106 protein-coding genes, 2 tRNA genes and 2 pseudogenes (2 of these 110 running past the window's edge) are annotated in these 112671 nt (G+C 65.6%); 50 read left to right on the forward strand and 60 right to left on the reverse strand.

Annotation, left to right across the window (positions count from 1 at the left end; all coding sequences use genetic code 11):
- The 4 genes from MH112_RS04035 to MH112_RS04050 all read left to right on the forward strand — a co-directional run.
- Positions 1–501, forward strand: partial view of a SulP family inorganic anion transporter gene (locus tag MH112_RS04035; protein WP_296564220.1) — the 3' portion only. Its footprint begins 984 nt before the window's first position; 501 of the gene's 1485 nt are visible here — the last part of the coding sequence; its start codon lies beyond the left edge, outside the window; it ends in the stop codon at positions 499–501.
- Positions 502–513: 12 nt separating this feature from the next.
- Entirely contained in the window at positions 514–1368 is an 855-nt protein-coding gene (locus MH112_RS04040; RefSeq protein WP_296564223.1) for a universal stress protein, read from the forward strand.
- A 122-nt stretch (positions 1369–1490) separates the two neighbouring features.
- On the forward strand, positions 1491–1913 hold the full coding sequence (locus tag MH112_RS04045; protein ID WP_296564226.1) for an Hsp20 family protein: 423 nt from the start codon (positions 1491–1493) through the stop codon (positions 1911–1913).
- A 124-nt stretch (positions 1914–2037) separates the two neighbouring features.
- The gene (locus MH112_RS04050; protein ID WP_296564230.1) at positions 2038–2295 is read left to right on the forward strand and encodes a DUF1150 family protein; all 258 of its coding nucleotides are present in this window, start codon (positions 2038–2040) and stop codon (positions 2293–2295) included.
- Between the two features lie 40 nt (positions 2296–2335).
- On the opposite strand, the gene ptsN is transcribed toward MH112_RS04050, so the two are convergent.
- The 3 genes from ptsN to MH112_RS04065 form a co-directional block, all read right to left on the reverse strand.
- On the reverse strand, positions 2336–2800 hold the full coding sequence (gene ptsN / locus MH112_RS04055) for a PTS IIA-like nitrogen regulatory protein PtsN (protein WP_296564233.1): 465 nt from the start codon (positions 2798–2800) through the stop codon (positions 2336–2338).
- A gap of 89 nt (positions 2801–2889) precedes the next feature.
- A complete protein-coding gene (gene raiA, locus MH112_RS04060; protein WP_296564236.1) occupies positions 2890–3513 on the reverse strand; it encodes a ribosome-associated translation inhibitor RaiA in 624 nt (207 codons plus the stop codon).
- Positions 3514–3554: 41 nt separating this feature from the next.
- On the reverse strand, positions 3555–4202 hold the full coding sequence (locus MH112_RS04065) for an exopolysaccharide biosynthesis protein (protein ID WP_296564240.1): 648 nt from the start codon (positions 4200–4202) through the stop codon (positions 3555–3557).
- Positions 4203–4470: 268 nt separating this feature from the next.
- On the opposite strand from MH112_RS04065, the gene MH112_RS04070 reads away from it, so the two are divergent.
- Positions 4471–5562: an aspartate-semialdehyde dehydrogenase gene (locus tag MH112_RS04070; protein WP_296564243.1), complete on the forward strand. Its 1092-nt coding sequence runs from the start codon at positions 4471–4473 to the stop codon at positions 5560–5562.
- On the opposite strand, the gene rpoN is transcribed toward MH112_RS04070, so the two are convergent.
- Positions 5559–7052, reverse strand: coding sequence for an RNA polymerase factor sigma-54 (gene rpoN / locus MH112_RS04075; RefSeq protein WP_296564245.1), 1494 nt, complete (start codon positions 7050–7052; stop codon positions 5559–5561). The two genes, MH112_RS04070 and rpoN, sit on opposite strands and share 4 nt — an antisense overlap.
- Before the next feature lie 168 nt (positions 7053–7220).
- Between rpoN and MH112_RS04080 the strand changes: the two genes are divergently transcribed.
- Positions 7221–8504, forward strand: a complete 1284-nt coding sequence (locus MH112_RS04080; RefSeq protein ID WP_296564247.1) for an O-acetylhomoserine aminocarboxypropyltransferase — start codon at positions 7221–7223, stop codon at positions 8502–8504.
- Between the two features lie 85 nt (positions 8505–8589).
- Here the strand turns inward: MH112_RS04080 and MH112_RS04085 are convergent, their stop codons facing one another.
- The 6 genes from MH112_RS04085 to MH112_RS04110 form a co-directional block, all read right to left on the reverse strand.
- Positions 8590–8967, reverse strand: coding sequence for a bleomycin resistance protein (locus tag MH112_RS04085; RefSeq protein ID WP_296564256.1), 378 nt, complete (start codon positions 8965–8967; stop codon positions 8590–8592).
- A 66-nt stretch (positions 8968–9033) separates the two neighbouring features.
- On the reverse strand, positions 9034–9801 hold the full coding sequence (gene lptB, locus MH112_RS04090; protein WP_296564258.1) for an LPS export ABC transporter ATP-binding protein: 768 nt from the start codon (positions 9799–9801) through the stop codon (positions 9034–9036).
- A gap of 9 nt (positions 9802–9810) precedes the next feature.
- A complete protein-coding gene (locus MH112_RS04095) occupies positions 9811–10389 on the reverse strand; it encodes an LptA/OstA family protein (RefSeq protein WP_296564261.1) in 579 nt (192 codons plus the stop codon).
- A 20-nt stretch (positions 10390–10409) separates the two neighbouring features.
- The gene (gene lptC, locus MH112_RS04100) at positions 10410–11039 is read right to left on the reverse strand and encodes an LPS export ABC transporter periplasmic protein LptC (protein WP_296564263.1); all 630 of its coding nucleotides are present in this window, start codon (positions 11037–11039) and stop codon (positions 10410–10412) included.
- Positions 11040–11047: 8 nt separating this feature from the next.
- Positions 11048–11665, reverse strand: coding sequence for a ribonuclease D (locus MH112_RS04105; RefSeq protein ID WP_296564267.1), 618 nt, complete (start codon positions 11663–11665; stop codon positions 11048–11050).
- 346 nt (positions 11666–12011) lie between these two features.
- Entirely contained in the window at positions 12012–12995 is a 984-nt protein-coding gene (locus MH112_RS04110; RefSeq protein WP_296564270.1) for a hypothetical protein, read from the reverse strand.
- A 214-nt stretch (positions 12996–13209) separates the two neighbouring features.
- On the opposite strand from MH112_RS04110, the gene MH112_RS04115 reads away from it, so the two are divergent.
- Together MH112_RS04115 and MH112_RS04120 are read left to right on the forward strand one after the other, a co-directional pair.
- The gene (locus tag MH112_RS04115; protein WP_296564273.1) at positions 13210–13788 is read left to right on the forward strand and encodes a recombinase family protein; all 579 of its coding nucleotides are present in this window, start codon (positions 13210–13212) and stop codon (positions 13786–13788) included.
- 61 nt (positions 13789–13849) lie between these two features.
- Positions 13850–14146, forward strand: a complete 297-nt coding sequence (locus MH112_RS04120) for a hypothetical protein (RefSeq protein WP_296564276.1) — start codon at positions 13850–13852, stop codon at positions 14144–14146.
- 177 nt (positions 14147–14323) lie between these two features.
- Here MH112_RS04120 and MH112_RS04125 read toward each other — a convergent pair whose 3' ends face one another.
- Positions 14324–15631 (reverse strand): hypothetical protein, encoded by a 1308-nt coding sequence (locus MH112_RS04125; RefSeq protein ID WP_296564279.1) that lies wholly within the window; start codon positions 15629–15631, stop codon positions 14324–14326.
- Positions 15632–15948: 317 nt separating this feature from the next.
- On the opposite strand from MH112_RS04125, the gene hsdR reads away from it, so the two are divergent.
- From hsdR to MH112_RS04145, 4 genes are read left to right on the forward strand one after another with little or no spacing between them, the layout of a single operon-like run.
- Positions 15949–19329 (forward strand): type I restriction-modification system endonuclease, encoded by a 3381-nt coding sequence (gene hsdR, locus MH112_RS04130; protein ID WP_296564282.1) that lies wholly within the window; start codon positions 15949–15951, stop codon positions 19327–19329.
- A complete protein-coding gene (locus tag MH112_RS04135) occupies positions 19311–20792 on the forward strand; it encodes an N-6 DNA methylase (protein ID WP_296564284.1) in 1482 nt (493 codons plus the stop codon). The genes hsdR and MH112_RS04135 overlap by 19 nt, the downstream gene beginning before the upstream one ends.
- A complete protein-coding gene (locus MH112_RS04140; protein ID WP_296564287.1) occupies positions 20789–22222 on the forward strand; it encodes a restriction endonuclease subunit S in 1434 nt (477 codons plus the stop codon). The genes MH112_RS04135 and MH112_RS04140 overlap by 4 nt, the downstream gene beginning before the upstream one ends.
- Positions 22219–22866, forward strand: coding sequence for a hypothetical protein (locus MH112_RS04145; protein WP_296564290.1), 648 nt, complete (start codon positions 22219–22221; stop codon positions 22864–22866). Before MH112_RS04140 ends, MH112_RS04145 begins: the two co-directional genes overlap by 4 nt.
- Here MH112_RS04145 and MH112_RS04150 read toward each other — a convergent pair.
- Positions 22858–24588, reverse strand: coding sequence for a site-specific integrase (locus tag MH112_RS04150; RefSeq protein ID WP_296564292.1), 1731 nt, complete (start codon positions 24586–24588; stop codon positions 22858–22860). The genes MH112_RS04145 and MH112_RS04150 overlap by 9 nt on opposite strands.
- A 90-nt stretch (positions 24589–24678) precedes the next feature.
- Positions 24679–24765, reverse strand: a tRNA-Leu gene (locus MH112_RS04155).
- A 150-nt stretch (positions 24766–24915) separates the two neighbouring features.
- On the opposite strand from MH112_RS04155, the gene MH112_RS04160 reads away from it, so the two are divergent.
- A complete protein-coding gene (locus tag MH112_RS04160; RefSeq protein ID WP_296564297.1) occupies positions 24916–25896 on the forward strand; it encodes a complex I NDUFA9 subunit family protein in 981 nt (326 codons plus the stop codon).
- Here the strand turns inward: MH112_RS04160 and MH112_RS04165 are convergent.
- The gene (locus tag MH112_RS04165) at positions 25848–27023 is read right to left on the reverse strand and encodes a citrate synthase (protein ID WP_296564300.1); all 1176 of its coding nucleotides are present in this window, start codon (positions 27021–27023) and stop codon (positions 25848–25850) included. The genes MH112_RS04160 and MH112_RS04165 overlap by 49 nt on opposite strands.
- 85 nt (positions 27024–27108) lie before the next feature.
- Here MH112_RS04165 and MH112_RS04170 point away from each other — a divergent pair, with 85 nt between their 5' ends.
- From MH112_RS04170 to queG, 4 genes are all read left to right on the forward strand, one after another.
- Positions 27109–28221, forward strand: a complete 1113-nt coding sequence (locus MH112_RS04170; RefSeq protein ID WP_296564302.1) for a citrate synthase/methylcitrate synthase — start codon at positions 27109–27111, stop codon at positions 28219–28221.
- A 58-nt stretch (positions 28222–28279) separates the two neighbouring features.
- Positions 28280–29221, forward strand: a complete 942-nt coding sequence (locus MH112_RS04175; protein WP_296564304.1) for a cation diffusion facilitator family transporter — start codon at positions 28280–28282, stop codon at positions 29219–29221.
- Between the two features lie 116 nt (positions 29222–29337).
- On the forward strand, positions 29338–30024 hold the full coding sequence (locus MH112_RS04180; RefSeq protein WP_296564306.1) for a glutathione S-transferase family protein: 687 nt from the start codon (positions 29338–29340) through the stop codon (positions 30022–30024).
- Positions 30005–31138 (forward strand): tRNA epoxyqueuosine(34) reductase QueG, encoded by a 1134-nt coding sequence (gene queG, locus MH112_RS04185; RefSeq protein ID WP_296564308.1) that lies wholly within the window; start codon positions 30005–30007, stop codon positions 31136–31138. The genes MH112_RS04180 and queG overlap by 20 nt, the downstream gene beginning before the upstream one ends.
- Before the next feature lie 12 nt (positions 31139–31150).
- Here the strand turns inward: queG and MH112_RS04190 are convergent, their stop codons facing one another.
- Positions 31151–31681, reverse strand: a complete 531-nt coding sequence (locus MH112_RS04190; RefSeq protein ID WP_296564310.1) for an HAD family hydrolase — start codon at positions 31679–31681, stop codon at positions 31151–31153.
- A gap of 49 nt (positions 31682–31730) precedes the next feature.
- On the opposite strand from MH112_RS04190, the gene MH112_RS04195 reads away from it, so the two are divergent.
- The 4 genes from MH112_RS04195 to MH112_RS04210 all read left to right on the forward strand — a co-directional run bounded on the left by MH112_RS04195 (position 31731) and on the right by MH112_RS04210 (position 36669).
- Positions 31731–33659 (forward strand): dipeptide ABC transporter ATP-binding protein, encoded by a 1929-nt coding sequence (locus MH112_RS04195; protein ID WP_296564312.1) that lies wholly within the window; start codon positions 31731–31733, stop codon positions 33657–33659.
- An 83-nt stretch (positions 33660–33742) separates the two neighbouring features.
- A complete protein-coding gene (locus MH112_RS04200) occupies positions 33743–34852 on the forward strand; it encodes a GNAT family N-acetyltransferase (RefSeq protein WP_296564315.1) in 1110 nt (369 codons plus the stop codon).
- Between the two features lie 82 nt (positions 34853–34934).
- Complete coding sequence (locus MH112_RS04205; RefSeq protein ID WP_296564316.1) at positions 34935–36143, forward strand: threonine ammonia-lyase; 1209 nt, start codon at positions 34935–34937, stop codon at positions 36141–36143.
- Between the two features lie 43 nt (positions 36144–36186).
- A complete protein-coding gene (locus tag MH112_RS04210) occupies positions 36187–36669 on the forward strand; it encodes an FKBP-type peptidyl-prolyl cis-trans isomerase (RefSeq protein ID WP_296564319.1) in 483 nt (160 codons plus the stop codon).
- 48 nt (positions 36670–36717) lie between these two features.
- Here MH112_RS04210 and MH112_RS04215 read toward each other — a convergent pair whose 3' ends face one another.
- Positions 36718–38469: an ATP-binding protein gene (locus MH112_RS04215; RefSeq protein ID WP_296564322.1), complete on the reverse strand. Its 1752-nt coding sequence runs from the start codon at positions 38467–38469 to the stop codon at positions 36718–36720.
- Positions 38470–38668: 199 nt separating this feature from the next.
- On the opposite strand from MH112_RS04215, the gene argE reads away from it, so the two are divergent.
- Positions 38669–39844, forward strand: a complete 1176-nt coding sequence (gene argE, locus MH112_RS04220; RefSeq protein WP_296564324.1) for an acetylornithine deacetylase — start codon at positions 38669–38671, stop codon at positions 39842–39844.
- Here the strand turns inward: argE and MH112_RS04225 are convergent.
- Positions 39804–40841: a glycosyltransferase family 2 protein gene (locus MH112_RS04225; RefSeq protein WP_296564326.1), complete on the reverse strand. Its 1038-nt coding sequence runs from the start codon at positions 40839–40841 to the stop codon at positions 39804–39806. The two genes, argE and MH112_RS04225, sit on opposite strands and share 41 nt — an antisense overlap.
- 36 nt (positions 40842–40877) lie before the next feature.
- On the opposite strand from MH112_RS04225, the gene rfbC reads away from it, so the two are divergent.
- The 3 genes from rfbC to MH112_RS04240 are packed head-to-tail and all read left to right on the forward strand — an operon-like array spanning position 40878 to position 43149.
- Positions 40878–41435: a dTDP-4-dehydrorhamnose 3,5-epimerase gene (gene rfbC / locus MH112_RS04230; protein WP_296564329.1), complete on the forward strand. Its 558-nt coding sequence runs from the start codon at positions 40878–40880 to the stop codon at positions 41433–41435.
- Positions 41435–42271 (forward strand): acyl-CoA thioesterase II, encoded by an 837-nt coding sequence (locus tag MH112_RS04235; RefSeq protein ID WP_296564333.1) that lies wholly within the window; start codon positions 41435–41437, stop codon positions 42269–42271. The genes rfbC and MH112_RS04235 overlap by 1 nt, the downstream gene beginning before the upstream one ends.
- Positions 42272–42330: 59 nt before the next feature.
- The gene (locus MH112_RS04240) at positions 42331–43149 is read left to right on the forward strand and encodes a crotonase/enoyl-CoA hydratase family protein (RefSeq protein WP_296564334.1); all 819 of its coding nucleotides are present in this window, start codon (positions 42331–42333) and stop codon (positions 43147–43149) included.
- A gap of 23 nt (positions 43150–43172) precedes the next feature.
- Here the strand turns inward: MH112_RS04240 and MH112_RS04245 are convergent, their stop codons facing one another.
- Positions 43173–44795: a cisplatin damage response ATP-dependent DNA ligase gene (locus MH112_RS04245; protein ID WP_296564337.1), complete on the reverse strand. Its 1623-nt coding sequence runs from the start codon at positions 44793–44795 to the stop codon at positions 43173–43175.
- A 95-nt stretch (positions 44796–44890) separates the two neighbouring features.
- Here MH112_RS04245 and MH112_RS04250 point away from each other — a divergent pair, with 95 nt between their 5' ends.
- Positions 44891–45157, forward strand: coding sequence for a DUF3892 domain-containing protein (locus MH112_RS04250; RefSeq protein ID WP_296564340.1), 267 nt, complete (start codon positions 44891–44893; stop codon positions 45155–45157).
- A gap of 11 nt (positions 45158–45168) precedes the next feature.
- On the opposite strand, the gene MH112_RS04255 is transcribed toward MH112_RS04250, so the two are convergent.
- Positions 45169–46179 carry a ligase-associated DNA damage response exonuclease gene (locus tag MH112_RS04255; protein WP_296564343.1) on the reverse strand — a complete coding sequence of 337 codons (1011 nt, stop codon included), beginning with the start codon at positions 46177–46179 and terminating at the stop codon, positions 45169–45171.
- Positions 46180–46587: 408 nt separating this feature from the next.
- On the opposite strand from MH112_RS04255, the gene MH112_RS04260 reads away from it, so the two are divergent.
- The 6 genes from MH112_RS04260 (at position 46588) to MH112_RS04285 (ending at position 52155) form a co-directional block, all read left to right on the forward strand.
- A complete protein-coding gene (locus tag MH112_RS04260) occupies positions 46588–47013 on the forward strand; it encodes a PaaI family thioesterase (RefSeq protein WP_296564346.1) in 426 nt (141 codons plus the stop codon).
- Complete coding sequence (locus MH112_RS04265; RefSeq protein ID WP_296564349.1) at positions 47010–47435, forward strand: PaaI family thioesterase; 426 nt, start codon at positions 47010–47012, stop codon at positions 47433–47435. Before MH112_RS04260 ends, MH112_RS04265 begins: the two co-directional genes overlap by 4 nt.
- Positions 47436–47507: 72 nt before the next feature.
- Entirely contained in the window at positions 47508–49190 is a 1683-nt protein-coding gene (locus MH112_RS04270) for a lysine--tRNA ligase (RefSeq protein WP_296564605.1), read from the forward strand.
- Positions 49191–49355: 165 nt separating this feature from the next.
- Positions 49356–49835 carry a MerR family DNA-binding transcriptional regulator gene (locus MH112_RS04275; RefSeq protein ID WP_296564351.1) on the forward strand — a complete coding sequence of 160 codons (480 nt, stop codon included), beginning with the start codon at positions 49356–49358 and terminating at the stop codon, positions 49833–49835.
- 77 nt (positions 49836–49912) lie between these two features.
- Entirely contained in the window at positions 49913–51700 is a 1788-nt protein-coding gene (locus MH112_RS04280) for an acyl-CoA dehydrogenase C-terminal domain-containing protein (protein WP_296564353.1), read from the forward strand.
- Complete coding sequence (locus MH112_RS04285) at positions 51700–52155, forward strand: OsmC family protein (RefSeq protein WP_296564356.1); 456 nt, start codon at positions 51700–51702, stop codon at positions 52153–52155. The genes MH112_RS04280 and MH112_RS04285 overlap by 1 nt, the downstream gene beginning before the upstream one ends.
- A 106-nt stretch (positions 52156–52261) precedes the next feature.
- Here MH112_RS04285 and cysK read toward each other — a convergent pair whose 3' ends face one another.
- Both cysK and MH112_RS04295 read right to left on the reverse strand, forming a co-directional pair.
- Positions 52262–53251, reverse strand: a complete 990-nt coding sequence (gene cysK, locus MH112_RS04290; protein WP_296564360.1) for a cysteine synthase A — start codon at positions 53249–53251, stop codon at positions 52262–52264.
- Between the two features lie 75 nt (positions 53252–53326).
- Entirely contained in the window at positions 53327–54469 is a 1143-nt protein-coding gene (locus MH112_RS04295) for a DNA cytosine methyltransferase (RefSeq protein WP_296564363.1), read from the reverse strand.
- A 48-nt stretch (positions 54470–54517) separates the two neighbouring features.
- On the opposite strand from MH112_RS04295, the gene MH112_RS04300 reads away from it, so the two are divergent.
- Together MH112_RS04300 and MH112_RS04305 are read left to right on the forward strand one after the other, a co-directional pair.
- Positions 54518–55051, forward strand: coding sequence for a hypothetical protein (locus tag MH112_RS04300; RefSeq protein ID WP_296564365.1), 534 nt, complete (start codon positions 54518–54520; stop codon positions 55049–55051).
- Positions 55052–55073: 22 nt separating this feature from the next.
- Entirely contained in the window at positions 55074–55421 is a 348-nt protein-coding gene (locus MH112_RS04305) for a winged helix-turn-helix domain-containing protein (protein ID WP_296564367.1), read from the forward strand.
- Positions 55422–55427: 6 nt separating this feature from the next.
- On the opposite strand, the gene MH112_RS04310 is transcribed toward MH112_RS04305, so the two are convergent.
- The 3 genes from MH112_RS04310 to modA are packed head-to-tail and all read right to left on the reverse strand — an operon-like array spanning position 55428 to position 57641.
- Positions 55428–56177 carry an ATP-binding cassette domain-containing protein gene (locus MH112_RS04310; protein ID WP_296564369.1) on the reverse strand — a complete coding sequence of 250 codons (750 nt, stop codon included), beginning with the start codon at positions 56175–56177 and terminating at the stop codon, positions 55428–55430.
- On the reverse strand, positions 56170–56838 hold the full coding sequence (gene modB / locus MH112_RS04315; RefSeq protein WP_296564372.1) for a molybdate ABC transporter permease subunit: 669 nt from the start codon (positions 56836–56838) through the stop codon (positions 56170–56172). The genes MH112_RS04310 and modB overlap by 8 nt, the downstream gene beginning before the upstream one ends.
- Positions 56838–57641, reverse strand: coding sequence for a molybdate ABC transporter substrate-binding protein (gene modA / locus MH112_RS04320; RefSeq protein WP_296564375.1), 804 nt, complete (start codon positions 57639–57641; stop codon positions 56838–56840). Before modA ends, modB begins: the two co-directional genes overlap by 1 nt.
- 151 nt (positions 57642–57792) lie before the next feature.
- Here modA and MH112_RS04325 point away from each other — a divergent pair, with 151 nt between their 5' ends.
- Positions 57793–59532, forward strand: coding sequence for an amidohydrolase family protein (locus MH112_RS04325; RefSeq protein ID WP_296564378.1), 1740 nt, complete (start codon positions 57793–57795; stop codon positions 59530–59532).
- 78 nt (positions 59533–59610) lie between these two features.
- Positions 59611–61437 (forward strand): DNA helicase RecQ, encoded by a 1827-nt coding sequence (recQ, locus tag MH112_RS04330; protein WP_296564382.1) that lies wholly within the window; start codon positions 59611–59613, stop codon positions 61435–61437.
- Between the two features lie 3 nt (positions 61438–61440).
- Here the strand turns inward: recQ and MH112_RS04335 are convergent, their stop codons facing one another.
- The 6 genes from MH112_RS04335 to MH112_RS04360 all read right to left on the reverse strand — a co-directional run bounded on the left by MH112_RS04335 (position 61441) and on the right by MH112_RS04360 (position 68607).
- Positions 61441–62007 carry an AAA family ATPase gene (locus MH112_RS04335; RefSeq protein ID WP_296564386.1) on the reverse strand — a complete coding sequence of 189 codons (567 nt, stop codon included), beginning with the start codon at positions 62005–62007 and terminating at the stop codon, positions 61441–61443.
- Positions 62008–62094: 87 nt separating this feature from the next.
- Positions 62095–63381, reverse strand: a complete 1287-nt coding sequence (locus MH112_RS04340; protein ID WP_296564389.1) for a cytochrome P450 — start codon at positions 63379–63381, stop codon at positions 62095–62097.
- A gap of 118 nt (positions 63382–63499) precedes the next feature.
- Positions 63500–63904, reverse strand: coding sequence for a type II TA system antitoxin MqsA family protein (locus tag MH112_RS04345; protein WP_296564392.1), 405 nt, complete (start codon positions 63902–63904; stop codon positions 63500–63502).
- A gap of 152 nt (positions 63905–64056) precedes the next feature.
- The gene (locus MH112_RS04350) at positions 64057–64344 is read right to left on the reverse strand and encodes a hypothetical protein (protein WP_296564395.1); all 288 of its coding nucleotides are present in this window, start codon (positions 64342–64344) and stop codon (positions 64057–64059) included.
- A gap of 73 nt (positions 64345–64417) precedes the next feature.
- Positions 64418–67573 carry a type ISP restriction/modification enzyme gene (locus tag MH112_RS04355; RefSeq protein WP_296564397.1) on the reverse strand — a complete coding sequence of 1052 codons (3156 nt, stop codon included), beginning with the start codon at positions 67571–67573 and terminating at the stop codon, positions 64418–64420.
- A 101-nt stretch (positions 67574–67674) separates the two neighbouring features.
- The gene (locus MH112_RS04360; RefSeq protein WP_296564399.1) at positions 67675–68607 is read right to left on the reverse strand and encodes a phosphotransferase; all 933 of its coding nucleotides are present in this window, start codon (positions 68605–68607) and stop codon (positions 67675–67677) included.
- Between the two features lie 155 nt (positions 68608–68762).
- Between MH112_RS04360 and MH112_RS04365 the strand changes: the two genes are divergently transcribed.
- Both MH112_RS04365 and MH112_RS04370 read left to right on the forward strand, forming a co-directional pair.
- Positions 68763–69032, forward strand: a complete 270-nt coding sequence (locus MH112_RS04365) for a ribbon-helix-helix domain-containing protein (protein ID WP_296564401.1) — start codon at positions 68763–68765, stop codon at positions 69030–69032.
- A gap of 7 nt (positions 69033–69039) precedes the next feature.
- Positions 69040–69312 (forward strand): type II toxin-antitoxin system RelE/ParE family toxin, encoded by a 273-nt coding sequence (locus MH112_RS04370; RefSeq protein WP_296564403.1) that lies wholly within the window; start codon positions 69040–69042, stop codon positions 69310–69312.
- A 344-nt stretch (positions 69313–69656) separates the two neighbouring features.
- On the opposite strand, the gene MH112_RS04375 is transcribed toward MH112_RS04370, so the two are convergent.
- From MH112_RS04375 to MH112_RS04385, 3 genes are read right to left on the reverse strand one after another with little or no spacing between them, the layout of a single operon-like run.
- Positions 69657–70652 (reverse strand): glutathione S-transferase family protein, encoded by a 996-nt coding sequence (locus MH112_RS04375; RefSeq protein ID WP_296564404.1) that lies wholly within the window; start codon positions 70650–70652, stop codon positions 69657–69659.
- Complete coding sequence (locus tag MH112_RS04380; RefSeq protein WP_296564405.1) at positions 70649–71314, reverse strand: glutathione S-transferase N-terminal domain-containing protein; 666 nt, start codon at positions 71312–71314, stop codon at positions 70649–70651. The genes MH112_RS04375 and MH112_RS04380 overlap by 4 nt, the downstream gene beginning before the upstream one ends.
- Before the next feature lie 12 nt (positions 71315–71326).
- Positions 71327–72496, reverse strand: coding sequence for a glutathione S-transferase family protein (locus tag MH112_RS04385; RefSeq protein WP_296564406.1), 1170 nt, complete (start codon positions 72494–72496; stop codon positions 71327–71329).
- A gap of 139 nt (positions 72497–72635) precedes the next feature.
- On the opposite strand from MH112_RS04385, the gene MH112_RS04390 reads away from it, so the two are divergent.
- A complete protein-coding gene (locus tag MH112_RS04390) occupies positions 72636–72848 on the forward strand; it encodes a hypothetical protein (protein ID WP_296564407.1) in 213 nt (70 codons plus the stop codon).
- Between the two features lie 159 nt (positions 72849–73007).
- On the opposite strand, the gene MH112_RS04395 is transcribed toward MH112_RS04390, so the two are convergent.
- From MH112_RS04395 to MH112_RS04415, 5 genes are all read right to left on the reverse strand, one after another.
- Positions 73008–73283 carry a TetR/AcrR family transcriptional regulator gene (locus MH112_RS04395; RefSeq protein WP_296564408.1) on the reverse strand — a complete coding sequence of 92 codons (276 nt, stop codon included), beginning with the start codon at positions 73281–73283 and terminating at the stop codon, positions 73008–73010.
- Positions 73284–73600: 317 nt separating this feature from the next.
- On the reverse strand, positions 73601–75265 hold the full coding sequence (locus MH112_RS04400; protein WP_296564411.1) for a sulfatase-like hydrolase/transferase: 1665 nt from the start codon (positions 75263–75265) through the stop codon (positions 73601–73603).
- A 78-nt stretch (positions 75266–75343) separates the two neighbouring features.
- Positions 75344–77677, reverse strand: coding sequence for a TonB-dependent receptor (locus MH112_RS04405; protein WP_296564413.1), 2334 nt, complete (start codon positions 77675–77677; stop codon positions 75344–75346).
- Between the two features lie 392 nt (positions 77678–78069).
- On the reverse strand, positions 78070–79083 hold the full coding sequence (locus MH112_RS04410) for an NADH oxidase (protein WP_296564414.1): 1014 nt from the start codon (positions 79081–79083) through the stop codon (positions 78070–78072).
- A gap of 132 nt (positions 79084–79215) precedes the next feature.
- Positions 79216–79800, reverse strand: a complete 585-nt coding sequence (locus MH112_RS04415; RefSeq protein WP_296564416.1) for a hypothetical protein — start codon at positions 79798–79800, stop codon at positions 79216–79218.
- Positions 79801–79985: 185 nt separating this feature from the next.
- Here MH112_RS04415 and MH112_RS04420 point away from each other — a divergent pair.
- Positions 79986–80165, forward strand: a pseudogene (locus tag MH112_RS04420) (ATP-binding protein); the annotation flags it as partial.
- Between the two features lie 349 nt (positions 80166–80514).
- On the opposite strand, the gene MH112_RS04425 reads toward MH112_RS04420, so the two are convergent.
- The gene (locus tag MH112_RS04425; RefSeq protein ID WP_296564419.1) at positions 80515–80877 is read right to left on the reverse strand and encodes a leucine zipper domain-containing protein; all 363 of its coding nucleotides are present in this window, start codon (positions 80875–80877) and stop codon (positions 80515–80517) included.
- On the opposite strand from MH112_RS04425, the gene MH112_RS04430 reads away from it, so the two are divergent.
- Positions 80876–81253, forward strand: a complete 378-nt coding sequence (locus MH112_RS04430; RefSeq protein WP_296564421.1) for a hypothetical protein — start codon at positions 80876–80878, stop codon at positions 81251–81253. The genes MH112_RS04425 and MH112_RS04430 overlap by 2 nt on opposite strands.
- 282 nt (positions 81254–81535) lie before the next feature.
- Positions 81536–83140 carry a sulfatase-like hydrolase/transferase gene (locus MH112_RS04435; protein WP_296564423.1) on the forward strand — a complete coding sequence of 535 codons (1605 nt, stop codon included), beginning with the start codon at positions 81536–81538 and terminating at the stop codon, positions 83138–83140.
- A 73-nt stretch (positions 83141–83213) separates the two neighbouring features.
- On the opposite strand, the gene MH112_RS04440 is transcribed toward MH112_RS04435, so the two are convergent.
- The 6 genes and pseudogenes from MH112_RS04440 to MH112_RS04465 all read right to left on the reverse strand — a co-directional run bounded on the left by MH112_RS04440 (position 83214) and on the right by MH112_RS04465 (position 87988).
- The gene (locus MH112_RS04440) at positions 83214–83852 is read right to left on the reverse strand and encodes a hypothetical protein (protein WP_296564425.1); all 639 of its coding nucleotides are present in this window, start codon (positions 83850–83852) and stop codon (positions 83214–83216) included.
- Between the two features lie 632 nt (positions 83853–84484).
- Complete coding sequence (locus tag MH112_RS04445; protein WP_296564428.1) at positions 84485–84643, reverse strand: hypothetical protein; 159 nt, start codon at positions 84641–84643, stop codon at positions 84485–84487.
- 565 nt (positions 84644–85208) lie between these two features.
- Positions 85209–85805, reverse strand: a complete 597-nt coding sequence (locus MH112_RS04450; RefSeq protein ID WP_296564431.1) for a hypothetical protein — start codon at positions 85803–85805, stop codon at positions 85209–85211.
- 14 nt (positions 85806–85819) lie between these two features.
- Positions 85820–85990 (reverse strand): hypothetical protein, encoded by a 171-nt coding sequence (locus MH112_RS04455; RefSeq protein ID WP_296564435.1) that lies wholly within the window; start codon positions 85988–85990, stop codon positions 85820–85822.
- A 24-nt stretch (positions 85991–86014) separates the two neighbouring features.
- Positions 86015–86539 (reverse strand): annotated as a pseudogene (locus MH112_RS04460) (enoyl-CoA hydratase/isomerase family protein); the annotation flags it as partial.
- A 120-nt stretch (positions 86540–86659) separates the two neighbouring features.
- A complete protein-coding gene (locus tag MH112_RS04465; protein ID WP_296564437.1) occupies positions 86660–87988 on the reverse strand; it encodes an MFS transporter in 1329 nt (442 codons plus the stop codon).
- 266 nt (positions 87989–88254) lie between these two features.
- On the opposite strand from MH112_RS04465, the gene MH112_RS04470 reads away from it, so the two are divergent.
- The gene (locus tag MH112_RS04470) at positions 88255–89436 is read left to right on the forward strand and encodes a CoA transferase (RefSeq protein ID WP_296564440.1); all 1182 of its coding nucleotides are present in this window, start codon (positions 88255–88257) and stop codon (positions 89434–89436) included.
- Here MH112_RS04470 and MH112_RS04475 read toward each other — a convergent pair.
- The 4 genes from MH112_RS04475 to MH112_RS04490 all read right to left on the reverse strand — a co-directional run bounded on the left by MH112_RS04475 (position 89413) and on the right by MH112_RS04490 (position 93790).
- Complete coding sequence (locus tag MH112_RS04475) at positions 89413–89934, reverse strand: alpha/beta fold hydrolase (protein ID WP_296564608.1); 522 nt, start codon at positions 89932–89934, stop codon at positions 89413–89415. The two genes, MH112_RS04470 and MH112_RS04475, sit on opposite strands and share 24 nt — an antisense overlap.
- Before the next feature lie 151 nt (positions 89935–90085).
- On the reverse strand, positions 90086–91285 hold the full coding sequence (locus tag MH112_RS04480; protein WP_296564442.1) for an acyl-CoA dehydrogenase family protein: 1200 nt from the start codon (positions 91283–91285) through the stop codon (positions 90086–90088).
- A gap of 6 nt (positions 91286–91291) precedes the next feature.
- On the reverse strand, positions 91292–92269 hold the full coding sequence (locus tag MH112_RS04485) for a nitronate monooxygenase family protein (protein WP_296564445.1): 978 nt from the start codon (positions 92267–92269) through the stop codon (positions 91292–91294).
- 36 nt (positions 92270–92305) lie between these two features.
- Entirely contained in the window at positions 92306–93790 is a 1485-nt protein-coding gene (locus MH112_RS04490) for an AMP-binding protein (RefSeq protein WP_296564447.1), read from the reverse strand.
- Positions 93791–94033: 243 nt separating this feature from the next.
- Between MH112_RS04490 and MH112_RS04495 the strand changes: the two genes are divergently transcribed.
- A complete protein-coding gene (locus MH112_RS04495) occupies positions 94034–95251 on the forward strand; it encodes an acyl-CoA dehydrogenase family protein (protein WP_296564452.1) in 1218 nt (405 codons plus the stop codon).
- 50 nt (positions 95252–95301) lie between these two features.
- On the opposite strand, the gene MH112_RS04500 is transcribed toward MH112_RS04495, so the two are convergent.
- Complete coding sequence (locus MH112_RS04500; protein ID WP_296564455.1) at positions 95302–96306, reverse strand: glutathione S-transferase family protein; 1005 nt, start codon at positions 96304–96306, stop codon at positions 95302–95304.
- 217 nt (positions 96307–96523) lie between these two features.
- On the opposite strand from MH112_RS04500, the gene MH112_RS04505 reads away from it, so the two are divergent.
- Positions 96524–98068, forward strand: coding sequence for a long-chain-fatty-acid--CoA ligase (locus MH112_RS04505; RefSeq protein WP_296564458.1), 1545 nt, complete (start codon positions 96524–96526; stop codon positions 98066–98068).
- Between the two features lie 24 nt (positions 98069–98092).
- On the opposite strand, the gene MH112_RS04510 is transcribed toward MH112_RS04505, so the two are convergent.
- From MH112_RS04510 to MH112_RS04520, 3 genes are all read right to left on the reverse strand, one after another.
- A complete protein-coding gene (locus MH112_RS04510; protein WP_296564461.1) occupies positions 98093–98752 on the reverse strand; it encodes a TetR/AcrR family transcriptional regulator in 660 nt (219 codons plus the stop codon).
- Positions 98753–99140: 388 nt separating this feature from the next.
- Positions 99141–100313: an acetyl-CoA C-acyltransferase gene (locus MH112_RS04515; RefSeq protein WP_296564464.1), complete on the reverse strand. Its 1173-nt coding sequence runs from the start codon at positions 100311–100313 to the stop codon at positions 99141–99143.
- A gap of 96 nt (positions 100314–100409) precedes the next feature.
- Positions 100410–101456: an enoyl-CoA hydratase-related protein gene (locus MH112_RS04520; RefSeq protein ID WP_296564467.1), complete on the reverse strand. Its 1047-nt coding sequence runs from the start codon at positions 101454–101456 to the stop codon at positions 100410–100412.
- Here MH112_RS04520 and MH112_RS04525 point away from each other — a divergent pair.
- Positions 101443–101880, forward strand: a complete 438-nt coding sequence (locus tag MH112_RS04525; RefSeq protein WP_296564468.1) for a DUF1330 domain-containing protein — start codon at positions 101443–101445, stop codon at positions 101878–101880. The two genes, MH112_RS04520 and MH112_RS04525, sit on opposite strands and share 14 nt — an antisense overlap.
- 22 nt (positions 101881–101902) lie before the next feature.
- Here the strand turns inward: MH112_RS04525 and MH112_RS04530 are convergent, their stop codons facing one another.
- Positions 101903–102712: an enoyl-CoA hydratase gene (locus MH112_RS04530; RefSeq protein ID WP_296564471.1), complete on the reverse strand. Its 810-nt coding sequence runs from the start codon at positions 102710–102712 to the stop codon at positions 101903–101905.
- Positions 102713–103240: 528 nt separating this feature from the next.
- Here MH112_RS04530 and MH112_RS04535 point away from each other — a divergent pair.
- The 3 genes from MH112_RS04535 to MH112_RS04545 all read left to right on the forward strand — a co-directional run bounded on the left by MH112_RS04535 (position 103241) and on the right by MH112_RS04545 (position 107425).
- Positions 103241–103903 (forward strand): TetR/AcrR family transcriptional regulator, encoded by a 663-nt coding sequence (locus tag MH112_RS04535; protein ID WP_296564474.1) that lies wholly within the window; start codon positions 103241–103243, stop codon positions 103901–103903.
- A 223-nt stretch (positions 103904–104126) separates the two neighbouring features.
- The gene (locus MH112_RS04540) at positions 104127–106343 is read left to right on the forward strand and encodes a TonB-dependent receptor (protein WP_296564477.1); all 2217 of its coding nucleotides are present in this window, start codon (positions 104127–104129) and stop codon (positions 106341–106343) included.
- Between the two features lie 104 nt (positions 106344–106447).
- A complete protein-coding gene (locus MH112_RS04545) occupies positions 106448–107425 on the forward strand; it encodes a nitronate monooxygenase family protein (protein ID WP_296564480.1) in 978 nt (325 codons plus the stop codon).
- Between the two features lie 447 nt (positions 107426–107872).
- On the opposite strand, the gene MH112_RS04550 is transcribed toward MH112_RS04545, so the two are convergent.
- The 5 genes from MH112_RS04550 to MH112_RS04570 form a co-directional block, all read right to left on the reverse strand.
- A protein-coding gene (locus MH112_RS04550) for an IS5 family transposase (protein ID WP_296564483.1) occupies positions 107873–108621 on the reverse strand; the annotation gives its coding sequence in 2 pieces (ribosomal slippage) (positions 107873–108282 and positions 108282–108621; 750 coding nt in all).
- Positions 108622–108721: 100 nt separating this feature from the next.
- Positions 108722–109765 carry a glutathione S-transferase N-terminal domain-containing protein gene (locus MH112_RS04555; protein ID WP_296564486.1) on the reverse strand — a complete coding sequence of 348 codons (1044 nt, stop codon included), beginning with the start codon at positions 109763–109765 and terminating at the stop codon, positions 108722–108724.
- 418 nt (positions 109766–110183) lie between these two features.
- Positions 110184–110330 (reverse strand): sulfatase-like hydrolase/transferase, encoded by a 147-nt coding sequence (locus MH112_RS04560; protein WP_296564489.1) that lies wholly within the window; start codon positions 110328–110330, stop codon positions 110184–110186.
- Positions 110331–110489: 159 nt separating this feature from the next.
- A tRNA-Arg gene (locus MH112_RS04565) sits at positions 110490–110566 on the reverse strand.
- Positions 110567–110646: 80 nt separating this feature from the next.
- Complete coding sequence (locus tag MH112_RS04570) at positions 110647–111597, reverse strand: ABC transporter ATP-binding protein (RefSeq protein ID WP_296564492.1); 951 nt, start codon at positions 111595–111597, stop codon at positions 110647–110649.
- A 177-nt stretch (positions 111598–111774) separates the two neighbouring features.
- On the opposite strand from MH112_RS04570, the gene MH112_RS04575 reads away from it, so the two are divergent.
- A complete protein-coding gene (locus tag MH112_RS04575) occupies positions 111775–112038 on the forward strand; it encodes a zinc-finger domain-containing protein (protein WP_296564611.1) in 264 nt (87 codons plus the stop codon).
- Positions 112039–112178: 140 nt separating this feature from the next.
- Here MH112_RS04575 and rarD read toward each other — a convergent pair whose 3' ends face one another.
- Positions 112179–112671: the 3' portion of an EamA family transporter RarD gene (rarD, locus tag MH112_RS04580; RefSeq protein ID WP_296564495.1), read on the reverse strand. It continues 443 nt past the right edge of the window; the window shows 493 of its 936 coding nt (coding positions 444–936); the start codon falls outside the window, past its right edge; it ends in the stop codon at positions 112179–112181.

Consider the following 112671-nt stretch of genomic DNA (forward strand, 5'->3'; position numbering starts at 1 on the left):
GTCTCGATCGGCACCTTCAACTGGGGCTCGATCCGCAACCTGCGCAGCCATCCGTGGTCATCCTCAGTGGTCATGGTTGCTACGGTGGTGGTGGTTGTCGCCACCCATGACCTGGCCCGCGGCGTCCTGGTGGGCGTCCTGCTCAGCGGCATCTTCTTCGCCCGCAAGGTCGCCCGGATCGTGGCCGTGCAGAGCGCCTTGAGCCCCGATGGCCGTACCCGGACCTATGACGTCGAGGGCCAGATTTTCTTTGCGTCCGCTGACACCTTCGCAGCCGCCTTCGACTTCAAGGAGGTGATCGAGAACGTGGTGATCAATGTGTCCCAGGCTCATTTCTGGGACATCTCGGCCGTGGGCGCTCTGGACCGGGCGGTGCTCAAGTTCCGCCGGGAAGGGACCACGGTCGAGGTCGTCGGCCTGAACGCCGCCAGCGCCACCCTGGTTGATCGCTTCGGTGAACACGACAAGGACGGCGCCGAAATCCAGCTCGGGGCCCACTGAGGAGGATCAAGCATGCCCAAACTGCTTTGCGCCATCGACGCCTCAACCTACGGCCCCAGCCTCTGTGACCACGCCGCCTGGTTCGCCAACCGCATGGGTGCCCGCGTGGATGTGCTGCATGTCCTCGACCGGGCCGAAAGAGGGGCAGGTGCCGGCCTTGACCTCTCCGGCAGTGTTGGCCTCGGCGCCAGCGAGGTGTTGCTGGAACAACTGACCAAGGCCGATGAGGCCAGGGCGCAAGCGGCCCAGGCCCATGGCCGGGACATGCTGGAAAGCGCCGCTCGCCGACTGACCGACGCCGGCGTTGCCGACGTCAGCCTTCTCCACCGCCACGGGGAGGTCGCCGAGACGATCATCGAGTTGGCAGCCAGCTTCGACCTGGTGATCATCGGCAAGCGGGGCGAGGGGCGAAATTTCGAGGAAGGCCGGCTAGGTGCCAAGGTCGAACGGGTGGTGCGCGGCAGCGCGCGGCCGATCCTGGTGGCGCCACGGGTGTTCATGCCCATCACTCGGGTGGTGGTGGCCTTTGACGGCGGGACCAGCGCAACCAAGGCCCTGACCCACGTGCTGAGCAATCAGGCCTTCGCCGATCTCGAAATTGTCGTGGCAATCGTCGCGGACGCCGGCACCCAGCGCGACGTCCGCGTCGAGGCGGCACAGGGGCTCCTGGCCGGCCGGGCCGACGCCGAGGTGAAGACGCTGCAAGGCGATGTTGAAGCTGTGCTCAAGGGCGAGCTGAGGCAAGGCGCTGGCGACCTGCTGGTCATGGGTGCCTATGGCCACTCGCGGATCCGCGAATTGTTCCTTGGCTCCACAACGACGGCAATGATCCGCACCGGCAAGGTTCCGGTGCTGTTGTTCCGCTAGAGCCGGCTGAGACATTGAAACCTGGCCGCCTCATCGCCAGATAAAGTCCAACCGAAAGTCCTGCGCCAGCGTGATGGGTGGGGCTTCCGGGGAGTCGCTTGCTGATGAGGACTCGAGGACAGATGACCCGGACGATCCTATTCGACAGCCCTTTTCTCCTGGGCTTTGAGCACACTCGCGCCCGGATTGAGCGCGCTGCCAAGGCCGCCGCCGAGGCCTATCCCCCCTACAATGTGGAAGATTGCGGCGCGGGGCGGCTGCGCATCACCCTGGCCGTGGCCGGCTTCACGCCGGACCAGCTGCATGTGAATGTGGAAGACCGCCAGCTGGTGATCGCCGGCGCCCGCAAGGACGAGGCGGGCAAGGACGAGGACGCCTATCTGCACCGGGGAATCGCGGCCCGGGGCTTCCTGCGCACCTTTGTCCTGGCCGATGGCATGGTGGTCGAAGGCGCCACCCTGGAGCATGGCCTGCTGCACATTGACCTGGCCCGGCCCGAACCGGAGACCGTGATCAAGCGCATTCCCATTCGCACCGCGGGCTGAGTTTCATCGCCCCTGCCGCGCGCCCTAACCCCTTGGCCAGCCTGACCGGCGGCCGCGCAGACGCCAGACCCCCGGCTGAACCGGCGAGGCTCCGGCGCGTTGCCAATCCATGGAGGTGCTCATCATGACACCGATCTTGTCGACCGAAGACTTCGCTGCCCTGGGCGGCCCCGACCTTGTCTATGTCCGCCCGATCTCGGCGGCAGAAATCCTGGCCAGCGTCCCGGTGCACGGGGAGGCCATAAAACTGGACCTGAACCCGAACCAGACCTTCTATGCCGTCCATCGGGCTGACGGCGAACGCCTGGCGGTGCTCAACGACCGCAATGCGGCCATGGCTGCGGCTCTGGCGCACGAACTGGCCCCGGTCTCCGTCCACTGAGGGAAAGTGCCCGGCCCTGGTTTCTGACCGGGGCGGGTGCCTAAGCTGCCGAAGGGGCCGATTCCTGGACCAGCAGGGCGTGCAGGGCGTCCGGCGTCTTGGCCTGGCGCAGGTGAGCACGCAGGTCGGGGTTTCGCAGCATACGGGACACTCGCGCCAGGGCACGCAGGTGCTCGGTGCCAGCCTCCGGCGGAGCCAGCAGGGCGAAGATCAGATCGGCCGGCTGGTCATCGATCGACTCAAAGGCCACTGGCTGGTCGACCCGCAGGAACACGCCCCGAATCCGGTCCAGCCCCTCGATCCGGGCATGGGGCACGGCCACCCCATGGCCGATCCCCGTGGAGCCGGCCTGCTCGCGTTCGGTGAGGGCGTCCAGCACGGCTGCCGCCTCGAGTCCAAAGTGACGGGCCGCCAGGTCGGCCAGGTGCGCGAGGATCTGGCGCTTGTCGGTAGCGCTGACGCGCACCGCAATGGCACCGCGATCCAGAATGTCGCCGATTTGCATGCTTGCGTCGGAAAGCCTGTTCTACGGGTCCGAACCCGCACGGTTTACGGCGACAGAGGGGGCCTTTGCAGCCGCCTTTAGGCGACGCCTCAGCTACCCGTTCCGTTCACCGGCCTCGTGCGCTCGGGATCAATCCACCCGATGTTTCCATCGGGCCGGCGATATACCACGGACAAACCGCCATGCGCGGCGTTCCTGAACACGATTGTTTGAGCACCGGTCATGTCGAGCTCCAACACCGCCATAGAAACCGTCATTTCACGGATCAGGCGCTCAGTTTCGGCGATGACCATGGCAGCGGGCGAGCCCTCTGCCCCCGGCTCCACGCCTTCGTCCCAGTCGGGCTCATCCTCACCCTCGGGGGTCCGGAGCACGAAATAGGCGGCGGTCTCGGCCTGTTTGGCGAGAGCCTGCTGGTGATGGTCTTTCAGCCGGCGCTTGTAGCGCCGGACCCGGGTCTCGATCTTGTGGAGGGCCGCATCAAAAGCGGTATGGGCGTCTGTGCCTGTGCCCTGGCTTTGAAGCTGCTGGCCAGAGGCCAGGGTCAGGGCACAGTCCACCTTGAAGGTGTAACCCTCCCGACTGACCACCACGTCGGCCCCGCCGCCCGCGCGATCAATATATTTTCCAATACTATTGGTGAGTTCGTCGGTGACCCGCAGTCGCAGGGCCTCTCCAACCTCGACATGTTTGCCGGTGACTTGGACTTGCATAACCCCATGAACGCGCCGGACCGGGTCTGGTGTCAAGTGCGTCAAAAGCCGCTGACCGCTGCTACGAAAAGCCTGTGGATAACCCCAGCCGCCAGGGCCAGAACCCCAAGACTGACCAGGGTGACCGCATAACCGGCCAGGGCCAGGACACCATCCCGCTGGATCAGGGCCAGGGCGAAAAGACTGATGGCGGCGGCCGGGAGCAGGTTGCCAAGCGGCAGGGGCAAGAGCAGCACCAGGGCCAGGATCGAGCAGGCCACCCCGATGAGGCGGTCCCCCAGGGGGCCAAACAGAAAGGTCAGCCGGGCGCAGGAGATCTGCTCCACTTTTTCAACCTGGGGAATCAGTTTGAGAAAGGCACCGCGCAGGGGGGTCATTTCCAGCCGCCGCCGCCGTAGAGCCGCAGGCATCCAGGGGCTTCTCACCCCCAGGGCCAGCTGCGGGGCAAACAGCAGCAAAGGGGCGCCAAGAAACGTCGAGGACCCCGGGGGCAGGGGCAGCAGGTTGGGGGCGGCGAACAGGAACAGCAGCGCCCCGAAGGCACGGCGTCCGAAGCGGCCAATCAGGGTCCCGAAGTCTTCGGTCGCATGGGACAGGTCAGTGAGATCCCGCAGGATCTCCGAGAGGCTGACCCGCCGCTCCCGATGCGGGTCCTGACCCGAGAGTCCAAGGGGTTCTGGGGCTGTCATCCCGACGGGGTATGGCCGCGTCGGTGATGCCCTGCAATGCGCATCCGGGCAGAGGGGCGCTTTACAGGGGGGGCCGGAAGCCCTATCGGGGCGTCATGCTGCATTTCGCCGCCATGACCATGATTATTAAAACCACTGCGCCTGGGGGCGCAGGGGTCTGGTCCTGGCTGCCCGCAGCCGACTGACGATCCCTGCTTGACCCCGCCGGAAGGATGGGGTCGGCCAAGGAAAAGCCAGCCTCCCTCCGGCCAGACCCCCGGAGGCTCCCATGCCACAGTCCCTGTCCAGCCCCCTGGCGCAATCCCGGTCGCCTTCCCCGGCGACGCCGACCATGACGCGGCCCTTGACCATTGCCATTGTCGGGGCCACAGGTGCCGTGGGGGCCGAGCTGATCGCCTGTCTGGAGCGGCGGGCCTTTCCGGTGGGCGAGCTGCGCCTGTTTGCCTCCCCGCGCTCGGCGGGCAAGACCCTGACGTTCCGTGGCGCGCCAGTCATGATCCAGGCCCTGGAGGAGACGAGCTTCGCCGGCGTCGACGTCGCCTTCTTCTCCGCCGGCGCCAGCCTGTCCCGGCACTACGGCCCCCTGGCCGTGGCCGCGGGGGCCTGGGTGGTGGACAATTCCTCCGCCTTCCGCATGGACGCCGACACCCCGCTTGTGGTGCCCGAGGTCAATGGCTGGCGGCTGGGCGAGACGCCGGGCCGGCTGGTGGCCAACCCCAACTGCGTGGCCGCCATCGCCGCTGTGGTGCTGGCTCCGCTGCACGCCCGCCGGCTGATTGTCCGGCTGGTGGGCTCGACCTATCAGGCGGCCTCTGGCGCGGGAGCTGCCGCCATGGCCGAACTGCGGGACGCCACCGCTGCGGCCCTGGCCGGGGAGACCTATGCCCCCCAGGTCATGGCCCACCCCTACGCCTTCAATCTGTTCAGCCATGACGCCGGCATCGATCCGGAGACCGGCTATAACGGCGAGGAACTGAAGGTCATGGCCGAGCTTCGCCGGCTGCTGGGGGCGGCCGACCTGCCGGCCAGCTTCACCTGCATCCGGGTGCCGGTGCTACGGGCCCACGCCATGGCCCTGACCGTCCGGTTCGCTGAGCCGGTGAGCGTCGACGACGCCAGGGCGTGGCTGGCCGAGGCACCGGGTGTGCGTCTGGTGGATGACCGCGAGGCCAATCACTTTCCCATGCCCGGCGAGGCCTCAGGCCGTGACGATGTGTTGGTGGGCCGGATCCGCACCGACCTGTCGGACCCCTCGGGGCGCAGCCTGTCCCTGTTCATCGCCGGCGATCAGCTGCTCAAGGGTGCCGCGCTCAATGCGGTGCAGATTGCTGAGTCGCTGGTGGAGGCGGGCCAGGTCTAGACCGCTTCCTTCATCGCCCGCCGCCGCTCCACCGAGGAGGGAATCCGCATGGCTTCCCGGTACTTGGCCACCGTGCGGCGGGCGATGTCGACGCCAGCCGCCTTCAGGATGTCGACGATCTGGTCGTCGGAGTGCACGCCGGCCCCCTGAGCTTCGGCATCGATCAGCTGCCGGATCTTGTGCCGGACGCTCTCGGCCGAGTGGGCTTCGCCGCCGGAGGATGAGGCGATGGAGGAGGTGAAGAAGAACTTCAGCTCAAACAGGCCCCGGGGCGTGGCAATGTACTTGTTGGAGGTCACCCGGCTGACGGTGGACTCGTGCATGCCGATGGCCTCGGCCACGGTCTTGAGGTTCAGGGGCCGCAGGTGCTCAACCCCATAGGCCAGGAAACCGTCCTGCTGGCGGACGATCTCACTGGAGACCTTGAGGATGGTCTTGGCCCGCTGGTCGAGGCTGCGGACCAGCCAGTTGGCAGTGGCCAGGCAGTCAGCGACGAAGGTCTTTTCCTGGTCCGAGCGCGCGCCCCCCGACACCCGGGCATGATAGCGCTGGTCCACCAACAGTCGCGGCAGGGTGTCGCCGTTGAGCTCCACCAGCCACAAGCCGCCAGGGCCTTCCCGAACGAAGACGTCAGGCGAGACCGGCTGGCTGGGCTCACCACCAAAGGCAGCGCCGGGCCGTGGGGTTAGGGCGCGGAGCTCGGCGAGCATGTCGCGCAGGTCCTCATCATCGACCCCGCAGGCGCGCTTCAACCCCGCCATGTCCCGGCGGGTCAGGAGATCAAGATTGTCCAGCAGGGCGGACATGGCCGGATCGCAGCGATCGCGCTCGATCAGCTGCAGCCGCAGACACTCGGCCACATCCCGGGCGAAGACGCCGGTGGGCTCCAGGCCCTGTAGCTTGGTGAGTACTGTCTCGGCCAGGGCCAGATCGCAGCCCAGTCGCTGGGCGGTTTCGGCCAGGTCCAGGCGCAGATAGCCCCCCTCATCCACCCCATCGATCAGGACAGACGCGATCGCCATCTCCACGGCGGACAGGTTCAATAGCGCGGCCTGATCGGTCAGGAACTCGGCCAGGGTCTTTTCATGGGCGGCCAGGGCGTCGAGGCCATCGCCGTCACCCTCAAAGGTTCCGCCCTTGCCGGCCTGGGACCAGTCTATGGCCCCCCCGGCCTCGGCCCCGTCGCCGGTGGCCCGCTCGCCAGGCGACACCTCGTCATGGGCCGTGTCCATATCGCTATGGGCGGCACCGGCGGCGACTTCGTCGAGGGCCGCCTCTGCGCGGGCTTCACCCACTTCATTGGCGGCGTCTTGGGTCGGCTCAGCCTCGCCTTCGTCCCGGGCCAGCAGGGGGTTACGCTCCAGCTCGCCCTCGACATAAGCCTCCAGCTCAAGGTTCGACAACTGCAGCAGCTTGATGGCCTGCTGCAGCTGGGGGGTGATGACCAGCCCCTGCCCCTGACGGATCTCGAGTCGCGCGCTGAGCGCCAAGTTCAGCCCTCCTGGCCTGCTTCTTGCTGGCAAGGCTAGACGGCGATCCCACACCGATTGGTTAACTCCGGCGGGGTTGGCGACAATTCCCTCGCTGGTTTCAGGCGCCAGCCCGCCCGTGCTAGGCGCTGTCCCTCAGAACACGACATTGAATGAGGGAAGACGCCCATGTCCGAGACCACGCCCCTGCGCCCGGAAACCCTGGTGATCCATGCCGGCGCAACGCCCGATCCGGTGACCAAGGCCCGCGTCACCCCGATCTATCAGACCACCTCCTACGTCTTCGACGATGCTGACCATGCTGCGGCCCTGTTCAATTTGGACGCCCCCGGCAACATCTACTCCCGCCTGGGCAATCCGACCTCGAGGGTTCTGGAGGCCCGGCTCGCCACCCTGGAAGGCGGGGTCGGTGCCCTGGCCGTGGCCAGTGGACATGCGGCCCAGCTGCTGGTGTTTCACACCCTGATGGAGCCCGGCTGCAACATCGTGGCCTCCCGCAAGCTCTATGGCGGCTCCATCACCCAGCTGAGCCAGAGCTTCAAACGCATGGGCTGGGGGGTGACCTTCGTCGAGGACCTCGAGCCCGAGGCCTTTGCGGCCGCGATCAATGATCAGACCCGGGCGGTGTTCATCGAATCCATCGCCAATCCCGGCGGCGTGGTCATGGACATTGCCGGCATCGCCGCCGCCGCCCATGCCCGGGGCGTGCCGCTGGTGGTGGATAACACCCTGGCCACCCCCTATCTCTGCCGTCCGCTGGATCATGGAGCCGACATCGTCGTCCACTCCTTGACCAAGTTCCTCGGTGGCCACGGCAATTCCATTGGCGGCGCCATCGTCGATGGGGGCAAGTTCGACTGGACGAGCGGCCGCTGGCCCAATCTCAGCGCCCCCAATCCAAGCTATCACGGCAAGGTCTTCACCGAGGCCTTTGGCCCCGCCGCCTTCCTGGTGGGCTGCCGGGCCCTGGGTTTGCGCGACCTGGGCCCTGCCCTGTCGCCGTTCAACGCCTTCATGATCCTCACCGGCATCGAGACCCTGGCCCTGCGGATGGAACGCCATTGCGCCAACGCCCAGACGGTCGCCGAATGGCTAAAGGCCCACCCCAAGGTCGCCTGGGTGTCCTATGCAGGGCTCGCCGGCGATCCCAGCCACGAACGGGCCAAACGCTATGCCCCCAAGGGGGCTGGCGCGGTCTTCACCTTTGGCCTGAAGGATGGCTACGCCGCCGGCGTCAAGCTGGTGAGCGCGGTCAAGCTGTTCTCGCACCTGGCCAATATCGGCGACACCCGCAGCCTGATCATCCACCCGGCCTCGACCACCCACCGCCAGCTGGAGGCCCACGACCAGATCGCCGCCGGCGCCGGGCCTGACGTGGTGCGGGTCTCGGTGGGACTGGAGCATGTGGACGACATCATCGCCGACCTGGAGCAGGCCCTGGCAGGGCTCTGAGGGGAGAGATTCTTCCCCATCTCTCGCCGGCTTGACCCGAGAATCCATGCCCACCGTCATCCGGCTGTGGGCATGGATGGCCCGGTCAATCAGACCCCTCGTTACCGGAGCTCGGTGACATGCACCGCAACAGACTGCCGTTCGGATCGACGAGCGCGAACATCCGCAACCCCGAGTCTTCGTCCCGGGGCGCGGTTAGACGCGGTATGCCGTGTTCTGGCAGTTGCGCCTGTGACCAGGATTTATGGAGGCCCTCAATATCTGCGACGTGAACGCAGGCGCTGAACCACGAGTCAGATGGGTTCAGTTGTGGGTGAGGGAAAAATTCGATCTCGAGGGATCCCCGCGAGAGGATCATCCATCCCTCGTCCCGATAGTCCACGCGAAAGCCCAGCCCTTCATAGAACCTGGCGGTCTCGTCAAAGTCCCTCGCCGGAAGGTTCGCTGTGATGACGTCGCGCAAAAGACACCTTGTCGAAGCGTGGGGTCGGGGCACCCGCCACGAAGGACGAAAGGCCCAGCCGCCCGCTTAACCCGCGAAGCTGTCGCCCAGATAGACCCGGCGGACCTCAGCATTGTCGATGATCTCGGCGGGGGAGCCCTCGAACAGCACCTCGCCCGCATGGATGATCGAGGCGCGGTCGATGATGTCCAGGGTTTCACGGACATTGTGGTCGGTGATCAGGATGCCGATGCCTCGGCCTTTCAGATAGCTGATGACCTCGCGGATATCGGCGATGGCCAGGGGGTCGATGCCGGCAAAGGGTTCATCCAGCAGCATGAAGGACGGCTCGCTGGCCAGGGCCCTAGCGATCTCTACCCGGCGACGCTCGCCCCCCGACAGGGAGATGGCCGGGGCGTCGCGCAGATGCTCGATATGCAGCTCTTCCAGCAGCTGGTGGACCGTGGCCCTGGCCCGGTCGCCATCGCGCTCACGCAGCTCAACCACGGCCATGACATTCTGCGCCACGCTCATGCCCCGGAAGATCGAGGTCTCCTGAGGCAGATAGCCCAGTCCCATTCGGGCGCGCTGATACATCGGCTGGGCGGTGATGTTCTCCCCGTCCAGATAGATGGCGCCATAGTCCGCCGCGATCAGACCGGTGATCATATAGAAGCAGGTGGTCTTGCCCGCGCCATTGGGGCCGAGCAGCCCCGCCACCTCGCCCCGGGCCAGGCGCAGGGAAACCCCCTTCACCACCGGCCGGCCGCGATAGGACTTGCCAATATTGTCCACCACCAGCCCCTCCCCAGGGATCAGATCCTGGGGGGCTGAGGTCTGCGGCGTGTCGAGCACCGGGGCGGCCTACCGCTGGGGCGCAGGCTGAGCCTGCGTTTGATTGGGATAGAAGACCCCGCGCACCCGACCTGGCGTGCCAGCGCCCCGGGCGCTGGTCTCCATCTTCGCCTCGCCAGTGGCCACCTGGATCACCAGGCGTTCGCCGCGCAACACGTTCTGGCCCTGGGCGGCAACCACGTCGCCGGTCATGGTGATGGTGTCGCTGGCCGCGTCATAGACCGCCGCATTGGACCGCACTCGCTGGGCCGGGGTGACGTAATAGACAGACCCTTGAGCGTCGAGGCCCTGCAGCTCGCCGCAGGTGGGCTCTGCCCCGGTGCGGGCCGGTCGGGCGGCGGCGTAGCGGATCGTCAGCACATCAGCGCGCAATCTTGAATGGTCCTGCAGCGCCTCAGCCGAGCCCTTCCAGATGGCCAGGCAGCGGGAGTTGAGTACCTCGAGCTCGTCGGCGGTAATGTCCACCGGGGCGTTGGAGCCCGCCGCCAGCTGGGCCTGGGCCGGAGCAAGGGACGCAACAGCGAGCAGGCCCGACAGCAACAGGGCCGGCAGAATGGTCCGTGGACCGGCGGCAGGCAGAATCTTCATCTCAAGACGCCTCTTTCGCATCAACGCGGCGCTTTCGGGGTGATCGTGCCGCTCACGCCGCCCCGGAAGACCATGCGCTCGCCCTTGTCGTACACGCCATAGGACTTTGCGCGGATTTCTCCAAGGGGCCCGGCCCCGGTGATCAGACCTTCACCCTCTAGTACCCCTGTGGCCGTGTCGAAGACCGCGCTGCCGGTGTCAAAGGTGGCGTTCTGATCGTTCAGGCTCACATCACCCTGCAACTGCAGCATGCCGCTGCCCTCGTGGAAGACCCCGGACTGCGCCGACAGGCGCATGGGGCTTAGGCCCTCTCCGTCCACCACCATGGCCGGCCGGTCGAGCATCACCCGTTGATAATCGACCTGGTCGCGCACGGCGCTGTTGGCGGTGATGACGAAGGAGCGCCCATCGGCGTCGCGGCCCATGAACCTCGGATTGACCAGCCGGATCGGGGCGTCTGACTCCTCGGGCACAGCAGGCCCACCCGCCAGACTGTTATAGATGATGACCCCGGCCAGACCGATGACGATCACCCCGATCATAGCGGGCAGGATCACCCGCAGGCGGCGGATCAGCCGTGAGCGACGGTGCCAGCGCCCCATGGCCTGGTCCGATGCGGGCCCGCGGGCCTCATATGCCAGGGCGCTCACCTAGGGCCTCATGTGTGCGCGAAAATGTCGGCGTCCTCCCAGCCGGCCACATCCAGGAGGGCGCGGTGGGGCAGAAAGTCGAAACAGGCCCGGGCCAGTCCATCACGGCCCTCCCGGGCCAACATGCTATCCAGCCGGGCTCGGACCGCATGCAGGTGCAGAACGTCGGAGGCGGCATAGGCGACCTGGTCGTCCGACAGAACCGCAGCGCCCCAGTCGGAACTCTGCTGGGCCTTGGACAGGTCCACCCCGACCATTTCCCGGGTCACATCCTTCAGCCCGTGCCGGTCGGTATAGGTCCGGGCGAGCTTGGAGGCGATCTTGGTGCAATAGACCGGCGCGGTCAGCACCCCCAGGTGGAGGTGGAACATGGCGATGTCGAACCGCCCGAAGTGGAAAATCTTCGTCACTGCGGGATTGGTCAGCAAAGCCTTCAGATGCGGGGCGTCATAGGTGGCCCGGTCCAGCTGCACGAGGTGAGCGTCCCCGTCTCCGGCCGAAATCTGCACCACACACAGGGGATCGCGCCCCAGGCGCAAGCCCATGGTCTCAGAATCCACGGCCACCGCCTCGACGCCCTGGAACAGGCCCGCGGGCAGATCGCCGTGATGAAGATGGTTGGCCAAGACCGCTTGCTCCGCAGATGGCGCGGGCCTCCCCGCGCGGCTTTGGGAAGTCTAGCAGGGGAGCAATGAACGGCCACCCCGGCGGAGACCTTAGAAAGGGGTGGTGCCCAGGAGAGGACTAGCGCCTGCCCCAGTAGGCGATTGATTTTACTAGGTTTTCCAGGCCCGATGTGTCCTCGTGTGCCCCAGCAAGGAGCACTCCGCCGTTGAGGTCCTACACGCAAGCGCTCGGATTCACAATGGCTCGCCTCTTGGGATATCTCACGGCTGGCTTCGATGCTTTTTGGGTCGTTCATACGAGCGGCCATATCGACGCTGGCAGTCGACTACGCCCCCCCGTGGGGGATCAAATCGAGCGAGAAAGTGGGGCCACCAAGGTCGAGGTGTTGACATCTCCTTGCACATCCTCAGCATCAACCCTTTCCTTTTCAGTCTCTAGAAGATCTGGTTGATAAAAGACTGTTAATGCCTCGAGTATATCTACAACCGGAAACTCTCTTCGCTCCTCTAGTATTCTACAAACCTCTCGATCCATTGGTCTTGGGAGAAGAGCCTCTTTTGGGACGTGGGCGTCGGCGAATAGAAACGCTTGCACGAGACGCCAACCTTCATAAAACGTCTGCATGAAATCGGCGTCGTGATGCAGGGGGCAGATGACGAGCCCGCGCCCAGAGTCGATGCGCACCTTGTCACTAGCCCCCTGTCTCGTGGGAATGATCCCAACCCGGAGGCCAGCGGCCCCCTCTAGTTGAGAGGCATTGATCTTCACGCTCGTGCCGACCCATTGTTGGCTCGTTAGAGAGCCGACGAATAGATCGGCCTTCCACAAACCGCGGATCGAGTAGGGCAGGGCAACCCTAGTTTGAGGTCGCCGGAAAGCGGCGGCCAACACGTTCAGTCGGCTACGCAAAAGCGGCGGTCGCCCCTGGCCGCCGGCCAAAGTTCGAGAATCGCTAGTGAGCACGTTCTTCGCAGTATCGATAAGTTGAACCGCGCCTGATTTCTCGATACCGAACAAGATCGATCTTGGTTCATTCGACTTTATGTTACAGAGCTTCATCGCGTCCACAATGCGTTCAACGACCCTCGCATCCCCGTTATTCATCGCATCGTGAACAGCATACTCAAAGCAGATGCCAACGTCCCCGTCGCCGGGGCGGTAAAGCCGGGGAAGCATCTTGAGCTTCACCGCGTCGCGCCCGCCAACCTCTTGAACAACATCCGTCTTCAGGGCGTAAAGGACACCGGCCAGAATGGGGCGGACCACCGCCGTCAACGCCAGCACTTCATCAGCGACGGCATTGATCTGACGCTCTCGTCGAACTTCCATTTCGCCCCCTTGTGCATCTCCAGATGAGAAGCTGAAGAAATGGTAGCGCTTGGGTTGAGACGAAGCCAGCGCCGCAAGCGCCTTTTCCGTCTCACACGACCGTGCCCCTGTGGGACGTCTCAGACGCCTGCGAATGAGTCCCACACAAATGGGTTTGCATTTCTGAGACAACGCCCGCATAACGTCTAAGATTTCAGTGAGACGGAGAGCGGCTGTGATCGTCGGATACGCGCGAACTTCAACAACGGACCAGAAGGCGGGCCTGGAGGCTCAGGAGCGCGACCTCAGGGCCGCCGGATGCGAACGCCTGTTCGTCGAGCAGGTGTCCTCGGTGGACGTTGTGGCCCGTGAGCAGCTCGCCCAGGCCCTCGACTACGTCCGCGACGGCGACACCCTGGTGGTCACCAAGCTGGACCGCTTGGCCCGCTCTGTGGCCCACCTCGTGGACATCAGCGCCAGGATCAAGGCCAAGGGGGCCTCCCTGCGCATTCTCGATCTCTCCATCGACACCTCGACGGCGACGGGGGAGTTGATGCTCAACATGGTTGGGGCCATTGCCCAGTTCGAACGCGCCATCATGCTTGAGCGCCAGAGAGAGGGCATCGCCAAGGCCAAGGCCGCCGGCAAGTATCGCGGCCGCCAGCCGACGGCGCGGGCACGGAGCACAGAGGTCCTGGACCTTAAAGCCGAAGGCGTCGAGGTCGCCGAAATCGTCCGCCGCACCGGGTTGGGACGCGCCAGCGTCTACCGAATCCTCAAGGATGCCTCCCCAGACGGTGAGGTGACCGCATGAGCATCGTTGATACGCCGCCCCCCACGGAGCAGCCTGCCGATGATCAGCACAGGGTAGGGCGATGACGGTGACCAAAGACCGGACCGGCTACGCCATCGCGCTCAAGGACGTAGAGGACACCTTCGATCCCCTGGAGATCAGCCCTACAGGCCCTCAGGAGGCCCGTGAGTGGGTGATGGAGGCGGAGGCCGCCATGATGCTAGGCCTCAGCAAAAAGGCCCTGGAGCGGCGCAGGGCGCGCGGCACGGCCCCGGTCCATCACAAGCGATATGGCTACATCGCCTATTACCTGGGCGAACTGGATCGCTGGGTGGCGTCGAAGCCCAAGGGATACCGCCCGCCTGAATCGGTCGAATGAGACCGGCGACGTTCCGGGGGTGAGGGTCCCCCTACCTTGGCCTCCCTTATGCCCCCCAGTATAGACCCGGGGAGCCCCCCCCCAGGAGCCTATAGGGCCTATAGGGACTGTAGGGGACCTGCCAGGGGATTGAAGGGGTAGGGGAGTAGCAGCCACCGATGAGGGGCACCGACCTAGTCACCATACCCTCTGGACCGCTCTGAGCACCTTCTCCTCGATGCCCGCCCCTGGGGTCCAGCCTTTGATCTCAGGCCAGGCCGACACGCCGCTCAGGTCCGCCGTGACCGCGCGATAGGCCAGGAACATCGACTCCCCCAGCTTGTATTCATCCCGGGCGGCGACAACGAAGCTGTCGTGGATGGGGAGCACCGGCCGTTTCAGCGAGTGCGTAAAGTAGCCCAGGACGCCAGCGGCAATCTGGCTGTCGAGGTGCTGCAGTTCCAGTGCCCTGGCGCGGCGGAGCCACGATTGAATCGGCTGATGCTTCCGCTCCAGCGCCTCCAACAGATCACGGTAGGCCATGCCGCGCGGGAGTGCGGTATGGGCCGGTTTTCGGATGCGGGCCTCCGGTCCCACCGCCAGGAGCTGGTTGAAGGCAACCTTCAGCACGCTCCGGTCCACCGCCGCAAACCTGCCCCCCAGGTCATAGGGGTCGTCGTCGGGGGCCAGGGGCTGCCCAGCCAGGTGATAGGCCAGACGGGGATGCAGGCTCTTGAAGTCCAGCTCCACCACCGGCTCGCCGTCGATGGTGATCCGGGCGCGCTGGACAGAGGGCATTGTCATCCACCATCCGCCATAGAAGCGCCCGCCGGCCGTCCACGAGCCGTTGTTGAAGACCCTGTAGAGGCGAGCCCGTTCGCGAGCGATGATCGCCCCTGCGCCATCGTCGGCGTCCTCCAGAGACCGCTCTGAGGGGCCGCTGAGGCGCTCGGCGGGCTGGATGTTATGGGCGTTGGCGACAGCGGCCCAAGCCCTCAGACCCTCGCGCATGCCATGGGTAGTGGGGTTGTCGTCATAGCCGACCAGCGGCTTGGGGCCGCCCCGGCGCGCTGGAGGTCCTTTGAGGACAACCAGCTCAGCCCCCTCGCGCACGCCGATGTCGGCCCGGCCGACGCCCCTGGCGTTGAAGAGGGCGATCAGCTTGCTCGTGGCGCGAAGCCGAGCCCGAAACCCGTGCCCGCCGATCTCACTCCGCTTGTAGCTGCCTGCCTTGCTGTCGGCATAACCCGCCGCCGTAAGGAAGGCCGCCGCCTGGACGGCAATCTGCCGGGACGCGTCTGGGTGGACGTATCGGCGCTGTTTGACCTCGTAGTCTTCATTGCGCCGGGAATAGGCCAGCCAACGATCTAGGTCTTCCCCAGCGGCCATGAAGAGGTCCAGCGCCATCGTCCCCAGGATGGCTTCGAGGCGCATCCGATCGACGGCCTTGCGGGCTCGATGACGAGCCTCGCCGGCCTCCATCTCCGCGAGGAGGCCACCGACCAAGGCCCGCGCCGCTGGCGTTTCGGGTGTCCGATCCCAAGACAGCGGTCGACTGTTCTGGAGATGCGGTTGATCGGGATAGGGCCGGGGCTCGGGGTCGGGTTTGTCTGGGATGGAAGGGGCGGACACAGACGCTTTGCTAGCCCTCAGTCCGCGACGCCGCAATGGCTGACAGAGCTGCCCGCATCGACGGTCGCGCTTGGCCTGCCCTGCTTTTTTCGCACCAAACGCCGAACTTGCGCCAGACGGTAAGCGCCACGACTGATTGCATTGGCCAGGGTGTTCGTCTCAAGTGTCCCCTGGGTTCAGGCGGGGAATGGATGTCAGCGACCAGCGCGAACTTCGAGTTCTTGCGGCCCCATGGGCCTCAGCTGGTTCGTTTCGCGGCCCAGGCGGAGCACTATTTCCGCACCGATCCCAACACCACACTCATCAAGCTCAGGCAGTTCGCGGAGTTGCTGGCGAAGGAGGTCGCGGCCCGAACCGGCTGCCTCAGGTCGCCTGACGACGCCTTCTCCGATGTCCTCGGCGCTCTAGGCCGAGCGGGCTACGTCCCGAGACAGTCCCTCGACCTGTTCCACCACCTGCGCATAGCAGGCAACGACGCGGTCCACGGGGACCTGGACGATTTCGCTGCGGCCCTCACGGGACTCAAGCTCGCCAGAGAGTTGGGCGCATGGTTCGTTCGCAGCTACTGTGGAACGCCCAAGCTCGTTGTCGGGCCGTTCGTGCCACCGCCGGCCCCTGCGGACCCCACCGCCAGCCTGAGAGCTGAGCTCGATAAGCTGAAGGCCGAAGCGGAAGCCCAGAGGTCAGCCGCTGAGATCGCCCAGGCCCGCGCCGAGGAGCTTGCCCAGACCAACCTTGAGGCCGCCGAGAGGCTGCGCCAGGAGGTCGAGGAGCGCGAGACGTGGCAACGCCTAGCCGAAGAGGCTGAAGCCGCCACAGCGGGCGTCAGGGCCGCCCTGGAGGCCACTCAGCGGCAGGCTGAGCAGGCCACCCCTGCCCAGCTCGCCCAGCTTGAGAAGGCCGCTGAAGCCGCCGACAGCGCCATTATCCTGGACGAGGCCGCCACCAGGGTCATCATCGACCAGCAGCTGCGAAACGCCCACTGGGAGGCCGACAGCCGCGAGCTCCGCTATGCCAAGGGCGCACGGCCGACCAAGGGGCGCAATCTCGCCATCGCGGAGTGGCCCACGGCAAGCGGCCCTGCAGACTATGCCCTGTTCGCTGGCCTGACCCTGGTCGGCGTCATCGAGGCCAAGCGCCAGAACCGCAACGTCATGAGCGTCCTGCCCCAGGCCGAACGCTACGCCGCCGGGATCGACCCCGGAACCCACCTGCATCCCCGCGCCCCCTGGGGAGAGTTCAAGGCCCCCTTCGCCTTCTCGACCAATGGCCGGCCCTATCTCAAGCAGCTGGAGACGGCTTCGGGCATCTGGCGGCGGGACCTGAGACGGCCGACCAACGCAGCCTCGCCCCTAGTGGCCTGGCCATCCCCTGAGGGGCTCCTGGAGCGCCTGGAAGCCGACCAGGATGCGGCCGAAGCTGCCCTCCAGACCCAGGGGTTCAACTTCGGCTTCGACCTGCGCCCCTATCAGCGACAGGCCATCGAGGCGGTTGAGAAGGGCCTCGCGGAGAACCGGCCGCACATGCTGATCGGCATGGCCACCGGAACCGGCAAGACCAAGCTCGCCATCGCCATGCTCTACCGGCTGATCGCCGCCAAGCGCTTCCGCAGCGTCTGCTTTGTGGTCGACCGCAGCGCCCTGGGCGACCAGACCGAGCGTGAGTTCACCACCACCAAGGTGGTCGCCGGCAAGGCCTTTGCGGAGATCTTCGGCCTGAAGGGCCTGGGCGACGTGACGCCGGACCCCGAGACCCGGATCCACATCTGCACGATCCAGGGGCTCGTGCGCCGCACGTTGTTCAACGACGATCCCGCAGACGCGCCGACGGTGGACCAATACGACCTCATGGTGGTCGACGAGTGTCACCGGGGCTACCTGCTCGACCGCGAGATGTCCGACACCGAGCTGAGCTTCCGCGACCAGGACGACTACGTCTCCAAATACCGCAAGGTCCTGGACTATTTCGACGCCATCAAGATCGGCCTCACCGCCACGCCAGCCCTGCACACCGTCCAGATCTTCGGCGAGCCGGTGTTCCGTTACGGCTATCGGGAGGCGGTGGTCGACGGCTTCCTGATCGACCATGAACCGCCAATCCGCATCACCACCGCCCTTTCACAGGATGGCATCCACTTCGCCGCCGAGGACGAGGTGACCTTCATCCACGCCCCTACCGGCCAGATCGAACTGTTTAAGCTCCCCGACAGCCTCGATTTCGAGGTCGAGGGCTTCAACCGCACGGTCATCACCGAGCCCTTCAACCGCGCCGTCGCCGACGAACTGACCCGATACATCGACCTCGCTGAGCCGGACAAGACGCTCGTGTTCGCCGCCTCGGACGCTCATGCTGACATTGTCGTCAAAGCACTCAGAGACGCCTTTCGTGAGGCGCAGGGGGACATCGAAGATACAGAGATCCGCAAGCTGACCGGCAGAGTCGAACACGTCGGCAAGCTGATCCTCAGCTATCGCAACGACGCCCTGCCGAAGATCGCGGTGACGGTAGACCTGCTAACCACCGGCGTCGACATCCCAAAGATCACCAACCTCGTGTTCCTGCGGCGGGTGAATAGCCGCATCCTCTACGATCAGATGATCGGGCGGGCGACGCGCCTGTGCCCGGAGATCGGCAAGGAGACCTTCAGGGTCTTCGACGCCGTCGACCTCTACAGCAAGCTGCAGAACCTGACGGAGATGCGCCCGGTCGCCGCCGATCCGACCCTCACGCTCACGCAGCTGCTGGAGGAACTGGCCAGCATCGAGGACGCCCGGCACCGCGCCGACGTCCGCGACCAGATCATCGTCAAGCTCAACCGCCGACTGAAGGGGATGTCCGACGAAGCCCGCGCCAAGGCCGCCCTGGCGGCGGGTGAGAGCCCCGAGGAGACCCTGGCGCGCTTCAGGAAGGGCACCCCCGACGAGCTCGCCGCCTGGGTCCGCAGTCGCCCTGGCCTGGGTCCGGCGCTGGACTGGCAGACGTCCGGCGGAACCCCCGTCATGCTGCCGATCTCCGAACACCCCGACGAGGTGGTAGACGTCAGCCGGGGCTATGGCACGGCGCAGCGGCCGGAGGACTATCTCGACGCCTTCTCCGCCTTCATCAAGGCCAACATCAACCAGATCGCCGCCCTGACGACGGTGGTTCAGCGCCCGCGCGACCTGACCCGCGCCCAGCTGCGGGAGCTGCGCCTCCAACTGGATGCTCAGGGCTTCACCGACGCCAATATCCGGCGCGCCTGGTCCGACGCCAAGAACGAGGACATCGCCGCCTCGATCATCGGCTATGTGCGCCAAGCCGCTCTTGGCGACCCGCTGATCCCCTATGCCGACCGGGTGAGGCGCGCCGTGGACGCCGTGACCCGCAAGGGCACATGGACCGATGTCCAGAAGCGATGGCTTCACCGGATCGGCGAACAGCTGCAGAAGGAGATCGTGGTGGATCGGGAGTCGCTGGACGACGAACCCTTCCGGGCCGACGGCGGCTTCCGGGTCATCAACAAGCGCTTTGACGGCAAGTTAGAGTCGGTCCTGGCGGACCTGAGTGAGGAACTATGGCGAACGGCGAGCTGACCAGGAGCCGGGTCACGACACAGGACATCGTCCAAAAGCTCTGGAGCCTCTGTCACGTCCTGCGCGACGACGGCGTCAGCTACCAGGAATACGTCACCGAGCTGACCTTCCTGCTGTTCCTGAAAATGATGGAAGAGACCGGCCGCGAGGAGCGGATCATTGCGGCCTATCAATGGAAAGAGATCGCCAGCCGCGAAGGCCTCGACCAGCTGGACCACTACAAGCTCGCCCTGCTGAACCTGGGCAAGGCCGGCGACCCCGTGGTGCAGGCGATCTTCACCGACGCCCAGACCAAGCTGCGCAAGCCCGCCAACCTGAAGACCCTGACCACGGCCATAGACGGCCTCGACTGGTTCTCGGCCCGCGAGGAGGGCCTGGGCGAGCTCTATGAGGGCCTGCTGGAAAAGAACGCGGCTGAGAAGAAGTCCGGCGCAGGCCAATACTTCACCCCCCGGCCGCTGATCGACTGCATCGTGCGCCTCATGAAGCCCCAGGTCGGCGAGGTGATCCAGGACCCGGCCGCCGGCACTGCTGGCTTCCTGGTAGCCGCCGACCGCTACATCAAGGACCACACCGACGACCTCTATGCCCTGGCCCCCGCCCAGGCCTTTTTTCAGCGCAACAACGCCTTCGTCGGCATCGAGCTGGTGCCCGACACCCACCGCCTCGCCCTGATGAACCTGATGCTCCACGGCATCGAAGGCCCCATCACCCTGGGCGACAGCTTGGCCCCTGATGGGGAGGCCCTGGGTAGGGCCGACTTGATCCTGACCAATCCGCCGTTCGGGACCAAGAAGGGCGGCGGGCGGCCCAGCCGGAACGACTTCTCCGTCACCGCCGAGACCTCCAACAAGCAGCTGGCCTTCGTCGAGCACATCGTCCGCGCCCTGCAGCCCGGCGGCCGGGCGGCGGTGGTCCTGCCCGACAACGTGCTGTTTGAGGACAATACGGGCCGGCGGCTGCGCCAGTGGGTGATGGAGCTGACCGACCTGCACACCATCCTGCGCCTGCCCACCGGCATCTTCTATGCCCAAGGGGTCAAGACCAACGTCCTGTTTCTCCGCCGGGGCAAGGCTGACCGCGCCAACACCAAGGGCGTCTGGGTCTATGACATGCGCGCCAATATGCCGGCCTTCGGCAAGACGCGGCCCCTGACCATCGCCGACTTCGCCGCCTTCGAGGCCGCCTATGGTGACGACCCCAACGGTGGCGCGCCCCGCACCGACGAAGGCCCCGAGGGACGCTTCCGGTTCTTCCCCCGTGACGAGATCACAGCCCGAAACGACAACCTCGACATCGCATGGCTGCGCGACGACAGCGACGCGGCTGAGGACGACCTCAGCGACCCTGAGGACATCGCAGCGGCGATCCTGGGGCACCTGCGGGCGGCCTTGGCGGAGGTCGAGGCAGTGGATGCGGAGTTGGCGGGGGAAGAAGCCGTGCCGGCGGAGGTGGTCGCGTGAGTGAGCTGCCCTCTGGCTGGATTGGCGTGAGGCTTGGGGAACTGGGCAACTGGTTCGGTGGAGGCACTCCGAGCAAGTCCAATGCTTCTTTCTGGGCCGGAGATCTTCCATGGGTGTCGCCAAAGGACATGAAGCGAGCCTTCATTGACGACACCCAAGATAAGATCACGCTAGCCGCCGTTCAGAGTTCCGCTACCAGCCTAATTCCAGCTAGGTCGGTCTTGATTGTGACGCGTAGCGGCATCTTGCGCCATTCGCTGCCGGTCGCCGTGAACACACGCGAAGTTGCGATTAGTCAGGACCTGAAAGCCCTGGTAGTTGCGCCCTTCGCCGAGCCTGAGTTCGTGGCGTGGCAGTTGCAATCATGTGCCCAATCAATTTTGGCTAGCTGTGCGAAATCAGGAACGACTGTCGACAGCGTGGACTTTGATTTGTTGAGGGCCTTCACGCTCTCGCTACCCCCCCTCGCCGAACAGCGGCGGATCGTGGCGAAGCTCGACGCTCTGACCGCCCGCACAGCCCGCGCCCGCGCCGACCTCGACCGCATCCCCGCCCTCGCCGCCCGCTACAAGCAGGCGGTGCTGCGAATGGCTTTTAGCGGGGAACTGACAGCGGACTGGCGGACTGAGCAGATTGCTCTCGAACCCGTCTCGCCGCGCGGCGAACTCGATATCCGAGTGAAGTATCGGTTAGGCGGCGCTGACGCTGATTTTGCACCACCTTATAGTGTTCCAGAATCGTGGCGCTGGCTGCGTTTGCCAGAACTTGGAGATATGGATCGCGGCAAGTCTCGCCATAGGCCCCGCGATGATGCTCGTTTGTTTGGTGGCCCTTTCCCGTTTGTGCAGACGGGAGAGGTGCGAGCAGCCGACCGTTACCTGACCTCATATTCAAAAACCTACAGCGAGTTTGGTCTAGAGCAGAGCAGGTTATGGCCTGCCGGGACTGTGTGCATAACAATCGCAGCGAACATTGCTGAAACCGCGATACTAGGTATCGATGCCTGCTTTCCAGATAGCGTTGTTGGCTTTAGCGCTGACTCAAACCGGTGCCAGCCTGACTATGTTGAATACTTCATCCGGACTGCGAAGGCCGATTTGGAGCAATTTGCGCCAGCCACGGCGCAGAAGAACATCAACTTGGAGGTTCTCGGGAGCGTCCGCCTCCCTGTCGCCCCGCTTGACGAACAGGCAGAAATAATTCGCCGCATTGATCGCGCCTTCACCGAGATATCCCGGATGACCGCCGAGGCCGCCGCCGCCCGCCGCCTGCTGGACCGCCTCGACCAAGCGGTCCTCGCCAAGGCCTTCCGGGGCGAACTGGTCCCCCAGGACCCCACTGACGAGCCCGCCAGCATCCTGCTCGACCGCATCCGCGCCGAACGGGCCGCCGCGCCGAAGGCCAAGCGGGGTCGTGTCGCCGCCAGATGACCAGGGCCTGCGGGGAGATCGCCATCGGCGTCGTCGACGTTGGGTCGCCGAAGTCGGGAAAGCTGGGTTGGGCGGTGCTTGGTGCCGATGGCTCGACAACTCTGGGCAAGGACCTCGACCTGTTCGTCGCGACCATGGCTGATCTTGGTCAGCACGTGCCGCTAGCGGTGGGCTTCGAAGCTCCCCTGTTTATCCCCATGCGCGATAACGCCATGCGCATCCTGACAGCCCGCAAAGGCGAGCTGAGCCGCGCCTGGAGCGCTGGAGCGGGCGCAACCGTCACGACAGCCGCACTCGGGGTCGTGAGCTACACCCTGGCCGGCTTAAGGCGCAGGCTGCCAGATGCGCACGCCGTCCTGGACCACCTGACGCCACCAACAAGGCCTGGCGATGCGCTCTTCTTTGAGGCCTTCGTCACGAGTGCCGGCAAGGGCACGGACCATGCCGACGATGCACGGCTGGCCGCCGTGGAAGCGCGGGGCCTGCTTTGCGGGGACGCGGCCTATCGCTCAGCCATCGACGAGCCAGAGGTCTTCAGCCTGCTTGGGGCCGCCCTCCTGCGAACCGCATGGTCAACCGATACCGCCCTTTTGTCTGCCCCGTGTCTCGTCGTGAAACCGGGTTTCGATCACCTGTCAGCTTGATGGTGCTGGTGTCACGGGCAGCGCGACCAATGAGGCCTTCGGGATCACCACCGTCGTGTGGATGACCTTGGCCAGTTTGTCGGCGAGCTGAAGCATGTTCAGCCCGTTGCCATAGGCTACGGCGGTAGGGTCAGAACCCCGCGTCCGGCCTGAAAGGGTCTTGCCCTCCAGGGTTTCTTCGATGCCGGCGTTGCGCAGGGCGTCCTCGAAGCTGTGGCGCAGGGAGTGCAGGGTCAGGTTGCCACTGTTGATCCCTTTCCCCTGCAGGTCACGAGCCTTCACCAGCCGAGCAAACCAGTCGGTGACGTGGTCGCCATAGTGGCCATTGGCGTCCCGCTGGGCCTCTGGGAACAGTTGGACATCACCTACCCGCCGGCGCTCTTCCACATAGTCCAGGAAGCCCAGGCGGATCAGTTCGGGGTGGATGGGGATGAAGCGCTTGGTCTGTCGGTTCTTGAGCCGCCGCAGGTCGTTGGGCTTCAGGTTCATCACGACCAAGCCATCCCGCTCGGTGACCTCTTCGGTGAGCATGCCGCAGGGCTCGCCGATCCGCAGGCCGTGATAGAGCGCGATGAGCGGTCCCCAGTAGAGGGACGGCTTGCCCGACGGCGCAGTGTCTCCAGTGGACCAGGGCGCGCCGCCAAACACCGTGGCCAGCTGTTCCGGCGTGAAGGCGTCCCGCTTGTCCTCCGGGGCAACCTCCTCGACCACGCGGAGCTTGGTGAAGGGGTTGTAGTCGATCCAGCGCTCGACTTCCGCCCAGCCGAACAGGGCCACGGTCAGGGCCATGTAGCTGTCGTTGATCGACTTCGGGCTGATCGTCGGCAGGCCTAGGGACCGGGCCGCCGCCACCGCCGCTGGCACGGGGAGCTTGGCGAGGTCGGTATTCTTGCCGAGGTTGCGGGGCAGCCCCTTCACCGTCTCGAACACCTCACGGGCCGCCTCGCGGTCCACAGAGCGGACGTCGCGGTTGGCCCCCAGGGTGTCCCTCAGGACCCGATAGACGGGCGTGTAGGCGTTCTTGGTGGACTGGGACCATCGGTCGGCCTTGGCGGCCTCATAGGCCTCTATGAGGCCGTTGAGGGTCTTGGTGGACGACACGCCTGACGCGCCGGTCTCGACACCCTTAAGCTCGTTAAGGATGGGGTCAGACGGTAGATGCCCGAACTCACCCCGCATCTTGGCCAATGCGGTCTCCTCCAAGGCGATCCAGGCCCGCATGAGGGTCTGGCAGAGCAGCCCGAAGGACGGGTCCTCGCGGTCCGCGTTGAGCCCCGCACGGGACAGGAGGCCGTCCACGAGGGGGTAGAGCGTCGAGTAATCCCCCTCGCCGAGCTGGGTGCGCTTACGGGCGAGCTGCACCTCCTGTCGCTCTAGAAGCGCCCGACGGTCCTGGCGCTCCTGTGGATCAAACTGGCGGGGCTTGGTGCTGGGCTGGAACGCGCCCTGAGACTGCTCAAACCACCGCGCCACCAGGAGAGTGATCTCACCCACGCCCAGGCGACGGGGGGCGGCTTCAAGCTGCTGCGCCTTCGCTTTGGCGACGCGCCCTTGGAACTCCTGGAGCGCGCCGGGCAGCCTTGTGACGGCTTCGGAGTGGGAATCCGTCTCTAGCGACTTCTTGAAGCTGCCGTTGCCGAGGGTTGCCCAGACCTCTTTCGGCCAGCGGACCCGGCAATACCAGCGGCTGCCAATCTGAACGAGATATTGGGTGTTCTTCACTGCGAGCGTTCCCCTGTGTGTGCCAGCTATGTGTGCCGGGGATCAGGGAAACCTGAGGAAAATCAACAAGAACAACACCCTAACTGAGGGTGGTGCCCAGGAGAGGACTCGAACCTCCACGGCCGTTAAGCCACTGGCACCTGAAGCCAGCGCGTCTACCAATTCCGCCACCTGGGCCCGGTCCGTCGGATCGGGAGGCGGGACTACTAGGGAAAAGCCAGACGGGCGTCAACGGACGTTTTGCTGGGACGTGGAACTCGCATTGCAGCAGGGGTCGGCATCGTCTATCCGGGCGGCTCAGGAAGTTTAGATATCGACAGGCTGGCCATGCAGGATCTCGTCACCGTCTTCGGCGGATCGGGCTTTGTGGGAAGTCAGGTGGTTCGGGCCCTGGCCCGCGCCGGACACCGGGTCCGGGTGGCCGTGCGCCAGCCGGGGCGCGCGCACGACCTGCTGATGTTGGGGGATGTGGGCCAGATCCAGGTGGTTCAGGCCAATATCCGCGATCCTGACTCCGTGGCCCGCGCCCTGGATGGGGCCCAGGCCTGCGTCAATCTGGTGGGGGTGCTCTATGAGAGCGGCCGCCAGAAGTTCGCCAGCCTGCACACCGAGGGCGCGGCCAATGTCGCACAGGCGGCCAAGGCGGCGGGGATCAGCCGCATGGTCCAGGTCTCGTCCATTGGCGCGGACGCCGGCAGCCCTTCAGCCTATGCCCGCACCAAGGCGGCGGGCGAAGCCGCTGTGCGCGAGGCCCTGCCCCAGGCGGTAATCCTGCGGCCCTCCATCGTGTTCGGGCCAGAAGACGACTTCTTCAACCGCTTCGCCGCCATGGCGGTGCTCTCCCCGGCCCTGCCGCTGATTGGCGGCGGCCAGACCCGCTTCCAGCCGGTGTTTGTCGGGGACGTGGCCCGGGCCGTGGCCGTGGCACTCAGCGACCCCGCCTGCGCCGGCAAGACCTATGAGCTGGGCGGACCAGCCATCCTGACCTTCCGCCAGCTCCTGGAGCTGGTGCTCAGCGAGACCCAGCGCCGGCGGCTGCTTCTGCCCCTGCCCTTCCCCATTGCCAATCTCATCGGCCAGGTGGGCAACCTGATGGCCCTGACCCCGATCGCCCCGCCGCTGACCACCGACCAGGTGGCGCAGCTGAAGGTCGACAATGTGGCCGACAAGGCCCTGCCCGGCCTGAGCGACCTGGGGATCGAAGGCACGGCGGTGGAGTCGGTGGTGGGCACCTATCTCTACCGCTACCGCAAGGGCGGTCAGTTCGCCGAGACCCCTGAAGTCGACAAGGGCGTCACCCCCACATAGCGCGCCCGCGGCCGGATCAGGTCACCGGTCTGCATTTGCTCGATGGCGTGGGCGATCCAGCCGGCGCAGCGCGCTACCGCGAACAGAGCGAACGGGGCCTCCTTCGGCAGGGCCAGCCCCTGTGACAGGGCTGCCAGGGCAAAATCCACATTGGGCCGCTGTCCCGTCGCGCCTTCCACCGCGATCTTCAGGGCCGTGAGTTCAGCCGCAGGCTCGAGGCGGGCCAGCAACGCCTGGGCCCTTGGATCACCTTCCGGATAGAGGGCGTGGCCAAAGCCCGGCAGGCTGCGATCCTGCGCCAGACGCGCGGCGATGGCTGCGGCCGGCCCCTGCTCGGCGGCCTCGAAGGCCAGGGCCCGCACTGCGTCGCCCGCGCCCCCATGGCGAGGCCCCGACAGGGCGGCCAGTCCCGCGAGACTGGCGGCCGACAGCGAGGCCCCGGTGGACGCCGCCACCCGGGCGGCGAAGGTTGAGGCGTTCAACTCGTGATCGGCCAGCAGCACTAGGGCCTGGCGGATCAGGTCTGCGCCGCCGTCCCCCCGGGCGCAGCCCCAGGCCTGGGCGAGACGCTCATGGATCGGGCCGCTTGCCGCCGCCCCCGCCACCGCATCGGTGAGAATATCAAGCAGGGTCGCGGCCTCCACCGCCAGGGCCAGCGGGTGGCGACCCAGGGCGGGGGGATCAAGTCCGGCCCGCTGGGCCAGGGCGGCAAAGGCCCTGGCGCGCATGTCCGGGCCCGGGGGCGGGGCGCCCCGCTCGCTGCGTTTCAGCGCTGCACCGTCGCCTCCGCGCAGCAGCCGCGCCACAGCCTCCAGGGTGTGGGTTTCGGCCAACACAGCGGCGTCCCGGCCCCGGTACCAGAGCCGCCCGTCGGCTACCGTGGTGATGGCTGAGCCCAGCACAGGCTCCCCCCAGGCGATGGCGCCGGCGGCGACGGCCGCAGCCTTACGCCCCCGGGTCTTGCGCTCGGCCAGGGCCGCCACGTCGGCGGCGCGATAGAGACTGCGGCGGGGATCGGCGGGATCAGGCTTGGCGCTCAGCCGGCCCCGGCTGGCATAGGCATAGAGGGTCTGGCTGCGGACATTGAGCCGGGCGCAGGCCAGTTCGGCGGAGATCCAGTCCGTCATGAAGTTAAGTTGATTATATTGATCAAGATTGACGGAGAAGTCTGAGCCTCCAGATCGTTAGGGGCAAGTCAGAACTGGAGTCCCCATGAACGCCCACACCCCCGCGCCGCCCGCCCCCGAAGGTCTCGAAGGCGTCGTCGCCGCCCGCACCGTCCTGTCGGAGGTGGATGGCCAGGCCGGTCGTCTCATTATCCGGGGCCGCTCCCTGGACGATCTGATCGGGCAGACCAGGTTCGAGGACCTGGTGAGTCTGCTATTTGAGGGGTTCTATGAGGACTTGCCTGCGGATCTGACCGCAGCCCTGGGGGTCGCCCGAAGCGAAGTGTTCGCCGAGGTAAGGCACCTGGACACTGACCTCGCCGCCCAGGCGCCCGTGGAGGCGGTCCGTGCCCTCATGGCCCGGCTGGCCGATGGGGATGACCTCCCCACTGCCCTGCGCCTGATCGCCGCGCCAGCGGTGTTCACCCCAGCGGTGATCCGTGTTCAAGCCGGCCAGGCGCCAATCCCCCCGGATCCTGCCTCGCCCCATGCCGTCGACATCCTTCGGATGCTGACCGGGACCCCGCCCTCGCAGACGCAGGCCGCTGGTCTGGACGCCTATCTAGTGACGGTGGCCGACCATGGCCTCAATGCCTCGACCTTCGCCGCACGGGTGGTGGCCTCGACGCGGGCGGGGCTGACCTCGGCGGTCCTGGCGGGGCTCAGCGCCCTGAAGGGGCCCTTGCATGGGGGCGCCCCGGGTCCGGTCATCGAGATGCTGGACGGGATCGGGCAGCCGGAAAACGCCCGGGCCTGGATCGAGGGTGCCCTGGCCCGAGGCGAACGTCTGATGGGGTTTGGCCACCGGATCTACCGGGTGCGCGATCCCCGGGCCGACGCCCTGAAGGGCCCCGTCCGCGCCCTGGCGGCCAGCGCCGGGGTCCGTCCTGGGCGGGTGGCCTTCGCCGAGGCCGTCGAGGCCGCCGCCCTGGACATCCTCAGGACCCACAAGCCCGACCGGCCCCTGGACACCAATGTGGAGTTCTATACTGCGCTGCTGCTGGAGGCCCTGGACTTCCCGCCCAAGGCCTTCACCTGCGTCTTCGCCATGGGCCGGGTGGCGGGATGGCTGGCCCATGCCCGCGAGCAGCTGGCCACCGGTCGGCTGGTGCGGCCCCAGTCGGTCTATGTGGGGCCAGAGCCGCGCCAGGGGAGCTGAGGCCAGCCGTCGGCAAATCGCCCTGTGTCGGGGGCCGGCCTGGGTTTAGGATCAGGGGATGTCCACCCCTGCTCCTACCGCCCTGGCGCCGGCTCAGGTCGCCGACCAGACCCGCAAGATCACCCTCCTGGCGGTGGCCGTCGCCGTGGCCCTGGTGGCGCTGAAGGCCGGCGCGTGGCTGGCCAGCGGCTCTGTGGCGCTGCTGGCGTCCCTGGCGGACTCCAGCCTGGACCTGATCGCCTCACTCATTACCTTCTTCGCCGTGCGCTACGCCGTGGTGCCGCCAGACGCCGAGCACCGCTTTGGCCACGGTAAGGCCGAAGCCTTCGCCAGCCTGATGCAGGCGGGCCTGGTCTTCGCCTCCGCCGCCCTGGTCGGGCGGGAGTCTATCGCCAGCCTGCTCAATCCCCAGCCGATCAGCCACGGCGGCTGGGCCATGGGGGTGATGGTCGCCTCCATCGTCCTGACGGGATTGCTGATCACGGCCCAGACACGGGTTCTGCGCCAGACCCAGTCGGTGGCCGTCTCCGGCGACCGGGCGCACTATGTATCGGATCTGGCCTCCAACCTCGCCGCCCTGGTGGGCATCGGCGGTGCGGCCTTGCTAGGCCTGAACAGGCTGGACGGGGTGGCCGGTCTCGTGGTCTGCGGCCTGCTGATCTGGGCAGCCATCGGCGTGTTCCGGCAGGCAGCAGACCAGCTCATGGACCACGAACTGCCCGAATCCCAGCGGGCCCTGATCGTCCAGCTCATGACCCAGGACCCGCGCCTGAGCGACATTCATCAGCTGCGCACCCGGGCGTCTGGCCCCTATGTGCACATCCAGATGCATGCCGACCTTGATCCCGCGCTCAGCCTGGAGGCCGCCCACCAGGTGATTGTCGAGGCCGAACATCGGCTGCTGGCGCACTTTCCTGCCGCTGACATCCTGATTCACGCCGATCCACGGGGCCATGCCGAACCCCATGGGGGAGTGTTTGCGCCGCCAAAGACAGGCTAAGGCACCCAAATTGAGGGACGGGCACGGCGCCCAGGGTTTCGTAAACGCGCCCTTAAGGCCCCGGCGCGTTAAACGGGTTCTGATCAAACTGTCCGGATTCACGGCGGAATGCCGGCATGAGCGTTCAACGCACCCTCTATCACTTCCCGCTCGACCCGGCCTCGCGGCAGGTCCGCCTGGCCCTGGGTGAAAAGCGCCTGGCCTTCGAGGATGTGGTCGTCCGCTATTGGGAACAGCCCGATGATCTCTCAGCGCTGAACCCCTCAGGTCTGACCCCTGTGCTGGTAGAGGAAGGCCCTGAGGGCCGGCTGGTCCTGTGCGAAAGCCGCGCCATCCTGGACTATCTGGAAGAACGCCACCCTGAGCCGGCCCTGCTGGGCCGTGAGGCCGCTGACCGGGCCGAGGCTCGACGCCTGCTGCAATGGTTTGACCGCAAGTTCGACTACGAGGTCGGCTCCTTCCTGCTGCACGAGAAGATGGAAAAGCGCCTGTTGCGTATGGGGGCGCCGGACCTCGCCGCCCTGCGCCGGGGTCGTGAGGCCCTGCGGATCCACCTGACCTATCTGGCCAGCCTGCTGGCGGAGCGGGACTGGCTGGCCGGGCGCAGGCTCAGCCTGGCCGATTTCGCCGGCGCGGCGCACCTGTCGGTGATCGACTATTTCGGCGACGTGCCCTGGCGGGACTTCGCCGCCGTCAAGACGTGGTACATGACGGTGAAATCCCGGCCCTGCTTCCGGCCGCTGCTCGCCGATCGGTGGCCGGGGCTCGCGCCTGCGGCCCACTATGACGACCTCGACTTCTGAGACCCCTGAACAGCTGATCTGCGCCCAGGCTCTGAGACTGGGCTTTGATGACTGCCGCCTGGCGCGGGCTGACCAGCCCTGGGCGGCGGGGGAGCGGCTGGCGGAGTTCATCGCCCAGGGCCGCCACGGCGAGATGACCTGGATGGAAACCACCCAGGTGCGTCGCGCACACCCCCAGGCCATGTGGGACGGCGCCCGCTCTGCGGTAATGCTGGGGATCAATTATGGGCCTGACCATGATCCCCGCGCGGTCCTGGATCAGCCCGACCGGGGCGCGATCTCGGTCTATGCCCAGGGATCGGACTATCACGACCTGATCAAGAAGCGGCTTAAGCAGCTGGCCAGCTGGATGGTGGAGACCTTTGGCGGGGAGGTGAAGGTGTTCGTCGACACCGCACCCCTGCTGGAAAAGCCCCTGGCCGAGGCGTCTGGCCTGGGCTGGCAGGGCAAGCACACCAATCTCGTCTCCCGTCAGTTTGGCTCCTGGCTGTTCATTGGGTCTGTGCTGACCTCCCTGGATCTGACCCCGGACGCCCCTGGCGAGGACGCCTGTGGGTCCTGCCAGGCCTGCCATGACGTCTGCCCGACGGGGGCCTTTCCAGCGCCCTACCAGCTGGATGCCCGGCGGTGTATTTCCTACCTGACCATTGAGCTGTCAGGGCCCATCCCCGCCGCGTTCCGCCCCGCCCTGGGCAACCGCATCTATGGCTGCGACGAATGCCTGGCCGTCTGCCCCTGGAACAAGTTCGCCCAGGACGCCCGCGAGCAACAGCTTCAGGCCAGGGCCATCCTGAAGGCCCCACGTCTGGCCGACCTGGTGAACCTTGATGACGCAGCCTTCAGAGCCCTGTTCACCAAGAGTGCGGTCAAACGCCTGGGCCGGCCCCGGTTCGTGCGCAATGTGCTCTATGCCATCGGCAACAGCGGCGACCCCGACCTGATCCCCGCGGTCCAGGCCAGGCTGGTGGACGAGGCGCCCGTCGTCAGGGGGGCCGCTGTATGGGCGCTCTCCCGGCTGCTGACCCCTGAGGCCTTTGTGGAGGTTCGGGCTCAAGCCCTGCCGGAGGAAGGCGACGAGGCCGTTCTGGCAGAGTGGGCCAAGACGCCCGCTTGATCGGCTGACCGGTCAGGGCAGGCGACCCTCTGCCTTGAGGAAAGCCAGGAGATCGCCCCCGGGGAACAGCAGACCCTCAACGCCCGCTCGACGGGCGGCCTCCAGGTCGCTTTCGCGGTCGCCGACCATGAAGGACGAGGCCCGATCGGTGGGCCAGTCGGCCATGGCCCGGAGCAGCATGCCAGGATTGGGCTTGCGATCGGGGGGGTCGGGATGGCGATAGACCTCCAGCAAAGCCTCGGGATGGTGCGGGCAGTGATAGAAGGCGTCGATCCGCAGACCCTCCGTCGCCAGATCGTCGACCATGGCCTGGTGCAGGGCGTGCATGTCGGCCTCGGCATAATAGCCCCGGCCAATCCCCGACTGGTTGGTGATCACCAGGACCCGCCAGCCGGCCCGGTTGAAGGCGCCGATCACCGCCCGGGCGCCGGGAATCCAGGCGAAGTCCGCCCAGCGGGAGACATAGCCATGGTCCACATTCAGCACGCCATCGCGGTCCAGGAATAGGGCGGGCCTGATGGTTTTCTGGGCGACGGCGGGCATCGGTGTTTCGGCAGCTCTTGCATGAGGTGGCGAGGAAATCCCCCGAGACATGCGGTTGTTTCACAAGCGGGCGGCGGCGGTCTATGGTCTCAATCGAACCGTTCTGGAGACCCTTGCCTTGACCGATCCCACGTCCCCGCCCGTGTCCGACACTGCCCTGCCGGTTCTGGCGATCGATGATCTGAAGGTGACCTTTGACACCCATGACGGCCAGGTGCAGGCCGTACGGGGGGTGAGCCTGAAGGTTGGGCGAGGTGAAACCCTGGGCGTGGTCGGCGAAAGCGGATCGGGCAAGAGCCAGACCTTCATGACAGTCATGGGCCTGTTGGCAGACAATGGCCGGGCCACGGGCTCGGTGCGCTTCCAGGGTCAGGAGATTCTCGGCCTGAAGCCCAAGGCGCTCAACCGCCTGCGCGGCTCGAAAATGACCATGATCTTCCAGGATCCCCTTACCGCCCTGACCCCCCACGTGCGGATTGGCGAGCAGATCGCCGAGCCCCTGAGGCTGCACCTGGGCCTTTCGGCCAGCGATGCCATGGCGCGGGCCCGCCAGTGGCTGGACCATGTCCGCATTCCCGACGCCGCCCGACGCCTGCGCCAGTATCCCCATGAACTGTCCGGGGGGATGCGCCAGCGGGTGATGGTCGCCGCCGCCATGGCCGGCGGCCCCGAGCTGCTGATCGCCGATGAGCCGACCACGGCCCTGGATGTGACCGTCCAGGCCGAGATCCTCGATCTGATGGCCGAGCTTGGCCGTGAGACCGGCACGGCCATGGTGCTGATCACCCACGACATGGGGGTCATCGCCCGCCTTGCCGATCGGGTCTGCGTGATGAAGGACGGGGCCTATGTGGAAGAGGGTCCGGTCCGAGACCTCTTCGCCACCCCCAAGGTCCAGTATACCCGCGACCTGCTGGACGCGATTCCCCGCCTGGACCGGGCCGATCGCGGCGGCCGGCCCACCGTCGCGCCGGTGGCCACCGATGCCCCGGTGATTGTCGAGGCCAAGGACGTCAAGGTCTGGTTCCCCATCCGCCAGGGCCTGTTGGGCGGCATGCGCCAACTGCGCGCGGTCGACGGGGTATCCTTCGATGTCCGCAAGGGCGAAACCCTGGGGGTCGTCGGTGAAAGCGGCTGCGGCAAGTCGACCCTGTCCCGGGCGGTGCTCAATCTGATCAAGCCCACCGACGGGGTGGTCACCCTGATGGGCCGGGACATTACCCATGCCCAGCGCCAGGAGATGCGGGCGGCCCGCAAGGATCTGCAGATCGTTTTCCAGGACCCCCTGGCCAGTCTCGACCCCCGCGTGACCATCGGCGACTCCATCGCCGAACCCCTGAAGATCTTCGCCCCGCAACTGAACCGGGATGACCGGGACGCCGAAGTGGCCGGCATGATGGCCCGGGTCGGGCTCTCGCCCGAGCTGATCAACCGCTATCCCCATGAGCTGTCAGGGGGACAGAACCAGCGGGTGGGCATCGCCCGAGCCATGATCTTGAAGCCCAAGCTGGTGATCTGTGACGAGGCGGTCTCGGCCCTGGACGTGTCGATCCGCGCCCAGATCATTGATCTGCTCATCGACCTGCAGAAGGAGATGGGCCTGGCCATGATCTTCATCAGCCACGACCTGGCGGTGGTCCGTGAGATCAGCCACCGGGTCATGGTGCTGTTCCTGGGTCGGGTGATGGAACTGGCCGACCGGGACAAGCTCTATGCCGATCCCCAACATCCCTATACCCGCGCCCTGCTCTCGGCCGCGCCGATCCCCGACCCCGAGCGCGAACGCAACCGTCAGCGGCTGAAGCTGACCGGCGAGCCGCCGAGCCCGATGGATCCGGGTGCCGCCCTGAGGTTCCTGCCCTCCCGCATCAGCCTTGACCCTCTGGCCCCGGTCTATGTTCCGCAGCTGAAGGAGGTGGCGCCTGGACATCTGGTCTCGGAGTTCGACTCCGACTGGGAAAAACGCGGCGCCGCGTGACCGGGAAACGGTTTTGGCAACGGGCCGGAAACTCTCTGGTGCGATGGTTGCGCCTGTTGCAACCGCGTCGAGCGCCCCTGTCCATGCCCGCCCCGCAGATCGAGGTGGTCCGACCTAAGGACCTTTCGCCGGCGCGGCTGGCCCGTTGGTCACAGCTCCAGGGGCAGCAGGACATCACCTATGACAGCCCTTTTCTGTCCCCCTACTGGGCAAGGGCGGTCGAGCGGGCGCAGGGTCGAGCCGCCGAGGGCGACCGCGGCGTCCGTGTCGCGGTGATCAGCCAGAACGGCGAAGATCAGGGTTTCATGGCCGTCCATGTGGGTGGGGCCACGGCCCTGCCGGCCGGAGCACCGCTCTGTGACTATCAGGGCCTTGTGGCGACGCCAGACCTTCAGGTGGGGGCCCGCGACATCATTGCCTCGCTGGGGGTCCAGCGCCTCGACTTCTGCCACATGCTCGACACCACCGGCCCCTTCCAGGGCTTCTCGCACGGCGGCGCCCTGTCCCACGTGGTCGAGATGGGGGGCGGCTATGAGGCCTACGCTGCCGAGCGGCGGGCCGCCGGGGTCGGTCTGCTGAAGGACTGCGACAAGAAACGCCGAAAGGCTGAGCGGGACCTTGGCCCCGTCACCTTCACCGCCTTCAGCCGCTCCTCCAGCGATTATGACCAGCTGATCGCCTGGAAGCGAGACCAGTTGCGGGCCACGGGTCAGTTCGACATCTTCCAGCCCGGTTGGACGAGGCGGCTGATCTCCGACATGTTCGACAGCCGCGACCCAGCCTTTGGCGGCGCCCTGTTTGCCCTGCATATCGGCGGCAAGCTGGCGGCGGTGCATCTCCATCTGCGGGGGGCGCGCACCCTCCATGGCTGGCTCATTGCCCACGATCCGGCCTTTGATCGCTATTCACCGGGCCTGCTGCTGTTCCAGGACATTCTGCGCTGGATGGAGTCGACCCCCTATTATCGTCTGGACCTCGGGGCAGGCGACTACCGGTTCAAGCACGAACTGGCCAACGCTCAAGTCAGCGTCGGCCACGGGTTCGTCGGCGTCATGTCGCCGGCCACCCTGTTACGCCAGGCCGCCTATAGTCTAAGGCGAGCGGCTGAGTCCCTTCCGCTGGGCGGCGTCTCGGAATTGCCCGGCAAGGCCATGCGCCGGCTCGACCGTCTGCGGGGCCTGCGCTCGGCCTGACATTGCGAAGGCGGGCTGCGCCCGATAGGTTGCCGGCCTTTCCGCCCCAGGCTAGGGCGGCCTCCCCGGACCTCCGATCCCCATGACGCTTTCCATCGACGACATCCGCGCCGCAGCCGATCGGCTGAACGGCCATATCGAGCGCACCCCGTGCCGCCTGTCGAAGACGCTGTCGGAGATTACCGGGGCTGAGGTGTGGGTGAAATTCGAGAACCTGCAGTTCACCGCCGCCTACAAGGAGCGTGGTGCCCTCAACAAGCTGTTGCAGCTCACCGAGGCTGAAAAGAAGCGCGGCGTGATCGCCGCTTCAGCCGGCAATCATAGCCAGGGCCTGGCCTATCATGCGGCGCGCCTGGGCATTCCGGTGACCATCGTCATGCCCCGCTCTACGCCCTTCGTGAAGGTTCAGCAGACCCGCGCGTTTGGGGCCGAGGTGGTCCTGGAGGGGGATGGCTATGACGACGCCTCGGGCAAGGCCAAGCAGATCTGCGAGGACCGGGACCTGGTCTTCGTACATCCCTTCAACGACCTGGACGTCATGGCCGGCCAGGGGACTGTGGCCCTGGAGATGCTGGAGGACGTGCCCGACCTGGACGTCTTGCCGATCCCCGTCGGCGGGGGTGGACTGATCGCCGGCTGCGCCACAGCGGCCAAGCATCTGAAGCCCGGCATCACCGTGATCGGCCTGGAGCCGGCCATGTATCCCTCGTTCACCGCCCGCATGCGCGGGGTGAACGGTGCCAGCGGGACGGGCGGGGCGACCATCGCCGAAGGCATCGCCGTCAAGCAGGTGGGGGATGTGAGCTATGGCGTCGCCCGCCCGCTCATTGATGAGGTGCTGCTGATCGAAGAGCCGTTCTTCGAGCGCGCTGTGGCCCTGTTCTGCAATGTGGAGAAGACCGTCGCCGAGGGCGCGGGCGCTGCGGCCCTGGCCGGTCTCCTGGCCTATCCCGAGCGGTTCCGCGGCAAGAAGGCCGGGGTGATCATCACCGGCGGCAATATCGACACCCGACTCTTGGCCTCGGTCCTGACCCGGGAGCTGGTGCGTGAGCAGCGCCTGGTGTCCCTGCGGATCATCGGGGACGACCGTCCAGGTCTGCTGGCCAATGTCTCGGCCATCATCGGCCAGATGGGTGCCAATATCGTCGAGGTGGCCCATAACCGCCTGGCCCTGGACGTACCCGCCAAGGGGGCCGAATTCGACATCATGATCGAGACCCGGGACGCCACCCACACCCAGGAAATCATGGAAGCCCTGCGCGAGCGGGGCTATCCCCCTCGCGCCGTCTGAACCCCTTTCCTCGCCAAGCCTAGCTTTCCCAAGGATGCCCAAAATGTTCGCCCCGCTCGTCGCCCTGGCTGCAGCCCTGGCCCTGGTCGCCTGTTCCCCGCAGGGGGGCGAGACGGCCACCGAGGCCAAGGCGTTCATGGAAGCCAACGCCAAGCGGAAAGGCGTCGAGACCCTGCCGTCGGGGGTCCAATACGAGGTGGTGCGTTCAGGCCCGCCCGAGGGGCTGAAGCCGACCCGGGCCGACGAGGTCAAGGTTCATTACGAGGGTAAGCTCGCCACCGGCGAGGTGTTCGATTCTTCCTATGAGCGCGGGGTGCCGGCCGCCATGCCCCTGTCTGGCCTGATCTCGGCCTGGCTCGAAGTGCTGCCTCTGATGCGGCCCGGGGACGAGTGGATCATCACCGTCCCCCCGGAGATGGGCTATGGCGAAACCGGGCAGGGGCCCATCCCGCCCAACAGCGTGCTGATCTTCCGCATCGAATTGATCGATGTGCTGCCCGGGCCAGGTCGGGTCGGACAGGGCTGATCCCGACACCGGCTCGCCGGCGGGGTCACGTCATTGGGCCGGACCGGGTCAGGCCGACCTCACCGGGGCTGCGTCGACCCCGGCCATCGCTGAATCAAGGGCCTCATAAAGCCGGCGGACCTCGATGGGCTTGCTCACATGTCCGTCCATACCCACGGCCAGGAGCGCATCCACCTGGTGGGCCATGGCGTCGGCAGAGACCCCCAGGATCCGGGTGCGGCGGCGACCTGAGGCGCGCTCGCGCGCGCGGATCGCCGTGGTGGCGGCGATACCGTCCATGACCGGCATGCGCACATCCATCAGGATCAAATCCCAGTCTCCGCTCTCCCAGGCGCTGACGGCGGCAGCACCATCCTCGACCATGACCGGCTCAATGCCCAGGGGACCGAGAAAGGCGCGCAGGACAATCTGGTTGACGGCCCCGTCCTCCGCCACAAGGACCCTCAGCCTCGACATATCCCCTTGCGGCACCTCAGGACCGGGTTCTAGGCGGGGGGCGCTATCGCCAATGCGGATCAGGGGAATGGACAGAGTGAAGATCGACCCTTCTCCCGGTGTGCTCGACACCTCCAGACTCCCGCCCATGAGAGCACAGAGCTCGCGGGAAATGGCTAGACCGAGGCCAGTCCCCCCATGGCGCCGAGAGGTCGAGGGGTCCAGCTGGGCAAACCGGACAAACAGACCCTTGATCTCGTCCGGGGTCATTCCTGGGCCGGTATCTTCGACCCAAAGGCGCAGGCCGGCCGGGTCCATGGCGGCACCCAGGGTGATCTGACCCTGGTCGGTGAATTTCACTGCATTGGACACCAGATTGAAGATCACCTGGCGAAGTCGGTTGGGGTCTCCCTGAAACCGTCCTCGGACGCCCTCGTCCAACACCAGCTCCAGCCCGACCCCTCTGGCCTCGGCCAAGGGGGCGAAGGTGGCCTGGGTAGACCCCAGTATGTCTTCCAGCTCGAAGGGGACCGCCTCCACCGCCATCTGGCCGGCCTCGATCTTCGACAGGTCCAGGACATTGTTCAGCAGGGCAAGCAGGGCCTCCCCAGACTCCGAGATCACCTCCAGGCGCTCCCGCTGCGGCAGGGTCAGGGTGTCGCGAGCCATCACCTGGCTCATGCCCAGCACGCCGTTCAGGGGGGTGCGGATCTCATGACTGATATTGGCCAGGAAGGCGCTCTTGGCGGCATTGGCCGCCTCGGCCACCCGTTCCTGGGCCAGGGCCTGATCCCGGGCGTCGGCCAGGGCATGTTCAATGGCCTCCCGGTGCAAGGCGGCTTCAAGCACATAGGCGAACATGCTGATCACGGCGATCGCGGCGACAAGGACCTGCAGCCATGAACTATGATGCTCGCTAAACAGCAGACCTGCCGCCGTCACGACCCCAATGGCGGCCAGGGCCGACCCACTGATCAGCCGGGAAGCTGGCAGCTCGGCGGCGGCGCTCAGGGCGACCGCGCCGACCATGGCCATGGCAGCCACTGAAGCGGTCTCGTCTCCGGTCAACAGGAGGGCCAGCGGCATGGTGCCGTAGCCCAGGGTCTTGACCAAGGTAAAAAGGGCCAGGGTCGTTTCCGCCCTGGGGCCGGGGACAGGACCGGCGAGCAGCCGACTGCAGACAATATGGTTGGCCAGCAGCAAGCCCAGCATGACCCCCGCCCAGGCGACGGAAAAGGTCAGGTCCAGCCACACTAAGCTTCCCCCCGCCGCCAGGAGCGTCAGGGGCAGGATGACGCGGGTGTCGCGCTTGCGAAACCTCGCCACATCGACCCATCGGGGCTCACAGGTGGACTTAAAGGTCATGGATGGAACTCTGAACAAAGACCTGAGGAAGGACTTCAGGACACCTGTTGATGCGGAATCGAACTTAACTGTGTGTGAAATCGACCGATTGGCCGCCAAAATTGGTGCAAGGTGGGCATGTTTGGTCCCCATTTTGGGCAGTCTTCTGACTTGCGCATCCCGACTGGAGCCATGACGCGCGTCGGTCTAGGCTAGGTTCATGTCATCCCAAACGCTGACCCCCCGCGCCCTTGAGATCCTTGAGCGGCTGGTGGCCTTCGACACCACCTCACGGCTGTCCAACCTGGCTCTGATCGAATGGGTCGAGGCCTATCTCGACGGTCATGGGGTGCCCCACCGCCGGGTGCCCAATGCCGAAGGCACCAAGTCCAATCTGATCGCCACCATCGGTCCGAACCTGGCCGGCGGGGTGGTGTTGTCAGGTCATACCGACGTGGTGCCCGTGGATGGCCAGCCCTGGAGCTCTGATCCGTTCCAGGTGACGGCGCGGGACGGACGGCTCTATGGCCGGGGAACCTGTGACATGAAGGGCTTCCTGGCCCTGTCCCTGGCCGCGGTCCCCGACCTCCTGGCCGCCGCCCCCAAGAAGCCGGTGCACCTGGCCTTCTCCTATGACGAGGAGGTGGGCTGTATCGGCGCCCCGGACATGATCCGCATCATTGCCCGCGAACTGCCCAGGCCGTCGCTGGTGGTGGTGGGGGAGCCCACCAACATGGAGGCGGTCAGCGGCCACAAGGGCATCGACACCTTCCGGGTCACCGTGCGCGGCCATGAGGCCCATTCCAGCCAGACCCAGCTGGGCGCCTCGGCCAATATGGTCGCCATCCGGCTGATGGGGATGCTGTGCGACCTGGCCGAGGAGCTGGAGCGGGACGCCGATCCGGCCTCGCCCTTCACGCCCAGGCACGCCACCCTGACCGTCGGCCAGGTGAATGGCGGCACGGCGGTGAACATCCTCGCCCGGGAATGTGTCTTCCTGTTCGACCTGCGCAGTCCGCCGGGGCTGAACCCCCAGGCGGTGCTCGCCCCATTCTTTGCCCGGTGCGCGGCGATGGACGCTGAGCTCAAGGCGCGGTTCCCCGACGCCGGGGTCGAGGTGGCGCAGCGGTCCCATACCCCGCCCCTGGCGCCGGAAAACCAGGGGGTCGCCGAGGCCTTCGCCCGGCGGCTGGCGGGGGACAATGGGCCCTCCCGGGTGGTGGCCTTCGCCGCCGAGGCCGGTCAGTTCCAGGAGGCGGGCTTCTCCACCGTGATCTGTGGCCCCGGTTCTATCGACCAGGCCCATCAACCCGACGAATTCGTGGAAGTCTCTCAGATGGAGCGGGGCGGGGCGTTCATGGCGCGCCTCGTCGACTGGGCCGCAGCGGGCGAATGACGGCCCGCCGGCCCGAGAGGTCCCTCGGGTCCCAGGTCATGGCCCGGGCGATCTGAAGGGCGGAGGCCTTGCGGCCCTTCTGGATCACGCGGCGGCGGTTCCAGACCGGACCCAGACCCGCCAGCGCGGCCTTGAATCCCCGCCAGGTGACCCCCAGCAACGGACGGTTCTGCGGTCGCAGGCTGATCACCGCAAACGCCAGCAGGTGCAGGGGCAAAACCAGGGGCAGGAGCAGACCCGGGGTGTCCTGGATCAGCACCCAGAAGCGGTTGCGCACCCCGTGAAAGACCGCGAAGTCCGACTTTGGGCCCCCTGAGGTGGCCGAGCCCTCATGGGCCACCACCGCGGCGGGGACCAGCAGGGTCGGCTCCCCGGCCAGCTGTAGCCGATAGCCAAAGTCCACGTCCTCGCAATAGCAGAAGAAACGCTCCTCCAGTCCCCCCATGGCCCGGAACAGGGCGAGGTCGACCATCATCGCCGCACCGCAAGGGGAGAACACTTCACCCTCCGGCGCATCACCGAGATCGGGGTTGAGATAGCCCCCGCGATAGGGGATGGCCGGCCCGGACATGACATCCCCCAGCCCATCCAGCAGCGTGCGGTCATGGGCCATCACCTGGCGGGAGGTGAAGGCGCGGACCTTGGGATGGCGGGCGGCCGCCGCCGTCAGCTGTTCCAGCCAGTCGGGGTCAGGATAGGCGTCGGGATTGAGCAGGACCAGCCAGCGGCCCCGGGCGGCCTGGGCCCCCAGATTGACCCCGGCGGCGAAGCCGAGATTGGCCCCCGCCTCAATCACCCGGGCAAAGGGATGACCCCGCGCCGCCCCATGGGCTTCCCCCTGCGGCGAGGCGTTATTGACGATCAGCAGTTCGAAGTCTGTGAAGCTCTGCCCCGCCAGGGCTTTAACGCAAGCCGGCAGGCTTTCGGCACTGTTATAGGCGACGATGACCACGCTAAGCGACGGGGGCGCCTTGTCTTCGCCGGTCGGCTCGTTCATGCGAAGGCGCGCTCCCACATCGACTCGCAGAGTTCCATGACCGCCATCACGCCGCTCTCCCTGCCCGAGGTTCTGCTTATCACGCCCAAGCGCCATGGCGATGCCCGGGGCTGGTTTGCCGAGACCTGGAGCCGGCGGACCCTAGGCGAGGCCGGGGTGACCTGCGATTTCGTTCAGGACAACCAGGCCTTCAATGCCAAAAAGGGCACGGTACGTGGCCTGCATTTCCAGACCGCCCCTCACCCCCAGGCCAAGCTGGTCCGGGTCCTGCGCGGGGCGATCTATGACGTCGCCGTGGACGTGCGCGCCGGATCGGCCACCTTTGGCCAGTGGGTTGGTGCCAAGCTCACGGCCGAGGGCGGCGAGCAGCTGCTGGTTCCCCGGGGCTTTGCCCATGGCTACTGCACCCTCACCGACGACTGTGAGCTGTTCTACAAGGTCGATGGCCTCTATGCGCCGGAGTGCGAAGGCGGGGTGATCTGGAACGATCCGGACCTGGCCATCGACTGGCCGGTGGATGCGGCTGAGGCGATCACCTCGGACAAGGACAAGATCCTGCCCCGCCTGAAGGACATGCCGGAGGCCCGCTTCTGATGTCGGATACGCAGAACGAACTGGTTGAGATTCTCAACCTCGAACAGATCGAACAGGACCTCTATCGCGGCCTGACCCCGGCCCGGGAAGGTCGGCGGATCTATGGGGGCCAGGTGGTGGCCCAGGCCCTGACGGCGGCCTATCGCACCATCGAGGGCCGGCTATGCCACTCGATGCATTCCTATTTCATACGCCCGGGCGACCCGTCGATTCCGATCCTGTTCCAGGTGGACAGGGCCCGTGACGGGGGCACCTTTTCCGTGCGCCGGGTGACCGCCATCCAGAACGGCAAGCAGATCTTCAACCTGGCCGCCTCGTTCCAGGTCCCGGAAGACGGCTTCGAGCACCAGGACCAGGCACCAGTGGTCCCCGCCCCTGAGGATCTGCTCAATGAGGAACAGCTGCGCGAGGCCGACGGGCTTCCCCCCCGGGACCGGGACTGGCCGGTGGAGGTGCGCCCCATCGATCCTCAGCGGCATAACCAGACCGAGCCCATGGCCCCGCTCTACAATGTCTGGTTCAAGGCCCGGCAATCTGTTGGCCCCGACGTGGCGGTCAATCAATGCGCGCTGGCCTATGGCTCGGACATGAGCCTGCTGGACGCCAGCCTTCGGCCTCACCCGGTTCCCCATGGGGCGTTGCAGGTGGCCAGCCTCGACCACACCCTGTGGTTCCACCGCCCCAGCGATTTCTCGGACTGGCACCTCTATGTGCAGGACAGCCCGTCGGCCTCTGGGGGTCGGGGCTTCAACCGGGGCTCGATCTTTGACCGCCAGGGCCGGCTGGTGGCCTCGGCGACCCAGGAAGCCCTGATCCGCCATCGCCCGCCGGCCTGATCCGTGACAGTCTTTCCCCGACACCGGCGCTGAAGCCGGGAGACAGCGGGAGGATGCTCATGAACGATCGGGTGACGGTGGAGATCTCAGGCGGCGTCGCTGACGTGCGCATGGTCCGCACCGACAAGATGAACGCCCTGGACGACGCCATGTTCTCGGCCCTGATCGAGACCGGCGAAGCCTTGAAGACCACGCCCGGCATCCGCGCGGTGGTTCTGTCCGGCGAAGGTCGCGCCTTCTGCGCGGGTCTGGACATGGGCTCCTTTGCGGCCATGGCCTCGGGCGAGCGCCGGGCCAACACCGCCGATGGCCAGTCCCTCCTGACCCCGCAGCGGACACCGGGGGGGTCAAACCGCGCCCAGCAGGCTGTGATGGTCTGGCGCGAGCAGCCGGTTCCGGTGATCGCCGCCATCCACGGGGTGGCGTTCGGTGGCGGCTTCCAGCTGGCCCTGGCGCCCGACATGCGCTTCGTCACCCCCGATACCCGCATGGCGGTCATGGAGATCAAGTGGGGCCTGGTGCCCGACATGGGCGGTTTGGTGCTGATGCGTCATCTGGCCAGGGGCGATGTCATCCGCGACCTCACCTATTCCGGCCGGATCTTCGACGGTGAGGAAGCCTACCGGCTGGGGTTCGCCACCCGGCTGTGCGCCGACCCCCGGGCCGAGGCCCTGGCCTATGCCGCCGAGATCGCCGCCAAGAGCCCCACCGCCATTCGCGGCGCCAAGCGGCTCATCGAGCTCGCCGAAACCCCCGCCACTCAACATGAGATCCTGCTGGCCGAGAGCGCCGAGCAGGGGGCGGTGATCGGCACCCCGAACCAGAAGGAGAGCGTCATGGCCAATATGGAAAAGCGCGCTCCAGTTTTCGCCGACTGAGGCTGGCCGGCGTCAGGCTCAGGCTAGGGCTGGGCCAACTGGTCCAGCATCCGCTCCAGGGTGGACAGCTCGTCGGCCTCGCCCGGGGGCTTGTCCCACCGCAGGCGGCTGATACGGGGAAAGCGCATGGCCACGCCCGACTTGTGGCGCGTGGAGCGCTGCAGGCCCTCAAACGCCACCTCGAAGACCAGGCCCGCCTGGGGTTCGGCCCGCACCGCGCGGACCGGGCCGAAGCGCTCGACTGTATTGTCGCGGACAAACTTGTCGATGGCCTTCAGCTCAGCGTCGGTGAAGCCGAAATAGGCCTTGCCCACCGGGGTCAGCACCCGATCGCCCCCCGGCCCGGCAGTCCAGACTCCGAAGGTGTAGTCGGAGTAGAAGCTGGAGCGCTTGCCGTGGCCCCGCTGGGCGTACATCAGCACCGCATCGATCAGGAACGGGTCGCGCTTCCACTTGAACCAGGGCCCCTTGGGGCGGCCGGGCTCATAGACCGACGTGAGACGCTTCAGCATCAGACCCTCGGCGACCTGTGGGTCTCCGGCGGGAGGATCCGCCCGCAGGGCGGCCAGCTCCGCCCAGGTCTCAAAGGGCTGCAGGGGGGAGAGGTCGATACGCCGATCAGACAGCTGCGCCACCAGACCCTCCAGCCGGGAACGGCGTTCGCTGAAGGTCAGTGCCCGCAGGTCCTCGCCGTCCAGGGCCAGGATGTCATAGGCGCGGATCACCGCCGGATAGGCCTGAAGCATCTTCGCCGTCACGGTCTTGCGATTCAGCCGTTGCTGCAGATCCCCGAAGGGAGCGACCCCGCCGTCGCGGCGAACCAGGAGCTCGCCGTCCAGGGCACCGTCGAAGTCCAGTGCCGCCACCACATCGGGGAACACCGCTGAGATGTCATCGCCGGTGCGGCTGTAGAGCCGCCTCAAGCCCCCTTCGCTGACCGCCTGGATGCGGATTCCGTCCCATTTCCACTCGGCCGCATAGGCCCTGGGGTCCAGCCGCGGGACGTCGACGGCCTCATCGAGGGCCTGGGCCAGCATCACCGGGCGGAACCGACCCGGGGCGTTGGGGGAGGGTCGCGGCCCTCGCCCCTCCAGCCAGGCAAACAGATCTCCATAGGGGGCTTGCAGGGCGTGCCAGACCTCCTCCACCTCGCCAATGGCCACCCCGCCCAGGTCAGCGCAGGCCTGTTTGGCCAGGCGCGAAGAGACCCCCACCCGCAGGCCGCCAGTGAGCAGCTTCAGCAAGGCCCAGCGGGCGGTGGGATCAGGAAGGGCGTCCAGCCAGCCCTCGATCAGCCGCTGGACCTCGGGCCGGGCAGCGCCGGCCAGGGCGTCCACCACCTCCGACAGCGCAGGCTCCCGGTTGGCCCCGGGGCGGAGAGGCCAGACCAGGGCCACGGTCTCGGCCAAGTCCCCCACATAATCATAGGACCAGGCGAACAGGACCTGATCCATCCGCCCTTCCACCGCCTTGCGGATGAAGGCCGGCTTGGCGGCGGAGAAGGACAGCTCACCGGTCAGCGCCGCCAGCGCCCAGCCCCGGTCAGGATCCGGTGCCGTGGCCAGATAGTCCCGCACCAGGGTGAGCTTGGCGTTGCGTGAGGCCGTCAGGGACAGGCGGTCCAGCAGGTCGGCGAAGGCGCGCATCAGACCTGTGCTCCAGGCTGGCGCGGGACCATGGTTGGGCTATAGCCAGGGTCGCCGCACCGGACTGCGGTGCCCAAGCCCGGGAGCCCTCGACCATGGCCGACGCCCGTGTCACCTGCATCACCCGACAGCCCCGCAAGCACCCCCATGAGGGGATCACCCATCTGGGGGGAAATGGCTGGAAACGCAGCAAGGCCGAGGTGATCGCCGCCATCGAGGATCGGCGCGACACCTTTCATCTGCTGGTAGGAGGCGAGCGGGCAGAGATCAGCGTCCTTAACGGCCCTAATGGCAAATACCTGCGGGCCTATGCCCAGGGCCAGTGGAACGACAGCCTTCTGACCCTGCCTCCCTGTATCTGAGCCGGCGGCGCTCACGCCTCGTCCTCTTCCTCATAGCCCACCAGGGCCAGCGCCCGGGCGGGGATACCCTGGAGTTCGGACCAGCGCGCCAGGGCCTCCTCACGGCCATGGGTGATCCACAGCTCACCCGGCCGGATTTCGTCCACCGTGGCGGTGAGCTCGTCCCAGTCGGCATGGTCGGAGATGATCAGCGGCAGCTCTACCCCACGCTGGCGGGCCCGGGCGCGGACCCGCATCCAGCCTGAGGCGAAGGCCAGGACGGGATCACTGAACCGCCGCCCCCAGCGGTCGACCAGGGCCGAGGGCGGGCCGATGACAATGGCACCTTCGAAGTCCTGTTTATGCGCGGTGGTGGCGGGCAGCAGAGGGCCTAGTTCGACCCCGTGCGCCTCATAGAGGCTGTTGAGGCGTTCCAGGGCGCCATGGACAAAGATCGGTTTGTCCCATCCCGCCTCGCGCAGCAGGCGGATGATCCGCTGAGCCTTGCCGAGCGCATAGGCCCCAACCAGGTGGGTGCGGTGGGGGAACTGGGCCACCGAACGCAGCAGGCGGGCGATCTCGCCGGCATCGTCGGGATGGCGAAACACCGGCAGGCCAAAGGTGGCTTCACTGATGAAGACATCGCAGAGCACAGGCTCGAAGGCCGCGCAGGTGGGGTCGCGCCGGCGCTTGTAGTCCCCCGACACCACCATGGTCAGGCCCTTCCAGCGGACCACCGCCTGGGCCGATCCCAGGACATGACCGGCCGGAACCAGGGTCACCTCCACAGCGTCCCGGCTGACGGGCGCGCCATAGGCGGCTGACTGGCGGGTCTGGGTAAAATCGGCGCCGTAACGCTCCCCCATGATGGCCAGGGTCTCAGGCGTCGCGAGCACGCTGCCGTGACCCGCCCTGGCATGATCGGCATGGCCATGGGTGACCACCGCCCGGGGCACCGGCCGCACGGGGTCAATGTAGAAATCCCCTGGCGGGCAATAGAGCCCCTCAGGACGGGGGCAGAGCAGGTCCTGCGGCTTGATCATCGCCCCTCCAGATGGTGACGCCCGGGCGGCGCCGCCAGATTACCGAACATTCATTTCATTACATAGTATTCACATTATGAAATCGAGCTCATGACTAAGAATTAACGAGTATTCTGAGCTGGGCAAAACTATAACGCGGTCATCGGAACGCGGCTGACGCGATCCACCCACACAAAACCTGAGAGACTCGCCATGATCCGCGCCAACCTGCTGACCCTTGCCAACATCGTCCTGGCCGCCACCCCCGCCCTGGCCATCGCCGTGGGCGTCTACAGCAACACCGTGCCCCTGTTCTAAAGCGCCCTGTCGCCCCACCAGAGGAAAGGGGCGCGCCCTTTTGATTGACCGCCCCAAGGGCAAGCCGTTACCCCGTCAAGGATGGTCAAGCCGCCGAATTTCATCTCCGCCATGACCGGGTCCCTCGATGAGACGGCGGCCCGGCACATGGTCACCAGGACGCCCCAGACTGAGGCGCTGGGATTCCAGTTTGTCTCCATCAGTGAGGCCCGTGGCGCGATCCAGGTGCCCTGGCGCGCCGACCTGGTGGGCGACCCCGAGACCGGCGTCATCGCCTCGGGCGTCGTCACCACCCTGCTCGACCATGTCTGCGGCTTGGCGATCCGGGCGGCGAATGCCGTGCCCCAAGGGACCTTGGACCTGCGCATCGACTATATGCGGCCCGCCAAACCCCAGGCCGACCTGGTGGCCGACGGACATTGCTACAAGCTGACCCGAACCATCGCCTTTGTCCGGGCGCTCGCCCATGACGGCGATCCCGAGGATCCGGTGGCCACTGCGCAGGCGGCCTTCGCCCTGATCGGCGGTGGCGCATGAGTGTCGAGACCACACCGGCTGAGCGGTTGGCCGCCTTCCTGGCGCGCACCCCCTATATCGCCTTTCTCGGCATGCGGGCCGAACTCGCCGGGGACGAGATGACGGCCATCCTGCCCTATTCTCCCCACCTGATTGGCAACACCCTGCTGCCGGCCCTGCACGGGGGCGTGCTCGGTGCCTTCATGGAGATGACCGCGCTGGCCCAGCTGGCGGTGATCTCCGGCGGCCCGAGGCCGGCCAAGACCATAGATGTGACCATCGACTATCTGCGCCCCGGAAGGGCCATGGACACCTATGCCCGGGCGGAGATCAAAAAGGCCGGCCGACGGATCTCCAGCGTCCATGTGGAAGCCTGGCAGGAGGCCCGCGCCAAGCCGGTCGCCGCCATCCGCGGCCACTTCCAGATGCCCATCGAAGGCTGAGGGGCGCGCTACCCTTATCTGCTCGGACAAATGCCGCTTGAGGCAGGCGGTCATGCGCGCTACCGCCTGACCATGCTTCAGGGACTTTCACATTCGGCCCAAGGGGCCAAGAGCTGGCCGTTCGAGCAGGCCCGCGCCCTCCTGGCGCGGATCCTGCGCCTGCGGCTGTCTGACGCCGAGCGGGATCTGGCTGTTACGCTCATCAATGCCGGCAAGGCCGATGAGGCCGTGGCCACCCTCGAGGGCTTGCAGCGCCCGGTGGTCTTCGAGACCGGCTATGGCCCGTCCGGCCTGCCCCATGTGGGCACCTTCGGCGAGGTGGCCAGGACCACCATGGTGCGCACCGCCTTCCGGGCGCTGACCGAGGACGCCATTCCCACCCGGCTGATCGCCTTCTCCGACGACATGGACGGGATGCGCAAGGTGCCGCCGGGACTGCCCAACCAGGAGATGCTGCACGAGGACCTGGAAAAGTCACTCAGCGTGGTCCGCGACCCGTTCGAGACCCATGAGAGCTTTGCGGCCCATAACAATGCCCGCCTGCGCGCCTTCCTCGACGGCTTTGGCTTCGACTATGAATTCATGTCGTCCACGCAGGCCTATCGCTCGGGCCGGTTCGACGCGACCCTGCTGATCGCGCTCGAGCGGTTCGACGCCATCCAGAAGATCATGCTGCCGACGCTCGGCGAAGAGCGCCGCGCCACCTATTCCCCCTTTCTCCCGGTGAGCCCCAGGACCGGCAAGGTGCTGCAGGTCCCGACCCTGGAGCGCCATGTGGACCGCGGGACCATCGTCTTCGCCGACGAGGACGGAACGCTGACCGAAGTGCCGGTCACCGGAGGCCATGTGAAGATGCAGTGGAAGCCCGACTGGGCCCTGCGCTGGGTCGCCCTCGGCGTCGACTATGAGATGGCCGGCAAGGACCTGATCGACTCGGTCAAGGTCTCCAGCCAGGTCTGCAAGGTGCTGGGCGGTGCCCCGCCCGAGGGCTTCAACTACGAGCTGTTCCTCGACGAGGGCGGCCAGAAGATCTCCAAGACCAAGGGCAATGGCTTCTCGATGGAGGCGTGGCTGCGCTACGCCACGCCGGAAAGCCTGGCCTATTACATGTTCCAGTCTCCCAAGTCGGCCAAACGCCTGCACTTCGACGTCGCCCCCAAGGCGACGGACGAGTACCTGCAGCAGCTGGAAGCCTTCAACCGGAAGCAGGCCGAGGGCACCAACGAGCCGCAGATCGATAACCCCGTCTGGCACGTCCATCGGGGCGCGCCCCCGGCGGAAGGGGCGGCCATCTCCTTTGCTCTGATGCTGAACCTGGTCTCGGCGGCCAACGCCTCGACCAAGGAGATCCTCTGGGGTTTCATCAGCCGGTATATCCCCGGCGCGACCCCGGCCGATCATCCTCTGCTGGATCGCCTCGCCGGCTACGCGATCAACTATTACGAGGACTTCGTTAAGCCCGCGAAGACCTTCCGCGCCCCCACCGACCAGGAGCGGGCGGCGATCGAGGATCTGGCTGCGCGCCTGCGGGCCCTGCCGGAGGGCGCTGATGCCGAGGCGATCCAGAACGAGGTGTTCGAGGCCGGCAAGGCAGGCGGCTTTGAGCCCCTGCGGGCCTGGTTCACGGCCCTGTACGAGGTCCTGCTCGGCCAGAGCCAGGGCCCGCGCTTTGGCTCCTTTGTGGCGATCTTCGGGGTCGAACGGACCCTGCAGCTCATCGACAGGGCCCTGGCCGGCGATCTGGTCGCGGGCTGAGGCAGGGCGCGCGCCCCAGACGCCCGTCGTCGGAATCGACAGGCCTGCGACATGGCGCCTATCCCGTGCGCAGGGGGCTTGCCTTGACGTTGACGTAAGATGCCACTTAACGTCATCGGCAAGATGTAAGCCGCCAAAAATCAGGCTCACCCGGAGACGCCACACATGCCCACCGACCTGCGCCGCCCCCAACGCACCTATACGATCCGCCAGCTCTGCCTGGAGTTCAAATGCACCCCGCGCGCCCTGCGGTTCTATGAGGACAAGGGCCTTCTGACCCCGGCCCGTGACGGGATGAACCGGGTCTATTCCTACAAGGATCGCGCGCGACTGAAGCTGATCCTGCAGGGCAAGCGGGTGGGTCTATCCCTGGCGGAGATCGGGGAAATCCTCGACCTGTACGACCTGGGCGACGGCGGCGCGGCGCAGATGGCCAAGTCCCTGCGCAAGTTCAAGGAACGCATCGTCGCCCTGGAGAGCCAGCGCGAGGATATCGACCGGGCGATCAACGAGCTGAAGACCGGCTGCAACAATCTGGAGCAGAAGCTGATCGCCACCCGCCCTGACCTGCTGCCCCGGGCCGCCGACTATGACCAGATGCTGCGCCAGCGCCTCGACGGCTTGGAGCACGTGGGCGCCAAATAAGGCGAGGCTCAGCTCGATCTGCCACGACACCCTGACCGGGCCGGGCGACCGGCCCGGCTGACACCACAGGAGCCCCCATGCCCTATCAGCCCCCCGTCCGCGACCACCTTTTCCTGCTGCGCGATGTTCTGCAGATTGAGCGCTACGGGGACCTGCCGGGCTTTTCCGAAGCCTCCATGGATGTGGTCGCCCAGATCGTCGAGGAGGGTGCCCGCTTCGCCGGCGAGGTGCTGGCCCCCCTCAACGGGGTCGGCGACAAGCAGGGCTGCACCTGGCGTTCAGACCACACGGTGACCACGCCCGACGGGTTCAAGGCCGCCTATAAGGGACTGGTGGAGGGCGGCTGGCCGGCCATCGGCGCCGACAAGGCCTATGGGGGCCAGGGCCTCGCCCATGTGGTCAACCTCTCGTTCTCGGAGATGTCGTCCTCGGCCAATATGGCGTTCGCCATGTATCCGGGCCTGACCCATGGTGCTTATTCGGCCATCCACACCGGCGGGTCTCAAGCGCAGAAGGACCTTTATCTGCCGAAACTCGCCTCTGGCGAGTGGTGCGGCACCATGAACCTCACCGAGCCCCATTGCGGCACCGATCTGGGGCTGCTGCGCACCAAGGCGGTCCCCCAGGCCGACGGCTCCTATCGCATCACCGGACAGAAGATCTGGATCTCCGGCGGCGAGCACGACATGGCCGACAACATCGTCCATCTGGTCCTGGCCAGGATCGAGGGCGCGCCGGCCGGCACCCGCGGCATCAGCCTGTTCATCGTGCCGAAGTTCATCCCGGACGCGCAGGGCAAGCCTGGTGAGCGCAACACCGTCTTCTGCGCCGGCCTGGAAGAGAAGATGGGCATCCATGGCAACGCAACCTGTGTCATCCAGCACGAGGAGTCCCTCGGCTGGCTGGTGGGCGAGGAGAACCAGGGCCTGCGCCTGATGTTCGTGATGATGAACGAGGCCCGCATCGGGGTCGGCCTGCAGGGCGTGGCCCAGGCCGAGGCCGCCTATCAGGCCGCCGCCAGCTTCGCCAAGGACCGCCTGCAGGGTCGCTCGCTCACCGGGCCGAAGAACGCCGATGGCCCGGCTGACCCGATCATCGTCCACCCCGACGTGCGCCGCATGCTGATGGACTCCAAGGCCGTCATCGAGGCCGGTCGGGCCTTCCTGTTCTGGACCGCCCTGCACGGGGACCTGGCCCATGGCAGCCCTGATGAAGCAGCCCGGAAGAAGGGCTCTGACTACATGGCCTTGATGACCCCGGTGGTGAAAGGCTTCCTCACCGACCGGGGGTTCAAGATCTGTTCCGACGCCATGCAGGTGCACGGGGGCTCAGGCTTCACCGAGCACTTCCCCGCCAGCCAGTACATGCGCGATTGCCGCATCGCACTGATCTATGAGGGCACCAATGGGGTCCAGGCCCTGGACCTGGTGGGGCGCAAGCTGGCCGCCGAGGGGGGCCGCGGCGTCATGGGCTTCTTCGCCGAGATCGATGCCTATGTGGGCGAGCATGAAAACGACAAGGCGCTGGCCCCGGTCATCGAGGGCCTGTCCCGCGCCAAGGAAGAATTGCAGGACGCCACCATGTGGCTGATGGCCAACGGCCTGGCCAATCCGGACAATGCCGGCGCAGCCTCGACCGACTACATGCATCTCTTTGGCCTCACAGCCCTGGCCTATATGTGGGCCATGATGGCCAAGGCGGCCCAGGACAAGATCGCCGCTGGCGATACCGATCCCTACTACGCCACCCGCCTGACTCTGGCCCGGTACTATGTGGAGCGGATTCTGCCTGAAACCTCGGCCCACCTGGCCAAGCTGAAAACGGGTGCCGACACCCTGATGAGCCTTCCGGCTGAGGCCTTCTGATGGGCACCTATCGGGCCGCCGTCTCCTGGCAACTCTCAGCGGGTGAGGACTTTCTGGCCGGGCGCTACAGCCGGGGCCACGAGCTCGGCTTTGAGGGGGGCGTGCGCGTGCCCGGCACGGCTTCGCCCCATGTGGTGGGCAACAGGTGGTCGGTGGAGGGTGCCGTGGACCCCGAGCAGATGCTCGTGGCGGCGCTTTCCTCCTGCCACATGCTGAGTTTCCTGCACCGGGCACGGCTGGCGGGGTTCTCCGTGGCCGTCTATGCCGACGCCGCCGAGGGCGAAATGCATGAGATCGCCCCGGACCGCCAGGCGGTGACCAAGGTCACCCTGCATCCCACCATCGAATGGGTCGGCCCCGCCCCGGACGCCGAGACCCTGGCGCGCCTGCACCACGAGGCGCACGAGGTGTGCTTCATCGCCAATTCGGTGAAGACCGACGTTGTGGTGGCCTGAGGCCCGTATGCGCCGCAAGCCCTGTCCTTGAGCTCTTGACCCGGGACATGACGGCCGAGCGCATGCGGGCGTCAGAGACCTCGCTCACCCTCGGCCGACCCTGGCCCTAGATGCCGTCAAACAGCGCCGTGGACAGATAACGCTCGGCGAAGCTCGGGATGATCACCACCAGGGTCTTGCCCGCCATGTCATCCCGGGCCGCCACATGGAACGCCGCCGTCAGGGCTGCGCCGGAGGAAATGCCTACGGGAACCCCCTCGTCCCTGGCGACGCGCCGGGCCATGGCGAGGCTGTCGTCATTGGAGACCTGGATCACCTCGTCGATGACGCTGCGGTCGAGGATCGAAGGGACGAAGCCCGCGCCAATGCCCTGGATCTTGTGTGGACCTGGCTGGCCCCCCGACAGCACCGGCGAGGCCTCTGGCTCCACGGCAATCATCTTCAGGCTGGCCTTGCGCGCCTTCAACACCTGGCCGACCCCGGTGATCGTGCCGCCGGTGCCGACGCCCGACACCACAACATCCACCTGACCCTCGGTGTCGTTCCAGATCTCCTCGGCGGTGGAGACCCGGTGAATCAGGGGGTTGGCCCCATTGTCGAACTGCTGGGGCATGACGGCGCCGGGTGTCGCCTCGACGATCTCCCGGGCCCGGGCCACCGCGCCGGCCATGCCCCGCTCGGCCGGGGTCAGCTCGAGCTTGGCGCCCAGCAGGGCGAGCATCTTGCGCCGTTCGATGGACATGCTCTCGGGCATAACCAGGGTCAGGGGATAACCCTTGGCCGCCGCCACAAAGGCCAGGGCGATGCCCGTATTGCCGCTGGTGGGCTCCACGATGGTCGAGCCAGGCTTGAGGATCCCTTGGGCCTCCAGGGCCTCGATCATGGACACCCCGATCCGGTCTTTCACCGAGGCGATCGGATTGAAGAACTCCAGCTTGGCCAGAACCTGGGCCTTGGGCTTCAAGGCGGCGGTCAGGCGCGGCAGCCGGACCAGGGGCGTGTCGCCGATGGTGTCGATGATCGAGTCATAGACCCGGCCCCGACCGGCCCGGCGATGGCGCTCGGCGTCGTAGGTCTTGAGGGAATTGGCGTCCATGGACCTGCCTTCAAATGTCGCGTGTCGTGCCCTTTGAACGCGAACTTAGGGGCTTAGGCGCCAAAAGTAAGCCGGTCATTCCGCAGCCATGACCCCAGTTTCTCCACCAGCGAGGGGCCAAATCAGATTTTCTGCCAGCCAGGCCACCACCGGAACCGCCACCCCGTCCCCGGTCACCCGCAGGGCACCATTGGCAGAGGCGGGCAGGACATAGGTTTCCGGCAGACCCATGAGGCGGGCAGCCTCTCTGGGGGACACCAGGCGCGAGCGCACGCCCTGGCGATCACCGATCAGCAGCATTTGCCGCGAAGACCCGCCGGCCGGGGTGCGCAGGCATCCGGCCAGCCCATCCAGACGCACCTCTGCCCGCTGCACCCGGACGCCGTTCTCGGTGCGGATCCGCCGATAGGCCGCCCCGACGCCCTGCCCCTTGACGGCCAGTTCGGCGTCGAAGCGGTGGCGGTGCAGAGGCGACATCTGGTCGAGCAGGGCCTGGGTCTGGAGCGCTGAACGCCAGGGGACGACGGCGTCCTCCTCCAGCAGGCTGGCCAGGTCGGTGTTGCGCGCAGGCGGGGCAGGCAGCTGCCACCAGACCCAGCGCTCCGCAAGGTCGGTTCCCAGGCGAGCCTGGGCCTCCAGCACTGCGCGGCTGTGGAATGGACTTGGGCCGGTGAGACCGGGGGGCGGAACCATCTGGGTGGCCACCACAAAGATCCGGGGCCGCGACTGGGGCACGAAGCGGGCGGCGTCGATCTCCAGGGCGCCGAAGTGATAGCCCTCATCGGCCAGGGCCTGGCACAGGGCCTGGAAATCGGCCCCCCCGTGGGAGGTCAGGAGGCCAACCACATTCTCGATGACGATGGTCTTGGGGGCCCGACCCTGGGCGTTCAGCCCCTGGACCAGCTTCCAGAAGCCGAAAAAGGCAGAGGAGCGCCCACCGGCCAGACCCGCCCGGGCGCCAGCCAGGCTGAAGTCCTGGCAAGGGGAAGAGGCCCAGCCGAGGTCGGCCTGTCCGGGCAGATCCGAGGGGCTCAGGGCCCAGACATCGCCCTCGTGAAAGTGGGTGTCGGCGTCCGGGAAGTTGGCCCGATAGGCGCGGGCCTTGACCGGATCAAAATCGTTGGCGAAGGCGCAGTTCCAGCCGGCTCCGAGACCGAGACGAGCCATGCCGCCGCCGGCGAAGAATTCGTAGAAGATCGGGCGGCGGTTTCGACTCATGATGGGGTGAGTCTAACCTGTCCACGCCCACGGGAAAGGACCCCAGCCATGTGTGCCCAAACGCCTGTCAGCCAAATCCGCATCGGCAGCGGCCTGCTGATCCTGGCCCTCACCCTTGGCCTGGGGGCGTGCCAGCCCCAGGCGCCCGATGGTGGGCAGGCCGAGGCCCCGGCCGACGCTCCGGCCGAGGCGGCCGACCCCGCCACGCCGGCCCCTGGCACCGCTCCAGCTCCAGGCCCCTTCGCCGGGGACCTGCGCGCCGTGGGCACGGAGCCCTTCTGGGGCCTGAGCATCACCGGCGGCGAGATCGTGCTTGAGCGCCCGGACTTCCCCCCGAGCCGAGGCCCTAATCCTGGCTTTGTCATGGAGGATGCTCAGGCGGTCTGGCGCACCCAGACCACCGATGGCGGCGACCTCATGGTCACCCTGCGACAGGCCCCGTGCTCCGACGGCATGTCAGACCTGACCTATGTCTATGCCGCCGAGGTTCAGAGCGGTGACGAAACCCTGTCAGGGTGCGCCGGCAAGGCCGACGCCATGCCCCGGGAGGGGGATATGCCCCCGACGGCTGCCGCCCCCTGATCCAGCACCCTGAGCCCTGGCCGTGACCACGATCAGCCTGAAGTTCGACTTCGCCAATGGCCATCGCCTGGGGCCGGGCAAGGCTGACCTGTTGGCGCAGGTCCGGGCCCATGGCTCGATCGCGGCGGCCGGACGCGCCATGGGCATGAGCTACAGACGGGCCTGGCTGCTGGTGGACCAGATGAACCAGATGTTCGTGGAGCCGGTGGTCATGACCCAGCTGGGGGGACGCGGCGGCGGATCAGCCCAACTGACGCCCTTCGGCGAAACCGTGCTGAACCGCTATCGCGCCTTGCAGGCCAAGACCGCAGCGGCGGTGGCGGCGGATCTGGCGGCGCTGGAGGCGGCCTTGCGGGCGCCCGAGCCTTAAAGCCCCCTAAGCCCTCGGCTTCAGGTCGAGGATGTCGGCCACCAGATCGCTGGCCGGGTTGGCCATTACCGCGTCTGGATGACCGGTCTGCAGGATCTCACCCTGGTGCAGCACGCTCATCTGGTCGGCCAGGGCCTGCGCCTCGTCCAGATCGTGGGTGACCAGCAGGATGGGAATGTTCAGATCAGCGCGCAGGACGTTCAGGTCCGCCTGCAACCGCCGGCGGGTCCGGCGGTCCACAGCGGCGAAGGGCTCATCCAGAAGCAGCACGTTGGGCGACCTGGCCAGGGCCCGGGCCACGGCCACCCGCTGCTGCTCGCCCCCGGACAGGTCGGCGGGGCGGCGGTGAGCCTTGCCCTCAAGACCCACCTGCGCCAGCAGGGCCAAGGCCCGGGGCTCGCGCTCAGGGCGCGGCCGGCCCTGCAGGCTGGTCTCCACATTGGCCTGGGCGCTCATGTGCGGGAACAGGGCGTAGTTCTGGAAGACGAGCCCCACTCGGCGGTCCTGGGGGGACATCCAGGTCCCGGCCTGGGCGTCGAACCAGACGGCGGGGCCGCAGGTGATCTCACCGCCCTTGGGGCGATAGAGCCCGGCGATCGCCTTCAGCACCGTGGTCTTTCCCGCCCCCGACGGTCCCACCAGGGCATGAAGTTCCCCCGGCGCGCAGGCGAAGGCCGCGTCGAGGCGGATGGGTCCGTCCTGACGGAGCCGGACCCTCAGACCGCCGACCGCGGAGGATGGGGCCAGGTCACCCACGCAGACGCACCGCTCGGGCCCCGACCCCGTAGACCACCGCCACGGCCAGGAAGGAGGAGATCAGCAGGAAGGCCGACATGATGCCCGCCGCAGCCGTGTCGAAGGCCTGGACCCGGTCATAGATGCTGATGGCGATGGTGCGGGTTTCCCCCGGAATGGCGCCGCCGACCATCAGGACAACCCCGAATTCCCCCAGGGTGTGGGTGAAGGTCAGCACCACGGCGCTGAGCAGGCCGGGCCACGCCAGCGGCAGCTCCACCTTGCGGAAGGTGGCCAGCGGGGACAGGCCCCCGACCCAGGCAGCCTGGCGCAGATCAGGGCCAACCCCTTCAAAGGCCCGCTGCAGGGGCTGGATCGCAAAGGGCAGGTTGAACACCACAGAGGCGATCAGCAGGCCTGAGAAGCTGAACACCAGGGTCTCCCCGGTCAGGGCCTGCCAGGCCTGGCCCAGGGGACTGGCCACCCCCAGGGCGATCAGCAGGTAGTAGCCCAGCACCGTCGGCGGCAGGACCAGGGGCAGGGTGATCAGCGCCTCGACCCAGCGTTTGCCCCGGAAGTCGTGGAAAGCCAGGACCCGCCCCAGGATCACGCCAATGGGCAGCAACACCAGGGTGGTCGCTGCCGCCAGCTGCAGGGAGAGAATGAGCGCGGACCAGTCCATCAGGAGATCGCGCCCCTGGCCGGCAGGACAAAGCCGTAGCGGTCAAGAATCGCCCGAGCGGCGGCCCCTCGCAGATAGCCGTAAAAGGCCCAGGCAATGGGACCCGCACCTTTGAGCAGCACCATCTGCTGCTCCAGGGGCTGATGCCATCCCCCCGGGATCAGGGCTGAACGCCCCCGCCGGGCCAACTCCGGGGCCACCGCCAGGGACCAGGCGATCACCCCCCCTTGTGCCGCGCCGGTGCTGGCGAACTGGGCGGCCTGGGCGATGTTCTCCCCCACCACCAGCCGCGGCTGGATCGTCCCCCACAGTCCGGCGTGGGTCAGAGCCTCCCGGGCGGCCCGGCCATAGGGGGCATGGTCGGGATTGGCGATGGCCAGTCGGCGCAGTCGGCCATCCTTGAGGGCGGCCGCGAGGTCCTTCAGCTGGCCATCGGCCTTCAGGCGGGAGCCTGTGGGCACAAACAGGGCGATCCGGCCTTCGGCATAGGGGACCCCGCCGTCCAGGGTCAGCCCCCTGGCGGCGAGGCGCGCCACATAGGGCCGGTCGGCCGACAGAAAGAGCTCAAAGGGCGCCCCCTGTTCGATCTGCGTGGTGATGGCCCCGGACGACCCGAACACCAGGCGAACCGGCCCGCCGCCCTGGGCGCGAAAGGCCTCGACCACCTTGGGCAGCACCGACTGCAGGGAGGCCGCAGCGGCGATGACCGGGCCGGCCTGGGCCCGCGCCGCCGTCACGCCGCCGAGACTCATAGTCGCCGCCAGGCCCGCCAGGACGTCCAGTCGCGTGAGGCCAGGGATCATGCCAGGGGTCCAGATCGAAATATTTGATCAGATATAGCGCGCCTCCGGCCCTTGTCACGGGGACACAGGACGCTTGACGGGGGGACCCTTGGGGGGAGCTAATCGCTGCAAGGATGGGCGTAAGACCCACCGACGCCAGGGAGGCGGCGAATTGGAACGGGCATATGACCTCGTCGTGCGCGGCGGGACGCTGGCCGATGGGTCGGGCGCGCCGACCTATGAGGCCGACATCGCCATCAAGAACGGTCGCATCGCCGCCGTCGGCGAGATCCGAGGCCGCGGGGCTGAGGAGATCGACGCCCGGGGCCGGTTGGTGACCCCAGGCTTTGTGGACATCCACACCCACTATGACGGCCAGGCCACCTGGGACTCCCATATGCAGCCCTCGTCCTGGCACGGGGTGACCACCGTGGTCATGGGCAATTGCGGGGTGGGCTTCGCCCCCTGCCGGCCCGCCGACCAAGACCGGCTGATCCGGCTGATGGAGGGGGTGGAAGACATCCCCTTCCCGGTCCTGACAAAGGGTCTGCCCTGGAACTGGGAGAGCTTCCCAGACTATCTGGACGCCCTGTCCCAGCGTCGGTTCGACGTGGACATCGGCACCCAGCTGCCCCATGCGGCCCTGCGGGTCTTTGTCATGGGCGAGCGCGGCGCAGCCCGGGAGCCGGCCAAAGCCGCCGACATCGCCGCCATGGCCCGTCTGGCCGAACAAGCCATGGCCGCCGGCGCCCTGGGATTTTCCACCTCGCGGACCCTCAATCACCGCACCAGCGACGGCCAGCCCACCCCGACCCTGACGGCCGGCGAGGATGAGCTCACCGGCATCGCCATGGGCCTGGCCCGCGCCGGAAAGGGCGTGCTGCAGGTGGTGTCGGACTTCGCCGACCCGGCGGCGGAATTCGCCATGCTGCGCAGGATCGTCGAGGCCTCCGGCCGTCCCCTGTCCTTCTCGCTCACCCAGCACGGCAAGGCGCCCCAGGCCTGGCGGCTCTTGCTGGACGCCCTGTCTGACGCCACAGGCGCTGGCCTGCCCATGAAGGCTCAGGTCTGCGGGCGGCCGGTGGGAATCCTGTTCGGCTTTGAACTGACCCTCAACCCGTTCAGTCACCACGCCACCTACAAGGCCCTGGCCCATCTGCCCCTGGCCGAGCGGGTGGCCCGTCTGCGCGATCCTGCGGTAAGGGCGGCTTTGCTCAATGAAGCCGCGGCCGTCGAACCGGGGTTCGCCACCCAGACCACGCGAAACTGGGGCAATATGTACCTGATGGGCGAGGTTCCAGACTATGAACCCCATCCCTCCCAGACCATCGCCGCCCTGGCGGAGGCCCGGGGGATCGCACCAGAAGCCCTGGCCCTCGACCACCTGTTGTCCGGCGAGGGGCGCGGCATGCTCTATCTGCCGTTCCTGAACTATGCCGAAGGCTCCCTGGCCCCGTCCTATGAGATGCTGGGCCATCCCGACGCAGTGCCCGGCCTGTCGGATGGCGGCGCCCATGTGGGCATGATCTGTGACGGCTCCTTCCCCACCTCCAACCTCACCCATTGGACAAGGGACCGGACCCGGGGGCCGCGCTTTGACCTGGAGGCCATGGTGCGGATGCAGACCCGCGACACCGCCCGGGCCGTGGGGCTCTATGACCGGGGCATGATTGCGGCGGGCCACCGGGCCGACCTGAACATCATCGACTATGACCACCTGACCCTGGAGGCGCCCAAGGTGGCCTATGACCTGCCAGCCGGCGGTCGCAGACTGATCCAGCGGGCGAGGGGCTATGTGGCCACCCTGGTGGGAGGCGTTGTCACCCAGCGGGACGGAGAGCCCACCGGCGCCCTGCCCGGCCGTCTCCTGCGCGGCGCTCAGGCTGCACCGGTGGCCATGGCCGCGGAATAGACGCCCCGCCGGGATCGGCTGAGGACAACCTCAGTTTTCCCTTCGTCGGGCTCGCCGACGCACGCCATAAGGCGGCCCATGACCGCTTCGCTCGACGAGGCGCGGGAGGTCCTGCGCCGCACCTTCGGACACGCTGATTTCCGGGGCCTTCAGGGCGAGGTGATCACCGAGGCCCTGGCCGGGCGCAGCGCGCTCGCCGTCCTGCCCACCGGCGGCGGCAAGAGCCTCTGCTACCAGATCCCCAGCATGCTTAGGCCCGGCCTCGGCCTCGTAGTCTCGCCGCTCATCGCCCTGATGACCGACCAGGTCGCCGCCCTGCAACAGTCCGGCGTGGCCGCCGCCCGCCTGGACTCCGCCATCGAACCCGAAGAGCGGGCGCAGACCTGGCGCCGGGTCGAGGCCGGCGAGCTCGACCTGCTCTATGTGTCGCCCGAAGGCCTGATGGCCCCGCACATGATGGAGCGGCTGCGGCGCACCCCGCTGGCGCTGATCGCCATCGACGAGGCCCATTGCGTCAGCCAGTGGGGCCACGACTTCCGCCCCGACTACCGCACGCTGGGCCGCCTCGCCGACCTGTTCCCCGATGTGCCGCGCCTGGCGGTGACCGCCACGGCGGATGCCCGGACCCGGGACGACATCCGCGCCGAGCTGCGCCTGGAAGACGCCCGGGAGTTTGTGGCGAGCTTCGCCCGGCCTGAGCTTGCCCTGTTTGCCGAACGCAAGTCCGGCCCCGCCCAGAAGCGGGTGCTGGAGCTGGTGGCCGAGCGGCGGGGCAGGTCAGGGGTGGTCTATGCCGGCTCCCGGGACGGCACCGAGCGCCTGGCCGAGGCCCTGCGCCAGGCCGGTGTCGACGCCCAGGCCTATCATGCAGGCCTGGACAAGCACGTGCGCGCCCACCGGCTCGAAGCGTTTCTCGAGGCCGAGGATGCGGTGATGGTGGCGACCATCGCCTTTGGCATGGGGGTCGACAAGCCCGACGTCCGCTTCGTCATCCACGCCGATCCGCCGGGCTCCATCGAGGCCTATTGGCAGGAGATCGGCCGGGCCGGCCGCGACGGCGACCCCGCCGAGGGCATCACCCTCTATGGCGCCTCAGACCTCGCCTGGGCCCTGCGCCGCATCGATGGCCGGGAGATGGACGAGGCGGTCAAGCAGGTGCAGGTGCGAAAGGTGCGCCAGCTCTACGCCATGCTGGAGGGCGCCGGCTGCCGGGCCGCAGCTGTGCGCCGCTATTTCGGCGAAGAAGGCGTGGAGCCCTGCGGCCAGTGCGATGTCTGCCTCTCCCCGCCGGAGACCGAGGACGCCACAAAGGCCGCCCAGAAGGCGCTCTCAGCCGTCCACCGCATGGGCGGGCGGTTTGGTCGCGGCCGGCTGGTGGACCACCTGCTGGGCAAGACCAAGGACCCTTCCGACTTCGAGGCCGGCCTCTCCACCTTCGGGGTCGGCCAGGAGCTCTCAGCGCCCGGCTGGCGCGACCTGATCGACCAGCTTCTGTTCGAGGGCCTGTTGCGAGAAGACCCCAACGACAACCGCCCGCTGATCGCGCTGGGCGAAGCCGAGGCCGTGCGCGCCGTCTATCGCGGCGAGCGCCAGGTGCGCGCCCGCAAAGCCGCCCCAGGCGCTGAACGGAAAACCCCTGGCCGCCGTCGCAGCGGCGCCAACGACCTTTCCCTGTCGCCCGCCGACCAGGGCCTGTTCGAAGCCCTGCGTGCCTGGCGCCGGGAGGAGGCCGGCCGCCAGCACGTGCCCCCCTACGTCATCTTCCACGACCGCACCCTGGCCGAAATCGCCGCCGTCAAACCCGCCGCCGAACGGGCGCTCGGTGCCGTCTCCGGCGTCGGCGAAGGCAAACTGGCCCGCTACGGCGAGGCCGTGCTGGCCGTGGTGCGGGGGTTTGAGGGGTAGGGCTCACTCCGGATCGGGATACATGACGTGGGGCTCGGGCAGCGGCTCGAGCGCAAGGGCCTCGGCAATCGCCTGCGCCGCCGCCTCCGGGTCAAGGACCTCGGTGTCGATGACCAGGTCGGCGGGGATGGGCCGGTAGGCCGCGCCGCCGCCGTCGCGGAACTTCTTCAGGACCTCGCGGGAGTGGATCTTCTTTGAGGCCTTGCGGTCGGGGTTTTCCACCCGGCGCATCTGTTCCTCGGGCGAGACGGCGAGCTCGACGAAATAGACCTCGCCGCCATGGGCCTCGACGGCGGCCTTTGTCTCCTCGATGAAGCTCTCAGGCACGGTGCGTTCCGGGGCGAAGGTGAAGATCAGCGGCCGGTCCTGGCGGGCGGCTTCTTCGAACATCGACAGCCAATAGAGGCTGCGCAGCCGCACGAAGGGCTCGCTACCGAACGGAAAGACCGCCGTCACCGCGTCCAGCACCAGATGGTTGTGGAACAGGGGATAGTGGGTCAGGGCCGCCAGTTCCCTGGCCACCGTCAGCTTGCCGCAGGCCGCAGGCCCATAGAGAAAGATCAGCTTCATGGCGCGGCCTCCATCCTGGCGATCCCCTTGGCCCTATAGCCTCTGATCGCCTCCGGGGCCGCTCCGGATCAATACGAGGGTGCCGCCTCAGAGGCGGGTGGGCAGCACCACCTGCATGTCCTCATAGCCCTTCACGAAAATCGAATAGCTGCGCTTGGGCTCGGCCAGCACCTGGATGTCGGGGAAGCGTTTCATGATCTCCTCCCAGATGATGGTCAGCTGCAGTTCGGCCAGGCGGTTGCCCACGCAGCGGTGAATGCCAAAGCCAAACGACATGTGCTGGCGCGGCCGGGGGCGGTCGATGATGTAGGCATTGGGGTTTTCGATCACCGTGTCGTCCCGGTTGCCCGAGACGTACCACATGGCCACCTTGTCGCCCTCGCGGATGGTCTTGCCGCCCATCTCGAAGTCCTGGGTCGCGGTCCGCGCCATATGCGCCAGCGGGGTCTGCCAGCGGATGGTCTCCGACACCATGGACGGGATCAGGTCGGGGTTCGCCCGCAGCTTGGCGTACTGGTCGGGGTTCTGATTGAGCGCCAGGACCGAGCCGGAAATGGTGTTCCGGGTGGTGTCGTTGCCGCCGATGATCAGCAGGGCCACATTGGCGTGGAAGTCGGCCATGGACATGTGCCGCGTCTCCTCCCCATGGGCCAGCATGGAGATCAGGTCGCCGGTGGGCTCGGCATTGACCCGCTCGTTCCACAGGCCGGTGAAGTAGGCAAAGCACTCCCCCAGCACCTTGCGAAGCTCGGCGATGTCGGCCACCGGCCCGTGACCCGGCGGCGAGGTCATGGTGTCGGACCAGAAGGTCAGCTTGCGCCGCTCCTCGAACGGGAAGTTGAACAGGGTGGCCAGGGTCATGGTGGTGAGCTCTTTGGACACCAGGTCCACCCAGTCAAAGGGCTCCCCCACCGGCAGGCTGTCGAGGATCAGGCCGGCCCGCTCGCGGATCAGCGGGGCCATGACCGAGAGCGCCATGGGCGACAGGGCCGGGCTGACGGTCTTGCGCTGCACGTCGTGCCGGGGCGGGTCCATGGCGATGAAGTTGGCCCCGGACGGGGCATTGGGGTCGCGGAAGGCCTGGGCCGCCTTGGCCGTCAGGGTGATGCCCTTGGCGGAGGAAAACACCTGATGGTTGGAATCCACCGCCAGGATGTCGTTGTAGCGGGTAATCGACCAGAAGGACCCGTAATTGCTGTCGGCCGTATAGTGGACCGGGGCTTCCTGGCGCAGCCGCTCGAAGGTCGGCCACATGGCGTCGTCCCGGAACAGGGACGCCCGGGCCGGGTTCAGCGCCTCGATCGGCGTCTCATAGGCCACCTTGCGCGCGGCCTCGCGCTTGTCGCGCAGCACGTCCACATATCCATCGGCCATGACCGGTCTCCTGCCCTTGAGGGACGAAGGCTCTTAGCGGCCCCGCGCCCAAAACGTTTCAGAACCCATGGAGCCCAACCAAACACGGTTCACCAAGGGGAAAGTGGGGAGAGAGTGGTCAGGCGCCCTGGCGGGCGAGGTCGCGGAGGACCTCAATGTCTTCGGGACGGCGGGCCAGGATCTCGATCAGACCGACTGCGGCCTGGCTGGGGGCCATCATGCCCTTCTCATACTTCTGAAAGGCCCGCCGACCGCCGCCGATCAACTGCCCAGCTTCTTCCTGGGTTAGTTTCAAACGCCTGCGGACCTTGCGCACATGGGCGGCGTACTCGGCCTTCAGCGCCAGAAAGGCCTGCTCGGATACGGCCAGGTCAGCGCCGGAGTGGATCGAGTCGCTATCATCATCCGGATACCAGCCGGGCGTCTGGACGGTCCTCGTCAAGGAGCCAAAGGTCACCAACTGGGGCCTGACTCCTCGCCGCAGGGTCTTGCCCGTTACCGGATGGAGGCGTGTCTCAGTCACATCAACGCTCCTAAAGTCCTACTGTCTTAAATGAGGTGAGCACCACATCAACCAAGGTCTCGCCAGACCCCACAGAACACACCTTGAAGGTTATTTTTCAAGGCCGACGCGCCAAGGCGTGGCATGGCGGGGTCAGGCGGAGCGGTGGCGCGTCAAGCGTCTAGTCGGATCGCTTCCGCCTCGAGCTTGGCCCGCCAGTCGGAGGCCTCGGCTTCCGGCAGCAGGTCGAGCAGATATGGCCAGACAGTTTCGCGGAACAGCTTGGTCCGCGATGCCGACCACGGCCAGGCCTCGGCCCCCCGCATCGTCTCAACCATGTCGATCAGCCGATTGCGCACATGCTCGGGCTTCACCTCATAGCGCGGCGCCTGCGGCTCGCTCACGCCGCCGAAGAGGTCGCCCTGAGGATCGGCGAAAAGGGAAGGTTGGGCGTGACCCATGATCGGCTCGCGCAGCTGATTCGGACGATCAGTATCGCCCGGACCTCACCCCTGTGACAGCCCGGCGGGGGACTTATCCCCCGTTGGCCTTCGGATCTCCCGCATGTTCTGGGAAGGCTTCGCAATAGGCCTCATCGATCCTGGCCATCTGCGAGACCGTGAAGGCCAGCGATTCAGCCACATCACCGATATGGGTCTGCTCGTCCAGCGACAGGATGCGGCCCTTGCGGGATTTCAGATATTTGTCGAGCACCTGGTAGCCCCCGATCCTGAAGTCCCAGACCTCCTGGGGGATCGGGCCGAAGTACTGAGCCTTGTTGATCCAGATGGCTTGCTCGTCGGGGGAGTAGCGCACCGCCTCGACCGTATGGTCGCCCTTGCCGTGATAGACGCCGAGCCGGGGTTTCGTGGCCGGCACCTCGCGCAGCAGATGGGCCTGGATCAGGTCCCACCCGAGGTCCGATAGGGCGTCGAACTGGGTTCTGGTGTCAACGAAGGGGATGCGCGGGAAGTCTATCCGCAGGAACTCTGCGAAGCGCCGCCGGTATGTGCGCGCGTGTAGGATGGCATAGATGTAGCCGACAATCTCTTCGGGGCCGAAATGATGGCCATAACGCGAGTCCAAATACTGTCGAAATTCTACAGATATATTCTCACGCCGCCCCGATAGCCAAACAGGAAGAACTTGGTTTTGCGATTTGGTGTCACTCGATATCATGCAGCTTTCCGCTGGGCGGTCGGCAATGAAGATGTGTTGCCAAACTGGAGTTCCGATCTGCCTTGGCACCAAAAGAGTCAGATTTTCGACCCCGGCGACATGATCGAGAAGCTCGCGGCGCGGATAGTCCATCGTCACGTGACCAAACTCACTCCACCGATTGTCAAATGGACGATAAGCGATATTGGTGATGCTCGGCATTGAGCGACGAACGGACGCACGGCTTTCGTCTAGGTCCCAATCACGGTTGCTCTTAATGCCATAGCGTTTGAACAGATCTTCGTTTGAGTTCTGGATATCTGCGAGAGCTTTTAGTTTTTGCTCCATTTCTGACTTCGTGAATGAGATCGCAAAGGCATCTCGGTGAGTCTGAAAACCTAGAACGTTGACAGGAAAAATGTCTGTCAGAGAATGGCCTGTGTTGTATCTTGCTCTCGCCTCCGCATCCTGCTTGGTGAACAGATAGAAGCCTTGTGCGGGCTCAATGCGCTCAAAGCCGAGGCGATCTAGATCACCCTCTGCGGTAGCGCGGTACTTCTCGAGACGTTTCCCCCACAGGTCTCCCCGCCAAACGCCTCTTTCAAGTCCCGACTTCTTCACGAACAGACTGATCGCCACCCCCTGCTCGATATCGAAGACATTTTCGTCCTTCGATCCGTCGGGTGCGACCTCCTTCTTCTTCGTATTCCCATGCAGGTCGAGCACGTAAATCTGATCGAAGGTCCGCATCAACGACTGGCGCATGCCACGAAAGGTCGGGTTATCCAGCCATGAGTGGTTGGTGATGACGCCGACGATCCCCTCTTCAACCCGGTCCATCTTGTCCTGAGCGAACCGGATAAACTTGACATAGTCGTCGTTGAGCCATTTTGGGTTTCGCTCCCCAAGGGGCTTCCGAAACTCGCGCCCTTCTTCATCCGTCTCGATAGTGAACTTGTAGGCGTCAATCTGGGCCGTGATCCAGGCGCCCTTGTTCTTCGAATGCCCCGAGTAAGGCGGGTTGCCAGTGATCACGAGGATCGGCTGGTCCTTCACCCGCTGGGCAGCCTCGACCTCGGCGGACAGGGCCGGCATCAGCAGGTTCCGCTGCGGCTCCACGGGCTCCAGGGTGTTGGTCAGGAAGACCTGTAGCCTCTCCTGGTCCTGCAGCGGGTGGCCCTTGTCCTTGAGGTACTGCGAGAGCTTCAGGTGGGCGATCGTGTAGGGCGCGATCAAGTACTCGAAGCCGTAGAGGTTCTTGGTCACGTGTTCGCGCACGATCTGGTCGGCGCGGCCGGCGTCTGGGCCACCGATATTGTCGAAGATGCGCTCCATAACCTCCAGCAGGAAGGTGCCGGTGCCCGTGGCGAAATCCAGCACCGTCACTCTGCGGTGATCGGCCAGACCGTCGCGGATGTTGAATTTGTCTTTCAGGATGTCGTCGATGGCCCGGACGATGAAGTTCACCACAGGCGGCGGGGTGTAGTAGACGCCCCGGCTCTTCCGCATGGCCGGGTCATAAGCTTTCAGGAAGTCCTCGTAGAAGTAGATGAAGGGGTCGCGCTCAAAGAGGCGGTGTTCCTCCTCGTCCCCGGCCCGGACCTTGCGACTGATCGCCTTGCGCGACCGGAAGCTGAGATCGCCATGGATGGAGGCCAGATCGATCCCGTTCACGATGGACAGGATTTCATCCACCACCCAGCGGATGTCGCGGTACTCCTCCTCGTTCATCTCCTCCAGGAACCGCACAAGCTCGCGGATCAGGGCGAAGCTCCCCGGGATGAACTGGCGCACATTGAGTAGGGTGACGGTCTGGTGCTCGCCTGCATTCAGCCGCGCCAGGAACAGGCCGTAGGCCAGCATCTGGCCAAAGGCGTCGGTAAAATCGGGCACGGCCAGATCGTGGAAGACCTGCACCTTGAAGGCCTCGTAGAGGGCGAACAGCCGGCCCTCGGTATGTTGGCTCTCCTGCCGATCAAGCTCGGTCGTGAGGAAGTCGCGCAGCATGGACGCACGACTGGCCAAAGCCAGCGCCAGGTCCTGGGACTTGGTGATCTTGCCCGGCGTGGCCGAGAAGAAGCCCCGGAGCAACATCCGGACAGCCTCAACGGACTCCGCCTTTGGCCGCAGCGACTTGGCGGAGAGGTCCTCTGAATAGGCTAGGCGATGGCGAAGCACTTCGCCATCCGGCCTTATCCAGCAGAATTCCAGGTAGTCGGTGAGGACGATGTTATCCGAGAGCTTTCGGTATTTCTTGATCTGGTCGGACTTGAGAACCTTGGACAGATTCTCGTCGATGGCCTTGACCTCGACATAGCCGGCGATACGACCCTGGCGCGTGACTTTGAAATCCGGGGAACCGCCGCCGCTCTTGTCCCTCCGTGGCTCGTGCTGGACATGGGCGCCGGGTTCGGCGTCGTCCGCAGAGGCCTGCAAGAGGATTTCGAGCGCCCCCCGATCAGAATGCTCGGTCTTCCCGTCTATGGGGGTCGATGCGAGCGCGCGGAGAAAGGCGTCAAAATCAGCCGGCATTAGAACTCCCCGGTGGCCGCCGCATGGGCTCACCGCGCTCAACCTAGACGGTGGCGCCGACGAGGCAAGGGCGCTGCCACGGGCACAGGCACGGGCGCCGCTCAGCGCACCAGGGCGGCGGCGTCCTCGATCACGGCGAGCGCGGTAGCGCGCATGTGGGCCTCTCGGGCGGGCGCCAGGCCCCAGGCGGCCATGGAATGCTGGCCGGCCGCCGCCACATAGATCTGCCAGAGGGCGAGGCGCTGGCGCGGGATGGGGCGCAGGTTGTCATAGGCGCGCAGGAAGTGCTCGGCCCCCTCGGGCCCGACCACATAGCGCAGCTCCAGGGCGGTGCAGGCCACGTCAGAGAGCGGGTCGCCCACCGCCGCGTCCTCCCAGTCCAGGATGCCCACCAGCTCCTGGCCCCGCCACAGGAGGTTGCCGGGCCAGAAGTCCCCGTGCAGCAGGGCGGGGGCGCCCTTGTGGCCAGTATCCCCCAGACGGGAGAGCCCCTGGCGCAGGGCCTCGAACGCCGGGCCCTTGGGCAGGTAGTCAAAGACCTCGGGAAGCGGATCATCGCGGCTGGGCAGGGCTGGCAGGCCGGTGACCCTCGCCGAATGAATCTGCGCCAGCGCCTCGGCGATCCGGACGATGCGGCTGTCGGCTGGGTCCGCCGGCGCCGCCGTCTCGCCCTCAAGGTGATCCAGGAGCAGAAACCGATAGGGGATGAGCCCCAGGCTCTCGTCCAGGGCCAGGGCGCGGGGGGCGCAGATCCCGAGGCCGGTCACCGCCTGGAGGATGCCGAACTCAAGGGCGGCCGGGTGGCCATTGTGGTGGGGGCCATGAATGCGCAGGACGAGGCTGCGGGTCGCCCCGCCTTCCGCCACGCAGTCGAGCCGGTAGACCTCAGCCGAGACGCCGCCGGTCAGCCGGCTGGCCCGCTGGAACCTCGCCCCCGGCACATGGGCCGCGACCACGGCGGCGAAGGCCTCGTCGGGCAAGTTCAGCTCGGCCCTGCCAGTGTTCGGGGCAGTGTTCGGGGCGGTGTTCGACATGGTCCATCAGGCCCAGAGGGGTGGCGCGGTCGCGTTGCTCCGACGCAAGCCACAGTCTGACCTCAACCTAGACGGAGGCGTCCCTGAGGCAAAGGTCGCCCTTGGGCGTCGGCGGTGCTGGTGGCAATCTGGTCACTCGGATGGAGCGTGATGCGATGGCGACATCGACCAAAGTGCTGACCGCACATATTCCACTGGACCTGGCCGACAAGGTCGAGGCCGCAGCCCTCCGCCTCGACCGGTCGCGGGGCTGGATCATGAAACAGGCGCTGGCCGCGTGGGTTGATCAGGATGAGGCGCGTCATCGCATGACGCTGGAAGCCCTTGAGGACGTGGACGCGGGGCGGGTCATCGACCAGCAGGCGGTGCTGGCCTGGGCCGAGAGTCTGACCGCGGATGCGCCCCTGCCGCCTCCGACCAAATGAAGGTCCAATGGACCCGCAGCGCGGCCTCAGACCTGGCTCGCCAGCACGACTTCTTCTACCTGTGGCTCCAGAGGCTGCGGCACGGATCATCCAACGCCTCGCCCGGGCGCCTGATCGGCTGCGCGATCATCCGCAGATCGGTGAGAGGCTGGACGCCTACGGCCCACGGGATGTTCGCCGGATCATCGTCGGCGACTACGAGCTGCGATACGAAGTCACCCCCGAGGCGATCATCGTGCTGCGCATATGGCACGGTCGGGAGAACCGCGACCTATCCTGAAAAATGGAAATGGCGCACCCGACAATGGGGTCAGACCATTGACGAAAGGCGTCTCCGGCGGGGCCAACCGTCCATTCAGCCCTAAAATCACTCTTCGGGCTTTGAAGGTCCCCGGCACGACCTCCAAGACCCAGTCCTGGTTCTTGCCGACGTAGCCGACCCGCGAACCGGGCACGAGCCCCAGCCCGATCAGGCCGTTCGCAACCTAGCTGGCGCGCCTGTCAAGTTCGCCGAAACTGGTGGCGCGGTCTTTGAAATCGCTGGCGATGGCGTATGGCCGCTCACGCCCGTGTAGGCGGCTGACATTGGCCATGCGGGTGAGACACGCCACGTCAGACATGGCCTCACCCTCCAGCCAGCCAGGGTTCGCAGCCGGTTTCCGCCAGGATCGCCGCTAGTTCCGGATCGGAAACCGCCGCGCGCTTGGCGCGGATGATCGCCAGGGATTTGGCGTGATACTTTTGCGGCGGCTGCACGTAGGCCTTGCCGGCGAGGTCCACCGTGAACGACTCCGCACCTTCGGCGAGCGCCGTTGCGTTGGCTGTTGTCCAGGGCAGGAAGTAGCGACCGATGTAGGCCAGAACGGGCTTCAGCGTGGGCGCCAAGGCCTCCCAGCTTTCGAATGGCCCGTCGTTTCGGGGCTCCAGCATGCGGTGGCACCAGGCCAACGTGTTCGGCCCGCGGCTCTTCAGGATGCTGCCGCAGGTGGGATCGACCGATGCTTCGTAGAGCTGCGCCGACAGACCGAAATCGCCGAACGCCGGTCGCCCGCCGAACAGGTACTTCCGGGTCTCGAAGTGCGGCTCCAGCAGGTCGAGCAACTCGTTGAGGTAAGCGCGGATCAAGTCCGCTGTTGCGGCGCTCGAGCCAACGAAATGGCCGCGGCCGGTCATGCGCTGGCGGATCATCTCGGTACGCTCGGCGACCGCCGGCTCATCGCCCCTCGGCATGGAGAGCCGCGCCAGGGTCTGGGCCGAAGCGGCGATATCGACCTCGTCCCACCAGCGGTGGTGGAACATCAGCTTGTTGCCCCACTCGTCCCCGAATTCCTCAATGAGTTCCGAGAGGAACCGCAGCGCCGGTTCGGTCGGATGGATCGAGGGTTCGGGGTGCGCGACCTCGACCTTCTCCAGGATCGGCGTAGAGTCCTGAAGGCCTTCGTCCTGCGGTGTCGCTACGGTGGGCACGATCGGCAGCTTGGCGAAGTGCTTATACGCTTCCTCGTTGGCCGGCCCGCGTGGGATCCACTGGTGGGGGATGCCTTTGAACCGGAAGTAGGACCTCACCTTCACCGAGTATGGCGACATCTCGGAGCCGAAGATGCGGTAGACGGCGCTCATCGTGCGACCTCCTGTTTGATCATCTTGCGTTGGCTCTCGGCGAAGGCGTCCTTGCCGATGGCCGATCCCCTTTGAACCGCCTCGCGCGCGCCGACTTGCTTGAACCAACGGTAGAAGTTGGGGAACTCGGCCGGGTCGATCCCAAGGCCCTTGTAACCCCGCGTCCAAGGCCAGATGGCCATGTCGGCAATCGAGTATTCGCCGGCCACGTGCTCGGCCTCTGACAGACGCTTATCGAGCACGCCGTAGAGCCGCTTGGTCTCGTTCACGTAGCGGTTCAGCGCATAGTCGATGCGCTCCTCGCGGTAGCGGAAGTGCGCCGCCTGCCCGGCCATAGGCCCAAGCCCCGCGCACTGCCAGAACAGCCATTCCTCGACCTGGGTCCTGGCCCGCCGCTCCGGTGGGTAGAACGCGCCGGCCCTATCGCCGAGGTACTGCAGGATTGCGCCAGACTCGAAGATTCCGATTGGCTCGCCGCCCGGGCCTTCCGCGTCCACGATCGCCGGCATCCGGCCGTTCGGCGAGATCGCCCGGAACTCGGGCGTGTCCTGGCCGCCGCTGCCGATATCCACCGGAACCAGCCTGTATGGCAGGCCGGTCTCCTCCAGCATGATGGTGATTTTCCATCCGTTGGGCGTGGGCCAGAAGTGGAGATCGATCATCGCGGGGCTCCTTCAGGCAACCGCTAAACGGTTGCCGATGCGGGTCAGCGGACGGGCGAGCGTTACCGACAAGAGATCCGTAGCTCCGCAACTCGCAGCCAACGCATCAGCGGCGGCGCGGTCATCGGGCGGCAGCGCAGCCAACCAGTCCAGCGTCCGCTGCAGCACCCAGAGCGCATGTGCGGGCGAACCGGCAGTAATCCTGTGGCCCCTCAGGGAGGTGGTGATCGGCCCGAGGTTTGGCTGGTCCTCGTCGACGTCCGAGATCAGCGATCCCGCCGGAAGGTCGGGCCGCGCTTCCATCCAGGCGTGATAGAGGCCGGCGGTGGCCTGGAAGATGGGCGTATTGTCCTGGCAGAACATGCGGATCAGCCGCACCACGGTGTCGGGCACCTCGTCGTCCGCGAGATAGCTCATAGGGGTGTCCCAGAACTCCGGCGATTGGATCTCTGGCGTGTTCATGTGCTCCACCCAGCGGAAGACCCGCGGCGCCCGTTTCTGCATCAGGTGCAAAGGCCAGGGATCACGTCCGAGGTGCGCGAAGAGGGGGCCCATCAGCCCGAAGTCGCCGACACTCGGAAGGCCGCCGAACAGGTAAGGCGTCTCGGTGAAGTGCGCTTCCAGGGTATCGAGGATGTCGAAGTAGATCTCCTCCATCACAGGATAAAGTTCGGGCGTGATGCCAAGTCGGGGGCGGTGACCATCCATCTGTGCCGCGACCACGTTCCCATAGTGGTCAAGGAGTTCGTCAGAGCCCCGTGGCTTGAAGCTGCGCCCGAATTCTCGGGTCACGAAGTGGAGATTCGGTTCCTTGAAATTCCAGCGATAGTGCCAAGCGACTTTCAGTCCCTCGCTGGCGACCAGGTCGACGAGGTAGGCGGCCAGCCTCTGTCGCGGCGTTGACGGTAGCGCCGGCGGGTCAGGGAAGCGGCGCTCAAGGTAGTCGAAGATCGCCGTCGTATCCTGGATCACATGGCCCTCAGGCGTCTCCAGGATCGGGATACGCTTAGATCGCGCCGCCGGGCTGACCTCTTCACGGAAGCGGGGGTGGCTGGGCAGGCGCTCGACGAAAGGAATACCCTTCTTGCGCAGATAGCTGCGGGTCTTGCCGGTATAGAACGATGCATAGGCCCCGTAGAGTGCGAATGGGCCGTCGCAATGGCCCCTGAACCGCTCAGCCATGTCGGTCAGGTCGGCGCTGTCGAGCGATAGGAGCAGTTCAGCCTCCTGCGATCATCCGAGCTTACGTAAACCGGAACTTTGGTTCGCTACAAGCTGCTTTGTGTGCGTTGCGTTCGCCGCGCGGAGGCTAGCGCTGCGTTTGCAGGACGACGCCAAGGTGGAGCACCAGCATTCGAGCCAGAGATTCCACGGCGTAGGTCGGAAAGCCGTAGGCGGGGTCCTGCTCAAGCACCACGCGATGCACCAGCGCGGACTGAACCGTCCGAAGGCCAAAGCTGCAGGCCTCGTCGAGGTCACCCTCTATGCCCGTGTGGTTTCGGTTCCGCAGAAACTCCGCGAGCTTGAGGCCTGAGTATTCGTCAGCGGCCACAAGCGCCAGCCGATAAAGATGGCCCGCGACGGCCAGTGTTCGTTGAAAGAGCGCGCGGAAGAAGCCTGGGTGCCGCTGAACCCGTCGCGCTGTGTTCTGCACCAGCACCCAGAGCACATGGTCCGTCGGTGCGTCACGCGACTATGGCATGGCGAAGAAGCGATCAATATTCTCGCGCGTCCGCGCAGCGAACTGGACATGCAGCGTCCGAAACAGCGCTTCCTTGTCGCGAAACCGACAATAGAAACTGCCGATCGAACAGCCTGTAGCCGCGGTGATGTCGCTGACGTGCGCCTCGTCGTAGCCCTTCTTCGCGAAGAACTGCTCTCCGACCTTGATCAAGCGGGCCTGAGCCTCGCGGCTGCGGGCCTGGTTGGCGGGGATGACGCCGTCTACCTCCTTAAGTTCGTGTTCCAAGCCGCCTCAACTCCGTGCCGGGGCCCTCTGGCGAGAGGGTTAGACGGGCGCGAAGCGCCAAACCTGAGGGGCGCTCGGTCCCCACGGCGACTCTATCGCCAACTGCGCACGACTTGACCACATCAATAGATCAGGGAACAAGACAGGAGAGAACTTCCGGTTCACAACGAGGACCTCTAGGCGGAGGAGGCCAAGGTCTGGCGGCTCATCTAAGGGCGGATAGGCCAACACTCAGCGCGGTGTTCGTACTCGCTTAGCGGACACCTGGGTCAAACTTACGTCGACCTCTACCCAGGCCGCCCGTCAAGTCGCCGCTGCTAGTTGCCCCAGTAGACGTACTCGTCCGTCGGCCGCTGTGGGTCGATGAGCGAGTGGTCGAGCATGATGGCGGTCATGCCGAGTTCGGGCCAGAGGGGCTTCGCCTGCTCCGCGTCATGCTTGGCCAACAGCGCCTGCAGCTCCGCAAGTTTGTCGGGTCGCGACTCCGCGAGATTATTGCGTTCCGTCGGATCGGAAGCGAGGTCGTAGAGCCAGGCCTTAGCCGGAAGCTTCGTCATATGCAGTTTCCAGTCGCCCGCGCGTACGACCCGATAGTCCCCCACACGCCAGAACAGCGCCTCGTGCGGTCGGCCAGTCTTCCTGCCCTGGACGAACGGCAGGAGGTCGACGCCATCCAACACCCGATCTCTCGGGAGGTTGGCTCGGCCCACTGCAGCCGCTGTAGTGAAGATGTCGAAGTGTGTCACCGGCGCGCGATAGTTTGTTCCCGGCGCGATGACCCCCGGCCAGCGCATTAGGAAGGGCGTGCGAATGCCCCCCTCGAAGAAGGTCTGCTTCCACCCCCGGAATGGCCGGTTGATATCGGGCAGACCGATATAGTAGGCGCCGCCGTTGTCGCTGGTGAACATCACCAGCGTGTCCTTATCCAGGCCTTCTTCCTGCAGCTTCTGCAGCACGCGGCCGATGTTGCGATCCAGCCCCAGGATCATCGCGGCATAGACCCGCATCCGGTGATCGGCGATCTGTGGCAGGGCGTCGTAGTCTTCCTTCGTCGCCTGCAGCGGCGTGTGCGGCGCGTTATAGGACAGAAACATGAAGAACGGTCGGTTCCGGTTGGCCGTGATGGCGCTGAGGGCCTCATCGGTCAGGTAGTCGGTCATGTGACGTTTGGGTTGAAACGCCGGCCCGCCGTCCTTGCGGACATAGAACTGCAGGATCGACCACAGGTTCATGTCGATCGGGTCAAAGCCCTGGAATGAGTTTACCCCCCTCGGATCGTTCCTCGGCAGGAACAACGCGCCTCCTCCATCGAAGCCTAGAGTCTCGTTGAACCCTCGGTTATGCGGTTGAAACTTTGGTGAATTACCTAGGTGCCACTTGCCGAACAGGACGGTGTGGTACCCTGCGTTCCTTAGAATCTCGGGCAACATCACCTGGTCGGTTGGAACCCCCATATCCGCGTAGGGGATCAGTTCGGACTCGCGGTCGCGGAAGTAGACCGGGTTGAAGATCCCATAGTGGAAGGCCCGCACCTGCCGCGCGAACGCCAATGGCGTCGGGGTGAACTCGAACCCATACCGAGTTGGGTAGCGCCCCGTCATCAGCGCCGCCCTCGAAGGCGCGCAGGTCCCGTGCCCGGTATAGCCCTGGGAGAAGCTCACGCCGTCGCGGCCAATAGAGTCGATGTTGGGCGTGGGGACCGCCCCGTCGGCCACGCCGCCACCGTTGAGCGTGATATCGTTGTAGCCCATGTCATCGACCATGATGACGATGATGTTGGGTTGCTTGCGGCCCCTTGGCGGGGTCGCGGGGCCCTGCTGCCAGACGACGTCGCGGGGCGGACCGATTTCGAACTGAGGGCTGCGGAGCGTGACCCCCGGCGGAAGCGTGGAGTCCGCGGTCGGGGGCGGCGTTTGGGCGGCGGTTGGGGCTGCGAGCGCGATGCAGGCGGCGCAAGCCAGGAGGACGGACTTCAGTCGCATCAAATTACTCCGATCACCAAAATGGAGGGCCGCGACACAGACGACGCGGCCCCCAAGTCTAGGGCCAGGAAGGAGCCCCTAGAAGGTCATGGACGCCTCCACGCCCCAGGTGCGCGGCGGCGCGTACCAGCCGACAAAGCCCTGTGCCTGCGCGTTACCGCCCGCGGAGATGAACGCGTTGGCCGGCTGCAGTGTCTTCTGCACAAAGTAGGCTTCATCGGTAAGGTTCTTGCCGTAGGCCGAAATTCGCCAGCCGTTGGGCGAGCTGATCCCGGCGCGAAGGCCGAGCAAGGTCACGGAGGGCTGGAACGACCGCGGATCCAGTGTCGATTCCTGGAGCGTGGAGTCCGTGTAGCTGAGGTCACTGTTCACGAACCAATCGAGACCGGTGTCCCCGATCGGGGCGTCCCATTGCGCCACGAGGCTGTAGGTCCATTCCGGGCTCTGCGATGGGGTGAGGCCAGTAAAGTTACAGGTCCCAGGTCGCGTGCCGACCGGCACCGAGCCCAGATTGTTGCACTGGCCGGCGCTGTAGTCCGTGAACTCGGCGTCCATGTAGGACAACGTCGCCTTCAGGGTCAGCGGCTGGATCGGACGAAGCGTCGCATCGGCCTCGACGCCCCGGACACGGCGGTCGCCCGCGTTTGAGACGATGAATCCCGACCCCGTCTGCGGGTTCAGCACCGAGTCCTGGAAGTCGCTGAGTTTCATCGAATAGATGTTGGCGTTGAGGATCAGCTTGCGATCGAACAGCACCGACTTGACGCCCAGCTCGTAGGTGAGCGAGGTCTCTGGACCGAACTCGACCGGAACGCCCGCGGCGGCCGATCGCGCGTTGAAGCCTCCGGTCTTGTAGCCGGACGCGGCCAGGGCATAGAGCATCACATCCGGGGCAACGTCGAACTGGGCGCCTGCCGACCAAGTGACCTTGTCCTCCTTGCGGGAGATGTCGCCCAGACGGTTGACCGGAAACACGGCCCGGGCCGCCGGCGTGGCCGTCGGGTTCACGTCGGCGATCAGGTAGCTGTCCTTGTTGTCCTTGGAGTAGCGAAGACCGCCCGTCAGGCGGAACACGTCGGTCACCCGGAATGTCCCCTGTCCAAACAGGGCGGCGCTTCGGGTGTCCTGGGTGTAGTAGAAGGTCGATACGTCGCCAACCTGGAAGCGGCGGCCAGGCGCGGGCGGGAGGACCCGGTTCGCGTGAGGACCCAGGGCGAGCCGGGTGGTGTAGGTGATCCCTTGGGAAAACAGGAACACCCCGGCGATGTAGCTGAAGCGTTGTTCCAGCGGAGAGGTGAGCCGGAACTCCTGGCTGTAGCCTTCTGAGCGCGCGAACTGCCGGCTGCCGAACGGAACCGTGGTGATCTGCGGCAGCATGTCGGCCGCCAGATTTTTGATGTTGTCCTCGTAGCCGTTGAATGCCGTGATCGAGGTGAGCGTCAGGTCCATCGGCAGCTCGTAGTCGAACGCGATCGACGCGCCGTAAACCTTGGTGGTGTTGTCGCCCGCTGCATCATCATCAACGATGTGATCTCTGTCGTCGAAGTTCCGGAAGGGCCGGCCTGTAGCCGCCGCCGCGGCCAGGAACCCAGCCGTCGCGATGCCGCCGACGCCGGTGGCGTCGAGGGTCTCGGCCGTGCAGCACGCCGAGTCGATGTGCGAATAGTAGGCGATAAAGTTCGCCTTCAGACGATCCGTCGGTTGCCATTTCACGCGCCCGCGGAATCCGTACTGGTCGATATTGTTGACCTCCGGCCCGGACAGGTTTTCCTCGTACCCGTCGCGTCCCGAAGCCCAGGCCGACAGGCGGGCGGAAACGGTCTCCGAAATCCCGCCGCCGACATAACCGCCGATCGAACGGTCATCGTAGTTGCCCCCGCGAACGGTGACCATCGCTTCGAAGTCCTGGCTGGGCTCGCGCGAGGTGATATTGATCGCGCCGACCGGCGTATTGCGGCCGTACAGCGTGCCCTGCGGGCCGCGCAGGACTTCGACCATGGAGATGTCCTGCAGGTTGCTCTGGATCGGGCCGGCGGCCACGATGTAGACGCCGTCGATGAAGATGCCGACGCTGGACTCAATGCCGGGGTTGGTGCCCGAAGTCCCGATGCCACGGACAAATATGGTCGAGTTCCGGTTGTTGTTCGACTGGGTGATGTTCACTGAAGGAATGAAGCGCGAGAGCTCGGTCACATTGCCGATCCCGGCCTTCTCAAGAAAGTCGCCGCTGACGGCGGACACCGACATCGGGACATCCTGAATGTTCTCCGCGCGCTTGTTTGCGGTGACGATCAGGGTCTCGACTTCCGCTGGCTCGTCCGCTGCATGGGTAGCAGACGCCGCCATTAGGGAAGCGACCAGAGCCAGGGCTGTGCTGGCGAACAGATTTTCGACCTTCGCTCGATAGGACATCTCTACTCCCCGCTTTGACGTTTTTTGTTGAACTACGGTATGTGAATTTAAATTCCGATTCAATCAGAACCATGATTCCTGTAGTGTCAATACCGGTCTGGAGAGATCCCTTGCGCGCCGCCCGATGTCGGTTCGGGCCTCGAACCGGACCGGATACGCTCGCCGCGACGAGCCTGGCCTCGAGATGGAGGACCGCCAATAGCGTCAGCATCCGGCAGCTGCAGCGGTGTTGGACCCCCAAAGACCTTATCGGGGGTCCCCTCGCCCTCTCCCGGAAGGGTGCGCCAAACTGAAGGGGTAGAGGGTTTTCGGATGGCCGCCAGGCGACCCGCGCGCGCGGGCTGACCGATCGTACTGGAGCCAGGCCTGTGTTTGTGGCGCCCGGACGCTGCTTATGATCGCGCAGGATTGATCAGATACTTCTCGCCCGTGCGCTTGCGGTGATAGGCGGCGATCACCTCCGGACGCAGTGCGTCGCGCAGGGATATTTCCGAGGTATAGTTACTGGCAAAGGTAGACGTCAGCTCGTCGACCACCCGTCGCCGCAAACTCTTTACACGATCCGGACCCGCCTTCGCCAGGAACCCCGTCAGGATCCAGCCTCCCACACCCCAGGCCATGCCGTAGTCACGGAGCAACTCCGTGGGCCCGGTCGCAAGACCGCCATAGATGTAGACTTGCTTATGGACACTTGATCCATAACGGCTGTAGGCGCCGCTGGCAGCCTGTGCCCGTTCCATCCCGGACAGTATCTGGCTTGTCAGACGGCCTCCACCAACGGCGTCGAACGCAAGGGTTGCACCCGTCGCGGTCAGGGCTGCGACAAGGTCCTGCGTGAAGGTCGGACTTCCCGTATTCACAATATGCCGCGCGCCGATTTGCCTCAAGAGGCCAGCCTGCGCGTCGCTGCGCACAATGTTCACCAGCTGGACATCATCGCGAAGGCAGATCCGGTTCAGTATCTGACCGAGGTTCGAGGCCGCCGCTGTATGCACCAGCGCCCGATGGCCTTCCATACGCATGGTCTCGATCATGCCGAGCGCAGTCATGGGGTTGGCAAAGCAAGAAGCGCCCTCGGAAGCCGCCGTTCCGTTTGGCAGGACCAGCACATCGGCCGTACGATGCACGCGATACTCGGCGAACATCGCCCCGCCAAAGACTGCCACCATCCTTCCGACAAGCGCCTGGGAGGCCTCGTCATTCCCCGCCGCAATCACGGTCCCCGCGCCCTCGACGCCCACGGCGAGGGACTGGCCAATCCGCCCCCTGACTCCCGTCAGCAGCGAAGCCGGTATCGCCGCAGTCGTTTTGCCGACTGTAACCTTGAGCGTCGACAGATCCGCCGGGCCCAGCAGCAGGCCAAGGTCACCGGGGTTGATCGGCGCCGCCTGCACGCGAATGAGCACTTCGCCATCTCTAGGGGCCTGAACCGGAATATCCGCAAGCGAAAGCTCCAGGACCCCCTCCGCCGTGATCAGTGACCGGAGTTGCAGACCGGAGGCAGGTAGCGTTGAGGGCCGCATGCTCATCGCCCGTGGCTATTCCGGACGGGTGTAGGAGTCGTTGGGTCCGCCGATGCGTTCGAGCCGCATCCTGCCATAGTCCGGCCGGGTCCAGATCATCAGGCCCTCAGGGTCAAGCCACCGTCGGACCTCGACACCGGGCTGGCTCTTGGGGCGCAGGATGAACACGCCGTTCTCATAGCTGGCGATGGCGAGGATCGGCGTCTTGAAGTCGCGCACCGAAACGTCGCGCACAGCGTTCTTCTCGGTCCCGTCGGCCCTGGCGTCGGCGATCTGGCCGCTACCCATATCGACAATACGGTCGCCGCATTGCTCGATCCGTTCGGCATAGTTGTAGAGGTGCTCACCCTTTTGGGGCGGCTTTCCATTGTGGTCGATGATACGCCAGATCCCCCGCAGGTCCGGCGCGCCGCTTACCAACGGCTCGGTACACGTGGCGAGCACCGGCGCCGGAAAGGTGCGCCCCCATCCGTTGGGTCCGGGTGGCGTATGGGCGACGGGAATGTCGCTCGCGAGTACAGGCTTTCCGGCAGGCTCCGCCATGGCGCCAAAGGCGAGGGCAATGAAGGCTCCCGCGAGCATATAAGGTCGCAAAATCATGATTTCCCTCCCGGAGAACGCCAAACATCACAAGTAGCAATAATTGCGAATCATTATCCCGGTTTGATTTATTTTGCAAGTGTTTTCTGAATCCGCGTTGGCCGGTGCCTCAGCCGACTTAGTAGACGTACTCGTCTTTCAGCGTCTGGGGTTCGGCGAGGGTATGGTCGAGCATGACCGGAGACTGGCCCACCGTGTTCGGCGACCCCAAAGTGACCACCGCACTCCTCGAGCGGCTCAACCACCACTGCGACATCGTCAAGACAGGCAACGATAGCTGGCGGCTCAGACACCGCAATATCAGCTCGCCCGCCAAGTTATCCAAAGATCCAAACTCACCCCACACCCCCACTTGGCGCAGCTAAACTGCCTGTGGTCACCCAGTGGCGATGCTCTGCGCATGTTGATGCCGACGCGCCTCGCTGCTGATCCGTGCTTGAAAAAGAGAGGTCCTTAATGGGTGGCGAAAGGGGGTCCCAATTGCGCGGCGTTTAACATGCCAGCACCCCCCTGCACCTAACGGCCCGAAATATAGTAGCGGTCTAGCAGATCGGTCCATCTTCGGCGCCGACGTATAAAACGATAATCAGCGCGAGCTCTTCGTGCAGACGAGAGTCATCGAAGGAGTACGACCTCGGTCTATGCAGCATGCTGGAAAGGGTATGAATATGCATCATGCGAATGGCCAGATGAGCCGCATCTCCGCTGCGAGGATCAACTTCGATCTCGCTCAACATAGAGACCGACGATGTCGCAGACCCTGGCGGCGAAAGTGGGGTCGTGGGACAGCTTGAAGGTGCGGATGCGGTAGGGTGGCAGGCCATGGGCACGCCAGATGCGCTGGACCGAGGTCAGGCTGACGCCGGCGACCTGAGCCATGACTAGGCCGGTCCAGTGGGTGGTCTCGCTAGGCGGCTCGCCCAGGTTCAGGGCGACGATCCCATCGGCCACCTCGTAGGCCAGCTTGGGTATCCGCGACGGTCGAGTCTTGTCGAGCAGCAGGCCCTCAACCCCAGCCTCCATGAACCGCACTCGCCAGCGCCAGACCGCCGTCTTGCTGACACCCGCCAGGGACATGATCTTCAACGTGCCCAGTCCATCGGCCGTCGCCAGCACGATCTTGGCGCGTCAGACATGCTTCTGGGGGTTGTTGCGGTCATCGACGATCGCCCGCAGGCGCTTGCGATCGGTCGGGCTCAGATGGACGGTGATGCCAGTGCGCATCGCAAATAATCGCACCGACAAAGAGCCATTTGAATACCACAAAAGACTCTTATGGCACCTTCAATCCACTATTCATCAGAATATTCTGTTGCCTTTATTATTTCAGGCAGTAGATATTTCCTACGGAAACGACGAAGTACGACGCTATGGATACATCTTCGGCAACGATCTATATCGACCGCTGATCAACATCATCGATTTAAAGCGAAAATTGAGCGCATTACACTGACAAAACTTGTCAAAGTGCATCTTAGGTTGTTCTGAGACACCATTTCGAGCTCTGATAGTATAACTTGGAGGCTGAGGCGGGCGGCGATATCGGCCCAGGCGAATAATCATACAACGCTTACATGTTGCATGAATAAGAATTCTAATTCACTTGTGACAGGGGCAGACCGTACTGTCACGGCCAATGGCAGGAGACCTGACGCCACGCCTGACCGATGGTGTTGCGATGGAAAGACCGAACATGGCTCTGACAATACGTCGATGGTCACTTGGGTTCGCCGGAATGGCGGCCTGCATCCTGACCGCCCTCGCCCTACCGGGGGCCATGGCCCAGGCTCCCGCGGGGGCGGCGGCCTTCGGCCCCCGGGTCGTGGGACCGACCATAGAGAACACTTGGCAGCAGGGCCCTGAGAAGCGGCCACCTATTCGGCACCAGCCCAATATCGTCCTGATCGTCGCCGACGACCTTGGCTACAACGATCTGACGTTCGCGGACGGCGGCGTGGCGGGCGGGTCCGTCCCGACCACCAACATCGACTCCCTCGCCCGGGAAGGCGTCAACTTCGCCCAGGGCTACACCGGCCATGCCACCTGCGCGCCCTCCCGGGCGGCGATCCTAACGGGCCGCTACCCCACGCGCTACGGCTTCGAGTTCACGCCTGCGCCGGCCAACCTCGGCAAGAGCATGCGCTCGTTCAACTACGGCATACGAAACGGCGTGTCGTTTCCAGAACGGGAGAAGGACAGCATACCATTCACGAAGATGGGGCTGCCGCAGAGTGAGATCACCCTGGCCCAGGTGTTGCAGGGTGAGGGCTACCATACGCTGCATCTCGGAAAGTGGCACCTGGGCGAGTCGCCGGAGTTCGAGGCCACTCGACGCGGCTTCTCCGAAAGCCTGCTTACAAGTGGCTCGATTTACCTGCCTGCGGACGACCCCCGCGCCGTCAACTCCATGCAGCCGTTCGACCCCATTGACCGCTTCTTGTGGCAGTCGATGCCATTCTACGCCCAGAAGGACGGCGGCCCGGGTTTCCGGCCCCCGAGCTACCTCACCGACTACCTGACGGACGAGGCGGTCAAGGCCATCCACGCCAATCGCAACCGCCCCTTCTTCCTCTATCTCGCCTACAACGCGCCGCACACGCCGCTGCAGGCCACCAAGGCTGACTACGACGCCCTGTCGCACATCACGGACCACCGCATGCGGGTCTACGCCGCCATGATCCGGGCCCTGGACCGAGGCGTCGGGCGCGTCCTGCAACAACTCGAGGAAGAGGGCCTTACCCAGGACACCCTGGTTATCTTCACCAGCGACAACGGCGGGGCCGGCTACCTGGGCCTTCCCGAGGTCAACAGGCCGTTCCGAGGCTGGAAGCTGACATTCTTCGAGGGCGGCGTCCGAACGCCCTATTTCATGCGCTGGCCTTCGACGATCCCGGCCGGGATCACCTACCGGGCACCCGTCTCGCACTTCGACATCTTCGCCACAGCGGTGGCCGCGGCGAACGCGCGCCTGCCCGCTGGGCGCTTGATCGACGGGGTCGACCTGGTCCCCTACGTCAAGGGTCGCGCACGAGGTCGGCCGCACGAGATGCTGTTCTGGAAGAACGCCAGCTACCAGGCCGTCCGGGCCGGGGACTGGAAGCTACAGGTGGCGGACCGGCCCGAGAAGGAGTGGCTCTACGACCTCTCGGTGGACCCCACGGAGCGCGTGAACCTTGCATCGACAAGGCCCGACAAGGTCGCCGAGCTGAAGCGATATCTGGCCGCTCACAATGCGACGCAGGCCGAGCCGCTGTGGCCCCAGCTCGGCCAGTCGCCAGTTACGGTGGACCACACTCTGGCGGAGCCCCAGGAGGAGACCCAGGAGTACGTCTACTGGTGACGCGAACCTGGCGACCTGGGGCGCGTCACGCCACCGCCGGCTCAGCCGGGCGCTACCAGCTTTTCCTGGGTCCTCAGCTCGAAGTCGCTGGCGTCGTGGCGCTCTCGCAACTGAGTGGAAGGCTCACCCCAGGTGCGGTTGACGATCCGCCCGCGCTTCTCCGCCGGCCGCTGAGCGATGGCGTCCACCCAGCGGACGACGTTCTTATACTCTTGACCTGCAGGAACGCCTCCGCCCCATAGAGCGAGCCCTTGGCCAAGCCTCCGTACCAAGGCCAGACGGAGATGTCGGCCACGGTGCAGTCCTCGCCGGCCAGGTACTCGCTCTCGGCGAGGCACCGCTTCACATACATGGCGTAGCGAGCGATAGCGTATTCGATCTTGCCGAGCGCATAGGCGTGGAAGCGGCCGAAGCCACACCCGAGGTAGGGGGCGGTGCCCATCTGCCAGAAGAGCCGGGAGAGGCATTCGGCGCGGGACGCAGGCTCGGTGAGCAGGAACGCCCAGTACTTTTCCGCCAGGTGCATCAGAATCGCGCCGGACTTGAACACCCGGACCGGAGTAGGGCCGCTGCGGTCCAGGAGGGCGGGGGTCTTTAAGTTGGGGTTCACCGCCACGAAGCCAGAGCCGAACTGGTCGCCCTCGTTGATGCGTATAAGCCATGCATCGTACTCCGCGCCGGTATGACCCTGGGCCAGCGACTCTTCCAGCATGACCGTCGCGCGCCATTGGATGTGGCCAGGGAGTAGAGCTGCAGCGGGTGGCGTTCGTCGGGCAGGTCCTTGTCATGGGTCGGGCCGGCGAAGGGGCGGTTGATGTTGGCGAAGCGGCCTCCGCTCTCCTTGTTCCAGGTCCGGATCCAGGGTGGCGTGTAGGCGGGGTGGCTCATGATGTCTTCTCTTTCATCAGGGCTCGGCCGGCGCGGCAGGTCCATCTCGCCCCATCAACCCCTGAACTGAAGCCGCCGACTTTCGGAAACGGCGGCGGCTGGCGGGGCCTCCCGCCCCCTGGCGCCTTGTTCCTCGGCGCGGCTGCGCGCCTCCGCATGGCGGGCGCCTCCCAACATCCCGCCCAGGGCGTAGTTCCCCTTGTGGCAGGCATATTCGTAAAGCGGCCCAGGGATGGCCCTGAGGCTCATCTCTGCGCGCCAGACCGCCGTGAAGTGTACGGGGTTCTCCACCTCGAAAGCGTAGAAGATCTGCCTGGGCGAGACCCGCTGGAAACGTTCAGTGACCCGCTCCTCAGGCGAGAGGAAGATCGGGCCGAACCGAACCTGATGCGGATTGATGTGGGCGATCTCGACAATCCACGAGTCGCCCGCCTAACAGCCCACGAAGTCTGCCAGTCAAGGCTGCAGAGCCGCGGCCCCACGGCTCTCCCGGGAGAGCGCCTTTCCGGTGTGGATCGGAATGGTCCGCACATCGTGGACTATCTCCACCACGATCACCAAGTTATCCGGCGTCTGGATGATCTGGTAGTTGAAATTGTAGATGTTGTTGAGCATCCCCGGCCCACCGGAACCGCGGGAGCCGTTCAGGCAGCGGTCGTTGGGCGCCATGTGCTCTGGCCCGGCGGGATCCTGGCAGGCTCGCGTGGCGGCCGCCTCCTGCGAGCGCCGCAGGGCGGCCGTCGTGAGCGGCAGCGGGCCGGACGCGGGCCCTACGATCCAGGAGCTCCGGAGTTGACCCTGGACCCGCGCGAACTGGTCGCCGGCTTTGATCCAGAACGCGTTAACGCCGATCTTAGCACCGCCTTCGGCAGGGGGGTACGTCGGCGGGATCGGTGTGCCTAGCGTCAGCCTTAGAACGGTGCAGAAGGGGGTTGGCCCGGGCAAGCGTAAGCGCCTCCGCCTCAGTGAAGATCAGGTTCGGGACCCCCGGCGGCCGGCTGAGCTGGGTGAGGGAGGCGTTTGTCCAGACGCCGGTCAAGTCCGGTCGAGCGCCGCCTAGGCCATGCGGACCCTCCGCGCGGGCCGCGCAGGGGAGAGCCATGAGCACCAGGGCCGATGCAAGCGCGACGGCCATCCTCATCATGTCGCGCACTTTCCCATGAACGCGGCTGGCCGGAGGTCAGCACCGCAGGCGGGGTCCTGGGTTGATCGGTGTCGCATCGCTGCGCCCTAAGGTCCCGCTCAGCGGCTTGCGAACACTAGCGCGCTTCTCCACGAAGGCCTTGGCAGCGGCCTTGTGGTCCTCGGACATCATGGTGCGGACGATGTGGATGGCCTCCTCGTCGAGCACGTCGGTGAGGCCCAGAGCCGCGGCCTGAGCGCCAGTGATCACGTCGGACAGTAGGTAGAGCTCTCGCGCCCTGGCCGCGCCCATCAGGTGGGTGAGGCGGCGGATGTAGGGCTGGTCCTTCGGATAGCCGCCATCGGTCCCCCGCTTCACCGGATCCAGCCGCGGCCACCGTAGCGGCAGACCCAGCCACTCGGCCTCACAGAAAACGTCTATCATGAAGTAGCTGACCCACAGCGGATCTCGCGGACCGAAGAACTCCGGGGTGCGCACCGCGATCGGATAGACCAGCCTCACGTTGCAGCGGACGTCGTGCTCCGACTCCAGCACCAGAAGCCTGGGCGTAAGGAGGTAGGAGTAGGGGGAACGGAAGGACCAATAGAGGTCGTAGGACAGGGTTATGGCGTGCTTTCCTGATGTAGATCTCAAACGACAGCGACAGGCTAGCGGCCCTGGAATACGGGTCGCCGCTTCTTGAAGAAGGCCTTGCGGGCCGACTTGGCGTCTTCCTTGGCGAAGGCGATGCGGATGTTGGCGAGTTCATAGCGGAGTTGCTGCTCCAGCTCGGTGCTCTCCCGGGCCTTGAACATGCCGCGCTTCAGCAGCCACAGCATGATCGGCGACCACTGGCAAAGCTCTTAGCAGGAATGCGCGAGGCGCGCGCTGCAGGCGTCGTCGTCCACAACCTCGCCCGCCATGCCGAGCGCCACGGCCTCCTCCCCGATGACGGTGCGATTCTCCATCATGAACCGCATGGCCCGCTCATAACCCATGGCCTGCAGAAGGGTCACCGTGAGCCCGGCGTCCAGGGAGCCGCCGATGCGGGTGTAGCCCGCCATCAACCGAGCGCTGCGCTTGATCAGGCGCACGTCGGTGGACATGGCGAGGCCGAGGCCAGCGCCCACGGCGACAGCGTTCACGCCGCCCACCACCAGCTTGTCGCAGCGCCTGCGCAGCGTCAGGAGGCGGCTGCTCACCCACCGCATGTCATCCAGCTGTGCGGCCTGCGGCGAGAGCGGCGTGGCGTGACTTTCCGGAGAGAGATCAAGGCCGGCGCAGAACGAGTGCCCGGTGCCGGTGAGGGCGAAAACCCGCACATTCTCGTCAGCCACGGAGGCCTCCACTGCCACGATCACCCCACCGGCGAGCTCGTCGCTGAGGGCGTTCTTCTTCTGGTGAAGCCCCGGATATACCTAGCGTCGGCGATCGTGACGACCTCGACCAAGGTACTGCTCCTCTCGCCGTTCAGCCAGCGCGGCCGGTCGCGCGAAGCTGCGCCTGCGTCATGTGATCTTGAGCTCCCGGGTAAGGTGCCGGCTGGCAAGCCAGAAGAACAGCGCAGGTACGACCCCCAGGGCGGCGGCACCCACCAGCACCCAGCGCACGCTCTGGTCGCCGGCGATCGGCTGGAAGGCGTCGGACAGCATCCCGAAGAACAGCGGGCCCAGCCCAAGGCCGACTAGGTTGATGGTGAAGAGGATGATCGCCGTGGCCATGGCGCGGGCTGGCGGGCTTACCAGCCGCTGGACGCAGGAGAAGGTGGGGCCATAGAACAGGGTGTTGGCCATGGACGGCAGGAAGATGAGCAGCAGGGCGACCCGCCAGTCCGGGTGCATGTAGCCCGCCATGAGCAAGGGCGCGCCGAAGAGCATGCCGATGATCGGCGCGGCCAGGATCCGCCGGGGGTCGCGGGCACCCAGACGATCGGCGAAGAACCCGCCCAGGAACATCCCGATGGAGCCGGCGATCCCGACGCTGATCCCCAGCCAGATGCCCACCTGACCCGGCGACAGGTCGTGGGTGCGGATGAAGAGGATCGCTTGCCAGACGGTCTTCCCATAGCTGAGGAAGGCGACGAACGAGGCGGCGACGGTGATCAGCACGAAAGCCCGGGACCCCATCACCTCCGCGATCGCTTCCCGGAACGACATGGAGGGTGCCGCCGGCGCGTTGCTGCGCAGGGCCTCCGCCGCAAACACCCGGCGCGGCTCCTTGAGGGTGTAGACCAGCAGGATCGCAAAGAGCAGGCCCGGCAGGCCCAGGACCAGGAAGGCCGATCGCCACCCGTAGAGGTCGGTGAGTACGCCCCCCAACACCATGCCCAGCAGCCCGCCAACGGGGATGCCGATCCCGTAAAAGGCTATGGCGGAGGCGTGCTTTTCAGGAGCGACCATGTCGGTTATCAGAGAATGGGCGGCGGGCGCGCAGCCCGCCTCCCCTACGCCGACCCCCACCCGGGCCAGCAGCAGCTGGGCGAAGTTCTGCGCCAGGCCACAGACCACTGTCATGCCGGACCAGAGCGCCAGGGATACGGCGATGATTGTCACTCGGCTGGACTTCTGGTTATCCGCCAGCCGGGCGATGGGAAGGCCGAGGAAGGTGTAGAAGAGGGCGAAGGCGAGACCCGTGAGCAAGCCGATCTGGGTGTCGCTCAGGTTTAGGTCCTGCTTGATCGACTCCGCCAGGATGTTGACCACCTGGCGATCGAGGTAGTTGAGCGTTGAGACGATCAGCAGGAGCCACAGCGCATAGCTCGTGTAGGTCCGGCTGAACGGCGCAGCTTGGGTCGGCTCCGGGGGTGCCGCGGCTGTCACGCTGGCATCTGAGCTCATCGGTTCCCTCTCCGTCCGTCCCGCCAACGCCACTTTGCTTGTTTTCTTGAAGCGGAACTCTTCTTCTCATTGAACCCGGGTCCGAGCGGGTGTCAAGCGGCCCTTGAATTGCTTGCCACCCTGTCGGCGCGCCGGTCGAAAGGCCTTTACACGCGGCTCCGCCGCGTTAAGCAAATCAGAACACTCATTCCGGATGCAACGGAGAACCCGTGAGGCCGAGCATTCAGATCCTTCCCTCGACGGCCGTCGGGCGAGCGGGGACCCGCGTGGGCCCGCTGACCGGCGTCCGGGTCCTCGACTTCGGCCGCTACATCGCCGGACCCTACTGCGCCGCGCTGCTGGCGGAGTTCGGTGCCGACGTGATCCGGATCGAGAAGCGTGGCGGGAGCGAAGACCGCTTTGTCTCCCCCCTCGGAGAAGGCCTGGAAGGGGCCGTCTTCACCCAAATGAACCGCAACAAGCGCTCCATTACGCTTGATCCGATGAGCGAGGCCGGGCGCGGGGTGGTGAGACGCCTTTTATGTTCCGCCGACGTGGTAGTGGCGAACCTGCCCGGCCCCACCCTCACCGCCATGGGGCTGGACCAGACCAGCCTCTCCGCCCTGCGTCCGGACATCATCCTGGCCTCGACCTCGGCTTACGGCGACATCGGACCGCTGCGCGACCAGGTCGGCTTCGACGGGATCGGCCAGGTCATGTCCGGTGCCGTCCACCTTACTGGGACGCCCGACCAGCCCTACCGAACTCCGGTGGCCTGGGTGGACTTCGGGACAGCGCTACACAGCGCCTTCGGGGTCGTTCTGGCGCTGCTGGAGCGTGAGCGCAGCGGCCGCGGTCAAACGGTGGCGACATCCCTTCTGGGGACCGCGCTCGCATTCATGGCCCCGACACTCATCGAACAGGCCGTGACTAACAGCGACCGCCAAGCCATCGGCAACAAGAGCCACGGCTCGGCACCCACAGATCTGTACCGGACGCGCGACGGCTGGATCCTGACACAGGTGATCGGCCAGCCCCTGTTCCGCCGCTGGGCGGAGCTGATGGGCGAGCCGTCCTGGCTCGAGGACCCGCAGTTCGCCAGCGACAAGTCCCGGGCCGAGAACAGCGGACCGATCACCGAGCGCATGTCCCGGTGGTGCGCCGAGCGAACAGAGGCCGAGGCGCTGGCGATCCTCGGGGCGGCGCGCATCCCGGCGGGCCCGGTGCTTCGTCCCCAGCAGGTGCTGGACCATCCTCAAGTCCAGGCCATGGGACTGATGGCCGATACCCGGGCGCTGGGCGCGCCGCGGCCGGCACCGGCGTTCCGGGCACCCCTGCAGCTATCAGAGACGCCGGGCACGATCCAAAGCGGGCCGCCGCGGGTTGGCCAGCACACCGATGCCGTGCTGGAGGAGCTGGGCTATTCAGCCTGCGAGATCGCGGACCTACGGGCCGCCGGCGCGATCTAGGCGCTGCCGGCGACCGCCGCGGGGGTCGCGGACCCGCAGTCCCTTCTGGAGCAGGTGCCACTTCAGCTTGTCGAAGCGCTCGGCGAGCTGTTCCGGCGTGAGCGGCTCCTGCCGCGTCAGACCAGGGATCGCCATCATGCCTCGGCCCGGCAGCGCCGTGTTCGACATCACCGCTCGGGCGAAGCGTTCGATGTACTCCGCCTGGACCCGGCCGCCGATCAGCCCGCACCAGTCCTGGCCGAAGATTGTCACATGCTGCAGATCAAGTTTACGGACCAGGGCGGTGACCCAGCCGACATAGGCGGAATAGGTGTAGCGCGCCGGATCGACGTACTTGTCCGAGCGGCCAAAGCCGATCAGGTCCAGGACAATCAACCGGTAGCCGGCCTCGACGAAGGGGCCGATCATCTTTCGGTAGAGGTAACCCCACATCGGCTGGCCGTGGAGCAGCAGCAGGGTCTCGCGAGCGTCACGCGGCCCGGCGTCCACATAGGCCATCCGCACGCCCGGCTCGACTTCCAGGTAGCTGGGCGGCTACGGATAGTCCTCGATCTCCGCAACTGGGCCTCTGCGGTGCGAAGGATCTCGCGGCGGCTGACGAGTTTGGCATCGTTGAGCTTCCCTGGGTCACTTGCTGTCGCGCCGGCCATCACCGGTCGGGCAGGCCGAGGATGCGCTTGGAGACGATGTTGTTCTGCACCTCGAACGAGCCGCCGAAGATGGTGGTGGCCTTGCCGGCTAGCCAGCCGCGGACCTTTGCCAACTCCGCATCATCAAAGGCGTCGCCGGCCCAGCCCAGGCCCTGAAAGCCCATGATCTCGACCATCAGCTCTGCGCGGTCCTGGCCGATCTGCGTGCCGGCGTTCTTGAGGATCGAAGTAGCCGCCGAGGGACCCTGATATGACCGGGCCTCGGCCATCATCCGCTGCATCGTCAGCTGGAAGGCGCGGTGGTCCATCTCGTGGCGGGAGATGCGGCCGCGCAGGTCGAGGTCTTCGATGCGGCCCTTGTCGTCCCGGCCGATGCGGGTCACCGCCAATTCCGCGGGGGAGCCGTTGATCCCGAACACGCCGCCGCCTAGCGCGGCGGAACTGTCCCCCGACCGCTCATACTGCAGGAGCCTTTTGGCTATGGTCCAGCCGCCGTTCAACGGCCCCACAAGGTTCGCCTTGGGCACCTTCACGTCGGTGAAGAAGGTTTCGCAAAACGGCGATTCGCCCGCGATCAGCCGGATCGGCCGAACCTCCACCCCGGGATCACGCATGTCGATCAGCACGAAGGATATCCCCTCATGCTTGCGGCTGGTGTCGGTCCGTACCAGGCAAAAACACATGTCGGCCCACTGTCCGCCCGACGTCCACACCTTCTGGCCGTTCACCAGGAAGTGGTCGCCCACGTCGATGGCGCGGGTCTGTAGGGAGGCCAAGTCCGACCCGGAGCCAGGCTCGGAGAACCCTTGGCACCAGTTCACTTCCTGGCGCGCCAGCGGCGGCAGGTGCTCCTGCTTCTGGGCCTCGGTGCCATATTCCAGGAGCGTCGGACCTAACAGATCCTTGCCCAGGCCGCCGATTGGATTCCAGGCGCCGATGCGGTCCATTTCCTTTTGCAGCACCCGGGCTTCCGCCGCCGTGAGGCCACCGCCGCCATAGGCCTTCGGCCAGATCGGGGTCCCCCACCCCCGTTCGCCCATGGCCCGGGTCCAGGCGACGACGTCGGGCTCGGGTTCCCCAGGCGCCTCGTGAAGCGACCAGCCGCTCTTGCCCTTCAAGGATGGGACGAAGTGAGTCGCCAGCCACGCCCGCGCCTCAGCGCGGAAGGCCCGGAATTCGTCGAGGACCGGAGCGTTCATAGGCACCTACGATGCAGCCAGACCCACGAGCCTCTGGCGGATCAGCGCCTCGGCCTCACTCATTATCCCGTCGATCAACGCTTTGCAGGTGGGGACGTCGTGGATCAGCCCCACCACCATGCCGCAAGACCACACGCCGGCGTCCATCTCGCCGTCATTCATGATCTTCGGATACACCCCGCCCACTTCCTCCACGATGTCCTCGAATTTGAGGTTCGCCCCCAGGGCGCGCTCCTTCTCCAGCAGACGGTCGACGGCAGCGTTGGCCAGCACACGCTCTGTGTTGCGCAGCGGGCGCATGACCAAGCGGGTGTCCAGCTCGCTGGCCGCCACAATGGCCTGTTTCACGTTGTCGTGGATCGGGGCTTCCTTGGTGGCCATGAAGCGTGTGCCCATGTTGATGCCCTCGGCGCCAAGGGCCAGGGCGGCCACCAGTTGCCGGGCGTTAGCGACGCCCCCTGACGCCACGAACGGAATCTTCAGCTCCTCCGCCGCGCGCGGCAGCAGCACGAAGTTCGGTACGTCGTCCTCGCCGGGATGGCCACCGCACTCGAAGCCGTCGACGCTGACGGCGTCGCAGCCGATCGCCTCTGCCTTGAGCGAGTGGCGCACCGAGGTGCATTTGTGGATCACCTTGACGCCCGCCTCCTTGAGCGCCGGCAGCCACTTCTGCGGATTGTTGCCGGCGGTCTCGACCACCTTCACACCGCCGTCGATGATCGTCTTCACGAAGCCTGGGTAGTCGGGCGGGGTGATCGCCGGCAGGAAGGTCAGATTCACGCCAAACGGCTTGTCGGTCATCTCCCGGCAACGCGCGATTTCCTTCGCGAGGTTCTCCGGAGTCCGTTGGGTCAGGCCGGTGATGATGCCAAGGCCGCCGGCATTGGACACCGCCGACGCCATCTCGGCCAGGCCGACGAAATGCATCCCCCCCTGGATGATCGGGTGCTGGATTCCGAACAGTTCGGTGATGCGGGTTTTCATGGGTCGCTCCTGGGTCGGTGATTGAATTGGGCGGCGTCAAGCGGCCGAGCTGGCCGTCTTCATTCGGGCGATACGTTCGTCACGCAGCGCCGTGCGACGCATCTTTCCGGCATCGTCGCGTAAGGGATGGTCGACAAACTCGTAGGACCTGGGCCGCTTGTAAGTGACCAGCCGGTCCGCGAGGAACGCCTTCAGCTCCTCGGCCGAGACCTCGCTCCGCGCCTGGATGATGGCGTGGACCTGATTGCCGAGATCGTGGTCCGGCAGTCCGACGATGGCGCAGGACTGCACGGCCGGGTGCTCCTCCAGCGCCGCCTCGATCTCCGCCGGATACACATTGGCGCCGCCAACCAGGACCATGTCGGTCCGTCGGTCGGCGAGGTAGAGGAATCCGTCCCCGTCGAACCAGCCCATGTCGCCAAGACTCTCCCAGCCGTCGGGCAGCGTCCGAGCCTCGGCGCCGACGTAGTTGTAGGTCGGCGCCGCGCCCTGTGGTCGGCGCAGGTAGATCTCGCCGGTCTGCCCGACAGGCGCGGGCTGACCGGCCTCATCAAACACCTTCATCTCGCCCATGATCACCCGGCCCACCGATCCTCGGTGCGCCAGCCATTCGACGCCGGTGATTTCGGCGATCGCCTGGGACTCGGCCCCGCCATAGCGTTCCATCACCGCGTCCGGGCCGAACCAGTGGATGAAGGCTTCTTTCAGCCAAGGCGGGCATGGCGCCGACAGGTGCCAGACCGTCTTGATGCTCGACACGTCATAGCGGTCTCGCACCGCCTCTGGCAGACGCCAGATCCTGCCCATCATAGTGGGCACCAGATAGACCCAGGCGGCACCGCGGGCGGCGATCTCGGCCAGCGTCCCCTCCGGATCGAACCGGGGCATGACCACCAGGTGCGCGCCGATGGTCAGGGCGTCCACCATCATCGCGAACCCGCTGGTGTGATAGAGCGGCGCGGGCACCAGCGAAACCTCGCCGGGGCGCATCCGCCAGAAGCTGACGGGGTCCATCGCCGCCGGGGCCAACCCGGCCCTGCCTGCCAGGATCAGCTTTGGCCGTCCGGTGGAGCCGCCCGATGTCAACGCCCGGTTCACGGGCGCGACACGATCCTCCAGATCCGACTCATCATCCGAACGAGCGGCGATGTCGGAGATGGTCAGGATGGGGCGGTCAATCTTGTGCTGAGCCTCGGCGATCACGACGGGGGGCGCCGCCAGTGCGATGATCGCCTCCAGTTCCCCCTTCGGCAGTCGGAATGAGACCGGCTGCGGCGTTGCGCCAAGCTTCCAGATCGCCCAGCACGCTTCGATGAACCCGATGTCGTTGGGCAGGCCCAGGGTGACCAGGTCGCCGGCCGTCACCCCATAGGTCGCAAGGCCGCGGGCGAGCCGATTCGTACGCCTATGAAGCTGTCGATAGGTAAGCGTCCTCGGTCCACAGCTGACGGCCGGCGCGTCAGGCTGGACCTCAGCCATCTTGCAGAGCTTAGCGCCGTAGGAGATGTCAGGCTGGGGCATGTCTGCTCTCCTCCAGAACCATCATTCCTATTCATGAAAGTGGATTTCGGGCAAGAGTCAATCCTCGGATCGCCCGCTCCGCACTCGTTCCGGGGAAGGATCCCTCCCGAGCGACCGGGTTAGCCGCGGAACATTCTCTTGCGGAACACGTATTCTGGTTCATAGAGTTGTCGGCGCGGGCTGCGGGCCGCGTCTTGTTCGAACCTGGCTGCAACGGTCGGGCGCACGGAGGATTTTCTGGACATGCCTGTATCGAGCGTCGAGGAGTCGGAGCGCTTTCGCAACCGGGTTCGCGCTTGGCTGGAAGCGAACCTGCCGCCGACTCTTCGGGCCCATCCGCGCCGCGTTTCGGAGGCCATGGTGGACGGCGCTGAAATCCCCGATGACGTGAAGACTTGGCGGGCACGCTTCGGGGCGACCGGCTGGGGGGTCCCGGCCTGGCCGAAGCGGTTCGGCGGCGGTGGACTGAGCCCCGACGAGATTGGCGTCCTGAACGAGGAGATGGCGCGGATCGATGCGCGCAATCCGATCGGCGGGCTGGGCGTAATGATGTTCGGACCGACGCTGCTGGAATTCGGGAACGAGGAACAGCTCCAACAGCACATTCCACCGATCGCGCGTAACGAGATCCGCTGGTGTCAGGGTTTCAGCGAGCCGGGCGCCGGGTCCGACCTGGCCTCCCTGCGCATGGCCGCCGAGGACTGTGGGGACCACTTCCTCGTGACCGGCCAGAAGATATGGACAACGGGCGCCCAGTTCGCGGACTGGTGCTTCTGTCTGGTGCGCACGAAGAATAGCCCCAAGAAACACGACGGGATCAGTTTCCTGCTGGTCGATATGCGCTCGCCTGGGGTCGAGGTGCGGCCGATCCGGCTGATCAGCGGCGAATCGCAGTTCTGCGAGACCTTCTTCACGGAGGTAATGGTGCCCAAGGCGAACCTTGTGGGGCCGTTGAACGGCGGCTGGGCGATCGCCAAACGGCTCCTGCAGCATGAGCGCCAGGCCGCCAGCGGCGGGGCGAGCCCGCTGGGCGCGCCATCGACGCTGCGCCTAAGCGACCTCGCCCGCGAAACAGTGGGCGTCGACAGCGATGGACGGCTCACCGATCCCGATCTGCGGCGTCGGCTCACCGAGCACCTGATGGACGCGCGCGCCTTTGAGCTCACCCGGGCCCGCGGCGAGGCCGAGCGCCGTTCCAACAGCGACCCGTCCACCATCTCTTCGATCCTGAAGAACGCCGGCTCGCGCGTAAGTCAGCTCCGGGCGGAGCTGACCCTCGAGGTGCTGGGCCACCAGGGGCTGGGTTGGAGCGGCGAGGCTTTCGCGGCGAGCGAGCTCGCATCGGTTCGCACCTGGCTGCTCGGCAAGTCGGGCTCGATCGCTGGGGGCTCGCACGAGGTTCAGAACAACATTATCGCGAAGCGAATCCTAGGCCTGCCGGATCCGGCAGGCTCCAGCTAGGGGGACGGAAATCAGATCCTTGGCCCTGTCCGTGCCAAGTGCCACCGCAATCACGGAACCGCCGCGAAGCCTGATGTCGGACTGAAGCCCTCCGCAAGGCCCGATTGCCGCAGCCAAGTCTCCACAGCCTCAGCTTCGGCGGACGTCAGCCGGCGTCGAATTCGGTCCTGAATCATCATTCGCGCCCGCTCCGGATAGGCGCGGGCAAGGTAGCTCGCCGGTTCGCCATAGGTAGAGATGTCAAAGGCTTTGCGGCCGTCAGCCAGGGCCTGGGCGTTAGCCAGAAGAAACGGCGCGTAGTGCTGGGCCATTCCCTCCAGGAGGTGTCGGGCAAACAGGGTGGACTGCGGGAAAGGTGCCAGTCCCCCGCTGCCATCCCACCTGTCCGCCCGTTCATTCCAAGCCACCAGGCGCGGGAAGCGTTTGACCACCTTCGCGGGATCGGGATCGTGCAGCGTGTGGGCGCGGAAGCCGCCCAGGACCATGCAGTCCACAGCCGTCGGGCGGTCTCCAAGCAGGTACCTAGTTTTCATCAGCTGTTCGTCAGCGGCCTCAAGCAGCCGGACGTACTCCGCTTCGGCTGCCTGCTGGTGGAACTCGGTCTCGGTTCCGGTGGCGCGACAGGCGCGCGGCCCCCAGGACAAGACCGCTTCGGCCATGGCGGGCTCGGCGATAATGTTGGCCACGAACCGGGCGCTGTCGGGATAGTGCCATCGATAGTGCACCATCACCCTCGCCGTCCACTCGTCCAGGTACTCCTCCGCCAGATGGGTCAGGACGCCCAGCGGTCCAGACGGAAACATCGCCCGGTCGGGAAACCGATGATCGAGCAGGTCGATGATCGGCGTGGTGTCCGCGATCATCCAGCCTTCGGGGGTGGCGAGGACGGGAACCTGATGGGTGCCAGCCCGAGCCTCAATCGCCTGACCGTCCGGTCGGCCCCGCTTCAGCATGAACTCGAAGGGCGCACCGTAGAAGATCAGGGCGGCCTCCAGCTTGCGGGTGAAGAGACTGGGTCCCGATCCGTAGAGGACATATCCTGAGGGGTTCGCCATCAGTCCACCGCCAGTCGGTTGCCGTCCTGGGTGCGTGGCCGGGCCAGATCGATGCCGTACAGCGTCAACATTTCCGTTTCCTCCACAAATCACCTGGCGGTCAGGAAGGCTCCACCAAACCCATACCTCGCGGATCGTCAGGCGAATTCTCTTGACCGGAATAATTATTTCGGTTCGCATACGCGGCAGCGAACAACGAAAAGCAAGAAGAAACCTAATGGCCCAGGCTCAACTGTTCTCTGATGTCATCCGCACCCAGGCCTTGGAACGCCCCGAAAGCGTCGCCGCGACGTGCAACGGACTAAACCTCACCTATGGCGAACTGGACAACCGCGCGAACCGGGTGGCCCGGGGCCTCATCGCCGCGGGCTGTCGTCCCGACGCCCGTGTGGCGATCCTGTCGAAGAACTCCAACGAATATATCGAGATCCTTGGCGGCGCTTTGAAGGCGCGGGCGGTCCTCCTCGCGCTCAACTGGCGTCTGGCCGCATCGGAGCTGCGCTACATCCTGGACCATGGCGAGGCGCAGTTTCTGTTCGTCGAAGCCGAGTTCGCGGACCTTGCCGGGCAGGCCGCCGATGTCCTGCGGGAACCGGGCCAGGTGATCCTGATCGGCACAGGACAGGAGTACGAGAGCTGGCGCGACTCCCAGTCGAACGAGGATCCTCGGCTTGGAGGCGCTCTGTCTGACATCTTTGTGCAGATGTACACCAGCGGCACCACCGGACTGCCAAAGGGCGTTCAACTGACCCATGCCAGCTATGCGGCATCATTCGCGGCGATGGATGCCCTGGACTGGAACAGGACTGGTCCCGAGGACACGATTTTCGCTCCGGCGCCGTTCTTCCATGTGAACGGTCTCAATGGAATCCTGCGCTCGCTCCAGTCTGGAAGCCGGCTGTTGAGCGTCGATCAGTTCCGCCCGGCAGAGGTGGTTGCACTCTTCGAGAGCGAGCGGGTCACGCGGGGGGGCATGGCGCCGGCCATGGTGCAGATGTGCCTGGAAGTTCCCGGGATCGCTGAGCGGGACTTTTCAGCGCTCCGGCTGATCATGTACGGGGGCTCGCCCATCAGCGAGACCGTCATGAAGAAGGCGCGCGACGTGTTTGGCTGCGACTTCGCCCAGGCATACGGCATGACCGAGACATCCGGTGCCCTGACGATGCTAACCCCCGCCGACCACCGGGATGACAGCCGCCTCCTGGCCTGTGGCCGCCCGCTTCTGGGCATAGAACTGAAGGTGGTGCGCCCCGACGGAAGCACCTGTGACACGCGCGAGGTGGGCGAGGTCGTGACCCGGGGGGCAATGCTGACCCCCGGCTATTGGAAGGACTCCAAGGCGACCGCGGAGACTATTCGCGACGGCTGGCTTCACACTGGCGACGCAGGCTATTTCAACGAGGACGGCTATCTCCACATCCATGACCGGGTGAAGGAAATGATCGTCTCCGGAGGTGAGAACGTCTATCCGGCCGAGGTCGAGAATGCGCTCGCCAAGGATCCGGATATCTCTGATGTGGCGGTGATCGGGGTGCCTGACGAGAAATGGGGCGAGGCTGTCAAGGCGATCGTCGTGCTGCGACCAGGTGCCGCCGCCGATGGCCCTGCGATCATCGCCCGGGCGCGAACCCACATCGCCGGCTACAAGGTCCCAAAGAGCATCGACTTCATCGACGTGATTCCTCGGAACCCCTCCGGCAAGATCCTCCGGCGCGACCTTCGCAAGCCTTACTGGGCGGACCGCACCCGCGCCGTGAACTGAGCCAGGATACTATGGTCCGTCCAGTCAGGATTCCTTGGGTAGCTCCAGATAGTTCATCATCAGCCGGGTGAGCTGATCGATGAGGCCCGGGTCGGTGATCGGGCCCGGCGCCTCGCCATGCAGCATCCTTTGGATCAGGACCGCCGACACCGACTGCAATGCGAATTTGCAAAGGGCTTCCGCATCGCCGAGGGGCGCAGCGTCCCGTGACCGAAGGAAGGCCGCGAGCCCGCGCGCTGCGTAGACGTCAGCATCGGCCAGGGCGGCGAAGTACGGTGCCCCGACCCCTTCCAGGCTGCGCTGGAAGAGCGCGCGAAAGAACCCGGGGTGCCGTTCAATCTGGCGCGCCGTGTTCATCACCAGCGTCCGCAGCACTTCTGAGACCGGCGCCGTCTTCCAAGCCGGCATCGAAAAGAAGCGGTCGATATTCTCTCGTCCGCGCAGCGCGAACTGAGTCTGCAGGGCGCGGAACAGCGCCTCCTTGTCGCGAAACCGGCGATAGAAACTGCCGATGGAGCAACCGGCTAACACCGAGATATCGCTGACCCTCGCCGCATCGTAACCGTGTTGCGCAAAGACCTGTTCACCGGCTTGCATCAGCCGGGCCTGCGCGTCCCGACTCCGGGCCTGGTTAGCCGGGAAAACGCCATCGATTTCCTCAAGGTTCAAGCTGATCCGTTCCAAGGCGAGTCCCGTTCTCGCCGCTCAAGTGACGATCCGCGAGCAGCGTGTAGGTGAATTGCCACATGAACCTCGAAAGACAAACAGTTGTTGGAGTCCTGGACGGCCGTGGCGCGCGATCCCGTCGAAGGCGCTGATTCTCGCGACTATCCTGCCTTGGAGCGGGGAAAGCATGACGTCTGAGCCCGGCAAGACCTTAGCTCGCCCCGGCCCGGATCGGCGCCTTCACGTCAGCAGAACGGCAATCGCCAGGACGAACCCTGGCGGTCCAACAACCACAAGGACCGTTTCCAAACAAGCACTTGGCGATCTCGCGGAAAAGCAGCGACGCAGCGAAGGCTGCCGGCGCCGCCGGCTTGGAACCCAGCGGCGCCCCAGGCGTGGAGACCTGTCAGCTATAGATTTCGAACAGGCCCGCCCCGCCCTGGCCGCCGCCGATGCACATGGTCACGACACCCCATTTGGCCTTGCGCAGACGGCCTTCCTGCAGGATGTGGCCGGTGAGCCGCGCACCGGTCATGCCGAAGGGGTGCCCGATGGCGATCGAGCCGCCATTCACATTATACTTCTCCGGATCAATGCCCATTCGGTCACGGCTGTAGAGACACTGACTGGCGAAAGCCTCGTTCAACTCCCAAAGGTCGATGTCATCTACCGTCAGCCCCTGGCGCTTTAGCAGCTTCGGGATCGCAAACACTGGACCAATCCCCATCTCGTCCGGCTCGCAACCTGCGACGGCCCACGAGACGAAGCGGCCCAGGGGCTCGAGGCCTCGGCGTTCGGCTTCCTTGGCCTCCATGAGGACGACCGCCGCCGCACCGTCCGACAGCTGGCTCGCATTGCCTGCGGTTACAGACTTTCCGGAGCCCTTCACCGGGTCCAGCTTCTGGAGGCCCTCAAGCGTCGTGTCGGGGCGGTTGCACTCATCGCGCGAGACCGTGTAGGCGACCACGGATTCCGCCTTGGTATCCCTGTCCACTACCCGCATCTGGGTGGGCATGGGGACGATTTCGTCCCGAAACTTGTCGGCCTGTTGGGCGGCCGCCATGCGGCGCTGTGATTCTAACGAAAACGCATCCTGGGCCTCGCGGCTCACCTTGTAGCGTTCCGCCACGATGTCCGCCGTGTCGATCATCGCCATGAAGATGTCGGGCGCGCGGCGGATCAGGTCGGGGTCGATGGCTTCCTTCGGCATGCCTCCGCCGGGAATGGAGATGCTCTCGACGCCACCCGCGACGACACAGTCGGCGCCATCTCCGCGGATGTGATTGGCGGCCATGGCGATGGTCTGCAGGCCCGAGGAGCAGAACCGGTTTACCGTCACCCCGGCCGTTGTCACCGGCATGCCCGCCAGCAGCGCGACCTGGCGCCCGATATTGGCGGCACCATGGGCATTGTTGCCCATGTAGCAGTCCTCGACAAAGTCCGGCTCGACGCCTGAGCGCGCAACGGCATGCTTCACTGCATGGGCGCCCATAGACATTGGCGGCGTGATGTTGAATCCGCCTCGGCCGGACTTGGCCAGGCCGGTGCGGGCGTAGGAGACGATGACGGCTTCGCGCATGAAGAGATTCCTTCGTTGTGAATGAGCGTTGGACGCCGGATTCGAGGGCGGCCTCGGCGGTAGGGTCGAACCTCCGCCACTCGGGGGCGGCGTCGCCTAGCGGCCGGTGAACACCGGAGGCCGCTTGGCCAGGTAACTTCCAACACCCTCCTTGAAATCTTCGGTTTGGGTGCACCGCCCCTGTTCGAGGTCAGCCGCCGCGAACGCAGCGTCGTATCCATTGTCGGCGGCCGTCCAAATCTGGGCCTTCATCGCCGCGAGGGCCCGAGGCGCCGCATTGGCGGCGATGGCGCGGGCGTAGACATCCACATGGGTCATCAGTCGATCATCTTCGACCACCTCATTGACCAGCCCGATGCGCTCGGCCTCAGCCGCATCGACCCGCCGCGCCGTGTAGAGAAGATCGGCGGCCCGGGCGATCCCGATCAGCCGCGGCAACAACCAACCCATGCCCTTCTCCGCCGGAACGCCCAGGCGGGCGAATGTCGCGTTGAACACGGCCGAGCGCGCCGCGAAGCGAATGTCGCAGTGCAGGGCCAGGATGAAACCCCAGCCAAACGCCGGTCCGTTGATGGCCGCGATGGTTGGCTTTCGGCAGGTGATCAATCCGTTCCACCCGCGGGTGAAGTCGTGGCCAAGAGCGGGACCAACGTCATCGCCCCAATGGGGCTGCGGCGCATTATTGGTCCGGGCCGCTGCTGTCCTGTCCGCCGATAGGTTGGAGCCCCCTTCCGACGCCGCAGCGCTGATGGCGCCCAGGTCCAACCCGGCTGAGAAACCGCGCCCTGCGCCGGTAATGACAATAACGCGGACATCCGGATCGGCGCCCCACTGCGCGATGATCGCGAAGAAGTCCTCTAGCATAGCAGGGGTCAGCGCGTTCAGCTTCTCCGGCCGATTGAACGTCAGCGTCGCCACGCCGTCGGCGATCACGGTGAGGAGCTTAGGTTCGTCGTCCATGTAGGGCCCCTTTGGACAGTCTTCCGCCCGCCTGTCCCCATCGGTCAGTTTGGGGTTCAAACGACAATACAGATTGCCAATGATGATGTGAATGATTATTCCGCTTTTGGTGTCAAAACGCGCGCCAGACTCTTGAAGCGCCGGCTGTTCGATCCTGGAAGGTGTAACGATGCAGGTGATCAACGCGGTGCAACCCGGCGGCGACCAAGCCAATGACTTCTTCAGCACGCCCGACGATGGCCCATTCGTGATGGTCAACCTGCTGAAGTTCAAGCCGTTCGCAGAGTACGCGGACGGTTCGGACGCCCACATCACCGGGGCCGAGGCCTATGCGCGCTACACGGCTGAAGTCCGCAAGCTCCTGGTCTCGTTCGGGGGTCGCCCACGGTTCTCTGGCACCGTGACGGGGATCCTGCTGGGCGAGGTAGGCGAGCTCTGGGACATGATCGCCCTGGCGGAATACCCCTCTCTGGCCGCCATGAGCGAGATGATGCGGTGCCCCGAAATGCAGGCCATTTCCCACCACCGCCGCGCCGGGCTCGCCGGTCAGCTGAACATCCGGACTCGGCCCCACGCCGATCATGAAGTTGTGACGGACGCCCCCTAGCGTCCGTCACAACGACGCCGGATCAGCGGCCTTGAAACACAGGCGAGCGCTTCTCGACGAAGGCCTTTGACGCGGCCTTGTGGTCTTCGGTCATCATGGTGCGGATCATGTGGATGGCTTCGGAGTCGAGCACTTCGGTCAGAGTGCCGTGGTCGGCCACATTAAGGTTCTTCTTCATGTGGCCGATGGCGATGGTCGGCAGGCTGGCCAGGCGTCGCGCCAGTTCGCCGGCGGCCTGGGCCAGTTCAGCGGCGGGGACCGCCCGATTGACGATTCCCAGCGCGGCCGCCTCGGCGCCGGTGATGACCTCGGCCATGAAGTAGAGCTCCCTGGCCTTGGCCGCGCCCACCAGATGGCTGAGGAAATAGCTGCCTCCATAGTCGCCCGACACGCCGACTTTCGCAAAGGCCGTGGTCAGCTTGGCCTCGCTCGCGGCGATGCGCAGGTCGCAGGCCAGCGCCATGGAGAATCCCGCGCCGGCTGCGGCGCCCGGGATCACCGCCAGCGTCGGTTTGGGCATTTCGTGCAGCAGCCGGCTGAGCTCCATGCCAGTGCGCAGGCCATGTAGTTTCTGCTCGAAACTCACCCCGCCGGCTCCGCCCGGCCCACCTGGACTGTCGGCGGCGAACCCCTTGACGTCGCCGCCAGCACAGAAGGCACCGCCCGAGCCGGTGAGCACTAAAGCCCTGACCTTTGGATCGGCGGCAATTCGCAGGGCAGCCTCCGACAGGGCTGCAAGCATTTCACCCGAGAGCGCATTGCGGGCGTCGGGCCGATTCATGGTCAAGGTGGCGACGCCATCCTCAATCGTCTCGAGCAAATGGTCGGTCATGGCATGAAGTCCCTTTGTGATCATGATTTCCGCTGTGCGGCTCGGCGTTGGGTCTCGCCCCGGCGACCCAGCTCAGCACGACGCATCGTACGCTTGCTGACGGCTCGCTTGGATTCGGAACCAGTATTCCCGTTCAAGAGATATTGTACGGCCCGATTGTCAAGCCGATCAGCGGGCAAGACCGAAAATTCGGGTTGCCTCCACTTCGGGTTGCCTCCACCATGTATCCCGAACGATTATTCCGCTTCAATTATGGACGCGGCGCGGTGACTGTCACTTGCCGTGAGGTTTCTGGCAGAGCGCCGGTGGTACGGCCGGGCGTCCCGATATTGGAGAAGATTCGGTGCGCCGCCTGAAGTCTCCGGTAGCGGCTCGAACGAAATACAGAACAAAACTGCCGCAAACGTGTACTTGGACTTCCGATCCGCGGTGAGTCCCCAGGGACAATCCGCAGGCGTTCGGCCATCATCGGCCGGGGCCACTCGGTTGTCCAAGGAACGTTGAGCAAAGTCGTACAACGAAGAGCAGATGGTCGATCCTAGCACCTCAGACATCGACGGACTTGATGGCGTCTACCCTGCCAGGCAGGCGCGAAGCCGAATGGCCCGAGAGCGGCTGCTCGTTGCCGGAAACGCCGTCTTCGCGAGCAAGGGTTATGACGACACCCATGTGACGGAGATCGCCAGCGCGGCCGGATATTCGATCGGCACATTCTATGCGCGGTTCCGCGACAAGGATGCGCTGTTCGCCGCGCTGCAGCACCGCTTCACTCGTCGCGGCCGCGCAAACATCGAGAAGTTTTTTGACCTGAAGCGATGGGATGACGCTCCACCAGCGGAGGTCATAGAAGCCTATATCGAAGGCACCCTCAGGGTGCTGGCACGGCACTCGGGCTTCTTCCGGGCGCTCTACCAGAGAAGTTTGGTCGGCGACGAGACGGTCCATTGGCCCGAACTAAGAGCCGGGACTCAATTCGCTGCCTTGAAGATCGCCGAACTCATCCGGCGCAAAGCGCCTGAAGCGGACCGCCCCGACCTGAACGCGCTATGTGTTTTTTGCCTGCGCACATCAGAAGGAATGCTCATCCACCGCATTCTGAATTGGGAGATCAATGAGGAGTTTACGCAAGATTATATCGTAAAGACCCTCACGCTCATGATCGCTTCCACTCTTAACATTCGCACGGTCTGAGGCCCAGGCGAATCTTCCCACTGATTGGGCTTTAAAAGGCCCGGCGGCCGTGGCATTATCGGAACCAAGAATCTCATTCGCATTTTATGCAAATAGAGGGGCGGTTTCGATGACATTGAATTGTACCTGCAAAAGTGCATTGGCTTTAGGGAGCGTCATCACCGCTCTGAATTGGGGGTCACCGGCTCTCGCGCAGACGACAGGAGTCGAGCTCGAAGAATTAGTGGTCACCGCCCAGAAACGGGTCGAGAACGTTCAGGACGTGCCAATTTCCATCGTGGCGGTTAGCGGTGCCGAGATTGATCGGGCACATATCCAGAACTTTTCGCAGTTGACCTCCGTTGTTCCGAGCCTGCAGTTCAGCACCTCGAACAACTTCCGGAACGCGACGATCTCACTGCGAGGCATCGGCCAGTCGGGCGCTAATCCCGGTATCGAGTCCAGCGTCGGCGTCTTCATCGATGGCGCCTATGTGCCAGGGTCCAGCGCCCTGATTGCAGACCTGACGGACATCCAGTCGGTAGAGGTGCTGAGCGGCCCGCAGGGTACGCTTTATGGCCGCAACACGCCTCTGGGCGCGGTCAATATCGTCACGCGCGAACCGCAGGTCGATCTGGAAGCCATGTTGACCGCAGGCTACGGCAACTACGATCAGACGTCCGTGAAGGGCTATGTGGGCGGGGCGCTGGCGACCAATGTGGCCTCGCGCGCCTCGTTCTGGGCCCGCGATCGAAGTGGCTTTGCCTACAACCTTGCGACCGGGAAACACGTCAATGACTTCGCGGGCGCAGGCGGACGCCTCCGCACAGTCTGGAAGCCCTCTGACGCCCTCAAGCTCGACCTCGCGACCTACTACTCCAACGTATCGGCCAATGACGGGGTCTCCGATGTCATCGACGCGGCGGGACCCACTGGGGTGGCGACGCCCGGCTACCTCGCGGCGACGGCGGCGCTGGGATATACGTTTCAGAACTACGGAAACCGCGACTTCGTCGTCCAGACCCAGGATCTAACCAACTCCAAGGCGATCGCGTATGGTTCCAGTCTGACCGTAAACTACGCGTTCGGTAACGGCTACACGCTGACCGCGATCACCGCGGGTGACTACAACAAGGGCGGCGGAAATCCCTACGCCAACGCGGCGTTGCCTCAGAAAATCCTGATCCTTACGGAGCAGGGGATCATCAAGTCCTCAAGCCAGGAGCTGCGCCTAGCCTCACCGGCGGGCCGCCGGCTAGAATACATCGCGGGACTTTACGCCTATCGCCAGACCTATGACTTTAACTCGACGGTGACGATCGGTCCCGATGCCAATCGATTGTTGCCGCTGCCGGCTGCGGCGGGCGGGCCGACCCGGTTCAAGGCCGGCGACACGGAAGTTACCAACGTCAAACTGAACACCGAAAGTGAAGCGGTGTTCGGAACAGCCTGGTTCAATCTCACCGACACCTGGAAGATCCAGGCGGGGGCGCGCTATGTGTGGGAGCACAAGGACGGCACCATCTTCCATGTGAACCTTCCCGGCGCCAACGCCGCCTTCCGGGCAGCCTTTGGTCCGAATCCGGTCGGACCAGTCTCGCGCACAGAGAACAATTTCACCTGGCTGTTGAGCACTCAATACAAGATCACACCCGACATCATGGTCTTCGCCACCGTCTCGACCGGCTGGAAATCCGGGGGGTTCAACGCCCGACTGACCCCCGTCGGCGTGCCCGTGGAGTTCGAATCCGAATCCTCGACCGACTATGCGGTGGGGATCAAATCCGAACTGTTCGACCGCCGGTTCCGGCTCAATGTGACGGCCTTCGACATCGAGTTGAAGAACTTCCAGTCCTCGATCCTGAACCCTGTAACCCGCTCCGGGTTCATCACCGGAAACGCCGGTGCCCGCGAAACCCGGGGCGTCGAGGCCGACTTCGTAGCGGTCCTTTCGGAACATGTGCGGCTGAACGGCGGCATCACCTATCTGGCGGCCGAATACACCGACTATGCCAACGGTCCTTGCTACAGCGGAAGACCGTCGGACGGTGCCGCGCCCGGAACCTGCACCTTCAACGGTCTGCGGCCCGACAGGTCACCGAAGGTCAAGCTGAACATTGCGGCGAACTACGTCACCCCGATCAGCGACCATCTGTCGTTGGACGCCCGTTTGGAAGTGCAGCACACCAGCTCGCAGACCTATGATGCGGCTCTGGACCCCAACACCCGGGAACCGGCGGTCACCCTGCTGAACGGCAACATCGCCCTCAAGCCAAAGGAGGGGCGCTGGGCGTTGGGTCTGTGGGCTCGGAATCTTACCGACGAGCACCACTTCCAGTTCATTAGCGCCACCCCAGCAACCACGCTTGTGAGCACCGGTGGGGTAGCTGGCGGACGAGGCTACAGCGGCTACTATGCCGAGCCTCGCACCTATGGCGTCGAGCTGACGATCCGCTACTAGCCGCCCGACCTGGGCTCCGAACATCCAAACCCTTGATACCGGCGACCCCCGCGGGCCGCCGGCCACTTGACCCCACGCGGGTCGCAACTCACGGACTAGCAAGTATGATCAAGACACGCATCACCGAGATGTTCGGCGTGGAGACTCCCCTCGTGATGGGTGGGATGACCGGGGTGAGCTATGCGCCCCTGGTGGCGGCGGTGGCGGAGGCGGGGGCTCTGGGGTTCCTGGTGGCACACCTTTACCCCACGGCTGAGGCGCTGATGGAAGCGATCCAGCAGATTCGTGACAAGACCGACAAGCCGTTCGGGGTGAACCTGACCATCCTGCCGTCGCTGAACCCGATCCCCTATGATGAGTATCGCCGGGCGATCATCGAGAGCGGGGTGAAGATCGTGGAGACCGCCGGGCGCAACCCGGTGGCCCACATGCCGGACTTCAAGGAGGCTGGGGTCAAGGTGATCCACAAATGCACCTCGGTGCGTCATGCAGTGACCGCCGCCGCCCTGGGCGTGGACGTGATCAGCATCGATGGCTTTGAGTGCGCCGGTCACCCCGGTGAGGACGACATCGGCCTGGTGGTGCTGCTGCCGGCCACGGTGGACAAGCTGGACATTCCGGTGATCGCCTCCGGCGGCATGGCCGATGGCCGCAGCCTAGTGGCGGCCCTGGCCCTGGGCGCCGAGGGGGTCAACATGGGCACACGGTTCATGGCCACCCGCGAGGCGGAGATCCATGAGAATGTGAAGAAGAAGATCGTCGAGAACACTGAACGCGACACCATCCTCACCAACCGCACCTTGCAGAATACAGCCCGCGTGGCGCGAAACGCTGTGTCGAAGGAGGTCGTCGAGATTCAACGCGACCCCACAAAGACTATCGAGGACGTGCGCCATCTGGTCGCGGGTATCCGCGGGCGCACAAACGTCATGCAGGCCGGCGACATGGATGGCGGCATTTGGACCGTTGGTCAGAGCCAGGGGCTGATCCACGACATTCCCACGTGCGCCGAACTGGTGCGCAACATCATGGCCCAGGCCGAAGATGTCTTGGCCTACAACGCCGCCCGACGCGTGGCGTGAGGGCCGACCGAATCAGGTCGAGGAACTCCAGAATCGCTGCGATAAACGCGACGCTTGCCGAAGGGGCAGATAATCGGTGTCGGCACCGGGGCACCCTGCTGCTCGCTGCGACCGCGGCCGTAACGGCCGTGGCCCAGGCCCCCACCCCGCCTACCTTCGGTCCCGACAAGGTCGGACCGCCCGTAGATATCGCTATGTAGCTGAACGAGGAGGTTCACTTCAAAGGGGTCAAAGAAGTCAAGGCGATCATCGCGACGAAGTCCGGCACAAGCATTGAGCCCGCCGGGACCGTCGCCTTCGGGCGCCAGCAGATCGCCGGCTACAAGCTGCCTAAGACGGTAGACTTCGTCGATGCGATCGCGCTCAACGCCTCGGGAAAAATCCTGCGCCGCGATCCGCGCAAGGCCTTTTGAGAAGACCGCGAAAGCTAGGCTCAGGACTCATTGGTCATAGCCAGAAGATGACGGTTGCGGCGATGGCGGGCATGAAGGTTTGGGCGCATCGGTCGTAGCGGGTGTGGATACGTCGCCAGTCCTTGAGCCTGCCGAACATGTTCTCGATCCTGTGGCGCTGGCGACAGAGGGTCCAGTCGTGATCGGTGTGGACCTTTCGGTTGGCCTTTGACGGGATGCACGAGGTGATGCCCCGCTGGATCAGCGCGGCCCGGAACCAGTCGGCGTCGTAGCCCCGGTCGCCCAGCATGGCCTTGGCTTTGGGCAGGGCGTCGATCATCAGGGCGGCCCCCTTGTAGTCACTCATCTGCCCATCGGAGAGCAACAGGACCAGCAGACGCCCGTGGCCGTCGCACACGGCGTGGAGCTTGGAGTTCAGCCCGCCCTTGGTGCGCCCGATACGTCGGGCAACAGCCCCTTTATGAGCAGACTAGCCGCCGTCTGATGGGCCTTCAGGTGGGTGGCGTCGATCATCAATCGCTCGGGCCGAGGCCCCTTGGCCGACAGTTCAGCGAAGATCCGGTTGAACACGCCCAAACGGCTCCAGCGGATGAACCGGCTGTAGATCGTCTTCTGCGGCCCGTAATCCCTCGGCGCATCACGCCAGCGCAAGCCGCTGCGGATCACGAAGATGATGCCACTCAGCACTCGCTTCTCGTCCAACCGTGGATTGCCGTGCGACTGGGGGAAACACGGCTCTATCCGCCGCGTCCGCTTATCCGTCAGCCAGAACAGATCACTCATGACAGGCTCTCCGCCACAAGTGAATGAGATCGAATACGCCCTGCGTGTCCCTTTAGCGGGTCCTGAGCCTAGGAAGTGACAGCTTGAAGTGGTTTCTACTTCAAGCTGTCATGGGTGAGCCGAACAGCACCTCGCAACCTGTTCCGGCCAGGGCGGCGTCGGCCCGTTTGCGGTCTGCGGGCGCGAGGGCGGTATATTCTTGACGTAGCCACATCAGACATTTGGCCTGGTAGGTGAACGGCTGTTGCACCCACCTCTGGCCGTCGATCTCGGTGACTACTTCCGCTGCTCCCGCTTGCACCGCCTTCGCGTTGGCCAGCAGCAGGGGCGCATAGACCCGGCCCACTTCCTTGAGGATTGCGGTCAAGGTGGACGGCAGGGCGGTGATGTCGAACCAGTCGGCATCGGTGGGTTCGAGACCCGTCAAATCCTCCGCAGCGCTCGTCCAGGCGAAGACGCGGGGTGCCTTGACAGCTGTTATAGCCATGGGCGTTGGGTCGAACAGAGCTAGTTGGGTGAGTTGGCCCAGGCAGCCGAAGTCGCCGGCACCAGGCCGTTCGCCGAGCAGGAACCTGTGCACGGTCAGGTGCGCCTCCATGGCTTCCAGAAAACGCAGGTAGCTGGCTTCGATCAGCCCCCAGGTTGACTCGTTCGAGCCCACATAGCGCAGTCGCGGGATCTGCCGGCCGGAAATGGTTTCGCCCGCCTCCTTCAACGCCGCGTCGGGCATGAGCCCACGGGTCCACGCTGGCAGAATGGCTGCAGCGTGGGCGATATCATCAGCGTAGTGCCAGCGATAATGGAACATCGCCTTAGTCAGCCATTCGTCACCGTAGTCCTCCAGCAGCGCGTCCAGTAGGGCCAGAGCCGGGTCGGCGGGCCGCACCGATCGCCCAGCGAACATCTTCTCCAGGTGCCGGATGATCGGGGTGGAGTCGGTCATCGCCTGCAGTTGGCCCTCGGCATCGGGGAAGTAGAACGTGGGTAGCAAGCCCACCTTGGCTCGCGGCAGGCCCTGGACCTCATGCGAGGCCAGGATCAAACGATATGCGATCCGCCGGTAGCGGAGCACAGCCAGCATCTTGCGGGTGTAGGGCGAGCCCGGCACCCCGTGCAACGCCACCAGATCATGCACGACAGCCATCTCAACTCTCTCGCATTTTAATCATTGGAATTTAGTAGAACCGAAATTATAGTTCCTAATTCCACATTGGAATAGCTGAATCAAGCTAAATTTATACTCGCATTGGGGGTACCCGCCGCGCCTAAGGTTCGCCGCCGTCGTTCTTGGGCAGCCCCTCGCGACTCGCGATTGATAGGGAGCGCGCTCGGTGGGGTCGCTGGCTCGGTTGTAGAGCTAGAACTTCCTGCAAGGCCCGCAGCTCTGTAGCTTCCAGTCGCCGTCGATCACGCGGTTGCTAGGCGGCGGCGCGCCACTGCGGCGGTCGAGAAGATGTCTATGCCGCAGCCCTGATTGGGATAGACCGTGTCGAACGGGATGCCGCTGGGCCACCGAATAACGTAGGGCGCGCGCCGCCTTCGAAGAAGGTCATCTTCCAGCTTCAGAAGGGCATGCTGATTTCGGGGAGGCCAATGTACCCGGCGGCACCGGTGTCGGTAGTGAAGATCACAAGGGTGTTCTGATCGAAGCCTTCGTCCTTCAAAGCTTGGAGGATGCGCCCGACGTTGTTGTCGAGATTGCGGACCATGGCACCGACGACGCTAGGTTCCAGTGCTTTCCGGGGAAGTAGGTCTGGGCCAAATCGAATGCTTCCGCCCTGTGACAACCAGGTCCATATTGGCTCAGGTTATGGTTCAGATTTGCTCGTACAATTTTTCGAGCAATTTCAGCGCCTTAACTAGGCCGTTGGCGCACCCGACACGATTCGAACGTGTGACCTTTGCCTTCGGAGGGCAACGCTCTATCCAGCTGAGCTACGGGTGCTTGTCGCCCTGGGGCGGAGCGGGTTTCTAGCCGAAAGGGGCCGGGACCGCAAACGGGTTTGGGCTGTGTTTTACCCCGCCTTACGCCACCTGCGGGGTCTTGTCGGTGGTGAGGTCGACGAACACGTCCTCCAGGCTCGGATCCTCGGTGGCGATGTCTTTGATGCGCAGGCCTGCGGCGCGGACGGCGGCCAGCACCTGTTCGACGCTGGACTGGCCTGTGCGGTAGGTGACGCTGAAGGCGCCGCCGGGGCGCAGCTTGGCCTCAAAGCCGGCCAGGACCGGGGCGGACTCCACCGGAATTTCCGGGGTGAGCACCACGCTGCGGGTGTCCAGGCGCGACAGCAGCTTGGCGGTGGACTCGCACGCCACCACCTGGCCTTTGTTGACGATGGCGATCTGGTCGCACAGGGCCTGGGCCTCCTCCAGATAGTGGGTGGTGAGCACGATGGTCACGCCCTGGCGGTTCAGCTCGACCACATAGTTCCAGAGCTGGCGGCGCAGCTCCACGTCGACGCCGGCGGTGGGCTCATCGAGGATCAGTACCGGGGGATTGTGCACCATGGCCTTGGCCACCATCAGCCGGCGCTTCATGCCCCCTGAGAGCTGACGCACATAGGCATTGGCCTTGTCGGCGAGACCCAGGGCGGCCAGCAGCTCGTCGGTGCGGCGCTCCTTGCGGGGCACCGCATACATCCCGGCCTGGACCTCCAGGGATTCCCGCGGCGTGAAGAAGGGATCGGCGGCGATCTCCTGGGGCACCACGCCGATGGCCGCACGGGCGTCCCTGGGATGGGTGTCGATGTCCCGGCCCCAGATCTTCACCGTGCCGGAGGTCTTCTTGGTCAGGCCGGCCAGGGTGTTGATGAAGGTGGACTTGCCCGCCCCATTGGGGCCCAGCAGGCCAAAGATCGACCCCCGGGGAATGGCCAGGTCGATGCCGCGCAGGGCCTTCATCTCCGGAGTGGTCTTGGTGGCCGGATAGGTCTTGACCAGGCCCTGGGCCTCGATGGCGAATTCCGGAAGGTCCATGCAGTCCCCTTAGACGCGCGCGCAGGCGGGGGGTTCGTCGGCGCGATCATTGACGGGCCAAGCCCGCCTCGCATACCTAGGCCGCAGCGGCGCTCGCGCCAAGCTACCGACCGGAGATTTCCCATGGCCCGTGCGACCAAACCCCAGGGCGTCAAGGCGCAGACCGCCCCCGAGCCCATGCCGGCCAAGCCGGCGGTCACCGCCCTCACCGCCCAGGGGGGACCTGCGCCAGAGGTGGTCTATGTGCGCTCCCACCGGATCGCCTGTGATGGGGTTGGCGGCGCGCTCGGCCACCCCCGGGTCTGGCTGGAAATGGGCGGGGCCGGGTTTGTCGAATGCCCCTATTGCGACCGCCGCTTCGAACAGGCCCCCGAAGCCGGGGCAGACGCCGCCCCCGAGGCCCTGGTGCCCGGCGTCTATGAAGGCTCCCACGGGCACTAACATCTTCTGGCTGAGCACCCGCACGCCGCAGGCGCTCAAAGATTGAACCACAAAGGGCACAAAGCCCACGAAGGTCAGCGCGGCCTCTTTGTGCCCTTTGTGTCCTTCGTGGTGGTGCTCTTTGGCTGCGCTGCGCGCGGCTAGACCACCGGCGCTGGCAATCTGCGCGACGCCCGCCAGAGGCCGTAGGCGAAGACCCCGACCCCGGCCCAGATGAAGGCGAAGGCGGCGATCTTGGTGAGGCCAAGCGCTTCGCCCTGAACCACGCCGAGCACAAACGTCATGGACGGCGCCAGGAACTGCATGAAGCCCATGGCCGAGAGCGGCAGACGCCGGGCGGCCCAGGCAAACAGCACCAGCGGAATGGCTGTGGCCGCGCCGGAAAAGATCAGCCAGGCGGCCGGGGCGACCCCTTGGGTGAAGTGGTCCCCCCCGGTCTGCGCCAGCCAGAGGGCGAACACCGCGCCGGGCACGCCCAGCAGCAGGCACTCGATGAACAGGCCGGTCTGGGCGTCGGCCTCCACCTGCTTGCGCACGATGGCATAGCCGCAGAAGCTGGCCGCCAGGGTCAGGGACACCCAGGGCAGGCCGCCGATGGCCACGGCCTGGAACACCACGCCAACGGCGGCGAGG

The organism is Phenylobacterium sp., assembly GCF_022402485.1.
Taxonomy (GTDB): Bacteria; Pseudomonadota; Alphaproteobacteria; order Caulobacterales; family Caulobacteraceae; genus Phenylobacterium.

What these genes read in the sequence shown, in the direction of transcription:
- MH112_RS04040 (WP_296564223.1), top strand. Translation starts at nt 514, where the DNA reads ATGCCCAAACTGCTTTGCGCCATCGACGCCTCAACCTACGGCCCCAGC.
- MH112_RS04045 (WP_296564226.1), top strand. Translation starts at nt 1,491, where the DNA reads ATGACCCGGACGATCCTATTCGACAGCCCTTTTCTCCTGGGCTTTGAG.
- MH112_RS04050 (WP_296564230.1), top strand. Translation starts at nt 2,038, where the DNA reads ATGACACCGATCTTGTCGACCGAAGACTTCGCTGCCCTGGGCGGCCCC.
- ptsN (WP_296564233.1), bottom strand. Translation starts at nt 2,800, where the DNA reads ATGCAAATCGGCGACATTCTGGATCGCGGTGCCATTGCGGTGCGCGTC.
- raiA (WP_296564236.1), bottom strand. Translation starts at nt 3,513, where the DNA reads ATGCAAGTCCAAGTCACCGGCAAACATGTCGAGGTTGGAGAGGCCCTG.
- MH112_RS04065 (WP_296564240.1), bottom strand. Translation starts at nt 4,202, where the DNA reads ATGACAGCCCCAGAACCCCTTGGACTCTCGGGTCAGGACCCGCATCGG.
- MH112_RS04070 (WP_296564243.1), top strand. Translation starts at nt 4,471, where the DNA reads ATGCCACAGTCCCTGTCCAGCCCCCTGGCGCAATCCCGGTCGCCTTCC.
- MH112_RS04080 (WP_296564247.1), top strand. Translation starts at nt 7,221, where the DNA reads ATGTCCGAGACCACGCCCCTGCGCCCGGAAACCCTGGTGATCCATGCC.
- MH112_RS04095 (WP_296564261.1), bottom strand. Translation starts at nt 10,389, where the DNA reads ATGAAGATTCTGCCTGCCGCCGGTCCACGGACCATTCTGCCGGCCCTG.
- MH112_RS04110 (WP_296564270.1), bottom strand. Translation starts at nt 12,995, where the DNA reads ATGGAAGTTCGACGAGAGCGTCAGATCAATGCCGTCGCTGATGAAGTG.
- MH112_RS04120 (WP_296564276.1), top strand. Translation starts at nt 13,850, where the DNA reads ATGACGGTGACCAAAGACCGGACCGGCTACGCCATCGCGCTCAAGGAC.
- hsdR (WP_296564282.1), top strand. Translation starts at nt 15,949, where the DNA reads ATGTCAGCGACCAGCGCGAACTTCGAGTTCTTGCGGCCCCATGGGCCT.
- MH112_RS04135 (WP_296564284.1), top strand. Translation starts at nt 19,311, where the DNA reads ATGGCGAACGGCGAGCTGACCAGGAGCCGGGTCACGACACAGGACATC.
- MH112_RS04145 (WP_296564290.1), top strand. Translation starts at nt 22,219, where the DNA reads ATGACCAGGGCCTGCGGGGAGATCGCCATCGGCGTCGTCGACGTTGGG.
- MH112_RS04160 (WP_296564297.1), top strand. Translation starts at nt 24,916, where the DNA reads ATGCAGGATCTCGTCACCGTCTTCGGCGGATCGGGCTTTGTGGGAAGT.
- MH112_RS04165 (WP_296564300.1), bottom strand. Translation starts at nt 27,023, where the DNA reads ATGACGGACTGGATCTCCGCCGAACTGGCCTGCGCCCGGCTCAATGTC.
- MH112_RS04170 (WP_296564302.1), top strand. Translation starts at nt 27,109, where the DNA reads ATGAACGCCCACACCCCCGCGCCGCCCGCCCCCGAAGGTCTCGAAGGC.
- MH112_RS04175 (WP_296564304.1), top strand. Translation starts at nt 28,280, where the DNA reads ATGTCCACCCCTGCTCCTACCGCCCTGGCGCCGGCTCAGGTCGCCGAC.
- MH112_RS04180 (WP_296564306.1), top strand. Translation starts at nt 29,338, where the DNA reads ATGAGCGTTCAACGCACCCTCTATCACTTCCCGCTCGACCCGGCCTCG.
- queG (WP_296564308.1), top strand. Translation starts at nt 30,005, where the DNA reads ATGACGACCTCGACTTCTGAGACCCCTGAACAGCTGATCTGCGCCCAG.
- MH112_RS04190 (WP_296564310.1), bottom strand. Translation starts at nt 31,681, where the DNA reads ATGCCCGCCGTCGCCCAGAAAACCATCAGGCCCGCCCTATTCCTGGAC.
- MH112_RS04195 (WP_296564312.1), top strand. Translation starts at nt 31,731, where the DNA reads ATGCGGTTGTTTCACAAGCGGGCGGCGGCGGTCTATGGTCTCAATCGA.
- MH112_RS04200 (WP_296564315.1), top strand. Translation starts at nt 33,743, where the DNA reads ATGCCCGCCCCGCAGATCGAGGTGGTCCGACCTAAGGACCTTTCGCCG.
- MH112_RS04205 (WP_296564316.1), top strand. Translation starts at nt 34,935, where the DNA reads ATGACGCTTTCCATCGACGACATCCGCGCCGCAGCCGATCGGCTGAAC.
- MH112_RS04210 (WP_296564319.1), top strand. Translation starts at nt 36,187, where the DNA reads ATGTTCGCCCCGCTCGTCGCCCTGGCTGCAGCCCTGGCCCTGGTCGCC.
- MH112_RS04215 (WP_296564322.1), bottom strand. Translation starts at nt 38,469, where the DNA reads ATGACCTTTAAGTCCACCTGTGAGCCCCGATGGGTCGATGTGGCGAGG.
- argE (WP_296564324.1), top strand. Translation starts at nt 38,669, where the DNA reads ATGTCATCCCAAACGCTGACCCCCCGCGCCCTTGAGATCCTTGAGCGG.
- MH112_RS04225 (WP_296564326.1), bottom strand. Translation starts at nt 40,841, where the DNA reads ATGAACGAGCCGACCGGCGAAGACAAGGCGCCCCCGTCGCTTAGCGTG.
- rfbC (WP_296564329.1), top strand. Translation starts at nt 40,878, where the DNA reads ATGACCGCCATCACGCCGCTCTCCCTGCCCGAGGTTCTGCTTATCACG.
- MH112_RS04235 (WP_296564333.1), top strand. Translation starts at nt 41,435, where the DNA reads ATGTCGGATACGCAGAACGAACTGGTTGAGATTCTCAACCTCGAACAG.
- MH112_RS04240 (WP_296564334.1), top strand. Translation starts at nt 42,331, where the DNA reads ATGAACGATCGGGTGACGGTGGAGATCTCAGGCGGCGTCGCTGACGTG.
- MH112_RS04245 (WP_296564337.1), bottom strand. Translation starts at nt 44,795, where the DNA reads ATGCGCGCCTTCGCCGACCTGCTGGACCGCCTGTCCCTGACGGCCTCA.
- MH112_RS04250 (WP_296564340.1), top strand. Translation starts at nt 44,891, where the DNA reads ATGGCCGACGCCCGTGTCACCTGCATCACCCGACAGCCCCGCAAGCAC.
- MH112_RS04255 (WP_296564343.1), bottom strand. Translation starts at nt 46,179, where the DNA reads ATGATCAAGCCGCAGGACCTGCTCTGCCCCCGTCCTGAGGGGCTCTAT.
- MH112_RS04260 (WP_296564346.1), top strand. Translation starts at nt 46,588, where the DNA reads ATGACCGGGTCCCTCGATGAGACGGCGGCCCGGCACATGGTCACCAGG.
- MH112_RS04265 (WP_296564349.1), top strand. Translation starts at nt 47,010, where the DNA reads ATGAGTGTCGAGACCACACCGGCTGAGCGGTTGGCCGCCTTCCTGGCG.
- MH112_RS04270 (WP_296564605.1), top strand. Translation starts at nt 47,508, where the DNA reads ATGCTTCAGGGACTTTCACATTCGGCCCAAGGGGCCAAGAGCTGGCCG.
- MH112_RS04275 (WP_296564351.1), top strand. Translation starts at nt 49,356, where the DNA reads ATGCCCACCGACCTGCGCCGCCCCCAACGCACCTATACGATCCGCCAG.
- MH112_RS04280 (WP_296564353.1), top strand. Translation starts at nt 49,913, where the DNA reads ATGCCCTATCAGCCCCCCGTCCGCGACCACCTTTTCCTGCTGCGCGAT.
- MH112_RS04285 (WP_296564356.1), top strand. Translation starts at nt 51,700, where the DNA reads ATGGGCACCTATCGGGCCGCCGTCTCCTGGCAACTCTCAGCGGGTGAG.
- cysK (WP_296564360.1), bottom strand. Translation starts at nt 53,251, where the DNA reads ATGGACGCCAATTCCCTCAAGACCTACGACGCCGAGCGCCATCGCCGG.
- MH112_RS04295 (WP_296564363.1), bottom strand. Translation starts at nt 54,469, where the DNA reads ATGAGTCGAAACCGCCGCCCGATCTTCTACGAATTCTTCGCCGGCGGC.
- MH112_RS04300 (WP_296564365.1), top strand. Translation starts at nt 54,518, where the DNA reads ATGTGTGCCCAAACGCCTGTCAGCCAAATCCGCATCGGCAGCGGCCTG.
- modB (WP_296564372.1), bottom strand. Translation starts at nt 56,838, where the DNA reads ATGGACTGGTCCGCGCTCATTCTCTCCCTGCAGCTGGCGGCAGCGACC.
- modA (WP_296564375.1), bottom strand. Translation starts at nt 57,641, where the DNA reads ATGATCCCTGGCCTCACGCGACTGGACGTCCTGGCGGGCCTGGCGGCG.
- recQ (WP_296564382.1), top strand. Translation starts at nt 59,611, where the DNA reads ATGACCGCTTCGCTCGACGAGGCGCGGGAGGTCCTGCGCCGCACCTTC.
- MH112_RS04335 (WP_296564386.1), bottom strand. Translation starts at nt 62,007, where the DNA reads ATGAAGCTGATCTTTCTCTATGGGCCTGCGGCCTGCGGCAAGCTGACG.
- MH112_RS04340 (WP_296564389.1), bottom strand. Translation starts at nt 63,381, where the DNA reads ATGGCCGATGGATATGTGGACGTGCTGCGCGACAAGCGCGAGGCCGCG.
- MH112_RS04350 (WP_296564395.1), bottom strand. Translation starts at nt 64,344, where the DNA reads ATGGGTCACGCCCAACCTTCCCTTTTCGCCGATCCTCAGGGCGACCTC.
- MH112_RS04355 (WP_296564397.1), bottom strand. Translation starts at nt 67,573, where the DNA reads ATGCCGGCTGATTTTGACGCCTTTCTCCGCGCGCTCGCATCGACCCCC.
- MH112_RS04360 (WP_296564399.1), bottom strand. Translation starts at nt 68,607, where the DNA reads ATGTCGAACACCGCCCCGAACACTGCCCCGAACACTGGCAGGGCCGAG.
- MH112_RS04365 (WP_296564401.1), top strand. Translation starts at nt 68,763, where the DNA reads ATGGCGACATCGACCAAAGTGCTGACCGCACATATTCCACTGGACCTG.
- MH112_RS04370 (WP_296564403.1), top strand. Translation starts at nt 69,040, where the DNA reads ATGGACCCGCAGCGCGGCCTCAGACCTGGCTCGCCAGCACGACTTCTT.
- MH112_RS04375 (WP_296564404.1), bottom strand. Translation starts at nt 70,652, where the DNA reads ATGAGCGCCGTCTACCGCATCTTCGGCTCCGAGATGTCGCCATACTCG.
- MH112_RS04380 (WP_296564405.1), bottom strand. Translation starts at nt 71,314, where the DNA reads ATGATCGATCTCCACTTCTGGCCCACGCCCAACGGATGGAAAATCACC.
- MH112_RS04385 (WP_296564406.1), bottom strand. Translation starts at nt 72,496, where the DNA reads ATGGCTGAGCGGTTCAGGGGCCATTGCGACGGCCCATTCGCACTCTAC.
- MH112_RS04400 (WP_296564411.1), bottom strand. Translation starts at nt 75,265, where the DNA reads ATGCGACTGAAGTCCGTCCTCCTGGCTTGCGCCGCCTGCATCGCGCTC.
- MH112_RS04405 (WP_296564413.1), bottom strand. Translation starts at nt 77,677, where the DNA reads ATGTCCTATCGAGCGAAGGTCGAAAATCTGTTCGCCAGCACAGCCCTG.
- MH112_RS04415 (WP_296564416.1), bottom strand. Translation starts at nt 79,800, where the DNA reads ATGATTTTGCGACCTTATATGCTCGCGGGAGCCTTCATTGCCCTCGCC.
- MH112_RS04430 (WP_296564421.1), top strand. Translation starts at nt 80,876, where the DNA reads ATGATCTTCAACGTGCCCAGTCCATCGGCCGTCGCCAGCACGATCTTG.
- MH112_RS04425 (WP_296564419.1), bottom strand. Translation starts at nt 80,877, where the DNA reads ATGTCCCTGGCGGGTGTCAGCAAGACGGCGGTCTGGCGCTGGCGAGTG.
- MH112_RS04435 (WP_296564423.1), top strand. Translation starts at nt 81,536, where the DNA reads ATGGCGGCCTGCATCCTGACCGCCCTCGCCCTACCGGGGGCCATGGCC.
- MH112_RS04440 (WP_296564425.1), bottom strand. Translation starts at nt 83,852, where the DNA reads ATGCTGGAAGAGTCGCTGGCCCAGGGTCATACCGGCGCGGAGTACGAT.
- MH112_RS04445 (WP_296564428.1), bottom strand. Translation starts at nt 84,643, where the DNA reads ATGCTCAACAACATCTACAATTTCAACTACCAGATCATCCAGACGCCG.
- MH112_RS04455 (WP_296564435.1), bottom strand. Translation starts at nt 85,990, where the DNA reads ATGCTGTGGCTGCTGAAGCGCGGCATGTTCAAGGCCCGGGAGAGCACC.
- MH112_RS04465 (WP_296564437.1), bottom strand. Translation starts at nt 87,988, where the DNA reads ATGAGCTCAGATGCCAGCGTGACAGCCGCGGCACCCCCGGAGCCGACC.
- MH112_RS04475 (WP_296564608.1), bottom strand. Translation starts at nt 89,934, where the DNA reads ATGGCCTATGTGGACGCCGGGCCGCGTGACGCTCGCGAGACCCTGCTG.
- MH112_RS04480 (WP_296564442.1), bottom strand. Translation starts at nt 91,285, where the DNA reads ATGAACGCTCCGGTCCTCGACGAATTCCGGGCCTTCCGCGCTGAGGCG.
- MH112_RS04485 (WP_296564445.1), bottom strand. Translation starts at nt 92,269, where the DNA reads ATGAAAACCCGCATCACCGAACTGTTCGGAATCCAGCACCCGATCATC.
- MH112_RS04490 (WP_296564447.1), bottom strand. Translation starts at nt 93,790, where the DNA reads ATGCCCCAGCCTGACATCTCCTACGGCGCTAAGCTCTGCAAGATGGCT.
- MH112_RS04495 (WP_296564452.1), top strand. Translation starts at nt 94,034, where the DNA reads ATGCCTGTATCGAGCGTCGAGGAGTCGGAGCGCTTTCGCAACCGGGTT.
- MH112_RS04500 (WP_296564455.1), bottom strand. Translation starts at nt 96,306, where the DNA reads ATGGCGAACCCCTCAGGATATGTCCTCTACGGATCGGGACCCAGTCTC.
- MH112_RS04505 (WP_296564458.1), top strand. Translation starts at nt 96,524, where the DNA reads ATGGCCCAGGCTCAACTGTTCTCTGATGTCATCCGCACCCAGGCCTTG.
- MH112_RS04515 (WP_296564464.1), bottom strand. Translation starts at nt 100,313, where the DNA reads ATGCGCGAAGCCGTCATCGTCTCCTACGCCCGCACCGGCCTGGCCAAG.
- MH112_RS04525 (WP_296564468.1), top strand. Translation starts at nt 101,443, where the DNA reads ATGCAGGTGATCAACGCGGTGCAACCCGGCGGCGACCAAGCCAATGAC.
- MH112_RS04530 (WP_296564471.1), bottom strand. Translation starts at nt 102,712, where the DNA reads ATGACCGACCATTTGCTCGAGACGATTGAGGATGGCGTCGCCACCTTG.
- MH112_RS04535 (WP_296564474.1), top strand. Translation starts at nt 103,241, where the DNA reads ATGGTCGATCCTAGCACCTCAGACATCGACGGACTTGATGGCGTCTAC.
- MH112_RS04545 (WP_296564480.1), top strand. Translation starts at nt 106,448, where the DNA reads ATGATCAAGACACGCATCACCGAGATGTTCGGCGTGGAGACTCCCCTC.
- MH112_RS04555 (WP_296564486.1), bottom strand. Translation starts at nt 109,765, where the DNA reads ATGGCTGTCGTGCATGATCTGGTGGCGTTGCACGGGGTGCCGGGCTCG.
- MH112_RS04560 (WP_296564489.1), bottom strand. Translation starts at nt 110,330, where the DNA reads ATGGTCCGCAATCTCGACAACAACGTCGGGCGCATCCTCCAAGCTTTG.
- MH112_RS04570 (WP_296564492.1), bottom strand. Translation starts at nt 111,597, where the DNA reads ATGGACCTTCCGGAATTCGCCATCGAGGCCCAGGGCCTGGTCAAGACC.
- MH112_RS04575 (WP_296564611.1), top strand. Translation starts at nt 111,775, where the DNA reads ATGCCGGCCAAGCCGGCGGTCACCGCCCTCACCGCCCAGGGGGGACCT.